This window comes from Rhodococcus sp. APC 3903, from assembly GCF_030407755.1.
GTDB lineage: Bacteria > Actinomycetota > Actinomycetes > Mycobacteriales > Mycobacteriaceae > Rhodococcus_F > Rhodococcus_F erythropolis.
Window position 1 is genome coordinate 1 of the sequence record NZ_JASDCV010000025.1, and the last position, 85,720, is coordinate 85,720.

Genomic DNA, 85,720 nt, shown 5'->3' on the forward strand with positions numbered 1-85,720 from the left:
GTTTGCGGCGAATTCAGGAGATAACACGCGCAGACTTGGCAAACGGCGACGACCGATTGGCCTTGCATTTGAGCCTGAAAGTCGCGCGGCTGTTGGACCTCCGATGACCGAGTTGCGCTAAAGGTCTTGTTGCAGAATTCATTTCAATTTGTGAATCTTGTCGAAATAATCGAGAGGGAGTGCACAGCCTGCGAGGTCAACTCACGGGAGATCACCGCCTCCTCGACGGCGCCGGAGGTTCGCTCTTGTTTCGCTCCGTGCAAGCGCCTCCGGGGCGGGCGGCGCTCACGGGGTGATCTCGAATTGCTCTGGGTTTCCGAAGATCCGGATCACGTCGGTCGAGCCGTTGCTGTACTCGATTAGCCAGCACAACCCGTTCCGGGAAGGAATCACCATGGTGATCGATGCCCGCCGGTCACAATTCCAGCGATCCTGTCGGCTGACCTGGATCCGGTGGCCGACGTACCGCACGGCGATATGCCGATGCTGTGTTGGGTATTCGTCGAGCAACCGATCGGTGATGTTCCGGCCGGGGGCGAAATTCGTGTGAGTCACTGCTCCCTCCGCGCTTCTAGAAATGTTAGTTCAACGAGATAGACGTAACCATCTGATGGTCGAGGCGGGCGATGGAGAAATTCACTGTCGTTCGGTTGTGTACATGGGCATTTTCTCTCTATTTTTAGTGGCGTTTTCCTGGATGATGTGAACCGTGAGCACCATTTTCGATGCCAGCTGGATGCCGTTGCTGATCCGTGAGGCCTCGGCAAAGCGTTTGGTCGAGCATCGGCAGCAACTGCTCGAGTCAACGAAAGCGGATCCTGAAGCGGTTGAGAGGGAGCTGCAGATTGCGCTCGAGCTCCGCTCGAAATTAGTGTCGACACGTCAGCAGGCGGACGAGCTTTCGGTTCTGAACGACCTCGCCCGTCGCCTCGCGTCGCTGCACCGCCCGCGCGAGGTGTTACAGGAGGTCGCCGCACAAGCGCGGCGACTCCTGTCGATGGATCTCACCTACATCCTGCTTCTGCAAGACGACGGGAGACTGCAGATCGAAGTCGTCGAGGGCTCAATGGGTTTGGGCCTGCGGGGACTCGAGCTCTCGCCGGGGCAAGGACTCGCCGGCCGGGTGTTGTCTGCGGGGCAACCGATGTGGAGTCAGCAGTACCTGAACGATGACATGTTTCTTCACGTCGACAACGCTGACGCCGCGGTCCTGGCCGAACACCTCGGTGGAGTTCTCGGTGTTCCGCTGATGGCAGGCAGCGAAACTATCGGAGTCCTCGTGGCCGCTGGCCGACGTCCACGCACCTTCTCAGACCGAGAGGTGCAACTGCTCGCTGCGCTGGCCACCCACGCAGCCGTCGCAATCCAGAGCGCAACGCTGTTCGAGCGTGCCGCAAAAGCTGCTGAGAGACTGGGGGCAGCCAACCGCCACCTCGAAGCGACCATCGCTCAACGCCAACGCTCCGCTCAGCTTCGGGAGAGCCTAATGGCAGAAATTCTCGCGGGAAGCGGCACTGATGGTGTTCTCGCCAGGATCGAGAAGTTCCTGGGGCAACCGGTTTACTTCCTTGTCGAGGAAGATCCCGGACCTCGCAGTCGAGAAATCGCCAGCTTGATCGGAACAACCGAAATGTGCGCACTGTTCACCGACACCGGCGTCCCTCTCGTCAGTGTTGACGGACCAGTGGGCTCCGCACTCGCGGCGCAGGTCGCACTGCCGACTGGCTACGTCGGATGCCTGGTCACCGCGGACAACGATGATGTCGACGACACTCGCGGAGTCCTGAGTATCGGGGTCACCTCCGTCGCGTTGGCGGTCGCCTCGGAGCGCGCTGTTGCAGAGGCAGAGTTGCGCACCCGCGGGGAGCTCGCACACGTGTTGCTGTCCGCGGGATCGGATGAGCGGACCGCCAGGCGCCGTGCCCGTGCCACCGGGCTCGACATCGATGCGGTGACGACTCTGGTGGCATTCGATCCAGGTGAAGCGGACACGTCCTCGTCGGCGGTGGCCCTGGCCAATCGGGCCGCCACCCGGATGGCGAACGAGCTAGGCGGATGGTCGTCCGAATACGACGGTCGTGTCATCGTGCTGATATCGCGGATCCCTACCAGCGAAGTGGTCGCACGAGCCGGTACGGCCACCGGCCCTCGCGGCCGATACACGATCGGCGTCGCCTCCACCGAAGGTGGCGTGCTCGGGCTAAGGCGTGCTTACGAGATAGCCCTCCAGACGGCCCGGGTGCTCCACGGACTTGGCCGGGCGGGGGAATGCGCTCAGGCCGATGACCTGGGCATGTTCCGCTCGCTATTCAGTCAGGCCGGCAGGAACGAGGTCTCCGAGTTCGTCGCGACGACCCTTGGGCCGTTGCTCGAGCACGACAGTTCCCGCCGGGGTGACCTGACAGTGACCTTGTCGACTTACCTGCAGGAATCCCAGCACCATGCCCGAACATGCGCGCGGTTACACATTCATGCCAACACCCTCTACCAGAGGCTCGAGCGGATCACCGCCCTGCTCGAGGAATCCTGGCGTCAGCCGGATCGGACCCTGGAATTGCAGTTGGCTCTGCGCCTACGGGAACTTGCACGATTGACCAGTGACTGAGCGGACCGTCGTGAAGATGCCAGAGTCAATCCGCGTCGACAGAGCGCGGGTGACGGACGAGTCGACGGACACTGCCTAATCGATCATCGCGGCTGTACCGGCGACGGCAAGGAGCCGTTCGAGGCCTTGACCCGGCGCCGTCATCCGCCCGTCTCCTACGCCAGGTCCCGATCGTATGCCAAGCCCCGAACATCACATGGGCGTCGTGTTAAGTGATCCACGCCCAAACCGCGACATCCAAACATTTTCGCGCGCAAGACGCTACGTGTTTTGCAAGGGCCGCCCTAGATGATCCATGCGACATGGAAAGCACTTGCACGTTAGGATCTGGGGCTGAGACCAATTCGGCGCGCGTGTTGGTCGGTGAGCGCGTAGGCCTCATGAATGTGGGCGAACGTGCTGCGCGGCGTCCACCCCGCGGCTCGAGAGCTGGTGCGGGTGATAGGTCATTGCACTTGAATACCAGAAGCGTACGCAAACCTCGTCGTTCACGAGTGTCGTAGTGACTGCGATCTGTGTTAGTGGCGCGGCTGCGGCGACCATCCGACGAGGAGGAAGTCTAGGCCCCTCGTGCCGGGGTGAGTTCTGTGATGCGGGTGGTCACCTCAATTGTCCTGGCCTCCAGGGTAATCCCGTATCGTCACCGAATCGACGGAGGGACCATCTATGAGAAGTGTCAAAATGTGGAGATTATCGCTATGTATTTGTTGGTTGTAAGGAGAGGAGAACCGATGAAACTTGCATGCTGCGCAGTAGCAACGGACTCTGACTTCAGTGCGAGAGCGGGCAAGAATGTTAAGTGGGCTACGTGATCTGCCCGCCGTCGATGATCGCCAGAGCGGTGGGCCCAGTTCGCACCTGGGATTCAGGGGCTTTGGGAACCGGGAACCTAGAACGGGCTTTCCGGGGTTCGAGGACTTGTTTTCGATGAGTGCCGCAGCATCATCGGCGTCGGCACGGAGCAGAGACTTTGCGGCACTTCGGAATGCCGGCTCCGGTATGCGTCGGCTGGCTTGGCGCACGAACAACCGATGCACTTCGTCACTGGGGGCGAACATGCCCACTATGAGGTGGACCGCCCTCAGTCTGCTTGATGTGGTCATAGACGGTTTTGTCGGGCTGCTGCCCTGATCGAGACCACGAACTGAGAACCACCAGAGTTTTTGTCCCTGCGACCCGACCGTTGGTGCGGAGCAGGTTGACGACGCGCTGGAGGTCGTGGATGTTCGCAGCGCGGATACGGACGATAGCGTCCGGGTCACCAGCGAGTGTCAGAACTTCCATGACCTCGGGGATCTCTTCGGCGAAAGCCAGAATCATACTGAGTTCCAAGTTGCCGGCGACCCGTAGTTCGAGGACGGCTTCGAGCGCACCGTCAATCTTGGTGGGATCCACCCGCACGGTGTAGCCGTTGATCACTCCGGTCTCTTCGAGACGGTCAATACGCCGTTTCACTGGTGCGACAGTCAGTCCCACGCGATCTGCGATGTCGCGGACTGTTCGGCGGCCGTCTTCTTGGAGTAGGCGGATGATTCCACGATCGATGTCATCGAGCACCGCATGACCATGCACTAAATTGCCGAGATTGGCAAAGTTGTTGCACCGCAGGGCCTGAACAGTTGCAGTTTTCCGCTTCGTTGAGCATCTATGGCGCGTGGACATTGCTCTGGATGGCATCCGGCGTTTAGTGTCGGCCGCACTGTCGGCTACCGCCGAATTCTCTTATCCTCCAGGGGGATCTAGATGTCGGAGCATCATCTCGTGATCGTTGCGGGTCCGGGTCGTGATGTTCCGGCTCGGGTGGCTGGACTGCTGTTACCGATGGACGTGGAGATCATCAGCCTGCAATTCATCCGACAATCAGACCCGGATCGGTGGCGGATCCAGTTGGCTGTACACGTTTCCTCGGCGAACCGACTTGAACTCCTAACCAAACGTCTCAACCGACTCGTCGACGTTGCGCAGGTCATCACTGTGGGATCCCGCGGACATCTCAGGCAGTCCATCTATATGAGGTTGCGGCCAAATCCCGTCGATCTGGTGCGCATCGGTGAGTTGACTCGGTTGTTCGGCGCGGAGACTCTCGAGCTCAGCAGCAAGGGAATGGCATTGTGCTTGACAGCCACGCCCGAGCGGTGCGCCGATTTCGAGTCGATGCTTCGTCCACTCGGTGTCGTGGACATCATGACAAGCGCGGTGTCGGCCTTTCGGGCTGGATCTCCAGCGGTCAGTTCTGATCCCCGATCCGCGGCATACGCGAATTGACTTATCCAGCAAACATGAAGGTAGTGACGCATGACCGATTTAGCGGATTTGCCGACGCCATCGGGAGCCGATGACGTCGCGGCTCTGCCGCAGTTGCAGCTGGTCGACACCAACGGCGTGCTGCTAATCGACGCGGAGACTGCAGGTATCACCTCGGACCTTGTCCGAGGGTTCTGTCGCGATGGTGCTCGCGAGACAGTTTGACCAGGAGGCCCATCACGCAACGCCAGGGCGAGCTTGGTCTCTGGCTCTCCTGCCGCGGGCAGGAAGCAGCTCAGATCGGTAGTATCCGCGCTGTCAGTTCGAGCAGGCAAACGGCTGCACACCCGCGGCTAATCCGACACGCTGCTCCTGTGAAAAAGCCCCAGATATCAGAGGGGGAAGGAACACACTGACACCGCACGGTTCCGCGTATCGCGGAACGCCAATGCCATTAGATCCGGCATTGTCGGTGCAACAGGAACGAGCGGAGGCAGTTAAGGGACCGAGGAGTACGAGGTTCAGTGCCCAAAAAACTACAAGCGAACAATGCGATCGGCCAGTACTGCGAGCCAGGCAGTCCGAGAAGTGGAAGGCCGTCGTCCAAGCCATCTGACGAGACTGAACGTGCCCTCTCCGAATCGAACTGACGATCTCTCCGCCTCAACAGGTCGCTGACATCTGATCGCCGATGCCGGGAAACATTGACGGAGGGGACTTAACTCCGTGTGTCTGGACGTTCTCGGGGTCTGCGCTGGCCGAATTTGCCGCCGAGAAGATAGCCAACTGGGAACGCACCAACTTCTCGGGACTGAGTGGCCTCGCGCTGCTGTCCCCGAGATCTTAGCCTCCGACCCCGCATAACTGGCGGCACCATGGCGGCACGACGAACGCGAACCATGTTCCGCCGCTGACACTTCGGTCAGTCGGCGACAAGACAACAGGATCGAATATGCCAACCTATTTTTCCATCCGATCAGAATCCATGATCGACAGATACAGCCACCTGCACACTGTCGACCTCTCTCCTGACGGTCGGATGCATGTCCTCGACACCCGTCGAGAGTTAGCCAAAACGTATGAGCGGGCCACATGGACGCTGCTCGTGGAACCCGGAGACTCATCTATGACTTCCGATGAAACACCATCGGGCCGGCCCTCGTCTCTGACGATGACGGTCCTCATGACTCCCGATATGACGAACTTCTCGGGCAATGTTCACGGAGGAAGCCTGCTCAAACTCCTCGACCAGGTGGCCTACAGTTGTGCAAGTCGGTATGCGGGAACCTATGTGGTGACCCTATCGGTGGACAGGGTCCTATTCCGCGACATTATTCATGTCGGGGAATTGGTCACCTTCTCCGCCTCTGTGAACTACACCGGTCGAACCTCCATGGAGATCGGAATTCGTGTCGATACAGAGAATATTCAACGGGGAACCAGCCGCCACACCAACAGTTCCTATCTCACGATGGTTGCCGTCGATGCCGCCGGCAAACCAGTGGCGATCACGCCGTTGTCGCTCTCGACAGCGTTGCAACGGGAACGATTCGAGGCAGCCCGACTGCGAAGACGTGCGCAACGGGCGGCGTTCTCGCGGTCCCATGCAGTTCCCTCGGTACCCGAAGGGTGCTGATGCGCAGAACGTTTCACTACAACGTGATTTGACATTTAGGTAGAGTTTCGGGTTCTTATGGGGCGCTGCAGCATTCGTCACCGTTGACGAGACAGCGATATTTCGTGCTGTGTCGGACAATTGGATGTCTCCTACTGCCAAGGCGGAACGGCGATGTTCGACCATCTGCGCGCCTGTCGCGCAGATGGCCCGGCACTCCAGCTCGCGGCTTGGTTAATTCCCGCGAGAAACTCGCTGTACAACTGGTTGGCAGTGGGGGAGTCGAACAGGCGACGCAACTCTGCGCGGCGCGATCTGTTTGCGAAATTCGGCCGCGCAGGTAGCATAACCGGCGTCGTGATTGATCTGAGTTGACCACGCGGCAAACGCTTGGTTATTCCAGATGTGCCCTAACGTCGTCTCCGAATATGCCTCCAAACCCCCAGAGTCGTTGTCCTGGAAAAGTTTGACTATGGCGGGTCCGAGAACTTCGGCGTCATGCAACGCTAAAGCGAGCGTCGATTTCCTCCCAGATGCGGTTGTAGGGCAACAATTTTAGGTCGTTGTCAAGTGGGACTTGGAGATAAATTCTGCTCGCCTTCGTGCCGCGCGGAATGGAAGCGGGGACGGACTTTCGGCGTGACGGATTCGGGTTCACGAAGTGGTGTTTTCTGTGGCAGTCCGTGCATCCGTGTCGGTCCGTCGGGAGGTGCAGGATCGGCGGATGTTCCATGCAAATCCGAGGTCGACATTTGGTGTTGCGTGCCGGCCAGTTGAAGAGTGGGTGCTGGTCGCCGTATCCAGCAGTGCTACCTCGGGATTGCATTTGAACTACGTTGCACAACTGCTGAAATGGAGGATGGAACCGATGCGAGCAATCGTTGTGTGTACTGGTGATTGGGTGCGTCGAGCACGGCGTCGGTCTCGCCGGCTTCCACGATTTCACCCCGGTAGAGAACCACTGTTCGATCGGTCATCTGCCTCACGACTGCTAAGTCGTGAGTGATGAAGAGCATGCTCATCCCGTTCTCCGCTCTGATGGAGCGAAGCAGCTCGAGGATTTGGGCCTGCACGGAGACGTCCAGGGCGGCAACAGGTTCGTCGCAGATGAGCAGCTTGGGTCGAACGGCAATTGCCCGGGCAATCACGGCGCGCTGACGTTCGCCGCCCGAGAGCGCCGCCGGACGGAGAGCGGCGTAGTTGCCAGGTAGCCCCACCTTGCCGAGCAATTCCGAGACTTCCGAGGCCATGGAATCGCTATCGAGTTTGTCCGCTCCGGTTCGTACGGCTATCGCTTCTCGCAAGGCTGCACCGATGGTTCGGGATGGATTGAGTGCCGCGTACGGATCCTGGAACACTACTTGGATCTTCCGGGCCAATTCGACTCTGGTTTTTTGCGCAGTGGATGCAGTGGGCGTGAGCTCTCTGCCGAATGCCGATATCCGGCCGGAGGTGACGTGCTCCAGGCCTAGGAGGGCACGAGCGACAGTTGTCTTCCCTGAGCCGGATTCACCTACCAGTCCCACTGATTCGCCGGCGCGGACCGAGAAGGTCACGCCGCGAAGGGCGTGTGAGTCTTTGGGCTTGCCGAACATCGCTTTAGCGCGATAAACCTTGTGTACGTTCGCAACCTCGACTATCGGTGGGCCGATCGTCTCGAATGATCGTGACGTGGATTGTTGAGGTAGAGGTGGTTCGAACTCGGAACCGCGGGGAAACTCGTCGTGAATCCGATCGATCCGGATGCAAGCCGAGGCGTGTTCGATCGTGATGGGAGTGAGAGCTGGTCGGGCTGAAAAGCATTCGCCGACAGACCATTCGCACCGGTCAGCGAATGCGCACATCGCTTCGACGGCTGCGGCTTGAGGCACACTGCCGGGAATCGACGTCAACCGTTCGACTCGACGATCGACTGGGGGACTGGCCGACATCAGCCCACGTGTGTAGGGATGCGTCGGGGTGCGGGCAAGATCGGCGACCGTAGCCTCCTCCACCACCCGTCCTGCGTACATGACCTGGATCCGATCGCAGACGTCCATTGCCACGTGCAGATCATGAGTGATCAAGATGAGCGCCATGTTTCGTGACTTCTGTAGACCGGCGAGAAGTCGGAGGACTTCGTCCTGGGTGGTCACGTCCAGTGCAGTTGTCGGTTCGTCGGCGATCAGCAACTCCGGATCGCCGGCAAGCGCGGCCGCCATGGCAACTCGTTGTCGCATACCCCCGGAGAGCTGAAAGGGGTACTTTTGTGCGACGTTGGGATCCAAGCCGACCTCCGCGAGGCGCGCAGCAACTTCGGCCCGAACTTGTTGACGTCCGCCCTCTCGGACATTGGGCGGGAGTGTCTCCCGCACGTGCTCGCCTACCGTGTGGATGGGGTTGAGCATGCTGAATGGGTCCTGCATCAACAGACTGATTCGGGAGCCCCGTAACGATCGCAGTTCACGTTCGCGTGTGCCGATCAACGGGATTCCGTCGAAAGCTGCTGCTCCTCGTGCATGGATTCCCGGCGGTAGCAAACCGACCAGCGAACGAACTGCCATCGATTTTCCACTGCCCGACTCGCCGACTATCCCGAGAGTCTCGCCTCGGCGGACCGTGATGTTGACATCACTGACGAGCACCCGCGACCTGTTCGCGTACACCGATAGCCCGGAAACTTCCAGGAGGGGGCCATTCGCATCGGCCGTTTCCGATTGTACTGTCACATCTTCCACAGTCATCTACTTCCGTTCTCCCGAGTCTGACAGCCGATTGAAGAACCAGTCGCCGAAGATCGTTGCGGCGCTGCCGGTCAGGATGAGACAGGCTGCGGGGGCAACTGCGACCCAAGGGTTCTCGGAGATCATCGATTGCCCCTGGGAGAGCATCGATCCCCAATCCGCAGCCCCGGGGGCGATACCGATACCGAGAAACGACAACGACGAGAAGGCGACCAACGCTCCGACGAAATCCAGCAGGAAGACGGCGAGCACGGTAGGCGCGATGTTGGGCAGCACATGGCGGATCATGATCCGTGAGTCGGTCAATCCGAGGGTCTTCGCAGAGTCGATGTACGGCAGACGAACCTGGATGCGCGTCACACTGCCGACTATTCTGATGGCGCTCGGTACTGACAGGAAAACCAGAATCGCCACAGTCAGCCAGTAGCTCCCGCCGAGAATCCCCAGGAGCACGATGGCGACGAGGAGCGCGGGCAGGGCATACACGAGGTCTGCGAATCGGTTGAGGACGCTGTCGAGTGCACCGCCGTTGTATCCAGCGACCAGCCCCGCGGATGCGCCGACTATCACTGTTCCCATCGCTACGCACAGCGGTCCGAGCACGGAGCGGCCGGCACCGTCGATCAAACGGGAGAGGACATCTCGCCCCATATCGTCGGTGCCCAACCAGTGTGTGCGATCGGAACCGGTCACACCGCGGAGAAGATCCTGAGTGTAGGGGTCGTAAGGGCTGATGATCCGACCGGCGACAGCCGCGACTACCACCACACCGAGGATTAGCAGTGCAATCACAACGGTGATGGGGATTCGCGATCCACGCCTGCTCTTTTCGCGTTCGGTGAGTGCAGTCATGTCATCCCTTTCCTGCGTACCGCATGCGTGGGTCGACGAGGAGAGCTACCACGTCCACCGTCAGGTTGACGACAATCACGAAGGCGCCGAGACACACGGCCAACCCTTGGACAACGGGTAGGTCCTTTTCGGTGACCGACTGCACCATCAGCGAACCGACTCCCGGTACGGAGAACACGGTCTCGACGAGGACGGCGCCGGACAGCGCAGCGATCAGTATCAGACCGGCCGCAGTCACCACCGGCATTGCGGAGTTCCGTAACGCATATCGGAAGAAGACCCGTGAGGGGTCGAGACCACGAGCCTTCGCGAATGTCATGTAGTCCTGCTGGAGCACGTTGAGCGCTCCGGCGCGTGTCTGCCGGATCAGCAGTGCGATGAGCGCAATGCTGAGTGCTGTGGCAGGCAAGGTGAGGTGCACCAACCGATCGAAGAATCCATTGCCCACGCCGTAAACGGGGAACAGTCCGAGCGCGAGTCCGAATACGAAAATCAGCAACATTCCGACTGCGAAACCTGGCGCACTCATACCTATTACGGAACCCATCGAGATACCTCTGTCCACCCATCTGTCGCGCTGATAGGCCGCCAACATTCCGCAGGGGACCCCGATCCCGACCACCAAAACAAGTGTGTACACCGCCAGTTGGATCGAGACCGGTAGGTGATCGGTAATGATGCCGGTCACCGGCGCACCTGATCTGGTCGACGTCCCGAAATCGAGCTGCAGTGCATCGACCAACCAGTGCCAATACTGAACCAGGAAAGGATCGTTGAGGTGATGTCGTGCCTCCAGGGCCGCGATCAGTTCGGGTGTGCTCGGACGAGAGCCGACAAGGACGGCAATTGCAGAGCCCGGCGTCACCGACAGCAGACTGAACACCAGAAAACTGATTACCAGAAGCAGCGCGGCCGACACCATGAGTCGCTTGCCGATGAACGCCGCTACTGCCATCTCAATCGAACCTCGTTGTGCGGGAGAGATAGTCGTTCACGACGTTGCCTTCACGGCGGTAACCCACGAACCGTTGACGAAGTCGTAGAAGGACATGTCGCGATCGAAGGCGAACCCGTCGGCTATTGCGTATACCAGATTCGGATTGAACAGCGGGACGTACGGAAGTTGTTCGTCGATGCCAGTCAAGATGGTCTGGGCGGCAGTCCATCGATCCAGGGATGACGTCGACCCGTTCAGGACGGGTAGCGCCTGTTCGACGGAATCGGTGGACCAATTCGAGGCGTTGAATTTCGGCGCGACAGCGTTCTCCTTTCCGACGACGGAGCCGATCAATTTGGGGTCGGGCGTCGATGCGGTAATCGACAGGAATCCGATTCCGGGAACCTTGTGGGCGTACAGGTCGGAAATCCATTGGGTCTGGGTGATGGGCTTTGGAACAACGGTCACACCGAGTGGCGCCAGGTTTTGTTGCAGATTGAGTACTGTCAGTTTCGTCCAGCTCACGTTGTCGGTGTAGGGAACCTCCACCGTGAATCCCTGGGGATGCGACGAGGCGGCAAGTTCTTGCGCCGCAAGGTTACTGTCGAACTCGATCCCGCCGAGTCCATCCAGGAAGGATTGTGCGTTCTCAGGGGAACCGGCGACACCGGTCAACATTTCCGGAGTTGCCAAACCCTTTAAAATCACGGAGTCGTTACCGAATGCCGCCTCTGCGATTCCTTTTCGATCGATCGAGTGCGCGACGGCCTTCCGCACGTGGACATCGTCGAACGGGCTCGTACTGGTATCGAACGTCAAATACGCGAGCTTGGTCAGAGGGACCTCGATCGTGTCGATTCCACCGATCTGCTTCCACTGTGACTGCTTCTTGATGTCGGCCACATTCGCAGCTTGGATGTCGCCGGATCGCATTGCCAACTGAGCGGTGTTGCCGTCCGGAATCACGTCGAACTTCAGCGTTTCCGGTGCAGGTTGCTCAGACCAGTAGTCATCGTTTCGGACAAGTTGCACACCGGAACTTGAATATTCTTGGACCCGGTAGGGGCCAGTGCCCACCGGAACCGCTTGCGCAGTACCCAATTCGGCAGCATGTTCTTCAGCGAACCTTGCCTGTTGAATCAGTCCGAACAGCGCGATGCTCTGCCTGGCAACCGGATCGGGATGCGACAACTTCACAGTCACCCGCATCGGTCCGGTTTGTTCGATGCTTTCGAGACTTTCCAGCTCGCCGGCAGTTTGCGCCCCGGCTGCGGAATCAGAGACGTGCCGAAGGCTCCAGATCACGTCCTCCGGGGTCAGTAGAGTTCCGTCGGAGAATCGTACGTCGGACCGGATGACGTATTCGATGGTCGTCGGGTCAGGAACCGATACGGATTCGGCGAGATGAGGTCGCAACTCTCCTTCACCGGAAAGCCGTTCCAGTGGTTCGGTGAATAGACTCTGAACCTGCATGGAAGGACCGAAGTCCTTGGTGATGTCCAAGGAGATCGGAGCCGCTGCAAGAGCGAAGGTGAAGGTGGGTATCGGATCGTCGGTGATGGTTCGAGTCTGTGTGGCTCCCGGTGCGGAGCCACACGCGGAAACCACGAGGACGACTGCTGCTGCCGATACCGCGTACGTGGCGGTCCGCGTACAGGTGCGCATCGCGAGATGTCGAACTGGATTCTTCAAGCGTCAACTCCTTTTTCACGAAAGTTCAACCGGATATGACGGGTAACGCTACGGAGATGTAGGTCACATATCGTTAGACGATTGTCGAATCCACCGCGGATACTTTTCGACGATCGGAAGAGTGCTTTGGAAAGCGGTGTCCCGAGTCCAACGGTAGTGACGGGTGTGATCGTGCGGGCGGTCGCCGAGGAGTACGCCCGCCGGACTTCCTGGCCTCAGATGCAGCGCTCCGAATTGCCATCGAGATTGCCATCAGCTGCGCTGCAGCGGTGGCAAGTCGCCGGATCAGCCAACTGACGAACGGGCATGCCGGGCGCGTGTACCGGGTCTCCGCGCGCCTCGGCTGCCGACGACGACCGGGTCCTTGCCGGAGTTCGGTTCGACCTCCTTGTCACGTCGCGATGATTTGTTGACCGACGTGATCCGCCTCCTGTCGGAAGCATCAGCCGGAACATTGGGGCTCCTATTCCGCGAGGCCCCGAATGCTCGCGCGAAATGCACTGGAGGCCGGCGTTTGCGGCCGCCGCTGCCCTCGGGACATCACCTCGGGTGACGTCCGACTGGACCTTCGTTCCTTGGACGGTTAGGACACCAACCCTTGCCGATGAGAGACCCCAGCGCGATCGTCAGATGTCTAGGAGACTGTCTTTCGGTTGCGGCAAAGAACAAACCGGATCCGTATGAGGCGACATCGCCACCGACTACGGCCCAATCGGAACGTAGTCGACGGGCGGTTGTTGCCCGAGCAGACTTCGCACGAAGTGATCCCAGTACACCATCGATGCGTAGGGGCTGCGATCGTAGTGGCCCACTCCGGGCCAGATCTTGAAGTCGAAACGTTTTCCGGCCCGGATGAGCGCGTCAGCAAGGGCATAGGAATGATCGACCGTCGCGTTCTCGTCAATCTCCCCGCATGCGATCAACAAGTCCCCCGACAACCGGTCGACGAGGTGGATATTTCCCAGGTGCGTGTACCGATCGCTGTCACGATCGGTGTCTCCGCCGATATGCCAGTCCCACATGCCGTACGGCAGCTTCTTCGCTACGTGCACTCCTGCGCCGCTGACCGCGGCACGGTAGAAGTCCGGAAACATGAGCAACATCCTCGCGGCGTTGTAGCCTCCGTACGAGTGCCCGATGATTCCAACGCGGGCCAGGTCGAGTCGAGGATCACCCGCGGCAAGAGCAGCGATCGCCGTCACGTGGTCTTTCAATCCTGCCTCGGTGTGGGACCGACGAAATGTCCACTGCCGGAATGCGCGCTCACGTCCGGGGGTGCCTCTGCCGTCGAGCATCACAGCAGCAAAACCCAGTGCGTTGTAGGCCGGCAGATACACGTGTCGACTCGCCATCATGCTTGCTCCAATGAAGGCATGCGGCGAATGGGTTGTCTGGTACCCGCCGTACACGTCCTCGATTACGGGAATGTGGGTGGGATCGAGGGGTTCGTTCGGCATCGACAGGATGCCCCACAAGTCGGTGACACCATCATCGGCTTTCACGCAGAATGATTGGGGCACAACATATCCGAATTCGAGGAGAGGTCCGATATCTGTACGTTCAAGTTCCAGCACCACGCGGCCGCCGTCGTGCGCGTCGCGCAGGAGAATCACGGGCGGGTCGCTGACTGTCGATTGGTGATCGACGAAGAATCGTCCGCTGGGACTGATGCTCTGCTCGGGCGCCTTCCCATGGCCGAATGCCAGATTGAAGAACTGCGGTGCCGGGGAGACGAGTTCGTGATCGGCGGGCTCGGGTGTGAGGAGTCGCTGCGTTCCGCCATCGAGACCGGCGCGGTACACCCGGCGCCAATATGGGTTGCCACCGTCTTCCGAAGTTCCTGCAACGAAGGTGATCTCGCGTCGTTCGGTGTCGAGATGCAGGATGTCGCGAACGACCAGTTGTCCCTCACTCACGCGATTTTTCTCGAGCCCGGTGTTGAGGTCGTAGAGATAGAGGTGCCCCCAACCGTCGTGCTGGGAGAACATTACGGCCTCTGAGAGTTCGGGTAGAACTCGAACTAACGGAAGGTTGTAGAGGAACTGATTCGGTTCGTAGAGTGGCTCGTTTTCGACAACGAGCGCGTCGCGGCGTTCGCCGGTCCTCGTATCGACCTCGACGAGGCTGGCTCTGCTCTGGCCCTGGTGATGGTGCAGCATGTACAGGCGGGTCTCGTCCAACGACCACGTGACCTCGGTGCTGCCGTTCGTCGACAACTGTGAAACGAGACCATCCGCAGCGTCGACGCGAACCCACTTTCCCGTGTCCAGATCGATTATTCGACATTCGGATTCAGGTGGTGGGCCCTCGTCCTCGAGTTGAACGCGCCACGAATGAACTTCGGGTCTCGCCCGTTCGGAGGGTGCAACGTTTTCGGTCATGTACTTGATGGACATATGACGCTCGTCTGTGCGCATTGTGATCACCCGGCGCCCAGACGGTGAGTGGACGGTGCTCATCGGGGGTAGCTTGAGACCTCTGCGCCGGAACGGCACCACCATGTTGGTATCGGAAGGAATTGTTCCCCAAGCGAAGTCGGGCTCTCCATCGAAAGTGAGTTGCGTCTCACCGTTGGCGTCCACAAGCCACAGATCGTTGTTGCGTCGGATCAGCCCACGCTCGTCCGGGCCGCGAAGGATTTCAGATTCGCTTGATCGAGCTGTGTCGTCAATACCCAGCTCGGCAGCCGAGGATGCCACTGTCCGGCGAGGAATCTCGGGGTCGACGAGTACGAATTGCTCGCCGTCTCTACCACGACGTTTGTACCAGAAGCTGTCACCGGCTCCGGTCCAGACGGGATCGATGCGACGATTGCGCATCAGCGTGCGAATCCTGTCCGGAGACAGTGCTGCGGCCTGGCGATAGCGGTCGGACATGGTCATCATGAGAGCAAATCACTCCTCATCTGTTGGATAGCAGGGGCAGTGTCAGTCCCGCTGCTTTTAGTGCAGTGTCGTGGAAATCGGTGATGTCGAACCCGAACCCAGATCGGCGGGTAGTTCCTCGCGGAGCGAGTAGTGGAAGTCGTCGCCGAGGGGGTCGAAGACCAGCCAGTATCGCTTCTCGGTGTTCACCCACGTTTCCGCGGCGGTGTGTGCCGAGGTGACACTATTCTTCAGATTGGGCGGCGGTACGGCGGTGTTCGACAAATCGATACGCGCGATGATGTTTCTGCCTCCGGATGCCCGGCTCGCCATAACTTCGGGTCCGATGTCCGGCAACCCCTGAAGAGTTCGACCCAGCTTGTTCCCGACGACGGGCGCCTCCGCCAGGGCCCGCCATGCGTCGTCCACTGTCGTGTGGGCTCGCGCCTCCTGCTCGAACGTGTGAGTGTCGAACGTCGAATCTGCCATGGTGAATGCCCTTCGCCGCCTTCGCATATGCGCCGTTCAATAGTAGGTCGGGGCATCCGCATACGACTCTCTACATTTGTCGAAGTTTTTGCTGTCGATTTCCGGCATTTGTAGGGCGGCGGAAAATGCGCACTCTTACGGATCTCGACAACGACTGTGCAGGTGCGTATCTCCGGAGGTCCGGAGAATCGCATACTCGGACAAGTATGTGTTCCAGTCCGATGCGACGACGAACTCTTCGGCTATCGGTGGCTTTCAGACGACGACAACTCGTTGAGCGAAGTCGAACTCCAGCTGGCTAGCGACGCCGCACCTGCGGCGGGTCAACTTCTGCACCGACTATTGCCTATTGACAACCGGAGAGACAGTCGTGAGCAAGAACTGTTGAGAGACTGGGTATCTGAGGGAAGCTCCATCCGTTCGCACGCAGTAGACGAACTGGCTCACGCCGGTACACTGCCGGACGAAAGTCATGCGATGGTGATCGGAATACACATCGGAGCGCATGGGTCGGCGCAGGGCGCTGCGACCGAGTTGGATCTCGCGCCGCAGCGGTGTGTTCGTATCTCACGCCGGCGACAGTACTGGCAAAGGGCAGATCCGGCGGTCACGGGATGCGGTTGCTCGCAGCGCAGAGGCTTCTGTCACCGACCGTATTGCGATGATATGCCGAGCAATTGCAGCGCTCACTCGCGAGAACATTGAAATGCAAAGGGTCAGAGTCGGCCGTGGGCCCGTCGTACGGGGGACTGGCTTCGGCTCATCAATCCTACTCAGGCGCTGGGGGATGTCATCAGGGCAATGTGTTTATCGGATGCGATTGCGATGAAACACATATTCTGCGACGACTATCGCGTATCGCGAGCCAACCGTCCGCTCTGAACGACCAAGCGCACCATTTCTCTGTCGCCGAAGATCTTCGGATTCTCGATTGGATCTGCAGCGAATCCAACGAGATCAGCGCGCTTTCCCACTTCGATAGTTCCGACTTCGTCTGCGATACCCAAGATCTCGGCGTTGATACGCGTCGCCGAATGCAGCGCGAGCATGGGTGTCTCGATCTCGGCGCGCAGTGTCAGCTCGATGCCTCGATCAGATTGCAGTGGACCGATGAGATCGGATCCCAAGCCGACCTTGACGCCTGCGGCACGCGAGGCAACAATCGCACGTCGCTGGCCGGCCATGGCATCGCCCACTCGAGATGTCATCGCTACAGGTAGTCCTGCTTCGGTGGCCGATATCGAAAGTTTCTGGACCACTGCGAGAGTCGGGACATGTGCCACACCTCGCTCGGCCATGATCGCTGCCATCTCGTCGTCGATCTCGGTACCGTGCTCGACGCACTTGACACCAGCTTCGATTGCAGTGCGCAAGCCAGCGTTGTTGTGCGCGTGAACGGTTACATACGTTCCACGCGCGGCGGCTTCTTCCACTGCGGCAGCGATTTCCGAGAATGTGAACTGGGTGTCGCTCAGCTTGTCATGCGTCGATACCACTCCTCCCGTCACGCACATTTTGATGAAATCCGCGCCCCGTCTGAATGATTCGCGGACATTCTTTCGTACTTGTTCTGGGCCGTCGCTCAGCAGAGACAATGCACGGAGGCCGGGGATATCGTGGTTCGACCAGTCGGCGGTCGGTTCCCACTCTGCCGCGAGATGCCCGTGACCGCCGGTCTGGCACTGGATGGGCCCGCATTGGATGATTCGCGGTCCCTTGACCTTTCCTGACGCCACCACCCGTGCCAGCCCGCCGTCAATGCCCCCGGTGTCGCGAACCGTTGTGAAACCTCCGTTCAGTGTTTCCTCGCAGTTGGCGAACATGTCCGCAGCGAGTTCGGCGACGGAAATCTCGCGCCGCAGGCTCGGATCGATATCGTTCGACATTCCGAAATGGACATGGGCGTCGATGAGGCCCGGTGTGATCGTGAGACCCGACGCATCCACGACGTGTGCTCCCTGGGGAGTTCTACCCAACGCTGCGATACGGCCGTCGACGACTTGGATATCCAGTCCGTCCTGTGGTTCCGTGCTGACTCCGTCGACGACTCGGGCGCCTGCGATCCAATATTCCTGCATAAATCCTCCTGGATACCAATAGGTTCTTCGACCCTAGGATGACCGGGCAAAGAGGTTCTACAGTCGAATGTTGAATATACGAAGTCTTTTTTTGCTCTTCTGTATCAAGATGACACAGTTGTTTCGACATAAAGCCCAAAAATTTCGCCCTGTTCTTCGGCAATGTGCTGATGCGCGGCGATAGTGGGCACCGCCGTTGTTGACCCCCTCTGACCATTCGAGAGGGAACAATGAAGGTCACTGAAATCAATACCACACCTACCGACATTCCCCTGGATCTGGGGCTACGTGTGGTCGGTCGGCGTGAAGCACGGCTTTTCCAAGGTGATCATCGAAGTGTCCACCGACGACGGACTCGTGGGACGCGGTGGAGCTCAGAGGCGTACTTTCGACGTCGATCGACGAGTTCATCGCTCCACGGCTGATCGGAATGGACGCACTAGATCTGGCCGCCGCCGAGCGCCTCTGCCGTCTCGAACGGCGATCCGCCCGAAACATCGACGGCGACAGCCTGACGCGGGCGTTCGGAGGAGTGGAAATGTGCTGTGGGACATCAAGGCCAAGGCGTGGAATGTCCCGCTCGCACAGTTGCTCGGTGGTATCGCGCGTAGTCAGGTCGAATTTTCCGACTATTTCGCGCACCGCGAGTCGGGAGAGAACAGCATCGACGACGTAGTCGAGTACTGCCTTGCAGGGGTGCAGGTCGCGCGTCCTGCCGGCCGTGAGCAGGAACGATCGTTTGTGATCTTTAGTTCCATCGCGGTGTGGATCACCCAAGACTGCCGACCTCGTCGTAGGGGCTTGGACGAGGACGTAAGCAAGTAATCGAAGAATCTCGAGCCGTCGGCGAGTGATTAGGCGATTTGCTTGACACAACTAGAGGAGTGTGCGAAATTTAGTTAAATGAACACCGTTTATTTCTCGCGAAAGTGACTGTATGACAACAACACTGCCAAGCTTCTGGCGCCTCAGTCCTGACGTTTCATCCGCGGGATCGGCAGCCGGTCGCGGTCCGCTAGTGGCCCGCACGGCAATGGACGAGTTTGGGGCCGAGTCCACGCGCGAGGTTCGCCTCGGTCGGGGCACTACACCAAGGTTCGCCCACCTTCTTCGGTGTTGCATCAGCGCTGGGCGGGTCCGAACGGCACGGCACGGCGAGCGCCCCACAAGATGCTGCATGACCAGCCCACATGTCATCGACTCAGCTGGTATGACCGGTACGCCCGGATCGGGCGATGTCGATGGATCGACTATTCGGAGGAAGTCGTGACCAACCTAGACGTCAGCCGTCTGGCCAGCTCGAGCCCCCGGCTTGCTCGCTTCCGCGACGAGCTTGCTGATGATCCGTCGGCTGCGGTGACCTCACTTCTGGCCGATGCGGAAGCAGCCCAAGGCCCCATTGTGGAACCATCTGCGGATGCTCATCCCGGCAACGAGTTCCTCGTGACCTTCGTCTACGTTGACGACGTCGACCAGGTCGAACTCAACACCCAGGCTCTCATGTTGAGCGCCCCTCGCCAGAGCGAGCCGATGATCCGCGAGCCCGGTACCAACGTCTGGACCCTCGTGGTTCGCGTCGCGAGCGGCATCACGACGGCATATCGATACCAGGTCGATCCTCCGCGCCTCGGCGACACAACCGACGAGATGATGGACATCGTATCGGATCCTAAGCAGTACAACGCATTTGCTGCCGCCTACGCACGCTCTATTCGACCCGACCGGCTCAACCCGCGCCGGGTCCACGACTCCATGAACGGCTCGTCCGAGCCATTGAACAGCGTCCTCGTAATGCCAGGCGCGCCGGATACTCTGGCGGAGGGGGACTTGGAGGGGAAGATAGAGGAGCACGCGCTGCCCAGCGGGCGTCGCATCGACGTCTACCAACCCGCAGAAACCGGCGAGGACTTGCCTCTCGTCGTCATGCTGGACGGCGAGCACTGTCGTTCCGGTCGCATCCTGGAGTATCTGGATGCTGCGATCGCAGCTGGTCAGGTTCCTCCAGTCAGGGTTGCCTTGTGGCACAACCTGTCTCCGACGTCACGCATGGTCGAGATGGCGTGCAACCCCGCGCTTCCCGACGCACTGGCCAACGAGCTGTTCCCTTGGCTCGACTACCGTGACGAGCTCCCGCCTGTCGAGCAGCGTGTACTGGCTGGCTTCAGCTACGGAGGGCTTGCGACGGCCTTCGTGATCATGCACCGACCCGACCTCTTCGGGTCCGCGATGCCGATCTCGGCGAGCTTCTTCTACACCCCAGACCCGGCTTCCGAGCCGGGTGAGTGGCTCGCTCGCCAGGTCACCCCGGGGAACTCCGCGCAGGCTCGGTGGTTCCTGGCCGTCGGTCAGCTTGAGGACATTGTGATCGGCCTGCCTGGCCTGGAACCTGGCGCCACGATGGTCAGCGGCGCCCGACACTTCCGCGATGCGTTGGTTAATGCTGGTGCCGACGTCACCGACTTGCTGGAATATCCCTCCGGCCACGAGATGTTCACGGTGCGTGCGGCTCTCGAACGGGGCCTGCCAGCCCTCCTTTGAGCCTCCACTATTCTGTGAGGTCGCGCAGGACGAAGTCCACACGAGCTCTGAAGTCCGACCATTGACTGCCCTGGGGACGTTTGAGGTAGCGACTGGTGAGTGGGATACGACTGTCGGCGATGTAGTCGCCAAGTCGGTCATCCACCGACCGTTGGCTGGGAGCGCGGAGATTGACGGCGGCGACCGAGGTCCCGACCACCAGTGAGACAAGTATGCTGTAAAGCAGGTGGGCCTGCTGCTCCGAGGCTCCTGTCTCCACCAGTGCCGACAGAATCAGCTCAGAGTAGATCATTTGTGCCGAGCCGGGCTGTTCGGGAATGTGGCCGATGATGTTGCTCAGCATCCCAGGATGGTCGAGGCCAGCACGGTGCAGGCGCATCACCAGCTCACGGATCCGATCCTTCGGCGTTGTCGGCAACGGCGACTCCAGCAGCTCCCGGATGAAAGAGTCTGCGACCGCGTCGACGAGTTCCTCCTTGTTGGCCAAGTGATTGTAAAGCGAAGCCGGCGTGACTCCGAGTTCGTGCGCCACTAATCGCAAGGACAGCCCGGCGAAGCCCTCCTGCTCGGCTACCCGACCACCTGCGGCGATGATCGACTCACGGCTCAGTCCGGCCGACGTGCCACGGCCGCGGGGAGTGTTACGCATGGAAAGAGATCCTACCGAAGCGGAGAACAATGACGTCCGAGGTCAGGAGCTCACATCAACATCGCCAGGAGCAGCGAAGAGGACCTCGACCGACTCATCGCCGCAGCGGTCGGACGCGGTGGGATGAAACATGAGTTCCTCGTGTCGCGCCGCGGGGCCAGGCCAAGTCATCTTTCGCCGACACTGTTTTGGCCGGGTGCAACCGAGATTGGCCCGTCGCGTTCGCCTCGCCATCGATCTATCGGGAGATCCGGCTGGCGTGCGCGCTCGTCGCTCCAATGGCCTCCATCACCCGTTCCGTTCCGGGATCGATCACATGTGGCTGGTCGGCCAGCCGGAACCCGGCTCGGTTCTAGCTTTGGCTGCTGACGGCATCTGGACTCTCGACACCGAAGAACACCCGGCGCTGGGTGACCCGATGGCACTGCTGGACGATGTCCGCGTGGGGCCATCTGGACTGGATCCTCAACCCCCTGAGGCGTTCTCCGTCGACAACGTGGGCTCGGAGTACGCCCTCGAAAGCTCCGACCCCGCGCGAACGCTACCGATCTCAGAGCAATTTTCGCCGATTCAGCGAGACGGGTTCGGCACCGTTACGCGGCACACCACGCAGCGCTCGGCGTCGTGCGGGCAGAAACGTCGTACGACGCCGCAGCAGTCGGCTCGCGCGAAGTCCTTGTGGACGAACTGTATGACCTCGGCGCACCGCCCCACCCAGCGCTGGCGCACTTATCGGACGGCGAGGCCGCGCGCCGATGGTCGCTGCACGGCATCGGGCACCTGCTCGATATTGACGCACACGACGCAGGTGTGCTCGCGGACGAGGATTTCGCTGACACCTACGAGACCGGGCACTGCCTCAGCGCCGAACCGCGCCAGTACTTTTCGCCGAATGACGAGTGGGCGCCCGCGCACCTGCGCGGTGCCGGCGTCCGTATCGAAGACGACACCGTGGTGACGATGGCCGGGATCAAAGTGCTCTCGGCCGCATTGCTCACCTCATCGGCTGACATAAAAGCCTGGATCGAACAGGAAGGAAGTGCAGGCATTGATGGCGGGCCTGACCGATGCTTTCGATGGAAACGACGCAGTCGGTGACGAGTTCCACGCCTTAGGTCGGGGTTTTCGTATCGAGGACGTGACCACGACCACTGAGATCTGGCATGGCACCAAGGTCCTCAGTTGTCCGATCGAATCTGGCCGCGGGTACGCGGAGTGTCCTCCATATGCGATGCTGCACAAGAGCTTTCAAGATTGTGGCTACTTCGGCACCGAGCTCGATGAAGCGATGGCGTCGCTTCGCGCACGGGTGGTGTCGTGATCACCCCGGTCGTGGGAAGCGGACTGTAAATTGCAACCGCCCGGCCAGTCGGTGTACCACGCCGACTTGCCGGGCGGCTCCTGTTCGAATGTCTGCCGACCCGGCTTCGCTGGGGGAACTGGGCTACCTTCCGTTTCCTGGAGAGGTGGCGTCGTCATTGTGAAAGGTTGTCTCGCAGTGGAAAACGCCGCACACCAGCACCCGTCCTCGTCTCAATTCCCACAGGCCAAAGCTGAGGTGACGTTGCGGAGTTAGGTCACTAGGGAAGGGAGACGTGCTCCGATCTCAATTGGTCGATGCCGGTAGAGCTTGGAACCAGTGTCGGCCGCTGGGCGCCGACGTGGGGACATCCTCAAGCGCGGTGGTGCCCATCGTAGAAAAGGGCAAAGGGAATGCCTGCCCGTGCGGCCGCACGGGCGATTGCCGTTTCACCTTCGTGGTGCATCAGCCGGGTGAAGCCTGTGGGTGCGAATACGAGTGGAAGGGGACTATGCTGCCCGAGCACGACGGTAGAGGTGTCGACATCCGATACGTCCTGCAAGATGCGAGGGCGAAAGGTGCTGTCTCGATATGCATTTCGGGCATTCCTGATGCTCACTTCCTGGTCTGCGGAACCGTCGACACAGTCGAAGACCGCGCGGGGTGTCCGCTTGCGAGCGAGTTGACGTAGGTCGCCGATCGTGTGTGCGCGATAATCTGCGGGCGGTTGGATTCATGATGACGGGGAGGTTTGCAGCAAAGGGCGCAAGTCCTTCCACCGTTGGAACGTCTGATTCGTATGTGAGTACTTCATATTCGATGTCTCTCGGTACTGTGATTGCCGGGGCGGTCAGCTCAAGCTGGGCCGTTTCAGCGGCGTGGATGTGCTGGCGAGGGGATGGCGTTCGCCGACCTTGTTAGGATTACGGGTCTATGCTCCCGAAGTCTTGCTCGCCGAGACATAGACAGCTGTGCAAGGCTGCTCGTCAGAATTGGAACGAACAGCGCAGATATGTTTGAGCAGAGTGAGTGGTAAGCCAGCAAGCGGATGCTCGGGTCGTCGATCGCGACGGACCGTTGAGGGCGACAGCCGACATTGTCGACAAGATGTTGTACTCCGGACGACACATCTTAATCGTATGAGCACCAACATATACTCGACAAATAATCAAAATATGACTACAACATTTGATCATATGCCCATGATTTGGATCACCCTCTTTCGATTACCGTTGTTGATCACGCAGATGAACTGCTGAAACGTACGCCCTGTTTAAAGGGGCACCCCGTGCAGGTGCGGGTTCTTCCCCCCTGATGGACTTCGTGCGTTTCTGGTTCTTGCCGTTCGCGACGACTTATCGTCCGCCGCCCAACGAGAGGTCTTTGATCAATGATGTCAAGCAATGTGAAAGATCCGGTAAATCTGGCGCAGCCGATGGAAACCTCGAGATTGGCGCGGACCCGCCGCAAAGCTCTGGTTGCTGCGGCTACCGGGAACTTCGTGGAGTGGTTCGATTTCACGATTTACGGGTTCATGGCTGTCACGCTTGCTTCGGTGTTCTTTCCGCCGGACTCAGGTAAGGCGGCGCTGCTTGCGATTTTCGCTGTCTATGGGAGTGCGTTCATCGCTCGGCCGCTCGGAGCGGTGTTTTTCGGTTCCATCGGTGATCGGCTAGGACGGCGTGGTTCGCTGTCGTTGGCGATCGGCCTGATGGGCGTTTCCACCGCCGCGATCGGCCTGTTGCCCACCTACGCCGCTGCCGGGACACTGGCACCCGCACTTCTCTTGCTCTGTCGTCTGATTCAAGGATTCTCTGCCGGTGGTGAATTTGCGGGCGCTGCAACCTTTGTCGTCGAACATGCTCCACCTGGTCGACGCCCGCTGTATCTTGCGATTCTCGGCGGTTCGACCTCGCTCGGCGTGGTCGGTGCAACCGCGGCGGTTCTGGCATTCAGATCCGCTGGTGCCTCGGCATTCGACGACGGTGGGTGGCGGTGGGCATTTATCGTGGGTGGTGCACTCGCGGTCGTTGGATTGATTCTGCGTCTCGGAGTTGAGGAGACACCTGTATTTACAGCCGCGGTCGAGCAACAACAGAATCGGAAGGGCACGCGGCACTCGCCGCTGCGGGAACTACTGGCCAAGCATCGCCGTGCCATGGGGACCGTTCTGGTGTTTTTTGCGTCGGTCGGAGTACTCACTCACATGATGCTCGGATACATGCCCACCTATCTGGTGACGGCCGCTGGAGTCACGAGTAACACCGCGCTGGTACTGACCATGATCGCGATGATCGTTCCCTTGCCTGTGGCCATCATCTTGAGCGGGTTCGTCGAGAAAGTGGGGCGTCGGCCCTTCATTCGGGTGGGGGCAGTCAGCGCCGTTCTGGTCGTCATTCCGTGCTATCTGCTCATCGGTACAGGAAACAAGCTGGCAATTGGTGTAGCCCTGATCGTTCTCATGGTCGTTTTGTGCTTGCTCAACATCGGACTTCTCGCTGTCTTGGAGATCCTGCCGACGCGACTGCGGTACATCGGGACAGCGGTTCCGTACAACGTCGCCTATGCCTTGTTCGCAGGCACCGCCCCGCTGGTCTGTCAGGCGCTGGTCGACAGCACCGGAAGTGCTCTCGCCCCAGCCTTTTACGGCACGGCAATCGCACTACTCGCGTGCCCCGTTCTCCTTCGATACATTCCGGAGACGAAGGGCACGGATCTTCGCACTGTCTGAGAACCCTGCACCTCCGGTGCAAGGCCGCTTCTACCCACTAACAAATCGACCTCTCCGGGAACCGATTCCGTCGAGGGTGGGTGACATCAACAGCACGTACTTGCAGTTTCATTCAGGAAGAAGAGTATTGAAGGTAAATATTTCAGATTCCAGCGGTGAAGTCACCGGAAGAACGTGCGCAGACAACAATTTAAGTCGGTAAGCAAACGGACTTCGTTGCATTCACCAACGAACCAATAGAAGAACCGGCCGTCGTCCATGATCGCGACCAAGCGATCGCGGTCATCCAAAACGGCCATCCGGCACGAGACGCGCGATGACAGTGAGCAACACACTACAAACCGACCTTGCTATCGAGGGATGACAACCGCTGAATTGATTGGAGTGGCCCACACGAATTGGTGCGACCGATAGCGACGCCCGGGTGGTCGCGGGATTCATCGACCATCAGGACAGGCCGTCCTCACACGCTCGACACCGAGACCTCGAATGAATAGTTCTAAATGGCCTCACTCACGCGAACTCGTTGCGGGGGTCCTGCAAGAGCAGCTCAATCACATGCCTGATTTCCACCAAAAAAGGAAGCTATACGATGGTCGACAATGTTTCGATTTACGGCGATGCAGGGCAACCGATCCTCCTTCTTCCAGGAGGAGCCGCTTCCTGTACAGGATTCTTCCCCGGCGTAGTCGAAGGTCTTCTCAGCGCCCCCAGCTGTCGTGTTATCGTCCATGACCGCCCTGGCACTGGCATGTCAGTATCAGAGGGTTCCCTGGCAGGTGCTTCGGCACATCTACACACGCTGATCGAAGAACTGGATATGGGCCCAGTCGTCGTGGTCGGTCAAAGTCTCGGCGGGGCGGTAGCCGCATTGTTGGCCCGCGACTATCCCAACGATGTCGCGGGCATAGTGTTGCTCGATGCAACTCCGATCAACGACTCACGAGTCAGCGCGCGTTTGGAGCGCGGATTTACCGTCGCTGCAGCGATTTCGCGGTTCCCGGGCATCCATCGAACTCTCTCCTTCATGATCCGCCGAGCGGCAGAAAGGGATATCCAGCGTTGGGAATTTCGTCCCGACTGTGCAGATGCCCATTTGCAGATTGCCGAAGCGGACGTACCCGAATTGGCGCATTCACTGAAGGGCTTGACTTCACTTGCAGCCGACTTCCGAGAGGGGGACCTGCCGAAGATTCCTGCAGCAGTGGTCACCGCTGACCGTAAACAAGACAACAAAATCCGTAGGGCCCATCAGAGGCTCGCTGACGCGTTCGGCGGGTCGCTCATATCGTGGCCTGGGGCGATTCACACAGTTCATCTGCAGTATCCGGACGAAACTCTGACTACGATACGCAAAATAGCCAGCCAGGTAGGGAAACGAAGTGATACCAGATGAGCTGGCGCGAACCCCGGAAGGGCTATCACCATTTCCACTATCGAACGACATATTTAGCGCGGCGGTTGACCCGAGCCGTCGCAGTGCTCAATGCAACTGGCTTCGCCGCAGCTCTGGCGGTAGCCCCCTGAAGCAGTACACAGTGATCGCCAACATCCAATTATCGGCCAACCGTGGGGCACGGCGATGACATCCGACGGCAAGCGTACCCACAACAGCTAGGCAGGCCGAAGAGCCCGAATCGATGGATTGCCCTTGTCGTCCTGTTCTTGGCTCAACCGATGAACATCCTCGATTCCACCAACATGAAGATCGCATTGCCGTCAGCTCAGTACTACCTGGGATTCTTCTCGGATGCCAGGCAATGGGTGGTGATCGGATACGTCCGCGTTCGGTAGTCTGCTACATCTCGGTAGATGGCTGTCGGACGATTTCGGGCGCAAGCAAATGGTTCCTGATCGGTTCGCTGGCGGGTTCGCGATGCTGCTCGTCGCCTGTATTTCCCAGGGTGCGTTCGCGGACGGCGCAAGGAGCGAGGGCGCCTGATTTCGATTTCGATCATGAGTGTTCACCCTTCCCTGCGTTCTTTGTCAGGATGTGTCTCACACCCATCCTGGCAAAGAACGGATCTCCGGTGCGATCTCGGGTGCCGGTGGTGCGGTGGGGCTGTTGCTCGGCGGCGTACTCACGCAGAGTGTGCCGCGGCGCTGGTGCCTGTACGTGATGGTCTTTCGCGGCGGTTGCGTGTGTAGGTGCAGTGGTCCTTCTTCGCGACGGTGACCGGCCGCAGCGAACCAGAGTCGGTAGTCCTCGGTCGTGTCCGTGGGACCGCGTATCTGACAGTTGCGATTTCAGGTACCGGAATGTTCGCTGTGTTCTTGTTTCTCACGTACTACCTCGCGACATTCTGGGCTTCGCGCCGGTCGAGACCGGGTTCCGTTTCTTCCGATGACCGGAGCTCTGATCGTGAGTCCGGTCGTGTCCGGCTCGGTACTTCTACCGAAGACCAGGCCGCGCCCGCTCGTACCGGTTGGCTGTTTCTTGCCCCTATCGGGATGGCAATGCTCAGCGAGAACTTTAGTTACGTGGTGCCGGCCCTTCCGGCTCTGCTGATTGCCTGTCTGGGCTTCGGATTCATCTTCGGGCCGGTCCAGAACGCCGCCACCAGTGGCGTTTCGGCCGGAGAATCCGGGGGGCGTCGACGATGGTGGACACTGCCCAGCAGATCGGTGGAGGGGTCGGTTGGCCGTGTTCAATTCACTTGCAGCGACGACGGTTAGGGACTCCGGAAACGATCACGGTGCGCAGGCAAGCGACCCGATGATGATCGTCGACGCAACACGGGCCGGTGACCACGTGGTGTTCTGGGTTGCATCCGCCGTGGCTGCCCTCATGTTCCGGAGCGGCCCTCTGCCGATCGACACCGACTCGGACACCCTGGAGGCACGCTGAACATCTAATCCGACATCGCAGGGCGGCAACGTATGTATTGCGTTGTTGCCCGCGAAGTCGGAACAGCCTCGATCCTAGGTGGATAGACGAGGGCTTTGCCGTGTTATTCGGCGAGATCTGCGAGCCACGTCTCGACGTCCGCCGAGGAGGTCGGGAGTGCGGCGGTGAGTATCTCGATATCGGCGTCCCCGACGACCACGTCGTCTTCGATGCGCACACCGATGCCTCGCAGGTGTTCGGGAACGTATTCGTCGAACGGCGAGAAGTACAGTCCGGGCTCGACGGTGAGCACGTGTCCTTCCTCGAGTATTCCAGCGAAGTATTCGGCGGCGATCGGAAGACCGTCGTGGACATCGACTCCCAGCATGTGGCTAGTGGTGTGCAGCGTCCACCGCCAGCCACGTTCGTGTTCGGCGAATCCGTCGAACACGGGGTGCGGGAGCACCCCGAGACTGGCGAGGCCGTCCAAGAGCACCTTTTGCGCGGCGAGATGAGGTGCGGTGAAAGCCTTCCCCGCGCGAGTTGCGTCGAGGGCCGCCAGATGAGCTGCGTGGACGATGTCGTAGACGTCGCGCTGGGCCGACGAGTAGCGGCCGGAGACAGGCAGGGTGCGAGCAACGTCGGTGGAGTAGAGCTCGGCGCCTTCGACACCGGCGTCGAGGAGTAGCAGATCTTGCGATCGGATCGGGTGGTCGTTGGCCTGCCAGTGGGGGACGGTGGCTCGCGGCCCGCTCCCCACGACAGGCGTGAATGCGATTCCGCGGCCGAAGGTCCTGGCGTATCGCGTGAAGACACCTTCGATAAATTGTTCACCGTATCGGACGGCATCGGGGAGCGCACGAGCGACGGCCTCGAAGCCCTCGATCGTGGCGCTCGCCGTTTGGCGGAGCTGCGCGATCTCGTACTCGTCCTTGTGGAGCCGACGACGAGCGAGCTGCTTCTCGAGCTCTCGATCGTCGTCCGGGACGGCCGCGTCGACCCGAGGGTCCAGGCCCCGAACTGCTCTGGATCGAGTCTCGCGAAGCCGGGCCTCGAGAGAGTCCAACGGCTCGGTCGCGATTCCCAACCGCGCGGAGAGTTCAGACAACGACGGTCGGGGTCCTTCGTACAGCGCGCCGTGAGGATCAACTACAGCCAATGGGTGACCGAGTTGCACATGATCAGGGGTGTAGAGGGTTTCGTCACCGTTGGGTCCGATTATCAGTACTGATCCCGGCCCGGTGGGCCCGACCAGCCACATATGATCGGTGGCTGGACGGAACGGGAAGGGCAGGTCGTTGGTACGCGTCGTGAGCCCCCCATTCGGGATGACAAGAGTCTCTCCCGGAAAGTCCGCAGCGATCAGATTGCGGCGCGTGCGCCGAGGCCCGACGCCGCTCCACTCGCATTCCGCGAGTGGGGGCGCTGACCAGCCCTGCGTCATCGCCCGCACCAGATTCGGTGACAGGTGGCGGAGTCGGCCCGGAACCGTCGTCATGTCGGCAATATCGGTATCACTCCAGATGGTCACGACACGAGTTCCGTTTCGGTGGCGTTCGACGTCGTGGACGTGAGACGTTCACGTATGTCGGACGCAGGCATGTGTCGTTCGAACCAGTCGACGATACGGGCGCCTTGGTCGATGATCGCGGGGTAGGAGCGCAGACCGTGTCCTTCTCCCGGATAGATCAGACAGATCGACGGAACTCCGGCACCCAGGAGTGCGGCGTGGAATTCCTCGGCCTGACCAGGTGGTGTGCATCGATCTTCGACTCCAGCGCTCTGGAGCGTCGGAGTAACAGCCTGGTGAGCGAACCGGACCGGGCTGCGTTCCGAATAAGCCCCGACGGCCGACTTCGGATTGTCGGCCAGCAACAGTTCGTCGAAGAACGGAATGTTTGACGTGAGGTGCTGGGAGTGCCAGTCGGTCACCGGAAACATCGGTGCTGCGGCGGCGAATCGTCGATCCTGCGTGATCAGCCACGCGGACATGTAGCCGCCGTAGGACCCTCCGGTGACGCCGACGCGATCGGGATCGACCGTGCCGCGAGCGACGAGGGCATCGATTCCGCTGAGCAAATCGTGCATGTCGGCTCCGCCCGGATCGCCGAAGACCGCTTCGGCGAACGCTTGCCCGCGCCCACTGCTTCCTCGCGGATTGGGGTGCAGCACCGCGTAGCCACGACTCACCAGCAGGCGATTGTAGGTACCGCCCAGAGACCACAGGTTCCGGTAACTCCAGACCGGGCCACCATGCACGTTAACCACCAGTGGGAAGGGCCCTTCCCCGTCCGGTGTGCTGAGCAGGCCTTGGATGTCGGTGCCGTCCGGCGCTGTCCATTCGATCGGTTCCATCACCCCCGAGACCCCGGAGACGGCATCGGCGCCGGGGTGCCGGAGGCTGGCGACGGGGTGGACGTGCCCGTCGCGAAGCCACGCCAGCTCCTGGTACACGGTGTAGGCGCTGTGCACGATTGCGGCGGAACCGTCGGGAAGAAATGACGCCACCGGATAGATATCACCGCACGAGGTTGTGCTCGACCAGGTCTCGACGGTCTCACCGCTCGCAGTGTCGTGGACACCTGCGACCGTGTGCAATCCGCGTATCCCGATGAACGCCAACCGTGTCTCGCCCAGCCACTGCAGATGAGTGACATCTGTGCCGAGCGTGTCGATTTTCGCGGTCGTTCCTTCGGCGTCGACAACGACGACATCGCCTGCAACGAGCCAACGGTCCGACGAGCAGGCTTGGACGACCGCGCACCGACGACCTGCCGGGCTCGCGGCCGGCCAACCCAATTGGCGGTCGCTGGTGTGGACGACCTCGTTCCGGCCGGTGGACAGATCGATGCGGTGAAGTTCGGCGGTATACCAGGCGCCCTCGTCAGGAGAAGGGCTCACCACCGCGATCACCGCGTCGGGTCCGCTCCAGTCGGATTCCCAGACGTTCAGTTCCGGCAGTTCCCGACGTTCCACGGTGTCTGCGGCGACGTCGTAGATCCAGATACTTCGCCAGTGATCGCCCGTGATTCCGGAGTCCAACTCGGGGATCCAGGCGGGAAGTTTCTCGCGGCCGCCGCGGACGACATTGCCCGAACCTTGCCCGCCGGACAGCTCGGCGCCGAGGCCGGCGACTCCGAGGAGAATTCTGGTGCCGTCGGGCGACCATCGCAATTGTTCGACAATGCCGTCTACGGGGGGTGTCTCCCGTAGTTGCCCACTGGTCACGTCGTACAACGCCAACTGCTGGATACCGGCGTTGCGTCGATCGAAGGTGAATGCGATGGTGCCGCCGTCCGGGGAATACCGGGGGTATCGTTCATCGACGTCGAGCGTCGGGTCGGTGAGCATCCGTACACCTGCTTCGTCGGCTTCGGCCAACCGGAATCGTGCACGTCCTTCGAGCGCCGCACGGATTTCGCCCGCGAAGGCGATCGAGCGACCGTCGGGCGAAGCCGTCGGGGTCGTACCGGTACTGATCGTGCCGAACGCCGGTCCGTGCCACTGTTCGTAGAACTGTGCCACGCGTTCGAACGCAGCGGTGGTGCGGATGTCACGTGCGGCGGGATCTGGAAGCTGAGGCATTCGGTTTCCTTACATCGAGAAGTGTCGCATCGCGGCATTGCTGCTCTCGACTGCAACTCTCTCGTACCCGCTTCTGGGCTGTCTATCGACGATCGTCGAAATATGTTCGCTGTGAGTGCAACAGACGTCCAATCAGAATTGACAGTGCTCACTGCGGCAGACGTTCAAGACAGGCGCGTTCGAAGTTGACATTCGTGCAATTACTCAGAAGGCATCGCGATCGTAGGCTGTATCGCAAGCCGCATCGCCGTATATGTGATGGGGTTCGGAAATGTCGACACCTCAACCCGCGCCAGGTCCAAGGCGTCGTGCGGTACGGCCGTGATCAACGGGGACTTCGAATGAGTGTCGACGCAAACAAAAGTACGTGACATCGCCCTATTTGTTGCGTGACACCGCCCGGGGGATGCGTAGGTCGTGCGAGATTGCTGATCCTGTCAGGGATCTCGACACGCTCCCGTCTGTTCGGCTGGCGTCGCCGCAGCTTCTGGTCCACATCGTCTGCGTCCGTGATTGCCTGCGTGAAGTGCCGCACTTGCCAGATACCAGTGCATCGTTGTTCGAGGGGTACTGTCACCCTTATTCAAAAGTGCAGCGGCAGATCTAGTTTGGCACAGATTGCCACGGGACACCGCCGGGCCGTTCACTTTCATGCGGCGGCATCGGTTGCGGTGATCTCCCGACCGCGAATCGGTCGGCCATCTCGGTACGCCATTCGGCGGCAGTCAGCAGGTGTCGGCGCGGCCGGCAATGCGGCGAGATCCTGCTGAACGCGAGCAGGGACCGCTGCGCGTTCCTAATGAGGTGAAGCGTTTCATCGCACGTTCGCGTTGTCGGGTCGGTTGGTGGGAATTCTCGGCTCGATTGTTCAAATACTTCGACTGTCGATGCTCGACCGATCCCAGCATCTCGCGGCACGCTACCTGGTAGCTGCCGAGCTTGTCGGTGACGATCACCCGCGGCAGATACTCCAATCCTTTGAGCAGCCTCCGGAAGAACCGTTTGGCCGCCAACGCGTTCGGTGTGACTGAACCAGCACATCGAGCACGTTGTCGTCCTGATCGACAGCACGCCACAAATAGTGTTGCCGACCACGGATCACCTCCGAGAGATCGCGGAAGTGGTCGAGGTCTTCGGTCTCGCTGGACAAACAGATCTTCTGATTCGGGTGGTTGCGGTCGATACGGACGATCTCTATCGGATCGCGGGATTGATACTGGATGTACCCGGTGTCGAGCGGACCGACATGGATATTGCGATGCGCGAACTGATTGCTTACCGGATGAAACCTTCAGTGTCGGAAATTGCAGAACGCTGACGATCGCCACCTTGGCGACGGCGTCGCCAAGGTGGCGATCCATCTTGCACCGCAGATGTCTCGACGCCTATCGCGGACCTCACGACCGAGGGGACGACGACTGGATCGCTGCTTTTCTACTAGTCGTTTCTTAATAGGGGATCGTCTGAATAGGCTGCGCAACAAGGTCAAAGAGGCGATCGATGACGTCCAGGGCGTGGACCGAGTTGCGGCACGCTTTGTGTAGAGGATGTGGCCGCGGGTCGTCGAACCGTTCGACAGTCACAACGGTTCTGACTTCACTTTGATCAGTGCCTGACGGTTCTGCCGAACACGTGCGCGGTCACGCTTCCACACCAGGCGTCGAATCTGTCCGCGACCCTGCAGCCGGGTTCTCATGCGGACGTCGACCGTCACATGATGGACACCCACGCAGCTCACGAACTCGACGGCACCTTGGGCAATCGAGATCTGGTTTGAGAGCGAAACCGACCGGGGCATGTATCTGCGCCACTCGGACACTGTCGACGACACCGCGCACCTGCTGCCGAGAGCGATGCGGTTCATCTTCCGTGGTCCACGCTGTTCCGGCACGAGGGAATGTGGCGGCAAACCCACATGGCGCTACGATGAACAGCGGGCATTTCCGAAATCTACTTAGTGATAGCAGGTTTCGGAAGCGTCGGTTCCGAAACCGGGGCGGTGATGAAAATTATGCTGGGGTGATGTCGTGTTCCCAGGAATCCGAGATTGGTTGTAATGACGCCCGACTGGGCGATAGCGATGGCTGTCGGTCCATCGAGACCATCTTCAGCTGTACCAAGAACAGTTTGCTGACCTGCCGGATCGACACGCACCACGGTGTTGTCAGGGTGAACAGCGAGATAGATTGCGCCATCCTTATCGAGAGCGAAGTCGTCGACAGCCCGCCCGGACAGTACCTGCTCAGGAATAGGGCGCGGATCGTCCCATATGGGGATTCGAAGAAGTGTTCCTTGTGCTGTGTTGGATGCGTATAGGTAGGATCCGAAAACTTTGAGTCCGTTTACGCCAGATGCACCGACCGGGTCCTCGGACGATGTCGGCTTGAGTGCCGGATCATCGAGCCACGCAGCGAAGCTGGACCCCCCAGGTTGAAGGGCGAGTATTCGGCCGTTGACGGAGTCCGCCGCGTACAACGTCCCATCATCGCCGAATGTAATCCCGTTGAGTCCAACGGTTGTCTGGACCGGAACGTATCGTTCCCACATTTCTTCCACGCTACGTCGCCAAATTCCTGCTACTGCAGGGTCTTGGCTTCGGACAGCTACGTACAATCGATGTTCGGCGTCCTCTGCTATGCCCAAAGTCATAGCATCCGATTCGCCCGGAACGATCTGCTCGGTGCGTCCTGTAGACCACCACAGGGTGTTGTTAAGCAGGGTGGCTGCAAATTGTTCAGTTGATAGATCGGTTACGACAATGTTTTCAGGGGTCTCGCCCAGCGTATAATCGAAGGATTTGATAAGAAATGCATTATCGCGCACAGAGCTTGAGTCATTCTCGGTGGCGCGTGTTTCTGGCGCAGTGCTCGAACCAGGAACTGATGGGTCCGATGCACATCCGGCAAGCGTCAGGAAAAGCGGTAGGGTTACCGCAAGAGAGGCCTTGAAAGCTTGAAATTTCACGTTTGCCTTCTTTCGTAAAGCCGTCCGACCATCGGTATCGGTGGTCTGTCCTTCGTTAAGGCTCGCCTACCATATTGATATTGACATCCGTGTGGTCTGTCCTAGCAAGACCTTGGTTGTGGAATGGTATTTCTAATCGAAGCTCGAACGCGCTGACAGGGCGACGCTCACCAGGCTGTGTAGCCGCCGTCGACCAGCAGCGTATGGCCGGTGATCAGCTTCGCAGCGTCGCCGGCCAGGAAGGCGACGGCGCCGACGATGTCTTCCGGTTCGCCGAAGCGGCCGGCGGGGATGCGGGAGAGCAATGTCTGTCCCCAGCCGGGGCGGTCGAGGGTGGACGCGGTCAACTCGGTGCGCACGAACGTCGGCGCAACGGTGTTGACGCGAATGCCACGGGGTGCCCACTCGATGGCGAGCACCTTGGTGAGCTGATCGAGTCCGCCCTTGCTGGCGCAGTACGCGGCGCGTTCTTCGATGCCGACGGTGCCGGCCTGGGATCCGATGTTCACCACCACTGCGCCCGCTCCAGTCGCCACCCAGGTTCGTGCCAGGGCCTGGGTGAGGAAGAAGGTGCCCTTGAGGTTGGTGCCCGTGACCGCGTCCCACTGTTCCTCGGTCACGTCGAGGGCGGGGGATGGGTGGTTGACACCGGCGTTGTTGATCAGAATGTCGATCCCACCCCCGATGTGATCGGGTAGAGAGTCGACGAACGGTGCGATCGACGCTGTGTTCTGGATGTCGAGGATCAACCCTGGGGTGGCTAGGTCCGACTCGATTCGCGCGGCCCCCGACTCGGTTCGGGAAGTTCCGTACACGGTGGCGCCGAGTTCGGTGAGGGTGCGAGCGATCGCTTGGCCGAGGCCTTTGTTCGCGCCGGTTACCAGCGCGCGTTTGCCGTCCAGTGTGAACGTGACCATGGTCGATCCTTCGGAGTATGTGATGAGTGCAGGTTGGAAGGCGACGCCGGACCCGGGGAGGCACCCACCGGGTCCGGCGTCGCTGCTTGTCAGCGCGCCGCAGAATCCTGCGGCGCCCAGGTCAGCGGTGCTCCGGCGTACTTCGCGGCGCGCACGTCGCCGGATCGGGCGTGCCCTTCGAAGAACTCGACGCGCGCTGCGCGCCCGCACAGCGCGCCGAGCTCGGCGCTCGCTGCGTCGGACGTGACTTCCTGGTAGGTGACTGTCTTGAGGTACTTGCCTACCCACAGCCCTCCGGTGTAGCGCGCGGCCCCCCGGGTCGGCAAAGTGTGGTTGGTGCCGATTACCTTGTCGCCGTATGACACGCAGGTCTTCTCCCCGAGGAAGAGGGCACCGTAGTTGTTCATCACGTCGAGGGCTCGACGTGGGGTCTCGGTGAGAATCTGCACGTGCTCGGAGGCGAAGGTGTCTGCCAACGCGTACGCGGCCTCGATGTTCTCGACGATGATGATCTGGCCGTGATCGCGCCACGCCGGGCCGGCGAAGTCGTGGGTCGGCATGTCGGGGAGGATCGCGTCGATGTGCGCGAGCGTGGCCCGGGCCAGGGCTTCGGAGTCGGTGATGAGCACGGCGGGGGAGTCCGGCCCGTGCTCGGCTTGGCTCAGCAGGTCCACTGCCACGATGAATGGGTCGGCGTTCGAGTCGGCGACGACCAGGACCTCGGTCGGGCCAGCGAACAGATCGATGCCGACTTCGCCGAACAGTTGCCGCTTGGCTTCGGCGACGAAGGCATTACCGGGTCCGGCGAGCATGTCGACTTTGCGGATCGTCTCCGTGCCCAACGCCATGGCGGCGACGGCCTGGACTCCGCCGAGGAGGTAGATGTCGTCGGCTCCGGCCAGGTGGAACGCGGCAACGGTGGCGGCGGGAATCTCCCCGCGGATGGGCGGGGTACAGGCGGTGATGTGCGGTACCCCAGCCACCTTCGCGGTCACAGTGGTCATGTGTGCGGACGCCACCAGCGGGTAGCGGCCACCCGGTGCGTAGGCACCGGCCGCAGTGACCGGCAGGGTGCGCTGACCCAGGTGTACGCCGGGCGCGGTCTCGACCTCGAAGTCGGTCAGCGAATCCCGTTGGTGTTGTGCGAACACTCGCACGTTCTGCTGCACAGTCTTGATGTCGTTGATGACCTCGGGGGGGACACGAGCAACGATCTCGTCGATCTGCGTGGCGCTCAGCTTGAAGCTTTCCGGCGTCCACCGGTCGAACTTTTCGGAGTACTCGCGGACCGCGTCGTCTCCACGCTCACGAATGTCGGCAATCACATTCCGGACGGTCTCGAGGACCACTGGATCAGATTGAGTCCCTCGTTGTTCGATGGCTGATTTCAAGTACGTATTCGACATGTCAAGTTCCTATTGGTTTTGTGCGGTGCGATAGTCTGGATATCGCATTCGATTGACCGGACGAACCTCGATCTACTTAAATCGAGGGGACGTAAAAATATGTGTCGCGCTTTGCGATCAATCTGTCCTGGCTTAACTGAAAAAAATCTGCAAAGCGCACTGTCACATCGATTCCCGATTTCAGGAATCCAACAAAATGTCCTTCTACCGCCGCGGATCGGCCATCTATCATGACTTGGTGGATGTGATGTTCACCTTCAGAAATCTCACGCTCCACTGAGTAGAAATGCCGAAGCATGCCTTTGCCTTGCAGAGGTTCGTAACCTGGTCGCCGGTATATGGTGTCCTCGGCGAACAGCGAGAGAAGATCTTCGAGACGGTTTTCGTCGACCAGTTCGTAGTATCTACGAACCAGAGAATCTATCTCTATATTACGCATCCACCGTAGAATCGACGGTCCGCTCGCGCTCTCCGAGTGAGCGTCGTCTGAACGGGAACTCGGACGACGCTCACTCATCAGGTGTCTTACGATCGGCCGGGTTCGAGCGGGCAGAGTCGATCCTCTTTCGCGCGTATTGTTGTGCTGCTTGCACGGTGGTGATCCCTGTTTTACGGGCAGTGTCGATTACGGAACCCACCCGGTCGCCAATCGCCTCGAGTGCCAATGTTCTTTCGTCGTGCGACTTCCCGTGGTGGCGGCCGTCGACATCGATGACACCGCCTGCATTGGCCAGGAAGTCTGGTACGTAGGTGATCCCTCTTCGTTGTAGTGTTTCGGCTACATTGTCATCGGTCAGTGTGTCGTTCGCGGCACCGGCGACAACGCGGCATTGCAGTCTTTCAGCTGTTGTCGGATCGATTACGCGCGCAATAGCGCAAGGAGCGAATACGTCGCATTCGACCTCTGTGACATCCGTATCGAAGAGCGGCTGCGCTTCTAGCTCATGTGCCAGCTGCTCCATCCTCTCCCGATCTGTGTCCATGAGCGACAACCGCGCACCTTCGGCTGCAAGTTGCCGTGCCAGGGATTCGCCGACGTGGCCTACGCCTTGGATGAACACGTGGGTGCCGGCCAGGCTGTCGGAATCGAGGGTGGCGGCGACAGCAGCTTTGATGGAGTGCAGAACACCAGTGGCGGTAGCGGGTGAGGGATCATCGTCGACCCAGAGAACCTGCGCACCACCTTCGATCATCCATTTGAGATCGTCGGTGGTCGTGCCCATGTCCACGCCGGGCATGTAGGCAGAGCCGGTGCGCGCAATGAACTCGCCGTACCGGCGCATGAAGGCCGGGCGGTCGCTCACTGGGTCCCCAGCGAACAGGACCGACTTTGCACCTCCGTAGTTCAGCCCGGCCGCGGCGTTCTTGTATGTCATGGCGCGCGCGAGTCGGCGGGCCTCGGTGATGCCGGCCTCAGGGGTGGGGTATGCCCTGAAGCGAACCCCACCGAATCCATTGCCCAGAGTGGTGTCGTCGATTGCAATCACGGCTCGCAGCCCGAGTGAGTCGTCACTGCACAAGATCAGCTGTTCGCTGGACCATGTGCCGAAAGACGTGGTGGAAATGTCTGCCATTATTTTGCTCCTTCGAAAGGTGGCGGCGCACCGAACTCGACTAATCGGAGTGGCATGCAAATGAATATCTTTAGATAAGCATGTTAAGATATTAAACGAGGGACATGCAAGCCTAAGTGCGCCAATTCTATTGGCGAGATTCGAGAGGGATCGACCGAGTCGCACGCCGGTTCGGTCGCGACCGATCACCAGAAGGTGGTGCGGCTGAGATCGATTTAAGATATTACATCGATATTTGGTCGGCGCTGAAGTGAACCGAGGAGACGAGTAGACGATGGAAAAGCTCCCTGAACTGGTTAAACCGGTCAAGGGCTCAACGCTGATGGACCAGGCATACCACCGCCTCAAAAGGGACATCATCGAACTCAGACGCCCTCCGGGGCATCAGTTCACCGAGCACGAAGTAGCGACGGCGTGGGGGCTCAGTAAGACACCGGTCCGGGAGGCGTTGGCGCGACTGCACCGCGATGGTCTGGTTGCGCCGTTTGCACGATCCGGGTACGTGGTCGCACCGGTGACTCTCGAGGATGTAGCGAACCTGTGTGACATGAGGACGTTGTTGCAGGGTGAAGCTGCCGCGCGCTGTGCGCAGGTCGGACTCGCCGCGGAGCGGCGAGATCGCCTGCTGGAACTGTGTTCCGACGAGCAATACGGGCAATTGGCTGGACCGCACATGAGTAAACGCCTCCGTTTCAATTTCGAGTTCGAGTCGATAATCGCCAATGGATCTCGGAACGAGCGGCTCGCAGCCGCGATAGCAAAGATTTTCGATGAAATCGAGCGTATCGCTCGCATTACCGTCCAACTTTCACCCAATATGCCTCCAGGAAGGATTCCGGAACGGAGGGCGATAGTCGATGCAATCGTTGAACGTGATTCCGAATCAGCACGAAATGCAATGCACAGTCGTGCCGAATCGGGAAAACGTGAAATGTTGGACGCGTTGACTATGAGCCGGGAGGTAGCGACAGCCCAGATATCGGTGCCAGCTCCTCGCGCGACATCGACTGACTAGAACCGACTGAGTTCTGTCCATATCGTGAAGAGTGCGTAGGTCCTGAGCGCGGCCCATAGAGTTGGTGGCTCCGCTGGTGGGAGCGAACCCCCACCAGCGGAGAGTCTAAGTTCGTTCTGCGACGGTTAAGGAAGGGTCACCCGAGGTGTGGTCGCCGATCTGTTCGGCTTTGCGACCTACAGTGAGGAGTATGACTATTCCGGCCACCATCACTGCGGCAATGAGCAACAATGCGTAGGTATAGCCGCCGGTCCTATCCTTGATGAAGCCGGTTAGGTATGGTCCGACCAATCCGCTCGTATTGCTCACCGAGTTGATCAATGCAATTCCTGCGGCTGCGGCTGCGCCGCTGAGCGCAATAGCTGGAATGCGCCAGAATTGAGCAAATGCCGAGTAGATACCAGAGACGCTTACGCATACCGCGACGATGAACAGCGCGCCGTTCTGCGTGAATGTTGCAGAAACAAGGCCGATCACCCCTATTGCCATCGGCACCGTGGTCGAAAATACCGCGGACCGCCTCGTGCCCACTCGCCCCCACACGATCATCGCCACCAGGGCTACAACGTAGGGGATCGCGGCCAGCAGAACACCCGAAACATTCGCGCTCGATCCGATTGTCTTGTTGAGCGTGTCGATCATGGTGGGCAGGAAGAACGCGAGGGGATAGATCCCGAACACCACTGCGAAGAAGGCGACGGCGAGTGCCCAAATCCTTCCGCTGGTCAGAGCTTGGCGCATCCCCGTCAAGGCGCCGTGTGCGGAATGCTCACGGTGTTCGGCCTCAAGTGTCTGCGCGATGAAGGCGCGTTCCTCCGGCGCGAGCCACTTGGCGTCCTTGGGTCGACTCGGTAGGAATGCCAATATGACGATGCCCACGAGGACTGTCAGCGCGCCCTCCACGACGAACAACGACCGCCAACCTGAAATACCCATCAGACCTTCGCCCCACTTGAGCAAGGCAGCGGCGATCGGCGCGCCGACGATGTTCGAGATCGGAATCATCAGGAAGAACGTCGACATCGCCCACGCGCGTTGCTTCTTCGGAAACCAAAAGGTCAAATACAGGATAATGCCCGCCGACAGTCCGGCTTCGGCGATACCAAGTAGGATCCGAGCGATGAATAGCTGTGTTGTAGAGTGCACTGCTGCCGTCACGATGGTAACCAGGCCCCAACTGATGACTATCCGAGAGATCCAGATCCGTGCGCCGAAGCGTTCCAGCATCATGTTGCTGGGAACTTCCATCAGAATGTAACCGATGAAGAAGAGGCTGCCCGCTAGTCCTAATGCTGCGGAGGTCAGGCCGAGGTCTGCAGATAACGGTTTTGCGATGTAACCGAGATTTGCCCGATCGATGTAACTGACTACGAATGCCAATCCGATCAAAGGCATGATTCTGAAACTGATTTTGCGCCACATACGACGCTCGTCTTGTGCGTCGAGATGGTGAGGAACCTTGCCATCAGTCATGGCGGAGGCCTTTCGGAAGTGTGTTGTGGATGGGGAACAGAGCTATGTCTGCCGGGCACGGTTGGTTTCAGCGATGAGAATTTTCGAAGTTCCCTTTTGCATCTCGATCGCTACGCCGTAGTCGCGTAGAGCGCCTTCGACAGTGACTTTTCCTTCCAGGACGTCCTCGAGTACGAGTTCGGGGTCGCGGTCGTACGGTCGCCCGTATCCGCCGCCGGCAGCCGTGATGTGGCGGTGGGTGGTGCCCTCTTCGATCACTAGGAACGGTTTGGTGTCGAGGATCTGTTCGCGCTCGGTATCACGGTTGAGCAGGTTCATCGAAGGGGTGCCTTCGTAGCCGCCGTGCAGACCGTACGGCCGTGATGTTCGGCGATCGGAGCGGATCTGCATGGTTGCTTCGGCACAAAGAAGAGTCATGTCGCGAACGAGCGAAAGCCCGCCACGGTACTTGCCGGCACCCGCCGAATCGGGGACGAACCCATAGCCGTCGATCCGCACATGACCCGAGGACTCGACTTCTTCCACGGGAATGTTTGCCATGTTGGCACCGAGCGGACTAATCCCGTCGTTGCCGTCACCTGATCGGGTGGCGCCCCAGGATCCCATCATGAAGTCCCACACGACGACTTGCGACCCGTCGGCTTCCGTGATGCCCAGTGCGATGGATCCTGGGCCACCGTCGCCGGCGGCCGGGACATGATCGGGAAGAGCAGGCGCAAGGGCGCCGAGTACGAGGTCGATGATGCGGTAGGCAACCAGACCGCGCGCGCCCCGGGCGGCGGGACGTTGACCGTTGAGAATCGAGGCATCCGGAATTGTGAAAGTGAAGGGTCGGTAGAAACCGCTGTTGGCAGGCACGTTAGAGCCCAATGCGCCTTGAAGCGATGCGTAGGATGCGGATCGGGTGAAGGACGAGGTTGCATTCAGTGCGGAGGCAACTTGGGGTGAGGATCCAGTGAAATCGAAGTGGATGTCGGTGCCGGCGATCGTAATCTCAACCTTGAACGGGATCGGTCCGGAGCCGAGTCCGTCCTCATCGATTTGATCTTCGAATTTGTACGTTCCGTCGGGAGCCTGTTGCAACGCTGTACGGACCAGCGCCTCGGAGTAATCGAGAAGTTCGTCGACCAGCGCACAGTACTCGTCGATACCGTATCGCGCTGCGAGCTCCTTCATGCCGGCACCGCCGGCATGGCACGCTGCGAGTTGAGACTCTAGATCCCCGCGGAGCATCGACGGTTCGCGAACATTCCGCAGAATGATGCTGTAGAAGGTTTCGTTGACTTCACCCGCCGAAATGAGACGTGAGGGCGGGATTTGTATGCCTTCTCCGAAGATGCTGGTCGACTGTGACGCCATCGATCCGGCGGACCACCCACCGACATCGCTGTGATTTACTACCGTCACTACGTAGCCCAGCAGTTGGGCCTCGTAGAACACCGGTGCGATGATGAAGATGTCAGGCAGGTGCATTCCGCCCAGGCTCGGGTCGTTCAAAATGTAGACGTCGCCATCCTGGATTTGATCACCGAATGCGTCGAGCACCGCGTCCATGGCATCTGGAATCGACCCGAGGTGCACCGGGCAGGTGTTGGCTTGTGCGATCGTTCGACCGGCGGCGTCACACAGTGCTGCGGAGAAGTCCATGCTGGACGCAACGATCTGAGAGTGCGCGGTCCGGAGGATGGTGATGGCGAGCTCGTCGGCGAGCCCGGACACGGCGTTGTTAAAGACCTCGAAGGTCGCCGCATCTCGAAGAATTTTAGTGGTCATTGTGCTTCCTCGTTACTGTTCCAGCTGATCACGATGTTGTTGAACTTGTCCAGACGTGCCGATGCACCGGGGGGGACGAGGGTCGTAGAGTCCATGTCTTCGACGACCAGAGGGCCATCCATTGGTTCTGTGGTCAGGTGGGTCCGCCGAATAATCGGTGTATCGATGTCCGATTCGAAACGACACACGCGTGACGTTGGCGCATCACTTTCTGTCAGCGGAATCGCCAGCGCCTGATCAATACTGACGGGGTTGGTTATGGAGCCGCGTACCCGCAGATTGACGATTTCGATGAGTTCATCGCCGCTGGAGCGGCCGTACGTCTTGAGGTGTTCTGCATGAAAGCGAGCGAACGTGGCAGCGATGAGATCGTCGTCGATCGACCCGTCGGGCATTGGGATCCTCAACTCGAAACGCTGCCCCTTGTAGCGCATGTCGAGAAGGCGTTCGACGGTAACGCTGGTCGCCTCGGATTTGCTGAGGCGGTCGAGGACCTCCGACCCCAAGTACTCGAACTGCTCTGCAAGCGCGGCGATGTTCCGCAGGCTCGCGGTGTACGGTGCGACGACCTGGTATTCCGTGTCAGCAACCAGAAGTCCGAGACTGCTGAACACGCCGGTGTGTACCGGAACGATGACGGTTTCGATCCCTAATTCCCGCGCAAGGGCGGCACCATAGAGGGGCCCTGCGCCTCCGAACGCAACCATCACCGAGTCTCGCGGATCACGACCGCGTTCGCTCGTGACGGCCTTGACCGCCGAGGTCATGTTCGACACGGCGATCTGATATGCGCCTCTGGCTGTGTCGCCAGCATCTTTGCTCACCTGATCGGCGACCTGAGCGAGCGCCTTGACCGCCAGTTCGGGAGCGATCTGCACGCGTCCACCTGCAATGGATTCAGGGTTGAGGTAACCGAGCACCACATTCGCGTCAGTGAGAGTGGGGCGTTCGCCGCCCTGCCCGTAACACGCGGGTCCTGGACGCGATCCCGCACTTTGCGGACCTACGTGCATTGCCCCTGCAGAATCGACATTGATGACACTGCCGCCCCCGGCACCGACCTCGGCGATGTCGATCGACGGAACGCGGATCGTGTACCCGGCTCCCTTGCCCATGCTGCGGGTGATGTTCATTCCCCCGCCGACTTCGTAGTCGCTGGCCACGAAGGGACGACCATTTTCGATAAGCGAAGCTTTCGCTGTCGTACCGCCCATGTCGAAGGCTACGACGTTGTCCAGTCCCAGAAGTTGCGCCAACTTCTGGACTGCGATGACGCCGGCCGCAGGTCCCGATTCGATGATCTGTACGGGTTTCTCGGCGACAGACTGCGCGTCGAGCAGTCCCCCCGACGACTGCATGATCGAAAACGGAGCGTCGATCTGATGGTCGTGGAGGTTGCGGCTGAGCTCCGTGACGTACGAATGAACTACCGGGCCGACGTACGAGTTGACCGCGGCGGTACTGGTTCGCTCGAATTCGCCTTGTTCCGGCGAAATATCAACGGATGCAGTGACATACACCGAAGGAAGGAGCTTTCGGAGCTTGTTGGCGACAAGCCGTTCTTCCTCAGGGAGGATGTGGGAGTTGATGAGGCAGACCGCCACGGCTTCAATTCCGTCGTCGACGAGTTGCTGGGCGAGGGCTTCGAGCTCGAATGTGTCAACTGCGGTGAGTACCGTCCCGTCCGAAGCGATTCGCTGCTCAAGCTCATGGCGGTCGCGTCGTCTGACGAGTGGTACGGGCTTCTTCCACGACAGGTCGTATAGAAGGGGGCGTCGCAGTCGACCGATTTCCAGAACATCCTTGAACCCCTTGGTTGTGACCACCGCGGTCTTGGCGCCCTGACGTTCGAGGATTGCGTTGGTGGCAACCGTCGTCGCATGCAGCACACCTTCCACGTCTCCTGGCAGTGCACCGGCTTCCGACAAAGCATCGAGGGCTCCGTCGATTACGCCAGTACCGAAGTCAGGAGGGGTCGACAGCACTTTCACCGGAACGACGTTTGCGTGCGGCCCCAAAGCTATTACGTCAGTGAATGTTCCACCGATGTCTGCGGCGATCAGCCACCCATGGTGACTTTCTCCTGAGGTGACGGTTTTCGGCAATGTCATCAATCTTCCTAACTGAATTTTGGGTGATCGCATTGAGTTCGGGAGTGAGCCAGTTCAAACTGGCGATGGGGAAAATGAGGGTATGAGACGTTCTTTTGACTGATTTGTGGTCGGGGAAGCGGTGCCGGGTCTGCCGTCGCTGATTGCAGCGTTTATCCGGTCGGGAGAAGCCTGAAACGCTCCGCCGCTCGCAGAATGTTCTCCGCGGTTCCTCCGTACAGAATGCGCGCGTAATGGGAGTCCACGCCCGCAAACCGATCGCCTGCCGATGCCGGCACGCCGATGTCGAGCAGAGCGTCTTCGAGTAAACGACCGCTGAGTCCAGTCCTCGAAAAATCGACGTAACAGAAGATGCCAGCTGCTGGGGTGACCGCGTCGAATCCCGCTGTGCGGCTGGCGTCGAGAAGGAGATCGCGGCGATTGCAAAAAGTGTCGAACTCGACGTCGAGCCAGTCTCGGGGGCCGACGAGCGCCGCATGCACCGCGATTTGTGGAATGTCGCCAACATTGATCGAGTCGCATTCGAAGGCGCGGTGGACTACTTCGAGTAGATCTGCGGGTGCGTGCACATACCCGACGCGCCAACTCGAGAACGCATAGTTCTTACTGAAGCTGGTGATCGTGATCAAACGGTCGTACGTTTCGCGCAGGGTCATTTGAGGCGTGTAGCTGACCCCGTCGTGTACGTAGAACTCGTAGGACTCATCCGAAAAGACGTACAGATTATGAAGTTTGGCGAACTCCAGCACCGCAGTCAGCTCACCCCGGGTCGGTACGTTTCCGGTCGGATTGTTCGGATTGCACAGGATGATCGCTTTCGTAGCCGGCGTGAGCTCCGACGCCATAGCCTCCAGTGGTAGCGCCCACCCATCGGAGGCACGTGCCTGTACATATCGGGGATGTGCTCCGGCCATTCTGACGAGCGCATCGAAGAAGTATGTCGGCGCGGGAATGAGGACCTCGTCTCCTGGAGCGAGTAGGGCGCGCAGAGCAATGCTCATGCCGTGCTGTGCACCGTGAGTGACGAGCAACTCCGTATCCGGATTTGCGGACAATCCGAAATTCGTGTCGAGATGGTCCGCGATCGCGGATTTGAGCATCCTCGACCCGCGTGTTTGTCGGGGAAATACGTCGCCGGCGAATCGTGCCACTGCGTTCACTACATGTGCTGGCATCGGGAGCATGGGAACTCCCTGCATGGGCACCATGTCGGCCCCGGCGTTTTGGCGGGCTGCGGTGCGCTCCCATAGTTCGAGAGTAGGCAGTCGGTCGTACATGTGTCCCTCCTCAGATCGGTGAGCGAAGTATGGGTGGGAGGCCATGCCCACAGAAAGTAAGAAATATTTATGGCCTGATGCTGAGATCTTATGATTGCGCTTCGGTGGGCCTGCTCTCTCCCGGAGGTTCGAGTGTTCGGCCAAAGCGAATGTGGGGACATCGACGGTCGCCTCCATCCCATTTTGGGTCCGGCAATTGTGTGTTGCCGTGCAGCGCCTTGTCATTCCCGTTTTGCGTGCGTAGCCGGGGCCGGCAGCTCGTGGCCGATTTTTCCAATGTTGTGCGCTGTGTCACGAAACTTTAGAGGCATCTTAGGATACCGTCAAGGTCTTACTAATATATTTACTCCGCTGCAACATATTTCGCGTTCCACATGGTGACGATTGGCGTGACCTCGACTTCTCCACGTTCCGGGCACGCCGGGAACGGAACGTGTGCTCGAAGCCAGCGCAGGCAGCAGGCTTCTCGGGTCCCCCGCAGACGGGGGTCTTTACTAAGTGAACCTTTTCTGTGTCGAGTCAGAGGGCTCGAACTCAGGGAAAAGTGGTGCTTGACGTAGATGTCTTCGCGCTCAGCTGAGGCCGCTTCTTCGGGGTCTGCGCGTACACCACGACGAAGCGAGCAAGTCCTTGGCTCAGGCAAATGTCGAAAGTGAGTGGCACACCGCTAAACGTGTACGCCCGATGAGAAGGGGAATACGACACTCGTCCTCATCTCGGCAATTGCGGTTTGGCGCTCACGAGCCAAGGAGAGCTATCGGGGCACGCAGTCGGTGTCGACGGTGGCCAGGGTGAGGGGAACTCGTATCTCGACCGAGGTCACTTCTGAACTGGTAGTGAGGGCCTGCAGGATTTCTCGCCGCGCAGACTGTGCCCGGACTTTCATCGCTGCTCGTGCTGCTTCGGCGTCCCGGTTGACGATGGCATCGACGATCGCTTGACGCTCTTCAGTCCTTAAGGGGGGCATTTCCGGATCGAGCATGACCGCGAGCCGGCCGATGCGTTCGATCTCGTCGAAGACATCGATGATGCTTGCCGCGAGTCGATCGTTGCCGCACCCGTTGGCGATAATGGCCTCGAACTCGTAGTTTGCCCGCAGTCTCTCGTCGAGGTGGGGGCCGCCGAGTTGTCCGTACCCATCGTCGACGCACAACTCGACCAGCCGGGTTCGGTCTTTCTCGGACAATCCCTTGGCGGCGGTGAGCGCCGCAGCCTCGGTCTGGAGGAGTGTGCGCATATCGCACAGGTCGGCGACGTCGCTGAGTGTGACCGACGAGACGACATACCCTGCCCGACGGATGGGGACGACCAAACCGTCGCGATGGAGCCGCGCCAAGGCTTCGCGCACGGGAGTCTTACTCAGTCCCCATGCCGCGGCGACCTGCTGTTCGGTGAACTGTTCGCCGGGCTTACGCTCGAGTTCGATGATTTCTCGCTTGAGTCGCTGGTATGCCTGCTCCATGAGGTTCGACCCGTCGTGAGCGGCCTGGATCAAGGCCGGTTCGAACTTCATATCGTCTCCTCCGCTCACAGCCAGGTGCCGTTAACATCCTAGATGGTTGATTCCTTGAACCGAGGTCAGTGGTCGTAGGCGATCGAAGATCGTTTGGCAAGGTTGCCGATGTTCCAACTGTGCCAGATCCGCAGCGTTGCCATCGCGAGCAGTCGTTGGGCTGTGGGTAGGGCTCGTTGGGCGAATGCGGGTAAAGGTCCCGGAGACGGTGTGACCGCCCCGTTTCTTCAGGCGGAGTTGCCCTTTCAACGTCGGCTCACCGACTTGATCCATTGCCTCGGTGGCGAACGCCTTGTCCGAGAAGCCGTTGCCAGTGAACAACCCGCACGGACCGGATCATGTGGTGCGCGCGCGTGAACCCGCGCCGACCTCACGTCCACCGATCTTCGGATTCGCCAACGCCCACATGACCGGCATCGCGTCCCCGGCGTGTCGACCAGATCTGAAGCTTCATCGTTGCCCGCGACATCCGCTCCACTGTTCCCCATGACGTTGCGCTCGGAACCGGGGTGTCGTCGGTGATCCACAGGTCGTTCCACCACGACAGTGGCAATTGCGCCAGGACCCGAATCATGTTGACCGACAACTCGTGCCACTATGAGTCGCTTGCGATAGCTCGATCGGGCAGGTGCGGGAACATTGCGCGCACCACTGTGCTGGTGTGTGGGTGCCGAATCCGCCGGCGTTCGCAGTCGAACCGAGCAGAACCTGCGCGACAGCGGGGGCAGTTCGGTATCGGACAGTAGCGGACCGTTGGCTGCGCCCCCGCGCGGGTTGGAAACATGTGATTCAGGTAGTCGTCCCTACCGGTCCGTCAGCGGCCCGTCTTCCAACGAACCCACCATGTAGGGAGTTCAACCTGATGTTAAATATCCTAAATATGTCTTGAAAAGATCTTAAAGTGCCTCTACAGTCGGGATACAGGCAGAAGTGAACGGTCGGAGATCTGCATCGGTGCAGCTCAACCGCAGCGCCCTACATTGATCGAACACAGCCGCTGTACCCTCGCCTCGGGAGACTGGGTTCCATCGCCGACACTCATGCTACCGAGACAATGCCGCAGCGGGCACGACCACTAATCACTCCAATGAAAGGCCCAGTCGTGATCAATGGCGATGCTGGCGTCACACGCGATGACGAATCCGAGCGGCGAATGTGGTGCACGATTTGCTATGCGATTCCTTCCGCTGGTCGGTGTTGCGTTCATCGTCAGGTACATCGACTAGGCCCTCGGGTGCATCGCCCCGGCGATGTGCGCAGATCTGAGCATCACCTCCGCTCAGATCTGACGAGCGACTGGACTTTTCTTCATCGAATACATCCTCGTCGAAGTGCCCACCAACTTGATGCTGCTGCAACGCTTCGGGGCTCGACTGTGGATTCAACACACCTTCTACCGCCGGGTGACCCCTGTTGGCCCACGCCTCCAAGAGTTTTCGGGGCCAGCCATGTCCTAACGATCACATCAGTTAGCAACAACGTATTAGCCTTGAGCTAGCTCGTCTGAATTCAACTCTCAGCGCGGTCGCGGCGGGCACCTCGTCGATACCGAACGCGGAAATCTCGGAAACCATGTCCGACTTCATTCCCGACAAAACACAACGCCACATCCCACGGATCCAATCGGACCTGGACGCGGCCGGCTTCGACGGCGCAGAGGAAATCGCGCACGGCGGTTTCGGTGCCGTCTATCGGTGCCGTCAGCCGCACCTTGAACGGACCGTCGCGGTCAAGGTACTCACCACCGATCTCGATCAGGCGAACTGTGACCGTTTCCTTCGCGAACAACGCATCATGGGGCGTTTGACGGGCCACCCCAACATCGTCAACGTCCTCGAATCCGGCGTCACCGATGCGGGCCGACCGTTCATCGTCATGCCGTACCTGTCGCAGAGCTCACTCGAATCCCACATACGGCGCGACGGTCCACTTCCGTGGACCGAGGTCATTTGCCTCGGCATAAACATGGCCTCGGCCCTGGAGACGGCGCACCAGTGTGGGATCCTCCACCGCGACGTCAAACCCGGCAACATCCTCTTCACCGATTACGGCGGACAGCAACTCAGCGACTTCGGAATCTCACACCTCACGGGTGGGTTCGAAACGGGTGCCGGCACCCTCACCGGGTCACCGGCCTTCACCGCCCCGGAGATCCTGCTGGGTAAGCCTGCCTCAATCGCTGCGGATATCTACAGCCTCGGTGCCACACTTTTCTGTGCGCTGACCGGCCATGCCCCTTTCGAACGCCACAGCGGTGAGAAGGTGATCGCCCAGTTCGTCCGTATCACGACTGATCCGATCCCACAGCTGGCCGGGCTTGGCATCCCCGACGACGTGTGCGCGGTAGTGGAAAGAGCGATGTCAGCGAACCCTGCCGATCGTCCGCAGACCGCAGCCGATTTAGGTATCACGCTCCAGCACACGCAGCGCCAACACGGATATCCTGTCGACGAAATGGCGTTGCATACTGCGCACGCCGGACACGCCGGACACGCCGGACACGCTGTGTCAGCCGAGGAGCCGATCGCAAACGGTGCCGCCCCCATCCGACCTCGCTCCTCCTTCATCGAGGTACCGGCATCACCCAACACTGATCCCACACCCCCTGTGGTCGGGAACATTCCCGGGAATCTCTCGGTAGAACTCACCAGCTTCGTCGGTCGCCGTCAGGAAATCGCCGAGGCACGCAAGCTGCTCACCAGCGCTCGTCTGCTGACGTTGACCGGTATCGGGGGTGTCGGAAAGTCCAGGCTCGCGCGACGCATCGCAGTAGACGTTCGCCGCGTGTACGACGACGCCGTCTGGCTCGTCGAACTCGGGAACCTGCACGACCCGGACATGCTCGCCGAGGTCGTGGCCACGTCATTGCGCCTGCGCACGGACATCGGACTATCCGTCGAAGACATCCTCACTCAGTACCTTGCTTCGCGCAGACTGCTTCTCGTGCTCGACAACTGCGAGCAGATCATCAGCGCAGTCGCGAGACTCACTGAGACGCTGCTTCGAGCGTGCCCGGATGTGCGGATCCTGGCCACCAGCCGTGAGCCGATCGGCATTCAGGGCGAGGTCGCACTGAGGGTGCCACCATTGGGGATTCCGGACGGCGACACGGAGACGTCCTTACGCGGGCTTCCCCAATACGACGCGGTACAACTATTCGCGGACCGAGCGGCCGCCGCTATGCCCACCTTCGAGATCAGTCACGACAACTGCGTGACCGTGACCCGCATCTGTCAGCGCCTCGACGGGCTCCCACTACCCATCGAACTCGCGGCAGTCCGGCTGCGCGCCATTTCCGCCGAGCAAATTCTCGAGAGGTTGACCGACCGTTACCAGCTCCTGACCTCGGGAGGTCGTAACGCACCGACCCGGCAGCAGACCCTGCGGCTCTGCATCGACTGGAGTTACGACCTTTGCACACCACAGGAACGAACACTGTGGAGCCGACTGTCCGTATTCGCGGGCAGCTTCGAACTGGACGCGGCCGAGGCGATTTGCGGGTGGGACTTCTCGCCGCAGCTGCTGCTCGACTTGGTGTTTTCGTTGGTCGACAAGTCCATCATCATCCGTGAGGACGCCGGGACGGTCGTGCGTTATCGGCAGCTTGACACACTCCGCGAATATGGTCGAGACAAACTCCGTGCACAGCCAGAGCGAGAAGCGCTTCGCCGCCGTCACTGCGACTGGTACTCGCAACTGGCAACGCGAGCGGAAAACGATTGGCTTAGCTCCCATCAGGCGACGTGGATCGCGCGCCTGGACCGCGAACAGACGAATCTGCGGGACATGCTCGAGTATTGCCTCTCCGACGCTTCGGGGACTCCAGGGGTCGAGACGGGCCGAAGTAGCGGACTGCGAACGGCAGCTGCGCTATCGGTGTTCTGGCTCGCCCGCGGACAATTCAGTGAGGGCGAACGCTGGCTCACCCGCCTCCTCGCGCAGCCGAGAGCGGAATCCTCACACGAGCGGGCAGCCGCGCTGTATTCCGCATGCATGTTCGCCGCCGCGCAAGGGCTGACGGCTGCAGCGCAGGATCGGTTTGCCGAACTCAGTGTCATTGCCGACGAGCTCAACAGCCCAGCACTGCAGGCCCTGTCCACGCATGCCTCCGGATACCTCGCGCTCTCTTGCGGCAGGCCCGCCGACGCGATCAGAGACTTCGAAGACGCTGTCACAAGCTTCGAAGAGGAAGGAAACCTGCTCCGACAAGTCGGAAGCCTGTTCGGGCTGGCGCTCGCCTGCGGACTTACCGGCGACGAATCCCGCGCTGTTCGCTGCCACGAACGCATAATCGCGATAACCGAACCATTGGGTGAGTCGATCTACCGGTCGTACTCACGGTGGGCGTGTGGGCTCGCGGTGTGGTTGCAAGGCGACCCGGAGCGGGCTGTGCAATTGATCCAACAGGGGCTGCGATTGTCGCGTCTCGTCGATGACCCACGCGGGTCCGCATGGTGCTTTCAGACGCTGGCGTGGATTGCCGCCGAGCGGCGCGATGGCAGGCGCGCCGGAGTGCTCTTGGGTGCTGCGGAAACGCTCTGGCAGGCGATGGGCATTCCCACGATGCAGTTTCCGAACCTGGAGCGTTACCAGCAAGACTGCAAGCGACGCGTCCAATCTCTACTCGGCAGCAAGGGATTCGAAAGTGAGTCAGCACGTGGCCGGTCACTCAGACCCGATGAAGCCATCGCCTTCGCGCTCGACGAGAAGATCGAACCACCCGCTAAGAAGGACGGTCCGGGCATAAGTCTGACACGTCGTGAATGGCAAGTGGCCCGGTTGGTCGCCGAGGGAATGACGAACAGGGCCATCGCCGACAGGCTGGTGATCTCACCCCGAACCGCGCAGGGACACGTCGAGCATGTCCTGGTCAAACTCGGCTTCACCTCACGAGCGCAAATCGCAGCCTGGATCGTCGAGCGCAAGCAAGCCCCTCGCCCCTGACCAGGTCGGAAAGCTCGCGTGCGAGCTGCTGATCTCGTCGACCAACTGGTCGACCGTCTCCTTGATCGTATGGGTGAGGGTTTCGGTGACGTCGATACAGAAACCGGCACTAACGGTAACCTCGCCGTGCTCGTCGAGGATGCTGCCGCCGACTACGACCCTGATCTCGTCACGCCTTGGTGTTGATGATGCGGCACGGGGCGTCGAGAGGGGTGCCGGCCGCTACTAACGGGCCGAAGTCGCAGCACCTGATGCAACGGCCACCGATCCAAAATCGGCTCCACAACCAGCGGAGATGTGGGAGTGCAGATTCCGAAGCTGGAGTCGGGATCGTCCTTTCCCTCACTGCTCGACGTCCTGGGCGTTCACTGCGTTCCCCAAAGCCCATTGGCAGAAGATCGGGTCGAACAATCCGATCGAACGACTCAACAAGGAGATCGAACGCAAAGCCGACGTCGTGGAAATCTTCCCCAATTGTGCCGCGTTCCTGAGATTGGCGACCGCGGTGGTCAATCGAAGCTCACGACGAGTGACAGGTCGCCCGCAGCTAATGTCTCCGACTTCAGCATAGACGAACTCAGAAAGGTCATCGCAGACAAAGTCCGCGCAGCAGCCACGGCTGAATCTTCGACCAAACCACACCAAATCGCCTAACAGTCAACATGACTCGTCGATCACAACACCAGACGCTCAACCTGATCTGAAGTCCATGCATGAATCCGTTCGCTTGCACGTGAACTGGGGTACTCCTCCGAAAGTGCCTTCAGTGCGGCGTTCAAGCGACATGTCGGTGAGGCCCCGTTGAGCTATCGTTCTCGGATCCGCGCCATCCCCGAAGGAAGGGTCGGGGCGTGACGAGGCCAGGTTGATGCTGTGGTGTCGGAGCGTCACCAGTTGCGTTTGTATTCGGCAGGTTCCGCGTCGAACGAGTCGCTCATAGCTGGATAGCCTTGGCGCGCACATTCGCTAGGGCGTCGTCCAGCGCCCGACCGAAGAAAGAGTGCCCCAGACCGGGAAGTTCGTGCAGCGTGGAGCGCGGCAGTCGGTACGCGATGCCCCGGGCCATAGTGATTGAGCAAGAATTGTCCTCGGTGCCATGCCATAAATCTGTCGGCGCTCCGATGCCCTCGAGGTCGAAGCCCCACGGAACCCCGATTGCGCGAAGTTCGTCACACACCGCGCCGATACTGCTGTAGGCCTCACTGTATCCGTCCAGAATGAACTGAAGTTCGGGGCTGTTGAGGGCCTCGCGCTCTGTCGGCGTTGCCTTGGCTGCGGCATGCTTGACCATACGTTCTGCGTGTGCTCGGTTGCCTGTGAAGATCTTCATCAGACCGACCACCACGCCCATGAACCCCGGTGCGTGCTGCGACACCATCGTCATGATCTTCATCTGGCCGGCGAGCTCTGGGCGAACCCAAGTCTCGGTGGCCGGCCCGAAGCTAGAGATCAGTGTCAATGTCGAAACTCGTGATCCAAGGACGTGTGCGGCGGCGAGCGCGTGGGGCCCACCGCCTGATTGCCCGGCTAGGGCGACGCGCTCCAGTCCTAGCGAATCCGCTAGGGCGGCAACATCTTGGCCGTAGCGCACCAGTGACCGGTTGCGGTCGCGGGTGGATTGGCCGTACCCGGGCTTGTCGATACTGATGAGCTTGACGCCGTTACGTGCGGCAGCGGAAGCGAATGCGAGCCCCCCGGTCGCACTCGAAGGCGTGCCGATGGTGAACAGCAATGGCACACCGTCGGGATCTCCTGCTTCGATGTAGGACAGGGTTCGGCCGTCAGGAAGCGTGGTGGTCTGTCGAGGGAGGATTCTGATCATGGTCTCTCCTGGAAAGTTCAAGTGCCACGTTTCGAGGTGGCGTACGGGATTTGCAACATTGCGATACAGGATTGATTCCCTAGTTTAGTTCCATTGCCCCGCTAAGGATCTGGTCCCTCCTCCGGCGTCAGCCTTGTGCCGAAATAGCTGTTTGCTATGACGTCGGGCGTGTTTCGCACCTCTGTGGCCGCCCCGGTAAACACGATGCGCCCCTGTTGGAGGATCACGCATCGATCCGCGATCGTCAGTGCCGCATGAACGTGTTGTTCGACAAGAAGTACCGCCACCTGAGCTCGCGATCTGTTGTACGCCGGGAAGGATGTCGTTCACGACGACAGGCGCCAATCCGAGAGTCAACTCGTCAATGACCAAGACTTTGGGCTTTTGCGCCAGGGCACAGGCCTATCGTGCAAGGCTGGTTGATCAGTAGAATCGGAAGTGTTGGCAGCCCGACCAAATTGAGGGACCATCCGTTGTGCCGCGAGACAATGCGGTTTGCACGATCGACCGAGGGCTCACCACTTCCTGATACTCGCGACACCACTGTCTATTTCTGCCGTGGAACTGAGCCCGAGGAGTTGCAGAGTGCGCACGTAGTCCTCGCGGAACAGGGCCAACATTCGGTCGACTCCCTTCTGCCCGCCCGCCATGAGGCCGTAGAGGTAGGCACGTCCTACGAAGCTGGCGTCGGCCCCGAGGGCGACCGCGGCGGCAAGATCGGATCCGCTGCGCACGCCGCCATCGAGGTAAACCCCAGTCTTATCGCCGACCGCGGTGCGGATATCTGGCAAGAGCTCCAATGGAGCGGGAGTGCGGTCGAGCTGGCGGCCGCCGTGGTTGGAAACAACGATCCCGTCGACACCCAAGGCGGCGAGTTCCTTTGCGTCGCCGGTGTCTTGGATGCCTTTGATGAGAAGCCTTCCCTCCCATCGGTCTCGGACCCATTCGATGTCGCGGAAGGTGATATTCGGATCGAACAGGGTGCGGACGATACCGGCGAGATCATCGGAGGCTCCGCCGGCCGCGGCGAAGTTCAAGGGCTCGGACATCACGAACCTGCTCCACCAACGTGGATGACGTACGGCCTGTAGCGCGCTGCCCCAACGCAACGAAGGTGGGATGGTCATGCCATGACGGACATCGCGAAGACGCGCTCCGGCAACCGGGGTGTCTACCGTCAGGACGAGGACGTCCATTCCAGCCGCACGTGCGAGTTCGAGCCGTTCGTTGTTGAGTGCACGGTCGCGAACGACATAGAGCTGGAACCAGTTCCAGCCAGCGGGTGCGGCGGCAGCGATGCCCGCTGCTGTCGTCGACCCCATGGTGGAGAGGACATACGGCACTCCGGCTTCCTGCGCTGCCTTGGCGACGGCGGCTTCCCCTTCGTGGTGCATCATGCGCGTGAAACCGGTGGGTCCCAGTACGAGTGGCAGCGATACTTCGCGTCCGAAAATCTCTGTCGCGGCCGAAACTTCGCTGACGTCTTGAAGTGCTCGCGGATGGTATTCGACTCGGTCGAACGCAGTGACCGATGTTTTCAGTGACCGTTCCTCTTCGGCTCCACCGTCCACATAGTCGAAAATCATTCGGGGCGCGCGGCGACGAGCAAGACGACGAAGGTCATCGAGGTTGGTCGCGCGCGCCAACCGCCGCTCGAGGGTAGGCAGCGTGGGCATCGCTGGAATGTACTCGCTGAGGCTTTCGAGCCGTGTGCGGAGCCGTGGTGTAGTCATGCAGTGACAGTAGGGTTCGAATACAACCGAATTTATTGCTTGGAACTACATTTAGGGCGATGCTGGCTTGTGCAGCCGCACAATGGCTTTTTCGAAAACTGTCCAAGGAAGCAAGGAGCGAAACAGGTGGCCCTCACTGTCGCTGATGTATCCGCTCGGCTCGGGTCCGTTTTGGTCGTAGACCAGATCGGGCGGCTCGATGCGGTTGTCACAGGTACCTTGGTGACTGATCCGGAATATCCGATCTCACCGACTGAAGGGGCGCTGATCGTTGCGCCCGGCTTTCGAGCGCACAGCGCAGCCTTCCGTGACTTGATGCGGACAGCGATCTCTGCACGGTCCGCGGCAATACTGCTGAAAGGGCCACTTCCCGTCCACTTTGGCAGCGATGATATCGCTGTAATCGGCGTCGACTCGCGGACGGACTGGGGACAGTTGCTCGGACTCATCCGAGCCGCATCCGAAACATCAAGGGCTACAGACTATTCGGAGGACTCTCTGTTCGGACTTGCCGACGCCATCGCCGCGTCGTGTGGGGGCCCCGTCGTCCTCCACGATCCAGCATGGCAGCTGTTGGCATATTCGGGCGGAGCTCCGATGGACGAAGTGCGCAATGAGAGTATTCTCGGAAGGCGAGCGCCCGCCGCACCCCTTGCCGAGCTGGGGTCGATCGGGCTACTGGACTCACTTGAGCGGGGCGATGTGATCGCGTTCCAAGACAACGAGATCGCCGGTATGTCGCGACGATACGCCGTGGCGGTCCAAGCGGGCACCGAACTCCTTGCCACGATCTGGCTACAGCCAGACGGAGAGGCTTCGCACAGGGAGATCGAGGTACGTCTTCGCAAGGCAGCCGACAACGCCGCCCTCCCACTGCTCCGGCACGCAGCAGCTGGACTGGGCGGCGCAAGTTCGGGCGACGCCGCGTTCAGCGCCCTGCTCGCGGGTAAGCAGACCGAACGAATCGTGGCTGAGCGTCTGGGCGTGGAGTTAGATGCCGGATTCGTCCTGTGTGCCATGCGCCCCACGACCGCAGATGAGCGTGACCGTGCCGCCACGGCCAGACGTCTCCGCGCGTTGGCCCGCAGTTACTGCGACGCCTTTCGCGTGCGGGCCCAGCTGGCTGTCGGACCGGACACGACTTACCTGGTTTTTCCCGCAGCTGACCAGAAACAGCGCCAGAGTGCGGTACGCATCGTGAGCGACATTCACGGGCGACTCCAGTCAACGGCTCCGCACCGTGCATTAGTCAGCTCCACTTACCATTCGCTCACCGAGACCAGAGCGGTGAGCTTGAATATCAACGAGTTGCTTGAGCTCGCCGAGCGGCGGGGTTGGACCGGGCTCACCGACAGTGAGCACCTCCAAGCCAGCTGGCGGCTTGAGCAGTTCCGCGAAGTGGCTCTTGCACACCCTGCTCTGTTGTCCGGTCCCATCTCTCGGCTTTCTGCGCAGGATCGTGCGCACCAAACGCATCTGGTCGATACCCTGCGCACCTACTTCGACTGCGTTGGGGACATGAAAATCGCGAGCCAAAAGCTCGGTCTACACGTCAACACCGTCAGATACCGGATCAACAAGGCTCAGGAAATAGGACGTTTCAGCCTGGATGATCCTGACGACCGTCTGCTCGCCGAGCTACAGGTGCGGCTGGTTACTTGATAGCGGCGAGCAGCAGTTCTCACGAAGTCATGTCGCGAACAAGTTGCACGAGAGTGCGGACCGCGACACCTGTTCCACCGGAGGGAATTTCGTCGTAGGCGGAGCCGTTGTTGAACGAGGGCCCGGCGATATCGAGGTGCGCCCAAGGCACCTCACCGACGAACTCACGCAGAAACGCCGCAGCATACATTGCCCCGCCGTACGGCTTGGGGTCGTGCTGACGCAGGTCCGCGATAGTCGACGAGCGCACCGCCGCACCCATTTCATCGGTGATCGGTAACGGCCACATCGACTCGCCTGCCGTACGGGACGCTGAGAGGACTGCGCCGATGAGGCCCTCGTCGGTGCCCAGTACGCCTGTGGTGCGCTCACCGAGCGCCACCATGCATGCCCCTGTGAGGGTCGCGACGTCAATGATCTGGTCGGGCTTGACTGCGACCGCAAGTGCGAGGCCGTCGGCGATCACCAGACGGCCCTCAGCGTCGGTGTTGTGTATTTCGACCGTGGATCCGTTCCGCATCGCCAGCACGTCACCGGGCCGAAAGGCAGCGCCGCTGGGCATGTTCTCGGCGAGGCAGGCGTACGTCGTGATCTTGATCGGCAGCCCGAGTCGGGCGACGGCCAGCGTTGTGCCCACTACAGCGGCTGCCCCCGCCATATCCATTTTCATGGTCGCCAGTGCGACGGCGGGTTTGATCGAGAGCCCGCCGGAATCATATGTGATGCCCTTACCTACCAAGGCCAGGTGCGTGGTGGCATTGGCCGGGGCGTATGTCAGCGTCACCAGTCGTGGCGGGGCCGCTGAGCCGAGTCCGACTCCGAGGATGCCCCCGCAATTCTCCTCAGCGAGGCGTACTTCGTCCCAGATCTCGACTGCCACATCGTTACCGACGAATGCGGCACTGTAAGCGGCGATTTCGTCGGCAAAAATGGGCGGTCTCTGATCGGAAGGAGACGCATTGACCCAATGGCGGACTTGCGCAACGGACTGGGTCACCGCGTCGGACTGCTCGACCAAAGCCGCACTGTCCTCAGCGAACAAGCTCAAGATAGTGACCTCTCTTGGCTCACTGCTTGTTTCGGAATCATCGCGCGAGGTCTTGTATCGGTCGTACCGATAACCACCCAGCCGGGCGCCCTCAGCTACAGCGACCGTTTCTTCGACGCTCGTAGGGTGAAATGCAATCGCTGCCCTGCCTTTCGGTGCGGCTCGCAGTCCACGGGCGGCCGCAGCGCGCAGGTCCGCCTCGGAAGGTTCGGCCGGTAACGCGACTGCCACGATTACACCTGCCGTGGCACGCTCGCCTGCGGGGAATGTCGTGACCTGGTCGCGCTCGCCGGTGAAGCCCAGCAGGTCGAGGAGATCTGCAACATTCTCGTGTTCGGGGCAGCCCGTGCCGGTGCCGCGTATGCCGAGGATCAGCACGTCAGCCTTCGTAACTAGCGGCTCGGTGTCGCTGAGGGACACACTCGGCAGAGAGTGGGTGAAATCGTTCATCGGGAGTTGCTCCTTCGACGAGGCCATTTGCGTGTGCATGGTGGTATGTCGAGTATCGCTTCGCGATGAGTCCTCGAAGTGGAACTACCGCAACAAATTTCCGCGTTCGTTGTTGTTCTGGTGCACAATGGTCGGAACGGCACTGTCACGTTGCTCAGCTCGTGGCAACTGGGACAGGAGCTCATTCGGTGGGCGGAATGCGTCAGGAGAATGCAATGACCAAGCCGAATCTCAGACACCTGCCCGGCCCGCGCACTGAGTTGTTCTCGGCGGTGCCAGCTATGCCGGAGTGCTCGCTGCCAACCGACTGCTATCCAGCCTCGCGTCATCCTTCGGCGAGGGCGTTGGAGTGCCGTGCAGCGCCACAGTGGCGAAGGGATGCTCTACCGGAGGAATGGCTCACGGGGAGACCTGCCGATCGCCCTTGATGTCACGCTCTACCAGGACCACATCCTGATCGAGCGCGGCATCAACTAGCGCAAGGCGTGGCAAGGACTGGCTACCCGATGCGACACGATTCTCGAGAGCTGCCACGTTCCTTCGGACGGCACACCCGCCATCCGCGACTCGAGAAACTGCTGTCAACTCCGGCCCCAACTACCTACCTTCGAATGTCGTGTTGTGACGGAGGGAGTGTTTGGACCCGGCATGGTGTGGTGGTGGGAACACGAATCATCTATGACTGGAACAGTTCCGGGCCGGAAACTTGTCACAGAGGGGCCACCCAGCGGGCATCGACGTTCTCGGGCCTTGGGAGAAGGACAGACCAGCTTCCGGGGCCTGGGATGGTCCTGAGGCTCATATTCCTGCGGCCCCTTGGGGCTGGAACAGTGCAATGACCTCGCCGCGAGATGGCTCCTGGATCAGAGTCTGTGGTTGCCACTTGTTTCCTGTTCTTCGGCTTCTATCGCCACGACCATCCGGACTACCCGCGCGGCACGGAGTGGTTGCCTACAAGCGCAACAGGGGCGCGCACCCGATCGCCGGTAGGAAAGATCCTGATCAGGCGCGCCGGATCAGGATCGTGTCACCGTCGAGGGGGGCGGTGTCTGCCCGGCTACTTGGTTTCGTTCGGGTGGCTTGTGTGCACCTGCTCCAGGACGACTGTGCGCTCGTGCACGTAGAACCAGATACGTGCGGTTCCTTTCGCTGTCGGCTTGTGCTGCCAACGCTCGTAACTGGTTCCCCCACGTGAGATGGTGCCGAGTTCGCCCCGGAGCGGGTAGTTCGTCGGTGTCGTGGACTGAGGCGTCCGCGTGAGGAAGTCCCACGCCTCCGTCATGGGGTTGCGGATCGTCGCTACGAGGTCCTGCCAGCCCTTGCGTGCGTTCGAGGTCGCGAACCGGATCTCGTACTCGCTCTTCTTCGGAGGGCGGGGGACCAGCTCGCCTTTCTTGGCGGCCGCCACGGTTACGGACGTTCCACGGTCTCGTCGTCGTCGAACCATTCGAGGTCGGCGGCGCCGAGTCCGGCGGCGATGGCGGTCGCCGTCTCCTTCCACGATGTCAGCTCCGCGATCGCAAGGTGCGGTTGGTCGGTGGAGAACGAGGCGCGCGCCGCGTCCACGAGGTCCTGAGCGCAGGTCTCCCGGTCTGCCGGCGACAGAGCGAGCATCCAGGGGAAGGCCTTGGACATGCGTGCAGCGAGGGAGCCATTGTCGTCGAGAGTGACGGTGATGAGTTGGGCGGCGAAGTTAAGCAGGCGGGAGCGGCCCTCGGCTTCGCGTTGCGACATCAGGACGAGCGCCTCGCCGTCGCGTCGAGTCACGGTGACGGGATGGTTCTCGGCTTCGGCGAAGACCTCGGCCGAGTGTTTGCTCAGGTCCGAGGAGCGTCGGGTCGCGGCGGGGAGGCCAGGTGCGGTGATCATGTGACTAGTGTATTCGGAACGTGTTCGGAAGTCTAGGTGTCGCTGAATTGTGGGACACGTTGGTTGAGTGATGCGCTGGCATCGGCGGAGTCGATTCACCGTTCACGCTGCCACGCCAGAGGTTACAACGGCGTCTTACCGGTTCTGGACGAGGTCAGGTGTGCCGTGGACGATGCTGTGGCGAACCAGTCGACGGTACTCACCCGGTGGCGGTGATCTCGCAGCGCTTCCGCGGCGGTACGCCTGCTATGGCATGCGAGCTGTGAGCTGTTGGAAGAACTCTTCGACCATGGATCTGCTTGTCCCGTTGAACAGTTCGGCTCCACCGAAGCGGTAGACCTCGTACCCGGCTAGGCGCAGTCGGCGGTCCTCGGAGACCATCTGGGCGTAGAGCTCGGGGCTGGCCTTATCCCCGCTTGCGTAGTGGTGCTTGCCGTCAACTTCGATCACGACGCGGCGGCGGTCGCTGAACAGCAGGAGGAAGTCCATCCGTTGACGTGCCAGCGGAGAGCCTGAGGAGGAGTTGCGGCGGGTGCTGGTCGTAGGGGTCGTAGTGGAGATAGACCTGTGGGATCAGAACAGGGATCGCGAAAGAGGTCCAGTAGCGAGAGGCGTAGGCATCCAAGACGACCTGCAGCGCTCCATCGGATGCGACCAGGTTCGGCGACACCACCTCGGATCATTCGAGAGACAGGGGCAAGAAGTCATACCGAACATGGCGACCGTGGCCCCGTCGTTCAGGAGCGCCTAAGCGGTAACGGGGGCTCCACCGGACAGCTGCGCAGGCAAACTCAGTGTGGAAGGGGCGGAAGATGTGCTGTGCAACGTCACTCTGCCGAATACTGTGCGCCGAGGAGCCGTAGTTGCAGCATCAATCCGAAGCGGACGTCAGGGCTGCTCAGATCGATCCCGGCGATAGTTTCGATTCTTTCAAGCCTGTACCGGAAAGTGTTCTTGTGCACGTGCAGGGTTTTCGCCGCAGCGACTACGTCTCCGAAGCTTTCGAGCCAACAGTCGAGAGATGGAACTAGTTGTGTCCCATGGGTGACGTCGTATTCAAGGAGGACGGTGAGTGGCCCGTCGAGTTGCAATCCGTTGGCGGCGATCGAGTCCCCGACCTGAAGCATGAGTGCATCGATCTGGACATCGGCGGCCTGTGCTACGCGTGTGCTTGTATGCCGACGGGACTGTAGAACTCTCAACGCGGTATCGGCATCGCGGCGGGATACCGGCAGTTCGGTGACGTTAGTGACGACGCGACCCAGCCCCACACAGAATTCGGTAGAAGTTTTCAGATACGAGATGAACGTGGTGGCCAGTGTCTCGATTCTTGCCAAAACTGGATCGTCGACAGATTGGACGGGAATGACCGCGTAGATGACAGTGCCCAGTTGTTCGGCAATCGCACGTGGATACGTCGACCGTAGGTGCATGCGAAAGGCGAAGCTTGCGCGCTGGAGGTCAGCCAAAGTGCGAAGCTCTTCACCGGCCTGCCTTGGACCCAGCACCACGACACACGCGTGCGACGAACCGAAGTTGAGTTGCTGCGCAGCTTCGCGTGCGCGCCGGCCTCCGTCGAAGAGCATGGTGGTCAAGTGTTCACCTCTGCGACGGGACGAGTCAGCACTGACTCGGGCGCGCAGCATCGCGAGTGCCACGACCTGGGATGCTTCGGCCATCCCCCGTTCTTGTTCGGGGGTGAGCGGTTCAGGAACGATCGCCCAGATCGAGCCGAGGACTTCATCGCCCGCTTGAACTCTCATTGCGATCCGCGGAAGCGTTCCCGGAGCGGGGTTCTGCATAAAAACGGGTTTGTCCGAGGCGTAAAGCTGAGGGAATACGCCTTGGTCTCGTTGCGAGGAGGTGTAAAGCTCGGGAACCTGTAGGCCAAGGATTGTGAGGCGCCGAGGTTCATCGGTTCCAGCCTGATCCGCCGAGAACGCAATGACCCGAGAGGAGAGGTCTTCGATAGTGACAGGAGCAGATAACAAGGCTGACACCGAGTTCGCCAAGGTGAACAGGTCTCGACTCGAATCCGTGGTGTCGACCGGATCGCCGTCACTGTCCAAGTTCAGGGCGCCCCCGACAAGGGCGGCTACCTGAATCCAGGAGGCGCCGCGGACGAGACCGAAAATGGAGACACAGCCACGCAATGCCATCTCGGCGATTGCTTCATCGATCACTACTGGCTCGCGAATGACCAGTGCGGCAACGCCAGCGTCCACGGCGGCAGATACGAAGGAGCCGAAGTCATTGTCGGTAGCAAGAGCCACCCCCAACACCACTGCGTCAGGCACGATACTCGGAGGGTCGAGGGGGTCGTGAAGAATTACCGAAGAGACGGCACGGCTTGACTGGTGGGGGCCGGCTCTGTGTGTCAAGAGTGTTGACCCGAGGCGTTCAACCAAAAGTCCGAGGTTTGCGGTGGTGCTTCGCAGACCGGTCATTGGACGATTGTACACCCAGGACGTGCATAGTTTGGTCGATCGAACGATTTCCTCAGTGTTCGAGGCCTCCACAGTGAGAGGGAGCAGGCGGCGGTTCGTTGGCTGTCTTTCCAAACGGTGAGGAGTGATCGTGAAGGCGTACATATCGGTGGACATGGAGGGTGTCGCAGGCATTGCAACCTTCGATCAGATCCTGAGAGGGGGTTACGGTTACCCTCGCGCCCAAGAGTTGATGACCGAGGAAGCCAATGCTGCGATCGGTGGAGCCTTCGACGGTGGAGCGACGAGCGTGCTCGTGAACGATTCTCACGGGACCATGGACAATTTGATACATGAGCGTCTCGACCCACGAGCACGGTTGGTCTTCGGTGCCCCGAAGGCTCAATGCATGGCCGAAGGGCTCACCGAGGACTGTGCGGTGGCGTTGTTCGTGGGCTATCACGCCCCTGCCGGGGCGCCCGGCGTCCTGGCGCATACCTTCTCCGCGCATTTCGGGGAAATAAGGATCAATGGGCTCCGGGTCTCCGAGGCTGAAGTCAACGCGCTCTATGCAAACTCGCTCGGGGTGCCGGTGGGATTGGTTACGGGCGACGACGTCATCAGCGAGATCGCAAGTAGGGCATTTCCTGAGGCCGAGATTGTGACTGTCAAAGCAGCCCACGGTTTTTCGGCTGCGAACTCCATTTCGCCTGCTGTTGCGCGTAAATCGATCCGCGAAGCGGCAGCATCTGCAGTGTCTCGGGCGGCGGAGATGACCTCCCCTTCTGTGCCGTTGTCCTTCGAAGTTGAGGTTGACATGCCTTCGCCGGTAGCGGCGGAACTGGCGGCGAGCATTCCAGGCTGTGTAAGGACCGCCGACCGCACCATGTCGACAGTCCTTACATCGGTGACAGACCTTCTCGGACTGATCACGGTGCTGTACGAGCTCGCTACCGGTAGTGAACGGGCGCGCATGGCGATTGTCAATCGCCGCTGAGCATTCGCTACCCGGACCTGTCGACGAGTTCCTCCATCAGGTTCCTGAGGAGTTCCGTGCGTGGGAGAATCCATGCGATCTCCGCATGCTCGTCGTGTGCATGGGCGCCGCCTCCGACGGCGCCCATGCCGTCGAGTGTGGGCACTCCAAGTCCGGCGGTGAAGTTCCCGTCCGACGCACCGCCGACGGATATCTCCCTCAGCGGATCTTGTCCGAGGTTGTATGCGATCCGCTGCGCATCACGAAACAGCGAAATTGCAGCGTCATGTTCCATTGGTGGTCTGTTGATTCCCCCGTGTACGACAACCTCTGCCCCAGGAATGCGAGAGTTGATCGCGCGAATCGACTGATCCACACGTTGTTGTTCCTGAGCTGTGGTCGCCCGGACGTCGACGTCGAAAACGGCCTTCGCGGGGACCGTATTAGGCGCAGTCCCTGAGTTCAGTACGGTGGGAGTTGCAGTCGTGCCAGCCGATTGGTCAGCGAGCTCAGCAATTTGCAAGATGACCTCTGCTGCAGCGATAGTCGCATTAATCCCCTTCTCGGGCTCGAGACCACTGTGCGCAGCGCGGCCGATGATCTCGATCTGGTACCGCGATACCCCCTTGCGTTCGGTCTTCAACGCTCCACCGGAGCCTGCCGCCTCCAATACGAACACGGCAAAGCATCGGCGCGCCTCGTTCTCGATGATTTCCCGCGATGTCGGTGACCCAAGCTCTTCGTCGCCCGTGACCAGCAGGGTCACGTGTTCCAAGATTTCGTCACCACGACGTTCGGTGAGTTGTCTGAGCGCGTGGATGCTTTGCGCGAGTCCGAGTTTCATATCGAAGCAACCTGGCCCGCGGATGATTCCGTCGGCCTCGCTGTATGGGTGTTCCGTGATAGTCCCCAGCGGCCACACCGTGTCGTGGTGCGCGAGGATCATGACACGGGCGGCCGACCCGCGTAAAAGTACGTGGTGAACTCCTTGCACACAGAGTATTTCAGGGCGGCGCCCCAGTCGTTCATAAATCAACTCCGCCACCACATGCGCTGAATGCTCCACTGCGTCAAGGTCGGACGAGGGAGACTCTGTCTCGACCAGTCGGCGTAGGTCGGCGAGAATTGCACGAACCACTGCGGGGTAGGCCGGAGCATCTTCAGAAGTACGTACGGGCTGCATCGATAACCTCATATTCATCGGAGACGATCGGAATTACTCGCCACTTGTCGAATGTCGTACACGGGTGCGAGACACCGAAGCTCATCAGGTCTCCTACCTCGACGTCGTCTCCGTGGGAAACAGACACGTAGGTGTGCTGGTCGTTTACGGCGCGGGTACGCATCCCGGCGGCGTTTCGAACCTCTCCACGACGTCTCAGACTGAGGGGGATCGGTAGATCTGAATCCGTCGAGACATCACGTCTCCCCAACCCCGCGATGACAAGATCAGGCTCCGGTCGTGAGAGAACCTCCGCCCACACTTCAAGCGCGGGCAGCGGTGAGGGCTCCTGGTCGACGAACGGTGAGGTACGCGCGTACACGCCGTGATCGTGCGTAAGGTAACACCCGCTTCGGAGCAAGATATCGAGTCGTGGGCCGTGCCACTGATCTCTGAGGCGTTCCACTACCACGTCGAAAAACGAACTACCGCCGAACGAAACCAGTGTTGTCAAAGGATCGAGAAGAGCCCTGACATGTAGCTCACGCACGACAACACCCGCCGAGTCTATGAACCGCCGCGCCTCATCTCTTTGTTCCTCGACATCTCGGCCGGGCACGAGGCCTTCAAAGCCCTCGACTCCCACGAGTTTCAGGTTCTGGCTCCGGTGGATTGTCGTCGCGGTGACGATCGCTGTTTCAGTTGTCCGTACGCCGGCACGGCCGTGGGGGTAGCCGACCTCGAGGAGGACCGGTTGCCGTGGAAGATCAGCCCCGTAAGTCCGTATCGCCGAGTCCAGACGCTGCGCAGTTTCCACAGAATCGACCAACGTCAAAATTTGCAGATCCGGGTGCTTTCGCAGCTGCCCCGTGAGGTAAATGAGGTCTGCTTCGCCGACTACGGGATTGGCAATCAACATCCGGCGAACACCCGCGTGTATGAACACCCGCGCTTGCTGCACATTGGCCACAGTGATACCCCAGGCGCCTGCATCCAAGTGAAGGCCCACCAGCTCCGGACTCATCGTGGTCTTTGCGTGGGGGGCAAGCAGAACATCGTGTGTGAGGCAGTAGTCCCGCATGAGTTGCAGGTTGCGTTCAAGCGCGGTTGCCTTCAGCGCGGCGGCCGGAAAATGAAAGCCACCGTCGAGGAGATTCCATCCCTGCCCGCCGACATCGCTCAGTGCAATCTCGACTTCAGGAAAACTCCTGTCTCGCCAGGTTATCGAGTCCTCGGCGCGGAGCGAATTCAAGGATTTGCGATACGAAGACGATGCAAGCGGTTGCTTCAAGACTGAATGTGCACGACCGGCGCCGGCCCCGGTCATCCTCGGGCGGTCCTTCCACGTCGCGGTGGGGTTGTCCACTGACATCTGCTCCTCGGTTAGCGCATGCGCCTGAATGTGACCGAACGTTAAACCAGAGAACAGTATGCGTAACAACGATCTTCGAAGTATTCGTGCACTGGGCCGAGGAATCGGTTAGAGGTTCGTGCGAGCGGCCGATGCGGGCCCCCGATCGCACCGATAACAAGGGGAATCGGGCACGTGCTCACGGCCGACGTGTGGGCAACATCGACAACCTGTGGATGTGAGACCGGAAGTCTGCGAAGACGCCGCATTTCGGCAGAGCTATTTCCGTTGCGCCCTCAGAATTTCAAAGCAGATGCGCAGCAGAACTTTTGGAGCCTCAGGTCTTTCGGCACGGGCGCTCCGCCACTGGTGCATAACCTTTTCTGAGGGCAAGGAATACCTGAGTTCACACAATTATGGGACGATTCCAACCCTGGCGATAGATGCTATCTGCCGCGCTGTGCAGTGATGAAGGATGTTCGCGTGCACGTTCCGCAGTCTCACCGACTCGGTGTGGTGCCGTATCCGATGTCTTGATCAGTTGTGGCTGTGCAGTGGGATTCCGGCCAGGGCACGATGCGCCTCACCGAGGGCTTCGGCCTGGGTGGGGTGTGCATGAATCAATGTGGCAACCTCGTTCGGATACGCGCCCCAGTTGACGATCAGTTGGGCTTCGCCGATGAGTTCACCCACACGTTCGCCGACCATATGTATACCGACCACAGGTCCTTGGGTTGCGCCGGCACGCACGAGTTTGATGCCGCCGCCGGTTCCTAAGATTTGACTCTTTCCGTTGCCCGCGAGGTCGTAGACGACGCTGGTGATTTCGCCGTGCTTGTCACGTGCTTGTTCTTCGGTGAGGCCGACGGAGGCGACTTCCGGATTCGCGTACGTCACGCGTGGGATGCTGCTGTCTTCGACGAGGGCGGGATTGAGCCCCGCGATTGTTTCCGCGACGAAGATGCCCTGTTGGAAAGCGCGATGCGCGAGTTGGGGTCCGGCGACGATGTCACCGACCGCGTAAACCCCGGGTTGTGCAGTGCATAACGTGCTGTCGACCGACACGAAACCGCAAGGGTCGAGCTCAATGCCGTTCTCGGTCAAGCCGATACCCGAAGTGCGAGGTGAGCGACCCACGGCCACCAAGAGCAGGTCCGCCTCGATGACCTCCCCTGATTCCATCGTGACGACCACCATGTCGGCGCTCTGAGTCGCATTCGCGACGCGGGTATCGGTCATCGTCGTTATCCCACGCTTACCAAGCGCGAGGCTCAGTTGCTTCGACGCCCATTCGTCCTCGGCCGCGAGCAATCTGGGAAGTGCTTCGACAATTGTGACCTCCGCGCCGAGGGAGGCCCAGATACTGGCAAATTCGACGCCGATGACACCTCCTCCGAGCACGACGACACCGTGCGGCATTTCTGCATAAGTCAGTGCCTCGTCGCTGGTGAGGATGCGGCCGCCGATCTCGAGTCCGTGCAGGCTTCGGGCTTGGGATCCGGTTGCCAGAACCAAGGATTCCCCGGTGATCGTTCGGTCACCAACACGGACAGTGCGGCCACCGTCGTAGTGGCCGGTGCCGTGGATGATCTCGATCTTGTTCCGACGTACCAGACTTTGCAGGCCTTTGTAGAGTCGGTCGACAACCGAGTTCTTGTGTGCGTGGAGACCGGGTATGTCAATCTTGTCCAGCGTGGCAATGATCCCGAGAGGCGATGCGTGTGAGATGGTATCGGCTACTTCCGCCGCATGAACGAGCGCTTTGGTAGGTATGCATCCTCGGTGGAGGCAGGTTCCGCCGACCTTGTCTTCTTCGATCAGTGTGACGGTTTTACCGAGCTGGGCGGCGCGGAAAGCGCACGCATATCCGCCTGATCCGCCCCCGAGGATCAGAACGTCTGGTTGGTCAAGCATGTTTTCTCCCTTGGCTTTACACGCTGGGTGTATCGGAAACATCGAAATGATCTGGATTGTCGAAGATACGCACGACATCCGTTGCCCCGTTCGAATATTCGACGAGCCAACAGAGTTTTTTCTTTGAGATCACGACCATCGTGATGATCGCCCATTGGTCGCTTTGCCAACCGTCCTTGCGCGCAACTCGGATGAAGCGCCCGACATTCCTCTCTGCGAGTTCGCTCCGCGATGTCGAATCGCTCAGGCCCACTTCGGTGGTGTTCGGCGAGATCATCAGCTCAGTGCAATCAAAGACAGTGGATCAGAAAGGATGTGGGCTATCGCTGACAGAAATGTCGAACCTTGCTCACCGTCGACGAGCCGGTGGTCGAAGGACAGGCTCAGAGTTGTGACGGAGCGTAGTGCGATCTCACCCTGATGTTCCCACGGCTGCCGCCGGATCGAACCGAAGCACAGTATGGCTGCCTCACCAGGGTTCAGAATGGGAGTGCCGGAATCGACACCGAATACCCCGACGTTGGTGATGGTGATCGTGCCCTCGGACAGGTCCAACGGGCCGGTCTTTCCCTCCTTCGCGGTGGTTGTCAGGTCCGATAGTGCGAGTGCGAGGTCGCGGAGCGCGAGCGTGTGTGCATTTTTGATGTTCGGCACCATCAACCCCCGCGGGGTAGCGGCTGCGATGCCGAGATTAACGAAGCGTTTGACGACGATCTCGTTGGCGTCCTCGTCCCAGTGTGAATTCAGTGACGGGTTAGTGCGTAGTGCGACGAGGAGTGCTTTGGCCACCAGCGCCAGCGGCGTCAGCCGGACATCGCTGAAGTGCTTCGTTTCTCGTAGTCGAGCAAGGAGTTCCAGCGTCGGGGTGATATCTACTGTGACGAATTCCGTGACGTGAGGTGCGGTGAATGCGCTGCGGACCATCGCTGCAGCGGTATGTTTACGGACACCCTTGATCGGGATGCGTTCCTCTTCGCGCGCGGCCGAAATCGACGCCGAGGGAGCTTGGCTGATGGATTCGCGCGAGTTCGGTGCGGGTCTTTCTGCCGAAGCGGTATTGCGATGGCGTTCGAGATCGTCGCGGGTGACATCACCGTGGATGCCGGTGGCGTTGACTTGAGCGAGATCGATGCCGTATTCCTTTGCTACGAACCGCACTGGCGGAGAGGCAAGTGGGCGGCCGGGGAACTCTTTCTGCCTGTCGACGAGGGGTGCCGTCACCGTGCCGGTACCGATTTTGCGGCGGCGTCTGCTCGTGGACTCTTCGGCGACGCCGTAGCCGACCAGAACTGGAGTGCGGTCTGCCGTATGTGGGAGGTCCGGTGTCGGGGGCGAACTGTCTATCTTGTCCGGCGCCTCTACGGAGATGTCGATGAACCGGCTTCCGACGTTGACGGTCGTTCCTTCCCTCGCGTGTAGCGCGACGACAGTTCCGGCGTAGGGAGACGGCAGTTCGACGGATGCCTTTGCGGTTTCGACTTCGGCGATGATCTGGTTGAGGGCGACGGTGTCACCGATTTCGACCCTCCAGGTGAGTAGTTCGGCGTCTGTGAGACCCTCGCCGAGGTCGGGCAGCAGAAACGTCTTGACAGTGTGCATGCGAACTCCTGTTGCTACGCGGTGAAGGTGCGGTCGACAGCGTCGAGAATGCGGTCTACGTCTGGCAGGAAGTACTCCTCGAGTTTCGCCGGGGGATAGGGAATCGTGAAGCCGCCGACACGTGCGACGGGTGCTTCGAGGTGGTAGAAGCAGCGTTCATTGATACGGGCGGCGATTTCGGCGCCGATTCCGAGGAACACCGGAGCCTCGTGGGCGATGATCAACCGTCCGGTGCGTCGCACCGACTCGGCGACGGTGTCTATATCGAGTGGCGAAATCGATCGGAGATCGATGACCTCGATTGATCGACCTTCGTCTGCTGCCACTTTTGCAGACTGTAGCGCTGTCATCACGAGTGGACCGTAAGCGAGAAGGGTGGCGTCGGACCCCCGTGTGAGCACCCGGGCTTTGTGCAGCGGCGTCGACGCCGCGTCGGAGGCGATGGGGCCCTTCTCCCAATAGCGACGTTTGGGTTCGAAGAAGAGCACCGGGTCATCGGATGCAATGGCCTGCTGAATCATCGAGTGCGCATCGGAAGCGTTGCTACATGTCACAACTCGAAGTCCGGCGGTGGCAGCGAAATATCCCTCGGGTGATTCCGAATGGTGCTCGATCGCACCGATGCCGCCGCCGTAGGGCACGCGAATGGTGATCGGCATCTTGACGTTGCCGCTGGTTCGATAGTGCAGCTTCGCTACTTGCGAAACGATCTGATCGAAGCCGGGGTAGATGAACCCGTCGAACTGGATCTCGCAGACTGGTCGATAGCCGCGCATGGCGAGACCGACTGCGGTGCCGATGATCCCGGATTCGGCGAGGGGAGTGTCGATGACACGGTTGGGGCCGAAGTCTTTTTGCAGCCCGTCGGTGATCCGGAAGACTCCTCCGAGCTTTCCGATGTCTTCGCCCATCAGAACGACTTTCGGATCTTTCTCCAATGCGCGGCGGAGGCCGGCGTTCAACGCTTTGCCGAGGGGAAGGATCGTCGGCGTCGTGGTGGATTGATCTGTGCTCATGCGTCGGTTCCTTCGAAGCTGTCGAGGTATTCGGCGAATTGGCGCCGTTCATCGTCGATGAGGGAGTGGGATTCGGCGTAGACGTTGTCGAACAGTGACATCGGTTTCGGTTCTACTGTTTCCAGGCACCCACGCCGAAGCGCTGCAGCGGTGTCGTCTGATTTCTGTTGCACGGCGGCAAGGTAGGAATCATCGATCGCGTCCGCGGACTCCAGAAGGGCTCTGATGCGATCGAGGGGATCTTTGAGCCGCCATTCCTCGTCCAGCGCGGCGGAGCGGTACCGAGTCGGGTCATCGGATGTGGTGTGCGGGCCCATTCGGTAGGTGACGGCCTCGATGAGAGTTGGGCCGCTTCCTTCCCGTGCCCGCGCGAGCGCCGCCCGCGTGACGGCGATGACGGCAAGAACGTCGTTTCCGTCGACGCGCACGCTGGGAACACCGAAACCTCTTCCGCGCGTCGCGATACTGACGCGTGACTGCACACTCACCGGCTCGGAGATCGCCCACTGGTTGTTTTGGCAGAAGAACACAACGGGGGCGTTGAAGCTCGCGGCGAAACCGAATGCTTCGGAGATGTCGCCTTGACTGGTCGCGCCGTCACCGAAGTATGTGATCGTAGCGCCGTCCGTGCCGTCGAATTGCATTCCCATCGCGTACCCGGTGGCGTGCAGCGCCTGAGCTCCGACGATGATTGCAGGTGTCGTCATCCTGTACTCGTACGGGTTCCAACCGGAGTGGGTCGAGCCGCGCCAGAATCTGAGCATGTGAGTGGGATCGACATTGCGGCAGTACGCCACGCCGTGCTCGCGGTAGCTGGCGAAGACGAAATCCTCGGAATGAAGAGCGCGCGCCGAACCGACCTGCGCTGCTTCCTGTCCCAACAGCGGAGCCCAGAGGCCGAGTTCACCCTGCCGCTGCAGCGCGGTGGCCTCGGAGTCGATCCGGCGCACCACCACTAGATCCTCGTAGAGGGCGCGCACCGCGTCGATTCCGATGTCATCGATGTACCCGGAAAACTCCGGGTGATTGAGCCGTTGACCTGTTTCGGTGACCAGCTGTACCAATTCGTCATTGTCGAACACGAGAATCCTCCGAAGAGTAGCGCTGAGCCGGACACCTCAACCTGTGATGGGAGGTTGTCGCGGACAATATGAAGCACTCAGGCAAGCAGTAACAATCAGTTTGCGCCAGTGGTTTGTGAGATCTTGCGCAAAATGCCCAATTTTGAATTTTTGGACGGTGGCATACTGCGCGATATGACGAAACTTGATCGGACCGATGCGCGCCTGCTTCTTGCTCTCTGCGACGCACCCCGCGCGACGGGGGTGCAGTTGGCTTCGATGTTGAGCATGGCCCGGAACACCGTGCAATCCAGAATGTTTCGATGGGATGAGCGCAAGGTGCTTGCACCTGTCGACCGATGCGTATCCCCGCGCGACCTGGGTTACCCCTTGCGTGCCTTCGTCACAGCAGTCGTGGACCAGCATCGACTCGAAGAAGTCCTTGACCGACTCCGCAGTATCGCCGAAGTCACCGAAGCCGTCGGAATCTCAGGAGCGGCAGATCTTCATATAGGCGTCGTCGCCATCGACGCTGACGACCTGTACCGAACCGCCGGCCGCATTCTCGCGGTGCCTGGGGTCGAGCGCACAACAGTTTCCGTTGCGATGCGCGATGCGATCCCCTATCGAACCCGGCCTCTACTCGAGCGGCTCGTCATGGAACCGTGAAACCGAAGCAGGTTTGGTAGTGCCCCGCATTGCTTCCGTCTCTCGTGGATCAGACCGAGTTCTCGCGTCGAGAGTGCACTTCTTCAGTGATCGCAACGCGTTGCTGTTGTCCTGAGCTGCGGCAACTAGCGGTTGTGTGTAGCGGTCGAGGAGGTGGGTTCGTTCGAACGTCCGTTGCCGGTACCCACGCATTCACTCAGGGGAGCGCGGTTGCCGGTGTGAACCGCACCATGGGGTGGACACCGTACCGGGGCCGTGGTGCACGTCTGACTCTTGCTCAGTCCGGCGTCTGGTTCCATGTCGATTCGGCTACTAGTTCAATGGTCCGACGGTAGAGCGGTTTTGTTTGGACGAATGGACGATGAGGGGTGTGAGGTAAACGACGAATCTAGAGACCTGACGTGACAACCTCGCTTCCAACTCAAGGTGGACTTCTCATGAACCAGCGATGTATTGCTCTGGCGGCGCTTGTGCTGGCCGGGCCGGCACTCGCGGCGTGCAGTGGATCAGGGGGGAACAAAGGGCCACGGGACTTCGCCGTCGATGGCGCTTTCTCCGTCGCTGTCGACTCCGACCCCGGTGATCTCAATCCGCTCGTGACCAACCTCGTCAACGCACAGATCGTAGGGATGTACTCCTACGACACGTTGATTTCCTTGGACACCAAGACGAGCGAACCGCAACCCTTCCTGGCCGAAAGCTGGACCGAGAGTCCGAGCGAAGTCACATACACGTTGCGCAATGACATCACGTGTGCGGACGGCACGTCGTTCACCGCGCAAACGGCAGCCGACAATCTCAACTGGATTCTCGATCCCGTCAATCAGTCTCCACGCCTGGAGTCCGTCGTGCCGTCGGACGCAACAGTTACAGCAGAGGGAAATGTGCTCAAGGTGACGACCACGAAGCCCCGGTCGTCCATGCTCTACGATCTCGGCGGCCAACAAATGGTTTGCGAGGGAGCGCTCGCAGATCCGACATCGGTCTCGGCGGGAAGCGACGGCACCGGCCCATTCGTGATCGACAAGATCGTCGCGGGTGACTCGATTACGTTGACTCGCAGGGACGGCTACACCTGGGGGCCGAAGGACAGCACCTCAAGCACCCCGGGAATGCCCAAGACGGTAACGATCAAGATTGTCCCTAGTCCTTCGACTCGGGCTAACTTGCTTCTCTCCGGTCAGCTCAACGCGGCCATGGTCTCTGGTAACGATGAGGCTCGTCTGTCCCAGCTGGATTGGCAACCCTCGCCGGCGATTTCGGGGATGATCACCTACAACCATCTGGAGGGTCTCCCTACTGCGGCGACCGAGGTGCGCACTGCTTTGACGCAGGCGATCGATCTCGACACACTCACCAATGTACTCACCGGCGGCAAGGGGGAGCGGGCATCATCGCTGCTGACCGAGGAACCAAGCCTGTGCACCTACAACTCGGTCGAGGGAACCTTACCTACATATGACGGCGAGGCCGCCGCCCGAACCTTGGAGGCTGCCGGATACACCTCAGGGGCGGGCGGAGTCCGGACCAAAGACGGTAAAGCCCTTCAAATCACACTCGTTTACGACAACAGCACCGACACACGTAGCGCTGCCGCAGAGTACGTCGCGAAACAGTGGAAAAGCCTCGGCGCCGAGGTAACTCTCCAGGGCGGTGATGAGAGCTACGTGATCAGTAGCACGTTCTCGAGTGAGGATCCGAGCAGATGGACCGCCACGCTTGGATTGAACCTGCAGTCAGGAGCTCCCGGGGTCTTTCCTCAGTACCTGACAGGGCCCACTGCGCCGGAGGGCACCAACTTCGCCTCGATCCGCAATGACGATTACGCACGCCATGCCGCGTTGGCCGTGGGCTTGACCGGTGACGCCGCATGCGGAGAATGGGCCAAGGCGGAAGAGGCGCTCTTCAAGAGTGTTGACCTCATCCCCGTTTCCGTCACGCCCTTCAAAATGTACTTCAACGGCGCAGAGTCGGTATCTCAACCCGTTGGAGGAATATTGCCAGGTTCGGCAATTCGGGTCCTGAAATGAGTACCGGGCCGACTACTACCCTGCTGACGACCATAGCCGAGCAGCCGTCAGTACCTTCCGGTCGAAGGATTGGCGCGACGAGCCCACTAGGGTCATTTATCGCACGCCGTATCCTGCGGCTCTGGTGGTCCGTAGTAGCACTTGTGACTATGGCGTTCTTGATGGTCCGGCTCATCCCTGGGGATCCGGTTCGCAACGCGCTCGGAACCAACGCGACACCTGCAATCGTCGAGGCTCGCCGCGAGAGCCTCGGGCTGAACGATCCAATCTGGTTGCAGTACTTCAACTTCTGGAAAGGCTTGCTGACGTGGAACCTCGGCGATTCCTTTTCGCTCCGCATGCCGGTCTCGACCATCATCGAGCAGCGTCTACCCGCGACTCTTGAACTCGCGTTCTTGTCGCTGGCCGTTGTCCTCGTCGTGTCGGTTCCTCTTGGAATCGTCATCGCTGCGCTCACCCGAGGAGGGCGGCGACGAGGTCTCGACCTTGCGTTCACATCTGTTACGGGCCTGTTGACAGTTGTCCCCGAATTCCTGATCGGAGTGGGACTGGTTTACTTGTTCGCGGTTCAAAGTCAACTGCTGCCCGTCGCCGGGCGGGGGGACGCGAGTTCCTACATACTTCCTGTCCTCGCGCTCTCGATCGGCGTGAGTGCAGGTATGTCGCGAATCGTTCGCGTCGAAGCGCTCACCGTGTTCGAACAGGATTACATCCGAACAGCGCGCGCAAAGCGGATGACGCCCTTGCGGATGTATCTACGTCATGCACTGCCGAACCTGTTGACCGCATCGCTCACCATCGGTGGCATCGTTCTCGGGTCCCTTATCGCAGGAACCGTACTGGTGGAAACGATCTTCTCCTGGCCCGGCCTTGGTCTGACGATCATCGATTCGGTGCGGAGTAAGGACTACCCGCTAGCTCAGGGGATCGTCATCGTTTACGGCCTGATCGTTTTGATTTCCAATCTGCTGATCGACATCATCCTGGTCAGCCTCGACCCGCGTACCGCGCTGAAGGACACCTGATGGCGCCCGTCAACACCACCCTTCCCGATTCAGAAATTTCTTCTGACACACCAACGCCACCTGTCTTCGACGACAAGACGTTTCGTTCCGGTAACCGCCGAACTTACTTTCTTTCGACACTGCGATCTCCTCTCGGTGTCGCAGCGTCCATTGCCCTGCTGGTAGTCGCTTTCTTCGTGGCCTTCGGTCCACTCCTGTGGGGCGAATCTGCTGGTGAAGCCGATCTGAGCTTATTGTCCGCGCCGCCGAGCGCAGAGCATTTACTCGGCACAGACGCAGGTGGGCGAGATGTCCTGTCACGGTTGCTGAGCGCCGCGCAATTGTCAGTAGTTACCGCCCTTGCGGCCGCCGTCTTCGGGGTGTCTGTCGGCGTATTTTTCGGATTGCTCCCGATCGTCGCACCGCTAAGGATAGGGCGTCTGATCAACGGCATTATCGCTGTCGCACTTGCTTTTCCGGCACTTTTGCTCGCAATCGTCGCCTCGATCATTCTCGGTGTCGGTGTCGGAGGTGTCATCCTCGCCATCGGGTTGGCCATGGCACCCTCCTACGCCCGTCTCACCCAGACTTTGGGCGCGGCGGTAGCAGGGCGCGACTATGTGGCCGCCGCTCGCATCCTTGGCGTCGGTCGACTGACGATCCTGCGGCGGCATGTACTGCCCAATATTCGGGATCCGCTCATCGTCAACGTGAGCATCAGTGCAGGCAGTGCACTTGTCGCAGCGACGGGACTCTCCTTCTTGGGGCTAGGCGTGCAGGCACCTCAGTACGACTGGGGACGAATGCTCAACGAGAGTCTGGGCTCGATCTACGTGAATCCGGTAGCTTCTCTCGGCATCGGCGCGGCGATCGTCTTTGCCGGCCTCACGTTCGCCCTTTGGGGCGAGGTACTCGCTCGCACATTCGGTCTCCACAGTCCGTCGGGGCGTAGCCGACGGAAGTCGAGCAGGCAATCGAAACAGGCGGCCCTACCGCTGCAGGTGAGTGGTGATTCCGTTCTCTCCGTACGTGATCTCCACGTGGAAGCGCCACGCGGGAACAGCTGGGTTGAACCCGTCCGCGGCGTCAGTTTCGACATCGGGCGTGGAGAAATCCTCGGAGTTGTCGGCGAGTCCGGTTCAGGAAAATCACTGACCTGCATGGCAGTTGCGTCGCTCTTGGAGGAGCCACTTCATGTCACCGCTTCGTCGGTGCGCTTCGACGACAACGAGTTCGCGATCGACGGCAAACTTCCTGGTCGGCTTCGTTCCAAAGCCATGGCGAAGATGCTAGGTACACGGATGGCATTCGTCTTCCAGGACCCGTCTACCTCGCTCAACCCCGCGCTGCACGTCGGCACTCAAGTCGCCGAGATCTCGCTTCTTCACGGCGGGCTTAAGCGGAAACAAGCGAATCGGCGCGCAATCGATCGAATCGCCGCCGTCAAAATCCCCGACCCCTCCCGTCGTGCCCGCCAATACCCGCACCAGTTTTCGGGTGGGATGAGGCAACGCGCCATGATCGCAATGGGCCTGATGGGTGAGCCGGCGCTGATCATCGCTGACGAGCCAACCACCGCGCTCGATGTCACGGTTCAGCGCGATGTCATGGAGTTACTGCAACGGGTCAATCAGGAGAATGGGACGGCGATCATGCTCGTATCCCACGACATCACTCTGATTGGTGCGTTCTGCACGCGAGTTCTAGTCATGTATCGCGGAGAGATTGTGGAGACTCTGAGTGCCGAAGATCTCGCAAGCGGACGCGCCCGGCACCCGTACACACGGGCTCTCGTGGCGGCCGTACCGCACATGGACGCCACTCCGGGCTCCGAGTTCGCCACGATCGATGAGAATGCCGATTTTCCCGATACCTCCGAAGGGCGCTGTCATGACTGACCTTGTCTTCGAAAACATCCGGATCAAGTACGGGACCGGAAGCGCTGCGCACGAGGCAGTGCGTGGCGTTAATTTGACTGTCCCTGCAGGCCGTACCGTCGGTCTCGTGGGAGAGTCCGGCTCGGGAAAATCGACGCTGGCGCGTGCGGCGGTCGGCCTCCAAGAGCCCTATGCGGGGCGGATACTCATCGACGGCATCGACATCGTCAAGGCCCGAGGCTCCGCAGCAGCACTACGTAGAGATATCCAGATGATATTCCAGGACGCGAATTCTTGCCTGAATCCGAGGATGTCAGTCGGTGCCTCGATCGACGAGGCCCTCTCCGTCCGAGGGAAATTCGCTCGGCGCGATCGCGCGCAGCGTCGTATCGAGGTCACGAACCTCCTCGAACTCGTGGAACTCGACCCCGCCAAATCACGTGACCTACCCATGCAGCTGTCTGGCGGTCAGCGCCAACGAGTCGCGATTGCCCGGGCGCTCGCCGCCGAACCCCGAGTCTTGCTCGCTGACGAAATCACTTCGGCGCTCGATGTTTCCGTGCAGGGAACGGTCCTCAACCTCTTGATGCGTGTGCAACGAAGCCTCAACCTGACGGTCCTGTTCATCAGTCACAACCTCGCCGTGGTCCGGCAACTGTGCGAAGAAGTGGCCGTGATGAAAGACGGAGAGGTCGTCGAGGCGGGACTTGCAACACACGTGATCGACGATCCCCAACATCCCTATACCCGGCAGCTCATCAGTGCCATCCCCCGGATAGGGATCCCTCTCTTCGATGAAGGAGCCAGTTCATGACCGCCCGCCCGTTCAGCCTCGAAGAGGCACGAAAGATTGTCACAGTCCCGGAGACTGCAATCACAGCGGACGGAACTGCTGTCGTCTTTACTCAGCGACACACGGTTGAAGACCGCACTGAGACCTCGCTATGGCTGGTGACCGAGGACCGTGCACCGCGGCCCCTGACACAAGGACCCACCGACCGAGCGCCTCGTATGACTTCTCAGGACGACGTCCTCTTCCTCAGAGATATCGACGGAGCACCGCAACTACACCTGCTTCCACAGACCGGAGAAGCGGTGCAACTGACAAGACTCCCGCTGGGAGTCGGTGCGGGTGCGATGAGTCCGGATGGAACTCAACTCGCTTTCGCCGCGCACGTTGACCGCGGACAGGAAGGAAACGCTGCCCCGATCGTCGTGGACACTCTCGACCAGAAGGCCGACGGTGCCGGGTGGATCGGTCGCATCCGCCGCCATCTGTTTGTACTGGACCTGGAATCCGCATGTACCCGACAGATCACGGACGGGGAATGGGACGCCAGCGATCCTGTCTGGTCGCCGGACGGAACGCGACTCGCCTTCACCGCAGCCATGGAAGCTCGATCGGACGTCGATCTGGAATGCCGCGTCTACGCAGTCGATGTGGACGATCCGATGGCGCCCGCTGTGTGTTTCGGTCACGCTACCGGGATCACAGGCCCAGCGATGTGGGCCCCTGACGGGGAGTCGATCATTGCGGTGGGTTCTCCGACGATGACGGTCGGGCACGCGCGACTTCTGCGACTTTTCCGGGACGGCCGCGATGACACCGATCTCAGCGGCGGGCTCGACCGCAATGTGATGCCAGGAGCGACCGGATACCCAGGAGGCAGGCCAGCGCTGACCTCGGAGGGCGAAGACATCATCTTTTGCCTCCGCGATCGCGGCTGGACACATCTATATGGCGCCGACCTGGACGGAGGTGGCCAGCGGCCGATCGTCGCCGAACCTCACTGCGTGATCTCCGGCCTGTCGGTGGCCTCACGTGCCCCCCGCGCTGCTGTCGTCGTGACTACACCACAGTCGTTCGCCGAGGTTGCATTAGTCGACCTCCCCAGCGGCAAGCGCCGGGTGCTTACCTCACTGATGGACCAGAGCCTTCCCGGCGTCGAGTTGCACCGCCCCGAACCGAGGCAGTTCGAGATCAGTGACGGGACTACGATCCATGGGTGGCTTCTTGGCGGAGCCGCTACCACCGGTCCTGCTCCGCTTCTGCTTGACATACATGGTGGACCACACAACGCGTGGGCAGGTGTCGCGGACGAAATCCATTTGTATCAGCAGCTTCTCGCTGCGCGCGGATGGCGGGTGCTCACCCTCAACTCGCGGGGGTCGGACGGATACGGCGAGGAGTTTCTTCGAGCACTCGATGGTGAGTGGGGACGTGCCGACCTCGCTGACTTCCTCGAGCCCCTTGATCAGCTCGTGACCGAAGGGCTCGTGGATGCCGACAAGATCGCTGTGACGGGGTACAGCTACGGCGGTCTCGCGACCTGCGCCCTGACCTCGCACACTGACAGGTTCGCAGCGGCCGTCGCCGGGGGCCTCCTGTGCGAATTCGTGTCCATCGCTGCACAACGACTCCTCCCCGAAGGGTACTTCGCGAAGGCAACGGCCGGTGCCACGCCGACTGATATCGTGCGGCTCGCCGAAATGTCACCCATCACGAATGTTGAACGCGTGACGACGCCCACCTTGGTTCTACATGGAGAGAACGACGAAACCTGCCCTGTCGGGCAGGCTCAGGAGTGGTTCTCGGCCCTGCGAGTGCAAGGGGTGCCGAGTCGGCTTGTGGTCTATCCCGGATGCGACCATCTCTTCATCGCGGATGGATCGATCGAGCACCGCCTGGACTACCACGCTCGTCTGGTCGAGTGGGTAGAGCAGTACACTCGCGCAGCACCAAGGCCGGCAGCGTCATCCCCTGCCCCCCGCGGAGAGGGGTACTGGCGCTACCGGTTGGACCTCCTTCGAGAACGCTATGGAGTCGCCGGAGCACAATTCGGCATCGTCCAACTCGATAACGAGGGGTCGGTGTTCGATCGAGTCATCGTCAACTCCGGAGTTCTGAACACCTCGACTCAGGAACCGGTGACGGACGACGCCATCTTCCAGATCGGGTCGATTACCAAAGTCTGGACGACGATGCTGATCATGCAGCTCGTCGACGAAGGACTGCTCGATCTTGATGTACCGGTGCGGACGATCTTGCAGGACTTCAGGTTGGCGGGAGACCCCGCGCCCTCGGTGACGGTGCGCGAACTGCTCGACCACACCAGCGGTATCGATGGCGATGCATTCATCGACACGGGCCGAGGTGATGACTGTGTCGAGAGATATGTCGAGAAGTTGCAATCCGTTGGCTATATCCACACGCCTGGCGCTCGATTCTCATACTGCAACGCAGGTTTCGTCGTGGCAGGACGGATTGTCGAGATATTGCGCGGGATGTCATGGGATGATGCCTTGCAGAAATACTTGATCGAACCGATGGGTCTCGAACACACCATCACGCGGAGCGAGGATGCACCGAGGTTCGCCGTGGCCACCGGACACAGCGGGTTCGGTGAGACGTGTAGCCCGGTGCCGGCGTGGTCGATCGTTCGATCCATGGGACCGGCAGGGCTCATCACGTCGAGCATCGGCGATCTGCTGACATTCGCGAAGACCGCATTGCGCGGCGGGGCAGTACGGGACACTGCACGCGTGTTGTCAGCCGAGAGTGCCCGATTGATGACAACCGAGCAGATCGATCTGCGGGAAAGCTCATTCACAGCTAGCGGCTGGGGGCTGGGCTGGTTCCTCGAAGACTGGCACGGCACAACGGTGTACGGGCACAACGGCGGAACGATCGGACAGCGAGCGTATCTCCGCCTTTTCCCCGGTACGAACTACGCGATTGCCCTACTGACTTCGGGCGGTCAGCCTGACGGACTCTATGCCGAGATTTTCGCCGAAGCTGCATCCTCGATCGACGGCAGCATTTTGCCCGAACAACTCCGCCCCGATCGATCTCTTCCACCGGAACCACTGGCGGGCATATGGGAGAACGCCGGGAACCGTGTCGAAGTCAAGCCAGGCGACAAAGGGCTTGAGCTGACGATGACAGATCGCCTTGACCTCTTACGCGATGGTAAGGAAGACGTGATGACAACGCAGTTGCATGCGTCGACTACGGCTGGGGTTTACGCGTACACGGCGTCGAACCTCGCTGGTTGGGAGCAGCTCCGCATGGTCCCGGGCGGCGTGTACCTCGGCTCCCGTTTCATGGTGGAGGTACCCGCGTGACCGGGGTGGAGAAGGCTCGCTTCGCCGGCTCTACCGATGTACAGCTTCGGCTGTTGAGTGATCCGTCAGAGATGACGGCTGCCTCAGAGCTCGTCGCACAGGTCTGGCAGGTTGACAGCGCGTATTCGCATGTCAGTCCGGAACTGCTTACCGCCCTTGCACACTCCGACAACTATGTCGCGGGCGCCTATCAGGGCAGTGCGCTCGTCGCAGCCTGTGTCGGATTCTTCTACCCTCCTACGAAACTGGCGCTGCACTCGCACATTGCTGGTGTTCGTGCAGACGTAGTGGGCACCGGAATAGGCAATGCACTCAAGTTTCACCAGCGTGCGTGGTGCCTCCAACGCGGCGTGACACGGGCGACCTGGACCTACGACCCCTTGGTCGCCAGGAACGCGTACTTCAACATCCACAAACTCGGCTGCCAGATCGACGACTACCTTCCAGACTTCTACGGAGTAATGGACGACACCGTCAATCAGGGTCAGCGCAGCGATCGCCTGATGGCGGTGTGGCGACTCGATCAGGAAGTCGTTCGAACCGTCGGCGATCCGGGGCCGGTGGTTCTACGATCAGTCGCCGGCCATCCGCACCTGCAGTTGGAAAATGCGGTCCATGAGAGTCGTTGTCGCGTCCAGATTCCGTCGGACATCGAGGCGGTTCGCCGCGAGGCTCCCGCGCGTGCGGTCGAGTGGCGCTTGGCGCTACGTCGAGTGCTCGCCGGACTATTTCGGGAAGGCTGGAGCGTTGTCGATTTCGATCGCGCAGGCCATTATCACATGAGGAGAAAAGACTGATGCGAATTGATCGCGTCGAATTGATCACGGTTCGAATGCCTTTGGTGCAGCCGTTCACTACATCGTTTTCCACTCAGACCGAGCGATTTCCGCTCCTCGTGCGGGCAACCGCCTCCGATAACGGTCGCACGGTGATCGGGTGGGGGGAGTGCGTTGCACTCGCCGATCCGTTTTATTCTCCGGAGTACCTCGACGGTGCACGGGAGGCACTACAGAGATTCCTTGTCCCATTGCTCTTCGATTGGCAGGCCGCAGGCAATCCGATCACGGCACAGACGGTGAACACGGCAGTAGGCCATGTGGTGGGACACCGCATGGCCAAGGGAGCCCTGGAAATGGCGGTCCTCGACGCGCAACTCCGATTACAGGACCTATCCTTCGCTCAGCACCTCGGCGTCACACGTGACGTAGTCCCTTCCGGCGTCAGCGTCGGCATCGAGGAATCTATTCCTGCGCTGCTCGATCTCGTCGGGGACTTCGTCGATCAGGGTTACGCGCGCGTCAAACTCAAAATCCGTCCGGGCTGGGACGTCGAACCTGTCAGGGCTGTGAGGGAACGCTTCGGCGACATCCCACTGCAGGTGGATGCGAACGCCGCATACCTCCTCTCAGACGCGCCCGTCCTGCGCGAGCTCGACCCCTTCAATTTGCTGCTGATCGAGCAACCTCTCGCCGAGGAAGACCTCCGCCAACACGCACTTTTGGCTCGCCAACTCTCGACTCCTATCTGCCTCGACGAGTCGATCGTGTCGGTGCAGTCGGCTGCTGATGCGATTGCGTTAGGTGCGGCGAGCGTGATCAACATCAAGCCCGGCCGAGTAGGGGGATATCTGGAGGCTACGCGCATCCACGATCTCGCTGTCGCGAACGGCATCGGGGTATGGTGCGGAGGCATGCTCGAGACGGGAATCGGCCGGGCTGCCAATGCTGCACTGGCAGGTCTCCCTGGCTTCACCCTGCCTGGCGATATTTCTGGCTCAGATCGTTTCTACAAGCAGGACATCACCGACCCGATCGTGATGAAGGACGGAACGGTGTCCATCCCAGGGGGGCCGGGCATCGGTGTCGAGCCCAATCCTGCAGCTCTCACCGAAGCCACCATCCACACTGCGGAGTTGACGGCTCCACCCCGGCGGTAAGAATTGCCCTTCGCTAGAGGCCGGTACCGCAGACCGTGTGATCACCGACGAGTTTCACCATGCTCTCGTCGGTGAAGCCGAGGCTTTCGCAATGATTGCGGTTTGCCGCGCTTGGATGACGTCGAGCATGCCGATCGTATTGCTGGATATCCCATTTGACACCGTTACCGATCATCGCACTGCGCGGCGCCATCGTACTGCGGCGCGACTCGGACCCGAATCGATCCGATCGAAATCAAAGCTACTGCGTCCCTTCCCGTATCGGGCTCGGCGTCGAACCGTGGACGGAATTGCGAGTGGCGGATGCGGACGATATCGGCGTCACCCCTTTTGATACAACAGAGGCTGTTGATACAGCAGAGGCTGTCGGCCAGATCGAAACAGCCGTGCGAAGTTTGTACGACAAAGCCGACAGCATAATCAAGCTCGGTGGTGGTCACGCCATTGCGTTCCCCTCGTGTTCCCTCCGAACTCAGCGAACATCAGTCGCCCTGGTGTAACCGATGCATCAGGGCGACTGATGTGACGTGATCGATGTGCCGCGACTGGTTCGCTCTGTCGATCGGTGGTGTTGACATGCCAGAAATTGTGTAACAGTAAAAATGGTTAATTCTGTTGTGCCGCAATATATTTAGACCTATCGAGCTTGATTATGAGCGCTGTGAGCGCGTATTGTGATGTGCGCAATACTCCGCAATTCGGCGCAATTCGGCGCATTTTCGTAACGACATCCCAGGAGACAACTATGAGTTCATCCGACAACGATCTGAATGCACTGAACAGCGTCATCACGGTCGCAGGTGCACTTGCTGCGATTCTCGGTGGAATCGCCGGCGTGGCAGGGCTTGCAACATTTCTCGGTACGGGGGCCGGATCGTAGCCGGTTCTTGACTATCTCACTTCGCCTGGTGAAGGGGCACTCTCAACGATCGTGAGTGTGTTCTCGTTGCTCGACTTCACGGTGCTTAGGCGATTGGTGTTCGGCTGTTTCCGCAGCTGCTTCGGAGATCGTCCCGAAGCAGCTGCGGTGTTTTTCGCTGGACATGCGGCCAGCACGATCGCTGTCGTTCGGGAGCTTCGTAGTCGCTGAGGATTCTGGCATAGATGGAATCAGTATTGGTTGCGTCAAGTGCTCACCTTGAAGTTCATTTAGGAAGGCCATGTGTCGCCAAACCTATTGATATTTAACATGTCTCGTTCATTGCAGTGCTAGGAGATGGTAGGAAAGTGGAATGACCTCAACCCCGAATAATCCGAATCCGAGCAGAGCCGAAGCAGAAGTAGTCGAACTGGT

General features: G+C 60.2%; 66 protein-coding genes and 5 pseudogenes. 32 read left to right on the forward strand and 39 right to left on the reverse strand.

The features are described from left to right. The first annotated feature begins 2 nt into the window (after positions 1 to 2). Positions 3 to 107: a hypothetical protein gene (locus tag QMA15_RS27015; protein WP_290287464.1), complete on the forward strand. Its 105-nt coding sequence runs from the start codon at positions 3 to 5 to the stop codon at positions 105 to 107. A 178-nt stretch (positions 108 to 285) separates the two neighbouring features. Here QMA15_RS27015 and QMA15_RS27020 read toward each other — a convergent pair whose 3' ends face one another. Beyond that, a complete protein-coding gene (locus tag QMA15_RS27020) occupies positions 286 to 555 on the reverse strand; it encodes a hypothetical protein (RefSeq protein ID WP_290287349.1) in 270 nt (89 codons plus the stop codon). 154 nt (positions 556 to 709) lie between these two features. Between QMA15_RS27020 and QMA15_RS27025 the strand changes: the two genes are divergently transcribed. Further along, the gene (locus QMA15_RS27025) at positions 710 to 2,605 is read left to right on the forward strand and encodes a GAF domain-containing protein (protein WP_290287351.1); all 1,896 of its coding nucleotides are present in this window, start codon (positions 710 to 712) and stop codon (positions 2,603 to 2,605) included. A gap of 1,041 nt (positions 2,606 to 3,646) precedes the next feature. Here the strand turns inward: QMA15_RS27025 and QMA15_RS27030 are convergent. Further along, positions 3,647 to 4,162, reverse strand: a complete 516-nt coding sequence (locus QMA15_RS27030) for an Lrp/AsnC family transcriptional regulator (RefSeq protein WP_290287352.1) — start codon at positions 4,160 to 4,162, stop codon at positions 3,647 to 3,649. 186 nt (positions 4,163 to 4,348) lie between these two features. On the opposite strand from QMA15_RS27030, the gene QMA15_RS27035 reads away from it, so the two are divergent. From QMA15_RS27035 to QMA15_RS27045, 3 genes are all read left to right on the forward strand, one after another. Then, positions 4,349 to 4,870 (forward strand): hypothetical protein, encoded by a 522-nt coding sequence (locus tag QMA15_RS27035; RefSeq protein ID WP_290287354.1) that lies wholly within the window; start codon positions 4,349 to 4,351, stop codon positions 4,868 to 4,870. Between the two features lie 30 nt (positions 4,871 to 4,900). Further along, complete coding sequence (locus QMA15_RS27040) at positions 4,901 to 5,074, forward strand: hypothetical protein (protein ID WP_290287356.1); 174 nt, start codon at positions 4,901 to 4,903, stop codon at positions 5,072 to 5,074. 901 nt (positions 5,075 to 5,975) lie between these two features. After that, positions 5,976 to 6,485 (forward strand): acyl-CoA thioesterase, encoded by a 510-nt coding sequence (locus QMA15_RS27045; protein WP_290287466.1) that lies wholly within the window; start codon positions 5,976 to 5,978, stop codon positions 6,483 to 6,485. A 788-nt stretch (positions 6,486 to 7,273) separates the two neighbouring features. Here the strand turns inward: QMA15_RS27045 and QMA15_RS27050 are convergent. The 7 genes from QMA15_RS27050 to QMA15_RS27080 form a co-directional block, all read right to left on the reverse strand. After that, on the reverse strand, positions 7,274 to 9,172 hold the full coding sequence (locus QMA15_RS27050) for an ABC transporter ATP-binding protein (RefSeq protein WP_290287358.1): 1,899 nt from the start codon (positions 9,170 to 9,172) through the stop codon (positions 7,274 to 7,276). A 15-nt stretch (positions 9,173 to 9,187) separates the two neighbouring features. Further along, positions 9,188 to 10,039 (reverse strand): ABC transporter permease, encoded by an 852-nt coding sequence (locus QMA15_RS27055; protein ID WP_290287360.1) that lies wholly within the window; start codon positions 10,037 to 10,039, stop codon positions 9,188 to 9,190. A gap of 1 nt (position 10,040) precedes the next feature. Then, positions 10,041 to 10,994, reverse strand: coding sequence for an ABC transporter permease (locus QMA15_RS27060; RefSeq protein WP_290287362.1), 954 nt, complete (start codon positions 10,992 to 10,994; stop codon positions 10,041 to 10,043). 36 nt (positions 10,995 to 11,030) lie between these two features. Continuing rightward, on the reverse strand, positions 11,031 to 12,668 hold the full coding sequence (locus QMA15_RS27065; protein ID WP_290287364.1) for an ABC transporter substrate-binding protein: 1,638 nt from the start codon (positions 12,666 to 12,668) through the stop codon (positions 11,031 to 11,033). A gap of 701 nt (positions 12,669 to 13,369) precedes the next feature. Further along, positions 13,370 to 15,553: a prolyl oligopeptidase family serine peptidase gene (locus QMA15_RS27070; protein ID WP_290287366.1), complete on the reverse strand. Its 2,184-nt coding sequence runs from the start codon at positions 15,551 to 15,553 to the stop codon at positions 13,370 to 13,372. Between the two features lie 57 nt (positions 15,554 to 15,610). Further along, positions 15,611 to 16,021, reverse strand: coding sequence for a hypothetical protein (locus tag QMA15_RS27075; RefSeq protein WP_290287368.1), 411 nt, complete (start codon positions 16,019 to 16,021; stop codon positions 15,611 to 15,613). 848 nt (positions 16,022 to 16,869) lie between these two features. Next, positions 16,870 to 18,099, reverse strand: a complete 1,230-nt coding sequence (locus QMA15_RS27080; protein WP_290287369.1) for an amidohydrolase family protein — start codon at positions 18,097 to 18,099, stop codon at positions 16,870 to 16,872. Between the two features lie 540 nt (positions 18,100 to 18,639). On the opposite strand from QMA15_RS27080, the gene QMA15_RS27085 reads away from it, so the two are divergent. Beyond that, on the forward strand, positions 18,640 to 18,924 hold the full coding sequence (locus QMA15_RS27085; RefSeq protein ID WP_290287371.1) for a hypothetical protein: 285 nt from the start codon (positions 18,640 to 18,642) through the stop codon (positions 18,922 to 18,924). A 441-nt stretch (positions 18,925 to 19,365) separates the two neighbouring features. Further along, the gene (locus QMA15_RS27090) at positions 19,366 to 20,637 is read left to right on the forward strand and encodes an alpha/beta hydrolase-fold protein (RefSeq protein WP_290287373.1); all 1,272 of its coding nucleotides are present in this window, start codon (positions 19,366 to 19,368) and stop codon (positions 20,635 to 20,637) included. Between the two features lie 7 nt (positions 20,638 to 20,644). Here QMA15_RS27090 and QMA15_RS27095 read toward each other — a convergent pair whose 3' ends face one another. Continuing rightward, entirely contained in the window at positions 20,645 to 21,286 is a 642-nt protein-coding gene (locus tag QMA15_RS27095) for a TetR/AcrR family transcriptional regulator (RefSeq protein WP_290287374.1), read from the reverse strand. A gap of 558 nt (positions 21,287 to 21,844) precedes the next feature. On the opposite strand from QMA15_RS27095, the gene QMA15_RS27100 reads away from it, so the two are divergent. Both QMA15_RS27100 and QMA15_RS27105 read left to right on the forward strand, forming a co-directional pair. Then, entirely contained in the window at positions 21,845 to 22,384 is a 540-nt protein-coding gene (locus QMA15_RS27100) for a M24 family metallopeptidase (RefSeq protein ID WP_290287468.1), read from the forward strand. Between the two features lie 40 nt (positions 22,385 to 22,424). Continuing rightward, entirely contained in the window at positions 22,425 to 22,607 is a 183-nt protein-coding gene (locus QMA15_RS27105) for a hypothetical protein (RefSeq protein ID WP_290287376.1), read from the forward strand. Between the two features lie 309 nt (positions 22,608 to 22,916). On the opposite strand, the pseudogene QMA15_RS27110 reads toward QMA15_RS27105, so the two are convergent. Continuing rightward, positions 22,917 to 23,320 (reverse strand): annotated as a pseudogene (locus QMA15_RS27110) (alpha-hydroxy-acid oxidizing protein); the annotation flags it as partial. 701 nt (positions 23,321 to 24,021) lie between these two features. Between QMA15_RS27110 and QMA15_RS27115 the strand changes: the two are divergent. The 3 genes from QMA15_RS27115 to QMA15_RS27125 all read left to right on the forward strand — a co-directional run bounded on the left by QMA15_RS27115 (position 24,022) and on the right by QMA15_RS27125 (position 28,165). Further along, complete coding sequence (locus QMA15_RS27115; protein WP_290287378.1) at positions 24,022 to 25,317, forward strand: MFS transporter; 1,296 nt, start codon at positions 24,022 to 24,024, stop codon at positions 25,315 to 25,317. Between the two features lie 592 nt (positions 25,318 to 25,909). Continuing rightward, positions 25,910 to 26,713: an alpha/beta hydrolase gene (locus QMA15_RS27120; RefSeq protein ID WP_290287380.1), complete on the forward strand. Its 804-nt coding sequence runs from the start codon at positions 25,910 to 25,912 to the stop codon at positions 26,711 to 26,713. Between the two features lie 1,248 nt (positions 26,714 to 27,961). Further along, entirely contained in the window at positions 27,962 to 28,165 is a 204-nt protein-coding gene (locus tag QMA15_RS27125; protein ID WP_290287382.1) for a hypothetical protein, read from the forward strand. A gap of 103 nt (positions 28,166 to 28,268) precedes the next feature. On the opposite strand, the gene QMA15_RS27130 is transcribed toward QMA15_RS27125, so the two are convergent. The 3 genes and pseudogenes from QMA15_RS27130 to QMA15_RS27140 all read right to left on the reverse strand — a co-directional run. After that, complete coding sequence (locus QMA15_RS27130; protein ID WP_290287385.1) at positions 28,269 to 29,675, reverse strand: aminopeptidase P family protein; 1,407 nt, start codon at positions 29,673 to 29,675, stop codon at positions 28,269 to 28,271. Beyond that, positions 29,672 to 31,729, reverse strand: coding sequence for a S9 family peptidase (locus tag QMA15_RS27135; protein WP_290287386.1), 2,058 nt, complete (start codon positions 31,727 to 31,729; stop codon positions 29,672 to 29,674). Before QMA15_RS27135 ends, QMA15_RS27130 begins: the two co-directional genes overlap by 4 nt. A gap of 649 nt (positions 31,730 to 32,378) precedes the next feature. Then, positions 32,379 to 32,828, reverse strand: a pseudogene (locus tag QMA15_RS27140) (DDE-type integrase/transposase/recombinase); the annotation flags it as partial. A gap of 3 nt (positions 32,829 to 32,831) precedes the next feature. Here QMA15_RS27140 and QMA15_RS27145 point away from each other — a divergent pair. Both QMA15_RS27145 and QMA15_RS27150 read left to right on the forward strand, forming a co-directional pair. Further along, positions 32,832 to 33,047 (forward strand): annotated as a pseudogene (locus tag QMA15_RS27145) (Lrp/AsnC ligand binding domain-containing protein); the annotation flags it as partial. A gap of 315 nt (positions 33,048 to 33,362) precedes the next feature. Continuing rightward, a pseudogene (locus tag QMA15_RS27150) lies at positions 33,363 to 33,591 on the forward strand (hypothetical protein); the annotation flags it as partial. A gap of 88 nt (positions 33,592 to 33,679) precedes the next feature. Here the strand turns inward: QMA15_RS27150 and QMA15_RS27155 are convergent. The 5 genes from QMA15_RS27155 to QMA15_RS27175 all read right to left on the reverse strand — a co-directional run bounded on the left by QMA15_RS27155 (position 33,680) and on the right by QMA15_RS27175 (position 38,590). Beyond that, positions 33,680 to 34,693 carry a hypothetical protein gene (locus QMA15_RS27155; RefSeq protein ID WP_290287388.1) on the reverse strand — a complete coding sequence of 338 codons (1,014 nt, stop codon included), beginning with the start codon at positions 34,691 to 34,693 and terminating at the stop codon, positions 33,680 to 33,682. A gap of 167 nt (positions 34,694 to 34,860) precedes the next feature. Continuing rightward, on the reverse strand, positions 34,861 to 35,610 hold the full coding sequence (locus QMA15_RS27160) for an SDR family oxidoreductase (protein ID WP_290287390.1): 750 nt from the start codon (positions 35,608 to 35,610) through the stop codon (positions 34,861 to 34,863). Positions 35,611 to 35,699: 89 nt separating this feature from the next. Next, entirely contained in the window at positions 35,700 to 37,016 is a 1,317-nt protein-coding gene (gene hisD, locus QMA15_RS27165; RefSeq protein WP_290287392.1) for a histidinol dehydrogenase, read from the reverse strand. A gap of 76 nt (positions 37,017 to 37,092) precedes the next feature. Then, on the reverse strand, positions 37,093 to 37,455 hold the full coding sequence (locus QMA15_RS27170) for a nuclear transport factor 2 family protein (RefSeq protein ID WP_290287394.1): 363 nt from the start codon (positions 37,453 to 37,455) through the stop codon (positions 37,093 to 37,095). A 70-nt stretch (positions 37,456 to 37,525) separates the two neighbouring features. Then, entirely contained in the window at positions 37,526 to 38,590 is a 1,065-nt protein-coding gene (locus tag QMA15_RS27175; RefSeq protein WP_290287396.1) for a Glu/Leu/Phe/Val dehydrogenase dimerization domain-containing protein, read from the reverse strand. Positions 38,591 to 38,912: 322 nt separating this feature from the next. Here QMA15_RS27175 and QMA15_RS27180 point away from each other — a divergent pair, with 322 nt between their 5' ends. Further along, positions 38,913 to 39,605 carry a GntR family transcriptional regulator gene (locus tag QMA15_RS27180; RefSeq protein WP_290287469.1) on the forward strand — a complete coding sequence of 231 codons (693 nt, stop codon included), beginning with the start codon at positions 38,913 to 38,915 and terminating at the stop codon, positions 39,603 to 39,605. A 105-nt stretch (positions 39,606 to 39,710) separates the two neighbouring features. On the opposite strand, the gene QMA15_RS27185 is transcribed toward QMA15_RS27180, so the two are convergent. The 6 genes from QMA15_RS27185 to QMA15_RS27210 all read right to left on the reverse strand — a co-directional run bounded on the left by QMA15_RS27185 (position 39,711) and on the right by QMA15_RS27210 (position 48,338). Continuing rightward, entirely contained in the window at positions 39,711 to 41,078 is a 1,368-nt protein-coding gene (locus QMA15_RS27185; RefSeq protein ID WP_192713451.1) for an MFS transporter, read from the reverse strand. A 42-nt stretch (positions 41,079 to 41,120) separates the two neighbouring features. Continuing rightward, the gene (locus QMA15_RS27190; RefSeq protein ID WP_290287403.1) at positions 41,121 to 42,851 is read right to left on the reverse strand and encodes a hydantoinase B/oxoprolinase family protein; all 1,731 of its coding nucleotides are present in this window, start codon (positions 42,849 to 42,851) and stop codon (positions 41,121 to 41,123) included. Next, on the reverse strand, positions 42,848 to 44,962 hold the full coding sequence (locus tag QMA15_RS27195) for a hydantoinase/oxoprolinase family protein (RefSeq protein WP_290287405.1): 2,115 nt from the start codon (positions 44,960 to 44,962) through the stop codon (positions 42,848 to 42,850). Before QMA15_RS27195 ends, QMA15_RS27190 begins: the two co-directional genes overlap by 4 nt. 152 nt (positions 44,963 to 45,114) lie before the next feature. Continuing rightward, complete coding sequence (locus QMA15_RS27200) at positions 45,115 to 46,239, reverse strand: pyridoxal phosphate-dependent aminotransferase (RefSeq protein ID WP_290287407.1); 1,125 nt, start codon at positions 46,237 to 46,239, stop codon at positions 45,115 to 45,117. 754 nt (positions 46,240 to 46,993) lie between these two features. Continuing rightward, positions 46,994 to 47,752, reverse strand: a complete 759-nt coding sequence (locus QMA15_RS27205) for a GntR family transcriptional regulator (RefSeq protein WP_290287409.1) — start codon at positions 47,750 to 47,752, stop codon at positions 46,994 to 46,996. Between the two features lie 370 nt (positions 47,753 to 48,122). After that, positions 48,123 to 48,338, reverse strand: coding sequence for a hypothetical protein (locus QMA15_RS27210; protein WP_290287411.1), 216 nt, complete (start codon positions 48,336 to 48,338; stop codon positions 48,123 to 48,125). 986 nt (positions 48,339 to 49,324) lie between these two features. Between QMA15_RS27210 and QMA15_RS27215 the strand changes: the two genes are divergently transcribed. The 4 genes and pseudogenes from QMA15_RS27215 (at position 49,325) to QMA15_RS27230 (ending at position 53,551) form a co-directional block, all read left to right on the forward strand. Continuing rightward, positions 49,325 to 52,696 (forward strand): protein kinase, encoded by a 3,372-nt coding sequence (locus QMA15_RS27215; RefSeq protein WP_290287414.1) that lies wholly within the window; start codon positions 49,325 to 49,327, stop codon positions 52,694 to 52,696. A gap of 18 nt (positions 52,697 to 52,714) precedes the next feature. Further along, positions 52,715 to 52,882 (forward strand): hypothetical protein, encoded by a 168-nt coding sequence (locus QMA15_RS27220; RefSeq protein WP_290287417.1) that lies wholly within the window; start codon positions 52,715 to 52,717, stop codon positions 52,880 to 52,882. 175 nt (positions 52,883 to 53,057) lie between these two features. Beyond that, a pseudogene (locus QMA15_RS27225) lies at positions 53,058 to 53,350 on the forward strand (transposase); the annotation flags it as partial. Between the two features lie 63 nt (positions 53,351 to 53,413). Further along, positions 53,414 to 53,551 carry an AraC family transcriptional regulator gene (locus QMA15_RS27230; protein WP_290287471.1) on the forward strand — a complete coding sequence of 46 codons (138 nt, stop codon included), beginning with the start codon at positions 53,414 to 53,416 and terminating at the stop codon, positions 53,549 to 53,551. Positions 53,552 to 53,630: 79 nt separating this feature from the next. Here the strand turns inward: QMA15_RS27230 and QMA15_RS27235 are convergent, their stop codons facing one another. Beyond that, entirely contained in the window at positions 53,631 to 54,518 is an 888-nt protein-coding gene (locus QMA15_RS27235) for an alpha/beta hydrolase (RefSeq protein WP_290287419.1), read from the reverse strand. 515 nt (positions 54,519 to 55,033) lie between these two features. Continuing rightward, positions 55,034 to 56,251, reverse strand: coding sequence for an alpha-hydroxy acid oxidase (locus QMA15_RS27240; protein ID WP_290287420.1), 1,218 nt, complete (start codon positions 56,249 to 56,251; stop codon positions 55,034 to 55,036). A 597-nt stretch (positions 56,252 to 56,848) separates the two neighbouring features. Here QMA15_RS27240 and QMA15_RS27245 point away from each other — a divergent pair. Then, a complete protein-coding gene (locus tag QMA15_RS27245) occupies positions 56,849 to 57,913 on the forward strand; it encodes a helix-turn-helix domain-containing protein (RefSeq protein ID WP_290287422.1) in 1,065 nt (354 codons plus the stop codon). A gap of 19 nt (positions 57,914 to 57,932) precedes the next feature. Here QMA15_RS27245 and QMA15_RS27250 read toward each other — a convergent pair whose 3' ends face one another. Then, positions 57,933 to 59,411 carry a leucyl aminopeptidase gene (locus tag QMA15_RS27250; RefSeq protein WP_290287424.1) on the reverse strand — a complete coding sequence of 493 codons (1,479 nt, stop codon included), beginning with the start codon at positions 59,409 to 59,411 and terminating at the stop codon, positions 57,933 to 57,935. Between the two features lie 354 nt (positions 59,412 to 59,765). Between QMA15_RS27250 and QMA15_RS27255 the strand changes: the two genes are divergently transcribed. After that, entirely contained in the window at positions 59,766 to 59,888 is a 123-nt protein-coding gene (locus QMA15_RS27255; protein WP_290287425.1) for a hypothetical protein, read from the forward strand. 580 nt (positions 59,889 to 60,468) lie between these two features. Here QMA15_RS27255 and QMA15_RS27260 read toward each other — a convergent pair. The 4 genes from QMA15_RS27260 to QMA15_RS27275 form a co-directional block, all read right to left on the reverse strand. Next, positions 60,469 to 60,858: a hypothetical protein gene (locus QMA15_RS27260; RefSeq protein ID WP_356702509.1), complete on the reverse strand. Its 390-nt coding sequence runs from the start codon at positions 60,856 to 60,858 to the stop codon at positions 60,469 to 60,471. Continuing rightward, a complete protein-coding gene (locus QMA15_RS27265; protein WP_290287429.1) occupies positions 60,822 to 61,280 on the reverse strand; it encodes a prevent-host-death protein in 459 nt (152 codons plus the stop codon). The genes QMA15_RS27260 and QMA15_RS27265 overlap by 37 nt, the downstream gene beginning before the upstream one ends. 246 nt (positions 61,281 to 61,526) lie before the next feature. Next, complete coding sequence (locus QMA15_RS27270; protein WP_290287431.1) at positions 61,527 to 61,769, reverse strand: hypothetical protein; 243 nt, start codon at positions 61,767 to 61,769, stop codon at positions 61,527 to 61,529. Positions 61,770 to 62,107: 338 nt separating this feature from the next. After that, complete coding sequence (locus tag QMA15_RS27275) at positions 62,108 to 63,577, reverse strand: helix-turn-helix domain-containing protein (RefSeq protein WP_290287433.1); 1,470 nt, start codon at positions 63,575 to 63,577, stop codon at positions 62,108 to 62,110. 280 nt (positions 63,578 to 63,857) lie between these two features. Here QMA15_RS27275 and QMA15_RS27280 point away from each other — a divergent pair, with 280 nt between their 5' ends. Further along, positions 63,858 to 64,703 (forward strand): M55 family metallopeptidase, encoded by an 846-nt coding sequence (locus tag QMA15_RS27280; protein WP_290287435.1) that lies wholly within the window; start codon positions 63,858 to 63,860, stop codon positions 64,701 to 64,703. A 7-nt stretch (positions 64,704 to 64,710) separates the two neighbouring features. Here the strand turns inward: QMA15_RS27280 and QMA15_RS27285 are convergent, their stop codons facing one another. From QMA15_RS27285 to pdhA, 7 genes are all read right to left on the reverse strand, one after another. Continuing rightward, positions 64,711 to 65,865, reverse strand: a complete 1,155-nt coding sequence (locus QMA15_RS27285) for a M20 family metallopeptidase (protein ID WP_290287436.1) — start codon at positions 65,863 to 65,865, stop codon at positions 64,711 to 64,713. Continuing rightward, positions 65,843 to 67,216 carry an alanine racemase gene (locus QMA15_RS27290; protein WP_336503237.1) on the reverse strand — a complete coding sequence of 458 codons (1,374 nt, stop codon included), beginning with the start codon at positions 67,214 to 67,216 and terminating at the stop codon, positions 65,843 to 65,845. The genes QMA15_RS27285 and QMA15_RS27290 overlap by 23 nt, the downstream gene beginning before the upstream one ends. 516 nt (positions 67,217 to 67,732) lie before the next feature. Then, positions 67,733 to 69,109: a dihydrolipoyl dehydrogenase gene (gene lpdA / locus QMA15_RS27295; RefSeq protein ID WP_290287438.1), complete on the reverse strand. Its 1,377-nt coding sequence runs from the start codon at positions 69,107 to 69,109 to the stop codon at positions 67,733 to 67,735. A 16-nt stretch (positions 69,110 to 69,125) separates the two neighbouring features. Further along, positions 69,126 to 69,386 carry a hypothetical protein gene (locus QMA15_RS27300; RefSeq protein ID WP_192713470.1) on the reverse strand — a complete coding sequence of 87 codons (261 nt, stop codon included), beginning with the start codon at positions 69,384 to 69,386 and terminating at the stop codon, positions 69,126 to 69,128. Next, entirely contained in the window at positions 69,386 to 70,708 is a 1,323-nt protein-coding gene (locus QMA15_RS27305) for a dihydrolipoamide acetyltransferase family protein (RefSeq protein WP_290287441.1), read from the reverse strand. The genes QMA15_RS27300 and QMA15_RS27305 overlap by 1 nt, the downstream gene beginning before the upstream one ends. Before the next feature lie 14 nt (positions 70,709 to 70,722). Continuing rightward, positions 70,723 to 71,724: an alpha-ketoacid dehydrogenase subunit beta gene (locus tag QMA15_RS27310; protein WP_290287443.1), complete on the reverse strand. Its 1,002-nt coding sequence runs from the start codon at positions 71,722 to 71,724 to the stop codon at positions 70,723 to 70,725. After that, entirely contained in the window at positions 71,721 to 72,806 is a 1,086-nt protein-coding gene (pdhA, locus tag QMA15_RS27315; protein ID WP_290287445.1) for a pyruvate dehydrogenase (acetyl-transferring) E1 component subunit alpha, read from the reverse strand. Before pdhA ends, QMA15_RS27310 begins: the two co-directional genes overlap by 4 nt. A 174-nt stretch (positions 72,807 to 72,980) precedes the next feature. Here pdhA and QMA15_RS27320 point away from each other — a divergent pair, with 174 nt between their 5' ends. From QMA15_RS27320 to QMA15_RS27365, 10 genes are all read left to right on the forward strand, one after another. After that, a complete protein-coding gene (locus QMA15_RS27320; protein WP_290287446.1) occupies positions 72,981 to 73,454 on the forward strand; it encodes an Lrp/AsnC family transcriptional regulator in 474 nt (157 codons plus the stop codon). A 437-nt stretch (positions 73,455 to 73,891) separates the two neighbouring features. Next, entirely contained in the window at positions 73,892 to 75,484 is a 1,593-nt protein-coding gene (locus QMA15_RS27325) for an ABC transporter substrate-binding protein (protein ID WP_290287448.1), read from the forward strand. Further along, positions 75,481 to 76,509 (forward strand): ABC transporter permease, encoded by a 1,029-nt coding sequence (locus tag QMA15_RS27330; protein WP_290287450.1) that lies wholly within the window; start codon positions 75,481 to 75,483, stop codon positions 76,507 to 76,509. The genes QMA15_RS27325 and QMA15_RS27330 overlap by 4 nt, the downstream gene beginning before the upstream one ends. Continuing rightward, the gene (locus QMA15_RS27335; RefSeq protein WP_290287452.1) at positions 76,509 to 78,386 is read left to right on the forward strand and encodes a dipeptide/oligopeptide/nickel ABC transporter permease/ATP-binding protein; all 1,878 of its coding nucleotides are present in this window, start codon (positions 76,509 to 76,511) and stop codon (positions 78,384 to 78,386) included. Before QMA15_RS27330 ends, QMA15_RS27335 begins: the two co-directional genes overlap by 1 nt. Further along, a complete protein-coding gene (locus tag QMA15_RS27340; protein WP_192713478.1) occupies positions 78,379 to 79,179 on the forward strand; it encodes an ATP-binding cassette domain-containing protein in 801 nt (266 codons plus the stop codon). The genes QMA15_RS27335 and QMA15_RS27340 overlap by 8 nt, the downstream gene beginning before the upstream one ends. After that, the gene (locus QMA15_RS27345) at positions 79,176 to 82,490 is read left to right on the forward strand and encodes a serine hydrolase (protein WP_290287456.1); all 3,315 of its coding nucleotides are present in this window, start codon (positions 79,176 to 79,178) and stop codon (positions 82,488 to 82,490) included. Before QMA15_RS27340 ends, QMA15_RS27345 begins: the two co-directional genes overlap by 4 nt. Further along, positions 82,487 to 83,287, forward strand: coding sequence for a GNAT family N-acetyltransferase (locus QMA15_RS27350; protein ID WP_290287458.1), 801 nt, complete (start codon positions 82,487 to 82,489; stop codon positions 83,285 to 83,287). Before QMA15_RS27345 ends, QMA15_RS27350 begins: the two co-directional genes overlap by 4 nt. Continuing rightward, positions 83,287 to 84,426, forward strand: a complete 1,140-nt coding sequence (menC, locus tag QMA15_RS27355; protein ID WP_290287459.1) for an o-succinylbenzoate synthase — start codon at positions 83,287 to 83,289, stop codon at positions 84,424 to 84,426. The genes QMA15_RS27350 and menC overlap by 1 nt, the downstream gene beginning before the upstream one ends. Positions 84,427 to 84,722: 296 nt before the next feature. After that, positions 84,723 to 84,926: an arginase family protein gene (locus QMA15_RS32870; protein ID WP_356702521.1), complete on the forward strand. Its 204-nt coding sequence runs from the start codon at positions 84,723 to 84,725 to the stop codon at positions 84,924 to 84,926. A gap of 245 nt (positions 84,927 to 85,171) precedes the next feature. Next, entirely contained in the window at positions 85,172 to 85,306 is a 135-nt protein-coding gene (locus QMA15_RS27365; RefSeq protein ID WP_290287463.1) for a hypothetical protein, read from the forward strand. The last annotated feature ends 414 nt before the right edge of the window (positions 85,307 to 85,720 follow it).

Excerpts from the sequence above, each read along its gene's own strand:
- QMA15_RS27035 (WP_290287354.1), top strand. The coding sequence starts at position 4,349 with ATGTCGGAGCATCATCTCGTGATCGTTGCGGGTCCGGGTCGTGATGTT.
- QMA15_RS27040 (WP_290287356.1), top strand. The coding sequence starts at position 4,901 with ATGACCGATTTAGCGGATTTGCCGACGCCATCGGGAGCCGATGACGTC.
- QMA15_RS27045 (WP_290287466.1), top strand. The coding sequence starts at position 5,976 with ATGACTTCCGATGAAACACCATCGGGCCGGCCCTCGTCTCTGACGATG.
- QMA15_RS27055 (WP_290287360.1), bottom strand. The coding sequence starts at position 10,039 with ATGACTGCACTCACCGAACGCGAAAAGAGCAGGCGTGGATCGCGAATC.
- QMA15_RS27060 (WP_290287362.1), bottom strand. The coding sequence starts at position 10,994 with ATGGCAGTAGCGGCGTTCATCGGCAAGCGACTCATGGTGTCGGCCGCG.
- QMA15_RS27070 (WP_290287366.1), bottom strand. The coding sequence starts at position 15,553 with ATGATGACCATGTCCGACCGCTATCGCCAGGCCGCAGCACTGTCTCCG.
- QMA15_RS27075 (WP_290287368.1), bottom strand. The coding sequence starts at position 16,021 with ATGGCAGATTCGACGTTCGACACTCACACGTTCGAGCAGGAGGCGCGA.
- QMA15_RS27080 (WP_290287369.1), bottom strand. The coding sequence starts at position 18,099 with ATGCAGGAATATTGGATCGCAGGCGCCCGAGTCGTCGACGGAGTCAGC.
- QMA15_RS27095 (WP_290287374.1), bottom strand. The coding sequence starts at position 21,286 with ATGCGTAACACTCCCCGCGGCCGTGGCACGTCGGCCGGACTGAGCCGT.
- QMA15_RS27115 (WP_290287378.1), top strand. The coding sequence starts at position 24,022 with ATGGAAACCTCGAGATTGGCGCGGACCCGCCGCAAAGCTCTGGTTGCT.
- QMA15_RS27120 (WP_290287380.1), top strand. The coding sequence starts at position 25,910 with ATGGTCGACAATGTTTCGATTTACGGCGATGCAGGGCAACCGATCCTC.
- QMA15_RS27135 (WP_290287386.1), bottom strand. The coding sequence starts at position 31,729 with ATGCCTCAGCTTCCAGATCCCGCCGCACGTGACATCCGCACCACCGCT.
- QMA15_RS27160 (WP_290287390.1), bottom strand. The coding sequence starts at position 35,610 with ATGGTCACGTTCACACTGGACGGCAAACGCGCGCTGGTAACCGGCGCG.
- hisD (WP_290287392.1), bottom strand. The coding sequence starts at position 37,016 with ATGTCGAATACGTACTTGAAATCAGCCATCGAACAACGAGGGACTCAA.
- QMA15_RS27170 (WP_290287394.1), bottom strand. The coding sequence starts at position 37,455 with ATGCGTAATATAGAGATAGATTCTCTGGTTCGTAGATACTACGAACTG.
- QMA15_RS27175 (WP_290287396.1), bottom strand. The coding sequence starts at position 38,590 with ATGGCAGACATTTCCACCACGTCTTTCGGCACATGGTCCAGCGAACAG.
- QMA15_RS27180 (WP_290287469.1), top strand. The coding sequence starts at position 38,913 with ATGGACCAGGCATACCACCGCCTCAAAAGGGACATCATCGAACTCAGA.
- QMA15_RS27185 (WP_192713451.1), bottom strand. The coding sequence starts at position 41,078 with ATGACTGATGGCAAGGTTCCTCACCATCTCGACGCACAAGACGAGCGT.
- QMA15_RS27190 (WP_290287403.1), bottom strand. The coding sequence starts at position 42,851 with ATGACCACTAAAATTCTTCGAGATGCGGCGACCTTCGAGGTCTTTAAC.
- QMA15_RS27195 (WP_290287405.1), bottom strand. The coding sequence starts at position 44,962 with ATGACATTGCCGAAAACCGTCACCTCAGGAGAAAGTCACCATGGGTGG.
- QMA15_RS27200 (WP_290287407.1), bottom strand. The coding sequence starts at position 46,239 with ATGTACGACCGACTGCCTACTCTCGAACTATGGGAGCGCACCGCAGCC.
- QMA15_RS27205 (WP_290287409.1), bottom strand. The coding sequence starts at position 47,752 with ATGAAGTTCGAACCGGCCTTGATCCAGGCCGCTCACGACGGGTCGAAC.
- QMA15_RS27215 (WP_290287414.1), top strand. The coding sequence starts at position 49,325 with ATGTCCGACTTCATTCCCGACAAAACACAACGCCACATCCCACGGATC.
- QMA15_RS27235 (WP_290287419.1), bottom strand. The coding sequence starts at position 54,518 with ATGATCAGAATCCTCCCTCGACAGACCACCACGCTTCCTGACGGCCGA.
- QMA15_RS27240 (WP_290287420.1), bottom strand. The coding sequence starts at position 56,251 with ATGACTACACCACGGCTCCGCACACGGCTCGAAAGCCTCAGCGAGTAC.
- QMA15_RS27245 (WP_290287422.1), top strand. The coding sequence starts at position 56,849 with ATGGACGAAGTGCGCAATGAGAGTATTCTCGGAAGGCGAGCGCCCGCC.
- QMA15_RS27250 (WP_290287424.1), bottom strand. The coding sequence starts at position 59,411 with ATGAACGATTTCACCCACTCTCTGCCGAGTGTGTCCCTCAGCGACACC.
- QMA15_RS27260 (WP_356702509.1), bottom strand. The coding sequence starts at position 60,858 with ATGGTTCGACGACGACGAGACCGTGGAACGTCCGTAACCGTGGCGGCC.
- QMA15_RS27265 (WP_290287429.1), bottom strand. The coding sequence starts at position 61,280 with ATGATCACCGCACCTGGCCTCCCCGCCGCGACCCGACGCTCCTCGGAC.
- QMA15_RS27270 (WP_290287431.1), bottom strand. The coding sequence starts at position 61,769 with ATGGACTTCCTCCTGCTGTTCAGCGACCGCCGCCGCGTCGTGATCGAA.
- QMA15_RS27285 (WP_290287436.1), bottom strand. The coding sequence starts at position 65,865 with ATGCAGCCCGTACGTACTTCTGAAGATGCTCCGGCCTACCCCGCAGTG.
- QMA15_RS27290 (WP_336503237.1), bottom strand. The coding sequence starts at position 67,216 with ATGTCAGTGGACAACCCCACCGCGACGTGGAAGGACCGCCCGAGGATG.
- lpdA (WP_290287438.1), bottom strand. The coding sequence starts at position 69,109 with ATGCTTGACCAACCAGACGTTCTGATCCTCGGGGGCGGATCAGGCGGA.
- QMA15_RS27300 (WP_192713470.1), bottom strand. The coding sequence starts at position 69,386 with ATGATCTCGCCGAACACCACCGAAGTGGGCCTGAGCGATTCGACATCG.
- QMA15_RS27305 (WP_290287441.1), bottom strand. The coding sequence starts at position 70,708 with ATGCACACTGTCAAGACGTTTCTGCTGCCCGACCTCGGCGAGGGTCTC.
- QMA15_RS27310 (WP_290287443.1), bottom strand. The coding sequence starts at position 71,724 with ATGAGCACAGATCAATCCACCACGACGCCGACGATCCTTCCCCTCGGC.
- QMA15_RS27320 (WP_290287446.1), top strand. The coding sequence starts at position 72,981 with ATGACGAAACTTGATCGGACCGATGCGCGCCTGCTTCTTGCTCTCTGC.
- QMA15_RS27325 (WP_290287448.1), top strand. The coding sequence starts at position 73,892 with ATGAACCAGCGATGTATTGCTCTGGCGGCGCTTGTGCTGGCCGGGCCG.
- QMA15_RS27330 (WP_290287450.1), top strand. The coding sequence starts at position 75,481 with ATGAGTACCGGGCCGACTACTACCCTGCTGACGACCATAGCCGAGCAG.
- QMA15_RS27335 (WP_290287452.1), top strand. The coding sequence starts at position 76,509 with ATGGCGCCCGTCAACACCACCCTTCCCGATTCAGAAATTTCTTCTGAC.
- QMA15_RS27340 (WP_192713478.1), top strand. The coding sequence starts at position 78,379 with ATGACTGACCTTGTCTTCGAAAACATCCGGATCAAGTACGGGACCGGA.
- QMA15_RS27345 (WP_290287456.1), top strand. The coding sequence starts at position 79,176 with ATGACCGCCCGCCCGTTCAGCCTCGAAGAGGCACGAAAGATTGTCACA.
- menC (WP_290287459.1), top strand. The coding sequence starts at position 83,287 with ATGCGAATTGATCGCGTCGAATTGATCACGGTTCGAATGCCTTTGGTG.
- QMA15_RS27365 (WP_290287463.1), top strand. The coding sequence starts at position 85,172 with ATGAGTTCATCCGACAACGATCTGAATGCACTGAACAGCGTCATCACG.